The sequence below is a fragment of the Enterobacter sp. I4 genome (assembly GCF_022669095.1).
Taxonomy (GTDB): domain Bacteria; phylum Pseudomonadota; class Gammaproteobacteria; order Enterobacterales; family Enterobacteriaceae; genus Enterobacter; species Enterobacter pasteurii.
On the sequence record NZ_JALBUO010000003.1, the window covers coordinates 569,312 to 684,654 of the forward strand.

Here is a 115,343-nt window from a genome sequence, read left to right on the forward strand (position 1 = left end):
ATCTCATCATTGCGGACAACGTTCACGGGGAGAGTGGCCTGGATGGCCCGGCGCTGCCGGAGCCGGGCTTTACGCCACAACGCTGCACCGCCGTGGAGCTGATGGCAAAGGTGCTGCGTGAAAGCGCCGAGCCCGTAACGCTGGTCGCCACCGGCCCGCAGACGAACGTGGCCCTGCTGCTCAACAGCCATCCTGAACTGCACGGCAAAATCGCCCGGATCGTCATGATGGGCGGCGCGATGGGGCTGGGAAACTGGACGCCAGCGGCGGAGTTCAACATCTATGTTGACCCGGAAGCGGCGGAAATCGTCTTCCAGTCGGGCCTGCCGATTGTGATGGCGGGGCTGGATGTGACGCATCGGGCACAGATTATGGCGGACGATATTGAGCGCTTCCGTGCCATAGATAACCCGGTCGCCACCACGGTCGCAGAGCTGCTTGATTTCTTTATGGAGTATCACAAAGCGGAAAAATGGGGCTTCCGGGGCGCGCCGCTGCACGATCCGTGCACCATTGCCTGGCTGCTGAAGCCGGAAATGTTTACGACGGTCGAGCGTTGGGTTGGCGTGGAAACACAGGGGAAATATACCCAGGGGATGACGGTGGTGGACTATTACTCGCTGACGGGAAATCAGCCGAATACGACGGTAATGGTGGATATCGATAGGCAAGCGTTTGTGGATCTGCTGGCGGAAAGGCTCGCATACTATAGTGCGGCCTGATGCCCTCACCCCAACCCTCTCCCACGGGGAGAGGGAGCAAACACTAAAAACGGCAACGTGATTGCCGTTTTGCTTTTACCTTTTGCGGCCTGATGCCCTCACCCCGGCCCTCTCCCACAGGGAGAGGGTGCAAACACTAAAAACGGCAACGTGATTGCCGTTTTGCTTTTACCTAGGGCTCAAACGGCCGACGCTGGAACTGATCGTGCCCGCACTTCGGACAGAGGGACAGCACCTCCGGCGTATAAACGGCAATATGGTGATGGCACTTCTCACAGACCAGGTTTCCCAGCCCCACGACTTCGCCGCTGTGATACACGCCATGGTGGTTCAAATCCTGGAACACCTCGCGCCACTCCAGCTGGGTTTTATCGGTAATATCCGCCAGCTCCTGCCACAGGCTCTCCTTAATGACCCGCATAAAGACGCTGTCGGTAATCTCGTCCTGACTCTCTTCGTAGCTACGCGCAAACTCCTCCAGGTCGCGGCGAACGGCGCGCGTCACCTCTTCCACTTCGGTTCGCGTTAACTCACCCGTTTGCGTCACGCGCGCGCGGGCCTGTTCAACCAGCGCGTCGATATCGCGCTCGCCGTTACGCAGCCGTTCCGTCAGTGTCGCCACCAGTTCGCGGTAAAATTGAGCAACCTTGTTCATCATTTTGCCTCCCGGGTAAGTAACTATTTCTAATAATAGACCTTATTTCGCCGCCGCTTTGTCAGGTGAAGCACAGACCCGGTAAATTCCTGCAAAGCGCATTTGTGCGAAAGGCTGTTTTGACGAAGACGTTTGGGCTATGCTATGCGGATCTGAATCACCACATCCATTGGCTACATTTGTAGCTGTATTGAACACAGGACCACTGGCTGCCATGCAAGAGCAATACCGCCCGGAAGAGATAGAATCAAAAGTCCAGCAACACTGGGACGAGAAGCGCACCTTTGAAGTAACCGAAGACGAGAGCAAAGAGAAGTATTACTGCCTGTCGATGCTTCCCTATCCTTCTGGTCGACTACACATGGGCCACGTGCGTAACTACACCATCGGCGACGTGATTGCACGCTACCAGCGCATGCTGGGCAAAAACGTGCTGCAGCCTATCGGCTGGGATGCGTTCGGCCTGCCTGCTGAAGGCGCGGCGGTTAAAAACAACACCGCACCGGCGCCGTGGACGTACGACAACATCGCGTACATGAAAAACCAGCTGAAAATGCTGGGCTTTGGCTATGACTGGAGCCGTGAACTGGCGACCTGTACCCCGGAATATTACCGCTGGGAGCAGAAGTTCTTCACCGAGCTGTACAAAAAAGGCCTGGTATACAAGAAAACCTCAGCCGTTAACTGGTGCCCGAACGACCAGACCGTTCTGGCGAACGAGCAGGTTATCGACGGCTGCTGCTGGCGCTGCGACACCAAAGTTGAACGTAAAGAGATCCCGCAGTGGTTTATTAAAATCACCGCTTACGCTGACGAGCTGCTGAACGATCTGGACACGCTGGATCACTGGCCTGACACCGTTAAGACCATGCAGCGCAACTGGATCGGCCGTTCCGAGGGCGTGGAGATTACCTTCAACGTCGAGAATTACGACCAGACCCTGACCGTCTACACCACCCGTCCGGACACCTTCATGGGTGCGACCTATCTGGCAGTTGCCGCCGGTCACCCGCTGGCGCAGAAAGCGGCCGAAAACAACCCGGAACTGGCAGCCTTCATCGACGAATGCCGCAACACCAAAGTGGCCGAAGCGGACATGGCGACGATGGAGAAAAAAGGCGTTGCGACGGGCTTCTATGCTAAGCACCCGCTGACTGGCGAAGCGATCCCGGTCTGGGCGGCAAACTTCGTTCTGATGGAGTACGGCACCGGTGCGGTAATGGCGGTTCCGGGTCACGATCAGCGCGACTACGAGTTCGCCACCAAATACAACCTGCCGATCAAAGCCGTTATCCTGGCCGCAGACGGTTCCGAACCCGATCTGTCTGAGCAGGCGCTGACCGAAAAAGGCACCCTGTTTAACTCTGGCGAATTCAGCGGTCTGAGCTTCGAAGAGGGCTTCAACGCTATCGCCGACAAGCTGGCCTCGCTGGGCGTCGGCGAGCGTAAGGTGAACTATCGCCTGCGCGACTGGGGCGTTTCCCGTCAGCGTTACTGGGGTGCGCCAATTCCAATGGTGACCCTGGAAGACGGCACCGTAATGCCAACGCCAGAAGATCAGCTCCCGGTGATCCTGCCGGAAGATGTGGTCATGGACGGCATCACCAGCCCGATCAAAGCCGATCCTGAATGGGCAAAAACCACCGTTAACGGTCAGCCCGCGCTGCGTGAAACCGACACGTTCGACACCTTTATGGAATCTTCCTGGTACTACGCGCGCTACACCTGCCCGCAGTACAAGGAAGGCATGCTGGATTCCGAAGCGGCAAACTACTGGCTGCCGGTAGATATCTACATCGGTGGTATTGAACACGCCATCATGCACCTGCTCTACTTCCGCTTCTTCCACAAGCTGATGCGTGATGCAGGCCTCGTAAACTCTGACGAGCCAGCGAAACAGCTGCTGTGTCAGGGCATGGTGCTGGCAGATGCCTTCTACTATGTTGGCGCAAACGGCGAGCGCAACTGGGTTTCTCCGGTTGATGCGATCGTTGAGCGCGACGAGAAAGGCCGTATCGTTAAGGCGAAGGACGCTGAAGGTCATGAACTGGTTTATACCGGCATGAGCAAGATGTCCAAGTCTAAAAACAACGGTATTGACCCGCAGGTGATGGTTGAGCGTTACGGTGCCGACACCGTGCGTCTGTTTATGATGTTCGCCTCCCCGGCGGATATGACGCTGGAATGGCAGGAATCCGGCGTGGAAGGGGCAAACCGCTTCCTGAAACGCGTCTGGAAACTGGTATACGAGCACACCTCTCAGGGTGAGGCCCCAGCGCTGAACGTGGCTGCTCTGACGGAAGATCAGCAGGCGCTGCGTCGTGATGTTCATAAAACAATTGCGAAAGTGACCGATGATATTGGTCGTCGTCAGACCTTCAATACCGCAATTGCGGCTATTATGGAACTGATGAACAAGCTGGCGAAAGCCCCGCAGGACGGCGAGCAGGATCGCGCATTAATGCGTGAAGCGCTGCTGGCGGTTGTTCGCATGCTCAACCCGTTCACTCCGCACGTCAGCTTCACCCTGTGGCAGGAGCTGAAGGGCGAAGGCGATATCGACAACGCGCCGTGGCCGGTGGCTGATGAATCCGCTATGGTGGAAAACACCACCCTGGTTGTGGTGCAGGTTAACGGTAAAGTGCGCGGTAAAATCACCGTCGCGGTCGACGCAACCGAAGAACAGGTTCGCGAGCGCGCAGGCCAGGAGCATCTGGTCGCGAAATACCTTGAGGGCGTTACCGTACGTAAAGCGATCTACGTACCGGGTAAACTGCTAAATCTGGTCGTTGGCTAAGCGCGGGAGGAAACGTGCGACAACTGGCAACAATACTCTTATCTCTGGCGGTGCTTGTCACCGCTGGCTGCGGCTGGCACCTGCGCAACACTACGGCAGTGCCACCTCAGATGAAAACGATGATCTTCGACTCGTCCGATCCAAACGGACCACTGAGCCGGGCTATCCGTAATCAGCTGCGCTTGAACGACGTTGAGCTAATTGAGAAAGGAACCCTGCGCCAGGATGTGCCTTCGCTTCGCGTCCTGACATCATCTCTGGTACAAGACACGGCGTCGATCTTCCAGGACGGGCGAACGGCGGAATATCAGATGGTGCTGACCGTTAACGCAGCGGTCCTGATCCCGGGTAAAGACATTTATCCTATCAGTACCAAAGTCTACCGCTCGTTCTTTGATAACCCGCAAACGGCGCTGGCAAAAGATGCCGAACAGCAGATTATCATCAAGGAGATGTACGATAGGGCGGCGGATCAGCTGATCCGTAAACTGCCTACTATCACAGCGTCGACGAAGGCAGGCTCTGACGTTATCGAAACACCGGATGCCCGCACGCCCGATATGCCAACGTCGCTGGGTAACTGATGATCAGGTTGTATCCTGAACAACTCCGCGCGCAGCTCAACGAAGGGCTGCGCGCGGCCTATCTGCTGCTCGGTAACGATCCGCTCTTGCTTCAGGAAAGCCTTGATGCTGTTCGCCATGCGGCCGCAGCGCAGGGCTTTGACGAGCACCACACTTTCCAGATTGATAACAGCACCGACTGGAACGCTGTCTTCTCGCTTTGTCAGGCCATGAGCCTCTTTGCTTCGCGCCAGACTATTCAGATCCTGCTGCCGGAGAACGGCCCTAACGCCGCCATCAATGAACAGCTGGCCATGCTGGTAAGTTTGCTACACAGCGATCTGCTGCTGATCGTGCGCGGCAACAAGCTTACCAAAGCGCAGGAAAATGCGGCCTGGTTTACCCAGCTCGCCACTCACGCGGTGCTGGTCACCTGCCAGACGCCAGAACAGGCGCATCTGCCAAAATGGGTTGCCGCGCGAGCGAAACAGCATAATCTGAAGCTGGATGATGCAGCCAATCAGCTTCTTTGCTACTGCTATGAAGGCAACCTTCTGGCGCTGGCGCAGGCCCTGGACAGGCTCTCCCTGCTGTGGCCTGACGGAAAGCTGACGCTGCCGCGCGTCGAACAGGCGGTGAACGATGCCGCGCACTTTACTCCCTTCCACTGGGTTGACGCGCTCCTGTCGGCGAAAAGCAAGCGAGCGCTGCATATTCTGCAACAGCTGCGCCTGGAAGGGAGTGAGCCGGTCATCCTGCTCCGCACGCTCCAGCGTGAGTTACTGCTGCTGAACAACCTCAAGCGCCAGTCCGCCCATGTGCCATTACGTACGCTGTTCGACAAGCATCGCGTCTGGCAAAACCGCCGGGCGATGACGACGGAAGCGATAAACCGCCTGAGCCACGAGCAGCTGCGTCAGGCCGTACAGCTTCTGATGCGCGCCGAGCTGACGCTGAAGCAGGATTACGGCCAGTCCGTCTGGGCGGAGCTGGAAAGCCTTTCTTTGCTGCTCTGCCATAAGGCGCTGGCAGATGTATTTATCGAAGGGTGATATGCAATCTTTACAGGCAATGTATGGCGGCACCTTCGACCCGGTGCACTATGGGCATCTTAAGCCGGTTGAAATCCTCGCGAATCTGATTGGTTTGCAGCGGGTGATCGTCATGCCCAATAACGTTCCGCCGCACCGTCCTCAGCCGGAAGCGACCAGCGCACAGCGCAAAGCGATGCTCGCCCTGGCCATCGCCGATAAGCCCCTCTTTACGCTTGACGAGCGCGAGCTGCGCCGGGATACGCCATCCTGGACATCCCAGACGCTGCGCGAATGGCGCGCTGAACAGGGCCCAGTGAAACCGCTGGCGTTTATTATCGGCCAGGATTCCCTGCTCAATTTTCCCAGCTGGTATCAGTACGACACCATTCTGGAAAACAGCCATTTGCTGGTCTGCCGCCGTCCGGGCTATCCGCTGACCATGCGTGAAGCGCAGCATCAGCGGTGGCTGGACGCGCACCTGACGGACAATATCGAAGACCTGCACAGGCTGCCCGCCGGTAAAATTTATCTCGCGGAAACGCCATGGTTTGATATTTCCGCAACGCTCATCCGCGAGCGGCTCCAGCAGGGTTTAGACTGTAGCGATCTGCTGCCCCCACCCGTGCTGGCGTATATCCACGCACAGGGGCTGTATCAGAAAAATACAGAGGCCTGAACATCGTCGGCGAAATTGTCTGTTATTGATTATCCTGCCTTGACAGGCTAAGCCATACTGATATCCTCCGCTGCCAGACTTTCCCGCCAGTCGTTGCTTTACAGAAATTGTTTTACAAAAATGGCGATGCAATCTCAGGCGGAGGGTGGGATGATACCCGCCTTCAAAAGCCGGGCGGTGACATTTGTCCCGCGGCTGACGTCAGTTCAGGTATACTGTCTGACCACGAATTCACAGTTGTACAATCTCATTCACCCAGGGGGAAAACTTGCAGGGTAAAGCACTCCAGGATTTTGTTATCGACAAAATTGATGACCTGAAAGGTCAGGACATCATCGCTATCGACGTTAAGGGTAAATCCAGCATCACCGACTGCATGATCATCTGCACCGGTACCTCAACTCGTCACGTTGTTTCGATTGCTGACCATGTTGTTCAGGAATCGCGCGCGGCAGGGCTGCTTCCGCTGGGCGTTGAAGGTGAAACGACCGCTGACTGGGTGGTTGTCGATCTCGGCGATGTTATTGTCCACGTCATGCAGGAAGAGAGCCGTCGCCTGTATGAGCTGGAAAAACTCTGGGGTTAATGCGTGAAGTTGCAGCTGGTCGCCGTCGGCACCAAAATGCCTGACTGGGTACAAACCGGTTTTACTGAATATCTGCGTCGTTTTCCTAAAGATATGCCGTTCGAACTGGTGGAGATCCCAGCAGGAAAGCGCGGCAAGAACGCGGATATCAAACGTATTCTCGATAAAGAGGGAGAGCTGATGCTGGCTGCCGCAGGCAAAAACCGCATCGTGACTCTCGACATCCCGGGCAAGCCCTGGGATACGCCGCAGCTGGCGCACGAACTGGAGCGCTGGAAACAGGATGGCCGTGACGTCAGCCTGTTGATTGGCGGACCGGAAGGGTTATCTCCCGCCTGCAAAGCGGCAGCAGAACAAAGTTGGTCACTCTCTGCGCTGACGCTGCCCCACCCGCTTGTGCGGGTTCTCGTGGCAGAAAGTCTGTATCGCGCATGGAGCATTACTACCAACCACCCTTATCACCGCGAGTAATGACTGACCAGGGTAATTTAAGCAGCGGATGAAACTACAGAATTCTTTTCGCGACTATACGGCTGAGTCCGCGCTGTTTGTGCGCCGGGCGCTGGTCGCCTTTACGGGGATTTTGCTGCTTACCGGCGTGCTGATCGCCAACCTCTACAATCTGCAAATTGTCCGCTATACCGATTACCAGACCCGCTCAAACGAAAACCGTATCAAGCTGGTGCCCATCGCGCCCAGCCGCGGCATTATCTACGATCGTAACGGCACCCCGCTGGCGCTAAACCGCACCATCTACCAGATAGAGATGATGCCGGAGAAAGTCGATAACGTGCAGGATACGCTGAACGCGCTGAGAAGCGTCGTTGACCTCAATGACGACGACATCGCCGCGTTCAAAAAAGAGCGCGCACGTTCTCACCGCTTCACCTCGATTCCGGTTAAAACCAACCTGACGGAAGTGCAGGTCGCCCGTTTTGCCGTTAACCAGTACCGTTTCCCCGGGGTGGAAGTCAAAGGCTATAAGCGCCGATACTACCCTTACGGCTCCGCGCTGACGCACGTGATTGGCTACGTCTCCAAGATTAACGATAAAGACGTCGAACGCCTTGATAAAGACGGCAAGCTGGCCAACTACGCCGCCACGCACGACATTGGCAAGCTGGGGATCGAACGCTATTACGAAGATGTTCTGCACGGCCAGACCGGCTATGAAGAAGTTGAGGTAAACAACCGTGGCCGCGTGATCCGTCAGCTAAAAGAGGTGCCGCCGCAGGCGGGGCATGACGTCTATTTGACGATCGACCTGAAGCTTCAGCAGTATATCGAAACGCTGCTGGCGGGTAGCCGTGCTGCCGTTATCGTGACCGACCCGAGAACGGGCGGCATCCTGTCGATGGTTTCTATGCCAAGCTATGATCCGAACCTCTTCGTGGACGGCATCTCCAGCAAGGACTACTCCGGCCTGCTCAACGATCCAAACACCCCGCTGGTGAACCGCGCGACGCAGGGGGTCTATCCTCCGGCCTCAACGGTTAAACCGTATGTCGCCGTTTCTGCCCTGAGCGCGGGCGTCATTAACCGTAATACCAGCCTGTTTGACCCGGGCTGGTGGCAGCTGCCTGGCTCTGAAAAACGCTACCGCGACTGGAAAAAATGGGGCCACGGCCATCTGAACGTAACCAAATCGCTGGAAGAGTCTGCGGATACCTTCTTCTATCAGGTCGCCTACGACATGGGTATTGACCGTCTTTCTGAATGGATGAGCAAATTCGGCTACGGGCACTACACCGGTATCGATCTCGCGGAAGAGCGCTCCGGCAATATGCCAACCCGCGAATGGAAACAGAAGCGCTTTAAAAAGCCCTGGTATCAGGGTGACACCATTCCGGTAGGGATCGGCCAGGGCTACTGGACGGCAACGCCGTTGCAGATGAATAAGGCGATGATGATCCTTATTAACGATGGCGTGGTGAAAGTGCCGCACCTGCTGCAAAGTACCGTTGAAAACGGCAAAAAAGTGCCGTGGATACAGCCGCACGAGCCGCCGGTGGGCGATATCCACTCAGGCTTCTGGGAAATCGCGAAAGACGGAATGTATGGCGTCGCCAACCGCCCTAACGGGACGGCGCACAAATACTTCGCTGGCGCACCGTATAAAATCGCGGCCAAATCGGGTACTGCACAGGTCTTCGGTCTGAAAGCGAATGAAACCTATAACGCGCACAAAATTGCCGAACGTCTGCGTGACCATAAGCTCATGACAGCGTTTGCGCCTTATGATAACCCGCAGGTTGCGGTGGCGATGATTCTGGAAAACGGCGGCGCAGGCCCGGCGGTGGGGACCATCATGCGTCAAATCCTCGACCACATCATGCTGGGCGATAACAACACCGTACTGCCAGCCGAAAACCCGGCAGCCGCTGCGGCGGAGGACCAATAATCATGACGGATAATCCAAATAAAAAATCGTTGTGGGATAAGATCCACATCGACCCTGCCATGCTGCTGATCCTGCTGGCTCTGCTGGTTTACAGCGCTCTGGTTATCTGGAGCGCCAGCGGTCAGGACATCGGCATGATGGAGCGTAAAATCGGCCAGATCGCTATGGGCCTGGTCATTATGGTGGTAATGGCGCAAATACCGCCCCGCGTCTATGAAGGCTGGGCGCCCTATCTCTATATTTTCTGTATTATTTTGCTGGTGGCAGTCGATGCGTTCGGTGCCATATCCAAAGGCGCGCAACGCTGGCTGGATCTGGGGATTGTTCGCTTCCAGCCGTCGGAAATTGCCAAAATCGCCGTCCCGTTGATGGTTGCACGCTTTATCAACCGCGACGTCTGTCCGCCGTCGCTGAAAAATACCGCCATTGCGCTGGTGCTGATTTTCCTGCCAACGCTCCTCGTGGCCGCGCAGCCGGACCTCGGCACCTCGATTCTTATCGCCCTCTCCGGTCTGTTCGTACTGTTCCTGTCCGGCCTGAGCTGGCGTTTGATCGGCATCGCGGTCGTCCTGCTGGCTGCCTTTATCCCTATTCTCTGGTTCTTCCTGATGCATGACTATCAGCGCCAGCGCGTGATGATGCTGCTCGATCCAGAGACCGATCCGCTGGGTGCAGGCTATCATATTATTCAGTCGAAAATTGCGATTGGCTCCGGCGGCCTGCGCGGAAAAGGCTGGCTGCACGGTACGCAGTCACAGCTTGAATTCTTACCGGAACGCCACACTGACTTTATCTTTGCCGTTCTGGCTGAGGAGTTAGGGCTGGTTGGTATCCTGGTTCTGCTTGGGCTGTACCTGCTGCTGATCATGCGCGGGCTCTATATTGCCGCACGGGCGCAGACCACCTTTGGCCGGGTAATGGCGGGTGGATTAATGTTAATTTTATTCGTTTATGTCTTCGTAAATATTGGTATGGTGAGTGGTATTCTGCCGGTTGTAGGCGTGCCGCTGCCGCTGGTGAGTTACGGGGGCTCGGCACTGATCGTGTTGATGGCCGGGTTTGGTATCGTAATGTCGATCCATACCCACAGGAAAATGTTGTCCAAAAGCGTATAAAAATAAGGGGATCGCAATGCGTAAGCAGTGGCTGGGGATCTGCATCGCTGCAAGTTTACTTGCAGCCTGCACAAGTGATGATGGTCAGCAACAGGCAACCGTCGCGCCGCCGCAGCCTGCGGTCTGTAACGGCCCGATTGTTGAAATTAGCGGTGCCGATCCCGTTTATGAACCGCTGAACCCCAGCGTGAATCAGGACTATCAGCGCGACGGCAAAAGCTACAAAATCGTTCAGGATCCCGCCCGTTTTAGCCAGGCCGGCCTTGCCGCCATCTATGATGCTGAGCCAGGCAGCAACCTGACCGCGTCAGGTGAAACCTTCGATCCGATGCAGATTACGGCGGCACACCCGACGCTGCCAATCCCAAGCTACGCGCGCATCACTAACCTGGCGAATGGTCGCATGATCGTAGTGCGTATTAACGACCGTGGCCCTTACGGTAACGACCGCGTTATCTCCCTGTCGCGCGCGGCGGCCGATCGTCTCAACACCTCTAATAATACCAAAGTGCGTATTGACCCAATCATCGTGGCGCAGGACGGTACGCTGTCCGGCCCGGGTACCGCCTGTACCACCGTTGCAAAACAGACCTACGCCCTGCCCGCTCGTCCGGACCTGAGCGGCGGCATGGGAGGCGCGTCAACGCCTTCAGAGCCTGCTCAGCCGCAGGGCGAAGTGCGCGCCATCAGCAACGATACGCTGCAAAGCGACGATGCGACAGGCGCTCCGGTGAAAAGCAGCGGCTTTCTCGGCGCTCCCACCACGTTAGCCTCTGGCGTGATTGAATCAGATGAACCCGCTCCCGCGCCTGTCGTTGCGGCCCCCGCAGCACAACCCGCTCCGGTGACCGCCCCTGCTGCCACCCAAACTGCTGCACCCGCTGCGGCAAGCGGCAGCTACGTAGTTCAGGTGGGCGCCGTCAGCGATCGAGCCCGTGCAGAGCAGTATCAGCAGCGTTTAAGCCAGCAGTTTGGCGTGCCTGGCCGCGTAGAGCAAAACGGTGCGGTATGGCGTATCCAGATGGGTCCGTTTGCCGGTAAATCGCAGGCTGCGTCACTGCAGCAGCGCCTGCAGAGCGAGGCGCAACTTCAGTCGTTTATCACTGTTGCGAAGTAATTAATCGGTGGTATCCGAAATGTCAGTTTGTGTAAATGACGTTAACACTCTCATGATGAAAGTCGGATGCCTGCCTGTATAGCTTTTGCTATAGTAAGGCACTTTTTTTAATTCCATCACGGATGTCGTAGTTCTGACCATGAAGACCACTTTTTCTGCTCGTTTTGTGCAGCGCATCGCGCTGACCACGGCCCTTTGCGCTGCTGCACTCTCCGCAGCACACGCGGATGACCTGAACATCAAGACCATGATCCCTGGCGTTCCGCAGATCGACGCGGAATCCTACATCCTGATTGACTACAACTCTGGCAAAGTTCTGGCAGAACAGAATGCCGATGTCCGTCGCGATCCGGCCAGCCTGACCAAGATGATGACCAGCTACGTTATCGGCCAGGCAATGAAGGCAGGTAAATTCAAAGAAACCGACCTGGTGACTATTGGTAACGACGCGTGGGCAACCGGTAACCCGGTATTTAAAGGTTCATCCCTGATGTTCCTGAAGCCAGGCATGCAGGTTCCGGTCTCTCAGCTGATCCGTGGTATTAACCTGCAATCCGGTAACGACGCCTGCGTGGCAATGGCCGATTTTGCGGCGGGTAGCCAGGATGCGTTTGTCGGCCTGATGAACAGCTACGTCTCCGCGCTGGGCCTCAAAAATACCCACTTCCAGACCGTACACGGCCTGGACGCAGAGGGCCAGTACAGCTCTGCGCGTGACATGGCGCTGATTGGTCAGGCGCTGATCCGTGACGTGCCGAACGAGTACTCTATCTACAAAGAGAAAGAGTTCACCTTTAACGGCATCCGTCAGACTAACCGTAACGGCCTGCTGTGGGATAACAGCCTGAACGTTGACGGCATTAAAACGGGCCACACCGACAAAGCCGGTTACAACCTGGTGGCTTCCGCGACCGAAGGCCAGATGCGCCTGATCTCTGCCGTGATGGGGGGCCGCACCTTTAAAGGACGCGAAACGGAAAGCAAAAAGCTGCTGACCTGGGGCTTCCGCTTCTTCGAAACCGTGAATCCGCTGAAGGCCGGTAAAGAGTTTGCCTCAGAACCCGTCTGGTTTGGCGACAATGACCGCGCTTCCCTGGGCGTCGATAAAGATCTTTATCTGACTATCCCGCGCGGCCGCATGAAGGATCTGAAAGCCAGCTACGTGCTGAACACCACCGAGCTGCACGCGCCGCTGCATAAAAACCAGGTCGTTGGCACCATCAACTTCCAGCTGGATGGCAAAACCATCGATCAGCGTCCACTGGTGGTGCTGGATGAAATTCCGGAAGGCAATTTCTTCGGCAAAATCATTGATTACATTAAGCTGATGTTCCACCACTGGTTTGGTTGAAAATTGAACACTTGAAAGTGTGATTTTGATCCCCATATACTACGTATCAGTAAAACTCCCGCCCCGTGGCGGGAGTTATTATTTTTTACACACACGCCGGAGCTGACATGAAAACCAAACTTAACGAACTGCTTGAATTCCCTACTCCATTTACTTACAAAGTGATGGGTCTGGCGAAACCTGAGCTGGTTGATCAGGTGGTTGAAGTGGTACAGCGCCATGCGCCGGGCGACTACTCTCCGTCGGTAAAACCGAGCAGCAAAGGTAACTACCACTCGGTCTCAATCACCATCACCGCCACGCACATTGAGCAGGTTGAAACGCTGTACGAAGAGCTTGGCAACATCGAAATTGTTCGTATGGTGCTGTAGTCCCTCTGCGGTTGCCCGGTTTGCCGGGTAACCCCTCTTCCCGCTGTGATATAATCCCCGCTACCTATTCTCCCCTGTTTTCGGAGACATCCTTTTGTACCAGGATAAAATTCTTGTCCGCCATCTTGGGCTACAGCCTTACGAGCCTGTCTCTCAGGCTATGCATGACTTTACCGATACGCGCGATGACGCCACCCCTGATGAAATCTGGCTGGTTGAACACCTGCCGGTGTTCACGCAAGGCCAGGCAGGAAAAGCCGAACATCTGCTGATGACGGGCGACATCCCGGTGATCCAGAGCGATCGCGGTGGACAGGTAACCTACCACGGTCCGGGACAGCAGGTTATGTATGTTTTGCTTAACCTGAAACGCAGAAAACTGGGCGTGCGCGAGCTGGTGACATTGCTGGAACAAACCGTAGTGAACACGCTCGCTGAGTACGGCATCGACGCTCACCCCCGCGCTGATGCGCCGGGCGTCTACGTGGGTGAAATGAAGATCTGTTCGCTGGGCCTGCGTATCCGAAAGGGCTGCTCGTTCCACGGCCTGGCGCTGAATATCAATATGGATCTCGCCCCCTTCCAGCGCATCAACCCCTGCGGATACGCCGGCATGGAGATGACGCAAATGTGCCAGTGGGTCGAAAGCGCCACGCCTGAGGTTATCCGGCCCGTGCTTCTGAAGAACTTTTTAGCACTGCTTAACAATCCTGCCCACGAATATATTGCTGCTTAACCCGCTTCCGACAGTGGCTCATTTATTTGCTGAGCCACTGCTTAATTCCCGCATTTACGCTTTACAATAAACCGCATATTCTATATTTTCGAGTCGCCCATATATTAGCGCTACATATTAATTAGAACCTTAATAGGACCATCGACGGTAGCCTGTAACATGCGTGACAATCACCCAACTGCTTGTTTTCGATAATTAAGGGAAACATACCGAACACTTTACGAATCTCTGCAAGCATATTAAATAAATTCAACTATCATTCATATTGTGAATGGATACGGAGTAAGAGCGTGGAGCCTACTAATTTACCAGCCAAACGCCTGAATGAAACCAGCGGCGAAGATAAGCCGCAAATTTTTCGGACTTTACGTAATATTGATCTCAATTTATTGACTATTTTTGAGGCGGTATATGTCCATAAAGGTATCGTTAATGCTGCGAAAATTCTTAATCTCACGCCCTCCGCTATTAGCCAGTCCATTCAAAAATTGCGCGCTATATTTCCCGACCCTTTATTTATTCGTAAAGGCCAGGGGGTAACGCCAACCGCGTACGCCACTCACCTCCATGAGTATATCAGCCAGGGTCTGGAATCGATTCTGGGCGCGCTGGATCTTACCGGCAGCTATGACAAGCAAAGAACCATCACCATTGGCACCTCTCCCTCGGTGGGCGTTCTGGTAATGCCGGCTATCTATCAGGCGATAAAACAGCATGCGCCACAGCTGCTGATCCGCAACGTGCCCGTCAGCGATCCGGAAACCCAGCTGGCGCAGTTCCAGACGGATCTGATCATCGACAGCAACAGCTTCCAGGCCAGGGCGCTGGGGCAGCACGTCCTTTATTCCGACAGCCTGGCGCTCGTTTGCCGTCAACACCATCCGGCGTTAGGCGCGCCGCTGACGCCAGAAAATTTGCGCCAGTATGAACATGCGTCATTTATGGCCGAGGGACAAAGGCAGGATCCGCTGCGACAGCGGATTGAGGAGCTGTTCCCGGACCGTCTGGTTAGCTTCAGCAGTTACAATATGTTTACCGTTGCGGCCCTGATTGGCAGCAGCGACCTGCTCTGTATCATGCCCGTAAGGCTCTTCGATCTGCTCCAGAAATGCTGGCCACTCGAGAACATTCCGCTGGGTCAGCTCAATACAGAATCTGTTGAAATCTCACTGCATTACAACAAGCTCAGCCTTCGCGATCCGGTACTGGAAAACGTCATTAACGTCATCCGCCAGGCTTTCTGATCCCGCCTTTCAGCACAAGCCCCTGCCGCACGCGGGGCAAAAGGCACAAAACAACAACTATTTTACAAATTGGCGACCTGGCAGGCTGCTTTATCGCCCCTTTAAATGATATACTGCCTGTCGTTCGTTCAAAAATAGTTGATAATTACAACATTCCCTTGAAATGAAACGCTTTCCTTCGATATTCGCAACTGGAACACGCACGCTATGAGTAAACCCATTGTGATGGAACGCGGTGTTAAATACCGCGATGCCGATAAAATGGCCCTTATCCCGGTTAAAAACGTGGCTACAGAGCGCGAGGCGCTGTTAAGAAAACCGGAATGGATGAAAATTAAACTTCCGGCTGACTCTTCGCGTATCCAGGGGATCAAAGCGGCGATGCGCAAAAATGGCCTTCACTCCGTCTGTGAAGAAGCCTCCTGCCCTAACCTTGCTGAATGTTTCAATCACGGTACCGCGACGTTTATGATTTTGGGTGCCATCTGTACCCGCCGCTGTCCGTTCTGTGACGTTGCCCATGGCCGTCCCGTTGCGCCTGACGCGAATGAACCGCAGAAGCTGGCGCAGACGATTGCCGATATGGCGCTGCGTTACGTTGTTATCACCTCCGTCGACCGTGATGACCTGCGCGATGGCGGTGCTCAGCACTTTGCTGACTGCATTACCGCGATCCGCGAAAAAAGCCCGAACATTAAGATTGAGACGCTGGTTCCGGACTTCCGTGGACGTATGGACCGCGCGCTCGATATCCTGACCGCAACGCCACCAGACGTGTTCAACCACAACCTCGAGAACGTACCGCGTATTTATCGTCAGGTGCGTCCTGGTGCGGACTATAACTGGTCCCTGAAGCTGCTGGAGCGCTTTAAAGAAGCACATCCGCATATTCCTACCAAGTCTGGCCTGATGGTTGGCCTGGGGGAAACGAATGCCGAAATCATTGAAGTGATGCGCGATCTGCGCCGCCACGGCGTCACGATGCTGACCCTGGGCCAGTATTTGCAGCCAAGCCGTCACCATCTGCCCGTGCAGCGCTACGTGAGCCCGGACGAGTTCGACGAGATGAAAGCCGAAGCGATGGCGATGGGCTTTACCCACGCGGCCTGTGGTCCTTTCGTTCGCTCGTCATATCACGCCGATATGCAGGCGAAAGGCGAAGAAGTAAAATAAGCCCTGACATACTTTTTTACAGTTATAAAAAAAACCGGCCTCGTTAGCCGGTTTTTTTATGCAAGCCTTGCAGCATTGCCATTACTCTTTGTGGGACAGCTTCTGTGCCGTGATGTCGTCTTCGGCACTTTTCTTCGCTGCCGCGTCATCATCGTTCATTGCTTTCTTAAAGCCCTTAATGGCAGCACCCAGGTCTCCACCCAGCGTGCGTAACTTCTTGGTACCGAACAGCAGGACGACCAGTGCGGCAACCACCAGCAGTTTGGTAATACTAATCTCACCCATAAATACCTTCTTTACATGAAACAGGCTGCAAGTCAGCGCCAAAAACCTGAACGTATTAACGGACATTTGGCGCGCGCACACAATAGCAATCTGTAACAAGGTGAATCAAGCATTGTTGAAAAAAACATCATATTAATTGCGGTGGCGCAAACCTGCGGTTACGCAGAACGGGTAATTGCTGACGCGCAAGCGCTATTCGCGCTGAACTTATCTCCGTCATCAGTAACGCGGGCGCTTCCGCCGCCGCGGCAACGGTAACCCCCAGCGGATCGACTACTCTGCTCTGCCCGATATTCCTGTTACCACATTCCCCCGCGGCTACCACATAGCAGGTGGTATCCAGCGCGCGTGCGGCAAGCAGCGTCGCCCAGTGGTGCTCCTTAAGCGGTCCTTTGACCCAGGCAGCAGGCAGAACCAGCACCTCGGCTCCCTGCAACGCCAGGTTCAGCGCCAGCTCGGGAAAACGAATATCGTAGCAGGTCATTAGCCCGACGCTAAAACCCGCCACCTCAATCAGCGGCGGAATAACGCTGCCCGGATCGACCAGGCGCGACTCCTGAATGCTGAACGCATCGTACAGATGAAGTTTGCCGTAGCTCGCAACAATTGCGCCTTCACGTATGGCCACCAGCGTGTTGACCGCCCGCCCGGGCGTGGAGGGCACGTGGATGGTTAATATGGTGGTGAGCGAGTTGCCGACGCTCTCGGCCAGAAGTAGCTTTAAAAACGCCCCTTCCAGCATTTGCGCAGACTTTACCGACAGATCCGGGTCGCTGTCATCGCGTGCCAGTAACGCCTCAGGCAGCACCAGCAACGACGCCCCCATTTGCTTCGCCTGACGCATCAGGGAGACGCATTTACGCGCGTTTTCATTCCAGTCCGGCGTTACCGCAAACTGCCCTACCGCAACATACATAATTGTCTCCCGGTTAAAAACAGCGTTACACTCGACGCACTCACACATCAAATAGCAGGTATTGACAGTGTTACAACTACTTATAGCCGTTTTTATTGGCGGGGGCACGGGTAGCGTTGCACGGTGGCTCTTAAGCATGCGCTTTAACCCTCTGCATCAGGCCATACCGATGGGCACACTGGCAGCAAACCTGATTGGCGCATTTATTATCGGAATGGGGCTGGCCTGGTTTAACCGCATGACGTCTATCGACCCAATGTGGAAAGTGCTGATCACGACCGGGTTCTGCGGCGGGTTAACGACGTTTTCGACCTTCTCTGCGGAAGTCGTGTTTCTGTTTCAGGAAGGCCGCGTGGGCTGGGCGCTGGCGAACATTGCCGTTAACATGCTTGGATCGTTTGCGATGACCGCGATCGCGTTTTGGTTATTTTCTACCGCCAGCGCGCACTAAGCCCGCCAGCCTTAATGTTGGCTTAATTTTTCTCTGTCACTCTTGGCGCAAAACTGAACGAGGGTGATAGCATGAAGGAAAATCTGCTAAGCGCGGGAATGGTAGTGCTGAGCGTGTTAATCGTCGCCAGCTTTCTGAAAATCTATCTTACAGGTTGATTCAGAACGAAAAAAACCCGCTCAGTGAGCGGGTTTTGAAATTCTTGCTGACGCGTCTGAATTACAGAGCGATTACGTTAGCAGCAGAAGGGCCTTTGGCACCGTTAGTGATTTCAAACTCAACGCGCTGACCTTCAGCCAGAGTTTTGAAACCATTAGACTGGATTGCAGAGAAGTGTACGAACACGTCTTTGCTGCCATCTTCAGGAGTAATGAAACCGAATCCTTTGGACTCATTAAACCACTTAACGTTACCTTTAATCTTAGACATCAAAATTACCTTTACATTAAAAAACGACACAAATGCTGTGTCGGGTATCAGTACAACAATTGTGAGGCGTTTTGTCCAGCGGATCTTTGATAAAAAGTGACAAAAGTCGCGTTAATTTTCGCTGTCCGATTTTTATCCTTTACAATTCATTACCAGTGCATTTTTTGTCCAGCTCACCGTGCAAATTCAGTTAAAACTGAAAACGCATCCAGGCGAAGTAAACGTTTCCGTTGTTGTAGGTGCCCGGTATGTAGGTCATCTGGAACGTTGCCGGGCCATAACCGATAGAGGCGAGCGGCAGAAGCACCGGAACAGGAATGTATTTCCAGTTATCGCGTGCCGTAAACCCAGCCGTATAGCCCAGCCCCAGACGGAAGTTATCGTCTGATAACGGTCGCCAGGTCTTTTCCCAGCCGTAGCCGCCAATGGGCTCCCATTTGTTGTAGGAGTCCTTAAACGCCATCAGGTACAGGCCATGCCAGTTGCCTTTTTCATCCCAGCGAGACTGACCAAACCCGGCTCCCCACGGACGCTCGTTATAGCGGTCCGTTTTTTCTTTGTCGTAGGCAAAACGTGCATGCCAGGTAATGGCCGGAATGTAGAGATCGTAATGCTCGGGTTCGTTCCACGTTTGCGCAACATTGTCGGTGAACGTGGAGAACCAGCCTTTATCCGCAGTGCTGCTTTGCGCATTAACAACGGATGCGAAAGAGAGCTGACCAATAATAAACAATAAAATCAGGGGGAATTTAATTCGTACAATCACAATGCCATTACCATATTTAGTATTCGGTACAGACCTTAGCACAGAATACTTGAATGAATGCTTAACGGCATTGGTGTTATTCCTAATTAATCACGTACTATTAAGAACACTCTTATAAGATAAGACCAGCGTGCCTGAATAAGCACGAGCAGGTGACATATTTAACGCTGGCGTAACATTTCACACTGCGCCGCGACGCGCCGGTTCGGCTCCGGACCACGCCCACCGCCCTACACGACGGCCCCTCCCATAGCGGAGGCTATCTTCGGACACTCGCGCGGCACGGTATTCCCCCTCAGGCTTAACGCTGGAATATTTATTATTCGCAAGATTTAAAGAGAACCATAATTACGTGAAACTCTTCCACCATTCTGGAAAAGCAAATAAACCAGACCGCTAAGGCCGCTATTATTATCAGGACACCGGTTATCCGCTTAAAGCGTTAACCATACAATGAAGATTATAAATATCAGCGCAACAGGCAGGGCTATTTTGAGCGTGGCCGTTGCGCGTTTAAGCTCATGGCGAGCGCGAGGATGTCCAGGCTATCACCTCCCGGGATTGCCTCACCGACGAAAATGCCGGAGCGGAAGCGGTTCTCGGGTCTACACGACCGGCTTTGCCAAACGCGCTCTGGCTTGCGGTACGGCAAACGGCAAGTAATAATCAAAAGATTAACACTTCACCCTCAAATTAATGACATGTAATCGCTATTAATCAGGTCAATAACGACTTAATATAAATGATGCAGGGTTAGCAAAAATATCGTCATCATCGCCTTTAGTAGTCGCTTTCTTGATTTTAATCAGCAAGAACAGGCCATTTATTCGGCACATTTCAGGCTTCTTTTTCTATTGATTATTTGTGCTCTCGGGCAGCAAGGATACAGGGGAAATCATGCTTACTTTTCTCGAACTCCTCATCGGAGTCGTGGTCATTGTCGGTGTAGCGCGCTACATCATCAAAGGGTACTCGGCCACCGGCGTGCTCTTCGTTGGCGGCCTGACGCTGCTGATTATCAGCGCGCTAATGGGCCATCAGGTTTTACCGGCCAGCGAAGCCAGCACCGGATATACCGCCACCGATATTGTGGAATATATTAAAATTCTGCTGATGAGCCGCGGCGGCGATCTGGGCATGATGATCATGATGCTCTGCGGTTTTGCGGCCTATATGACCCATATCGGCGCCAATGATATGGTCGTAAAGCTGGCCTCTAAGCCGCTGCAATATATCAACTCCCCCTACCTGCTGATGGTCGCGGCCTATTTCCTGGCCTGCCTGATGTCGTTAGCCGTTTCCTCCGCCACGGGTCTTGGCGTGCTGCTGATGGCGACGTTGTTCCCGGTGATGGTCAACGTCGGGATCAGCCGCGGCGCGGCGGCGGCTATCTGCGCCTCTCCGGCGGCGATTATCCTCTCCCCTACTTCCGGTGACGTAGTGCTGGCCGCGAAAGCGGCGGAAATGTCGCTGATTGACTTCGCCTTCAAGACCACGCTGCCGATCTCGATTACGGCCATTCTCGGCATGGGCGTGGCGCATTTCTTCTGGCAGCGCTATCTCGACAAGAAGGAGAACATCAGCCACGAGATGATGGACGTGAGTGAAATCACCACCACTGCCCCGGCGTTTTATTCCATCCTGCCGTTCACCCCGATTATTGGCGTGCTTATCTTTGACGGCAAATGGGGCCCGCAGCTGCACATCATCACCATTCTGGTGATCTGCATGCTGCTGGCGGCCCTGCTGGAATTTGTGCGTGGCTTCAATACGCAGAAAGTATTCTCCGGTCTGGAAGTCGCCTACCGCGGAATGGCCGATGCCTTCGCGGGCGTGGTAATGCTGCTGGTGGCCGCAGGCGTCTTTGCCCAGGGGCTGAGCACCATCGGCTTTATCCAGAGTCTGATCTCCATCGCCACCTCGTTCGGCTCGGCCAGCATTATCCTGATGCTGGTGCTGGTCGTGCTGACCATGCTGGCGGCAATGACCACCGGTTCCGGTAACGCCCCGTTCTACGCCTTCGTCGAGATGATCCCTAAACTGGCACACTCCTCCGGCATTAACCCGGCTTATCTCTCCATTCCGATGCTTCAGGCCTCTAACCTGGGTCGTACCATCTCTCCAGTATCGGGCGTGGTGGTGGCGGTTGCCGGAATGGCAAAAATCTCGCCTTTTGAAGTGGTAAAACGCACGTCGGTGCCGGTGCTGGTTGGCCTGATTATCGTCATTATCGCTACCGAAGTGCTGGTCCCAGGCGCTGCCTAAGCGAAATTCCTGATTTCCAAAAAGCGCCTGTTGGCGCTTTTTGTGCTTTAATAACCCCCAGAAATTAATCGCGCCCAACCAATCAGGAAAGAAAATGTTCAGGAAGGATATCGTTATCCCGTCTGGCGCAATAGCGCTTGCACTCTGCGTATTCTCAACGCAGGCAGACCCGCTCAGGGCAACGCAGTATGCCGATTTCGATCGCTACGTTCTGGCCCTTTCCTGGCAAACCGGATTTTGCCAGAGCATGGTCGAACGTAACCGCAACGAGCCGGACGAATGCCGGCTGCAAAAAGAGAGCAGCAATAAAACCGATTTTCTGACCGTCCACGGCCTGTGGCCCGGCCTGCCTAAATCCATCGCCGCGCGCGGGGTGGATGAGCGCCGCTGGATGCGCTTCGGCTGCGCAACCCGCCCCGTGCCCGACATGCCGCAAGCAAAAGCCAGCCGCAAATGCGCCGCCGCAGAGACCGGGCTATCCCTGTCGGGCGCGGCGAAGCTGAACAGCGTGATGCCCGGCGCGGGCGGGAATTCCTGCCTTGAACGTTACGAATATGCGAAACATGGCGTCTGCTTCGGTTTTGATCCAGACGCCTACTTCGGCACCATGGTGCGCCTGAATCAGGAAGTGAAAAGCAGCGCGGCAGGACAATTTCTGGCGGAAAACTATGGCAAAACCGTACGCCGCAGCGACTTTGATGCCGCCGTGGCTAAAAGCTGGGGCAAACAGAACGTGAAAGCGTTCAAGCTCACCTGCCATGGCAATCCGGCCTATCTGACCGAGATGCAGATCTCGCTTAAGTCCGACACCATTAACAATCCGCTCTCTGCCGGCTCTTTTGCACCACAGCCACATCCGGGCAACTGCGGCAAACAGTTTGTGATTGATAAAGCCGGGTACTGATGCTCCTGCGGGCAGATGCCGCACGGTGCGGCATCTCAGCCCCGACGCGCGTCCGGGCGCACCAGGTCAAAACGATGGCTGTCGCTGATGCCGTAGTAGGCCGACGGCCCGCCCGCCCGCAGTATGGGCTGCGCTTTCGCGGTCTGGTAAATCCCCTCTTCCAGCAGCGTTTCGGCAATATGAACGCCAACGACTTCGCCAAGCACCAGCCAGGTATCAATCGGCGTGCCATCGGCGCCGGTAAGCTGAATGCACTGTGATAAACGGCATTCAAAATTGACCGGGCTTTCAGCCACGCGCGGCGCGCCCACAAGCTGGCTGGCTGCGGGCGTCAGGCCTGCAAAGGTAAATTCATCTTCACCATGCGCAAGCGTGGCGGACGTTTCATTCATCGCCCCGGCCAGATCGCGCGTGGCGAGGTTCCAGACAAACTCCCCCGTTTCGGTAATATTGCGCACGCTGTCCTTCCAGCCGTTGCTGGAAAATCCAATTATCGGGGGACGATAGTTAAAGCAGTTAAAGAAGCTGTACGGGGCGAGGTTCAGCTGGCCGGCCTTGTCGCAGGACGAGATCCAGCCAATGGGACGCGGGCCGATAATGGCGTTCAGCGGGTCGTGCGGCAGGCCGTGTCCCTGAGAAGGTTGGTAAAAGTACATATTGCTCTCTCTGCGGTGGGGCCGCTATGCGCGTTGCCCTGGTTCGGTTTCCCCAGCGTAACCAAATTTCAGTGCAGCGTGAACCGGAACGCCTGGATTATTGCCAAAAATTCATATGGCGCATGAATGTGACGCTCATCACTTCAAACTTACCGGTTCAGACAGTATCATCAGACACGTTAAACCCTCGCTGCCAGACGGCGAGGGTTTTCTTTTGGATTGGTTTCTGCGTTACGCGCAGCATTAACGACATGGAGTAAAAATGTCCAGACCCACAATTATCATCAACGAACTCGACGCAGAACGTATTGACCGCCTGTTGGAAAAACCACAATTTGCCGCTCTGCCGGTCGCCGATGCGCTGAACGAGGAGTTAGACCGGGCGCAGATGTGTACGCCTGAGACCATGCCGCACGATGTGGTCACCATGAACAGCCGGGTGAGGTTCCGTAACCTGACCACCGGGGAAGAGCTGACCCGCACGCTGGTTTATCCGGCGCAGATGACCGACAGCAGCACGCAGCTTTCGGTTCTGGCTCCCGTGGGCGCGGCGCTGCTTGGGTTACGCACGGGCGATACCATCCACTGGGAACTGCCGGGCGGAGCCTCTGCCCATCTCGAAGTGCTCGAGCTGCTCTACCAGCCTGAAGCTGCCGGCGATTACCTACGTTAATCCCTTCTGAACAAGCGCTCCCGCTTTGCACAGAGGATGCACCTGCATCCTCTTTCCGCAACCTCGTCGCGGCGGTACTGTCGCTTAAACGCCACCGGTGAGCGACATCACACGACGCCGCCCGGGAAAGCATTCACCAGCCCCTTCACCTGCTGCTGCGCTGCCTCCGGCGTATCTGCCCCGGGCACCAGAATGACCTTGCGGCACTCCTCCTCCCGCTTTTCGAAAATCTTATAGGCACGCTCCGCATCCGCAAGCGGCAGGTAATGGGTCACAATGTCCTCCGGCGTCAACAGCCCTTTCTCGATAAGCGGCAGCAGTTCTCCCAGCCAGGCATGCACGTGCGTCTGCCCCATCTTAAAGCTCAGCCCCTTATCGAAGGCATCGCCAAACAGGAAGCCGTGAATGAAGCCGGCATAGACGCCCGGTACGCTGACCACGCCGCCGCGGCGCACCGCAGCGATACACTGACGCAGCGCCTTGCCGCTGCTGCCTTCAATTTTCAGGTTACTGAGGATCGTTTCCGTCGTGCTGCCCTTGGCCTCAAATCCGACGGCATCAATCACCGCATCCACCCCGCGCTGCCCGGCCGTCTGCTCGATAATTTTTTCCGCCGCGTCGTTATCGTCATCGAAGTTGATGGGGATGGCGCCGTAGCGCTCCTGGGCAAACCGCAGCCGATAGGGATGATGGTCAACCACGAAAATCTGCTCGGCCCCAAGCAGACGCGCGCAGGCAATGGTCAATAGCCCCACCGGCCCGGCACCGAATACGGCAACGCTGGAGCCTTTCTGGATCTGGGCATTTTTCGCCGCCTGCCAGGCGGTAGGCAGAATATCTGACAGGAACAGCGCTTTGTCGTCAGACAGCAGCTGCGGTACTTTAAACGGCCCCACGTTGCCTTTCGGCACGCGCACATACTCCGCTTGTCCGCCCGGTACGCCACCGTAAAGATGGCTGTAGCCAAACAGCGCCGCAGGGGCGGGAATTTGCTTTTTGTTCAGCGCCGCGCCCTGCCCGCGGTTCGTGTTTTCGCAGGCCGCGTACTGTTGCATCTGGCAAAAGAAGCAGTCACCGCAGGCAATCACAAACGGGATCACCACCCGGTCCCCCTTCTGCACGTTTTTCACCTCGCTCCCGCACTCCACCACTTCGCCCATAAATTCATGACCAAAGATATCGCCGTGCTGAACCTTAGGAATTTTTCCGCGATACAGATGCAGATCGGAGCCACAGATTGCCGTGGCGGTTACGCGCAGGATGATATCGTCTGGCTGTTCAATGCCGGGATCGGGAACATTATCGACCCGAACATGGTGGGGACCGTGATAGGTAAGAGCTTTCATGCAACCTCCGAAAGGGTGTGGGTAAGCTTATAAAAGGGTAGCTACCTCACGGGATCTGCCCCGGATTCCGGCTGTTTTGAGATTTATCCTGGCGAGATAAAAAAGTGCTGTCGGGATTACAGAAACCATTTATATTTTGTGGTTGAATGATTACAGCGTTCATAAACAAGGAGAAACGGTTATGTATCAAACAATCATTATGCCGGTTGATGTTTTCGAAATGGAACTGAGTGATAAGGCTGTACGTCACGCGGAATTTCTCGCGCAGCAGGACGGGATTATTCATCTTCTGCACGTTTTGCCGGGCTCGGCCAGCCTGAGCCTGCACCGCTTTGCCGCCGACGTGCGTCGCTTCGAAGAGCATTTGCAGCACGAAGCCGAAACGCGCCTGCAAACCATGGTCGGGCATTTCAGCATCGATCCTTCCCGCATTAAAACGCACGTCCGCTTCGGTAGCGTACGCGACGCCGTTAACGAGCTTGCCGGGGAGCTGAACGCGGACGTGGTGGTGATCGGTTCGCGCAACCCGTCTATCACGACTCACCTGCTGGGGTCGAACGCGTCCAGCGTGATCCGCCACACCCACATTCCGGTGATGGTCGTCAGATAAAAAAAGAGGCCACCTTTGGGTGGCCTCCTGTATTGCAGGTGTCGTCTTACTTTCTTTTATTATGCCGTTTTGGTGCGGATAAGATAATCAAACGCGCTCAGAGAGGCTTTCGCACCTTCGCCGGTTGCGATGATAATCTGCTTGTACGGTACGGTAGTACAGTCGCCCGCCGCAAATACGCCCTTCACGCTGGTTTCGCATTTGGCATCAATCATGATTTCGCCCATGCGGTTGCGCTCAATCGCGCCTTCCAGCCAGGTGGTGTTAGGCAGCAAACCAATCTGTACGAAAATCCCCGAAAGCGAGACGCTATGCACATCGCCGCTGATACGGTCACGGTATTCCAGGCCGGTCACCTTGCTGCCGTCACCCTTCACTTCCGTCGTCTGGGCATTCAGCACAATGTCGACGTTTTTCAGGCTACGGACTTTGTCTTGAAGGACCTGGTCCGCTTTCATCTCTGGCGCAAACTCGAGCAGCGTAACGTGTTCAACAATCCCGGCCAGGTCAATAGCCGCTTCCACGCCGGAGTTACCGCCGCCGATCACCGCCACGCGCTTGCCTTTGAACAGCGGGCCGTCGCAGTGCGGGCAGTAGGTCACACCCTTAGTACGATACTGATCTTCACCCGGCACGTTCATGTTGCGCCATTTCGCACCGGTGGCAATAATCACGCTGCGCGCTTTCAGCACCGCGCCAGAGGCGGTTTCAATCTGGTGTAAGCCACCCTCCACCGCCGCCGGAACCAGTTTGCTGGCGCTCTGGCTGTCGATAACGTCCACATCGTAATCGCTGACGTGCGCTTTCAGCGCGCCTGCCAGCTTCTGGCCTTCGGTTTTCGGTACGGAGATGTAGTTCTCGATGTCTACGGTATCCAGCACCTGGCCGCCGAAACGTTCGCCCATCAGGCCGGTACGGATCCCTTTACGTGCGGAATAAACCGCAGCCGCCGCACCCGCCGGGCCGGAACCGACAATCAGCACATCGTATGCTTCACGCTGGCTCAGCTCTTCCGCCGCGCGTTTTTCTGCGCCGGTATCCACTTTGGCAACGATTTCGGTCAGCGTCATGCGGCCCTGGCCGAACTCCTGGCCGTTCAGATAAACCGCCGGAACGCCCATCACGTTGCGTTCCGTGATTTCGTTCTGGAACGTACCGCCGTCAATCGCCGTGTGCTTAATGCGCGGGTTCAGAACCGACATCAGGTTCAGCGCCTGCACCACGTCCGGGCAGTTGTGGCAGGAGAGTGAGTAATAGGTTTCAAACTCAAAATCACCGTCGATATCGCGGATCTGCTCCAGCAGCGCCTGCGCTTCCTTAGACGGGTGTCCACCGGTCCACAGCAGCGCCAGAACCAGTGAGGTAAATTCGTGACCCAGCGGAGAGCCGGCAAAACGCGGCCCCTGGTCGGAGCCCGGGTTGGCGATCAGGAAAGAAGGCTTACGGACGGCAAGCGCGTTATCTTCCCTGAAGGTCACCTTCGGCGACAGCTCGGCGATCTCTGTCAGCAGCGACTTGATTTCTGCCGATTTCGCGCTGTCGTCCAGCGTGGCAATCAGCTCAACTGGTTTGGTCAGTTTCTCAAGGTAGGCCTTGAGCTGGGTTTTCATGTTAGCGTCGAGCATTATTCTTCCCTCTCTTAAAACGTCATCATGCAAGCCGCCTTACAGGGCCGCCTGAATGCAACTTGCATCATGGTGCTGGAATGAAATGGGCGCAGGTGCGCCCATGTGTAGGCCCGTGCAGGCGTAGTGCCGCCGGGCTTTGCAGGCTTAAATCTTGCCGACCAGGTCCAGGGATGGAGCCAGCGTCGCTTCGCCTTCTTTCCATTTCGCCGGGCATACTTCGCCTGGGTGAGACGCAACGTACTGAGCCGCTTTCACCTTACGCAGCAGGTCAGACGCATCACGGCCGATACCTTCAGCGGTAACTTCGATAGCCTGGATAATGCCCTGCGGGTCTACAACGAAGGTAGCACGGTCAGCCAGGCCTTCATCTTCACGCATGTTGTCGAAGTTACGGGTCAGGGCGCCAGTCGGGTCGCCGATCATCGCGTATTTGATTTTCGCGATAGTTTCAGAGCTGCTGTGCCACGCTTTGTGGGTGAAGTGGGTGTCGGTAGACACAGAGTAAACGTCTACGCCCAGCTTCTGCAGTTCTTCGTAGTGGTCTGCCACGTCGCCCAGTTCGGTCGGGCAAACGAAGGTGAAGTCAGCCGGATAGAAGAAGAACACGCTCCAGCGGCCTTCGGTATCTTTCTCGGTTACTTCAATGAACTCACCGTTTTTGAACGCCTGGTTTTTGAAAGGTTTAATTTTGGTGTTAATCAAGGACATCTGTACTTCCTCCGTGTTTTCGTTGAGATGTAAGGTAACCAACTTTCTTCATCGGGGCTAATGCGTATGCTTTATCAAATCAATCAGCCAAACCTAACAACCCGAACAAGACAACCATGTGAACGAAATGCGGGAAAGGCGCAAAAGTAAAAAGGCCGCCCCTTGGGGCGGCCCTGATACCTGAACTTCCCACAGGAACTTTCAGTGCCAGCCTGAGCTGGCGTTGCGTTGCGCTCTACATACCTTTATATCAAGGCCGTAACAGCACGTTGATTACAACACCGCCAACGGCACGGAGCAATCCGCCAGAGGGGCATTCGTGTCTATGGCTGTGATAGGTTTTACCGAACGCGGCATATGATGCCCGTACAGACGCACCGGCGGGAAAAATAAGAATGAGTGATAAATACTTGTCTATATATAAATGACACTATTTTTATTCAATTCTGTTTTCTCTTTTAAAGATAAAAATACCTTAATACTCTTTGAAGAACTATTTCATTAATCTATCATCGTGATATATTAAGCCCATATTTAATGATAATTAAGCGAGTTAACCACCAGGATGGTAAATGGTTAACTAAGTTCTATAGTTATCAGTGATGAGATAACGCAACGCAGCACGCTCAGGATGAAAAATGGCAAACCTCTACGATCTCAAAAAATTCGACCTTAACCTGCTGGTCATATTCGAATGCATATACCAACATCTCAGCATCAGTAAGGCAGCAGAAACGCTCTACATTACGCCATCAGCGGTCAGCCAGTCGCTACAGCGGCTGCGTAACCAGCTCAACGATCCGCTGTTTATCCGCTCGGGCAAAGGGATCACGCCCACGACCGTTGGGGTCAATCTTCATCATCATCTTGAGCAAAACCTTAATCAGCTTGAGCAAACCATCAATATTATGCATGGGTCAGCGCTTAAGAAGAATTTTGTTATCTATTGCCTTCAGGTTCTGACAACGAACAATCTTATTAACCCCATGAAATTATTGATGAGGGAGGATAATTACGAGATTGAACTCCACGACATGCTTCTCTCTGCTGACTCCGCCGAAGACCTGCTTGCGTACCGCAAAGCCGACCTCATTTTCTCGATGGCTCCCGTCAGCAACCGCTCTATGGTTTGCGTTCCCTATGCTCGCTTCGACGTGATACACGTGTGCAGCCAGGATCATCCGCGTATAAAGGACTTTGCTACTATAGAAGAACTTCAGGCCGAAAAATTTACGATGTTTATGAGCGATGCGGCGGGCGTCAAACACTATCAGTCAAAAACGGAAGAGGTCCATGCTGACAGGACGATCGGTTTTCGCACCGACTCGCTGTTTTCAATCATGGCTATGGTAAGCGCGTCTCATTTAATTGGATATGTGCCAGAAACGCTGTTTACCAAATATCAGGACGTATTACGCCTTAAAAGAATTGAAACGTCCTTCACGCTACCGCCTATCGAAGTATTTATGATCTACAACCGTTCCGCGCTTAACAGCTCAGTATTCTCGAAATTCATTGATGAAATTACCGAGAAATGACGTGATATGGCTGTGGACTTCACAGCCAGTACATTGCTCTTAAATATCACTCCAACTTATAGTTATCGAAAACATTTTTATTTTTCATTTACCTGTCTTTATTTTCACTATTATTATTCTCTCTCCTGTATTGACACAACCATCCGGTATTTATTTCCAGGAGGAGTTTGCCCTTGTCAATTTATAAGTATCCACTCAATCAAAATGTCCTTGAAGCCGCGACAGAGCGCATTACGTGGGCACTTGAGCATTTACCCAGAGTCTGCGTTTCATTTTCAGGGGGCAAGGATTCCACCGTCATGCTCCATTTAACGGCGCAGCAGGCCCGAATAATGGGAAAGAAAATCCACGTGCTCTTTATTGACTGGGAAGCGCAGTTCACCTCCACTATTGATCATGTGAATAACATGCTCGCGCTGTACGCGGATATCATCGAGAAAAGCTGGTGGGTAGCCCTGCCGCTGACCACGCAGAACTCGCTTTCACAATTCCAGCCAGAATGGCAGTGCTGGGAGCCGGGTAAAAACTGGGTGCGCCAGCCGCCTGCTGGTGCGGTGACCAGCCCGGACTACTTTGATTTCTATCAGCCGGGCATGACGTTTGAAGCCTTCGTCCGCGCCTTTTCCGACTGGTTTGCCAAAAAACGCCCTGCCGCCATGATGGTGGGCATCCGCGCCGACGAATCCTACAATCGCTTTTTGACTATCGCCAACGCGCGCAAGCAGCGCTTTGCTGATGACAAACCCTGGACGACCGTCGCTCCCGGCGGCCACGCCTGGTACGTCTATCCGCTTTACGACTGGAAAACCGCCGATATCTGGACATGGTTTGCCAAAACGGGCGGCTGCTATAACCCACTGTATGACCTGATGTTTCAGGCCGGCGTCCCCCCGCGCTATATGCGCATCTGCGAACCCTTCGGTCCCGAGCAGCGTCAGGGCCTGTGGCTGTATCACGTCGTCGAGCCGGAGCGCTGGGCAACCATGTGCGAACGCGCAAGCGGCGTGCGCAGCGGCGGCATCTACGCCGGGCAGGACAATCACTTTTATGGCCACCGCAAAATCCTGAAACCCGACGCGCTCAGCTGGCGAGCGTACGCCATGCTGCTCCTGGACAGTATGCCGCAGCCCACAGCGGAACATTACCGCAATAAAATCGCCGTTTATCTGCACTGGTATCAGAAGAGAGGCATGGCCGATATTCCCGACACCCAGGAGGGCGATATCGGCGCCAGGGATATTCCGTCCTGGCGACGGGTGTGCAAAGTATTGCTCAATAATGACTACTGGTGTCGTGCCCTTTCATTTAGTCCCAATAAACCGAAGCACTATCAGCGGTACAGCGAACGGATCAAATCAAAACGCAAGGAGTGGGGGATCTTATGCAACAGCGATTAATAAGCGAACTGAATAACTATCTTCAGTCGCTTTCCGAAGATGAACGTATTGAAGCCATTAACGCCTTTCGTCAGGCCATCCATGAAAACAGCCCTTTTCGCGAACAGCCTGTCGACTGCGTGCTGTGGATCAAACAGGACGAGATCGGCGCGAACGATTACAACCCCAATAACGTCGCGCCTCCTGAAAAGCGGCTGCTGTGTCGTTCTCTGGAGATGGACGGCTTCACCCAGCCCATCGTGGTGACGGAAAGTGGTGACCGCCACTATGAAATCGTCGATGGCTTCCATCGCCATGAAATTGGGACCACCCGGGCAGGGCTGAAACGCCAGCTTAAAGGGTATCTTCCGGTCACCTGCCTGCGCAAAGAGCGGCAGAAAAAGTTCGACCGGATGGCGGCCACCATTCGCCACAATCGCGCGCGCGGCCGGCATCAGATTCACGCCATGTCAGACATCGTGCGTGAACTGGTGCAGCTTGGCTGGGACGACGTGAAAATCAGTCAGGAGCTGGGGATGGACAGCGACGAGGTGCTGCGGCTCAAGCAAATCAACGGCCTGCTGGAACTCTTTGCAGACCGTCGTTACTCCGAAGCCTGGACGGTAAAATAATCAGAGCGCGCTAAGGCGTTCAGCCGCCGCCAGCAGCGTCGATTCCTGTTTCGCGAAACAGAGACGAATCAGCCTGTGCGGGAAGGGATCGGCGCAAAAAACGGATAACGGGATTGCCGCTACGCCCACCTCTTTCGTCAGCCACCGGCAGAAGCTGACGTCATCCAGATCGGAAATGGCGCTGTAGTCGGCCAGCAGGAAGTAGGTGCCTTCACACGGCAGGATCTCCAGACGGCTTTGGCGCAGGGCATTTACAAACAGATCCCGACGCGCGCGGTAAAAATCCGGCAGCTCGCGGTAGTGTCCGGGCTGGCTGCGCAGCATATCCGCCAGCGCCAGCTGGGCTGGCGTGTTCACCGCAAACGTCAGGTACTGGTGCACTTTGCGCAGCTCAGCGCTGATGGCGGCGGGCGCCACGCAGTACCCCACCTTCCAGCCGGTCATATGATAGGTTTTACCGAATGACGACACCGCAACTGCACGCTCGCGAAGCTGCGGATGGGCCAGCACGCTGGCGTGCCCCTCCTCTGCAAAGCAGATGTGCTCATACACCTCGTCGCTCAGAACATAAATTTCACGTTCGGCGATGGCCTGCCACAGGGCTTCAACGTCGCGCTTTTGCCACGCCGTCGCCGACGGGTTGTGCGGCGTATTCAGGATCACCAGCCGGGTTTTGTCGCTCAGCAGCGCGGCAAACGCCTGCCAGTCGGGGCGGAAATGCGGCGGCTGGAGCGCCACGCGTTTTACCACGCCCCCTGAAAGCGCGATCGCCGGGGCGTAGCTATCGTAGCTCGGGTCAAAACAGATAACCTCATCGCCCGTACGCACCAGGGCGGTTATCGCCGCATACAGCGCTTCGGTCGCCCCTGCGGTAACCGTAATATCGCTGTTCGCATCGGGCCTGTGGCCGTACAGCTCAGCCGTCTTATCTGCAATGGCTTCGCGCAGCGCCTGTACGCCGGTCATCGGCGCATACTGATTCGATCCCTGCGCAACGTGGTACGCCAGACGCTCCTGCAAAAAGGTCGGGCCGTCAAAATCCGGGAACCCCTGCGAGAGATTAATGGCGTTGTGCTGCTGCGCCAGGGCGCTCATCTGCGTAAAGATCGTGGTGCCGAGGCTGGGTAGTTTACTCTGCGGAATCAATGCGTTATCGCTCACGGTGCAGTACCTGCATGTAATACTTATGTTGCTGACACTATAACACGATGTTAGTCTTTGGCAATCAAGACGCTTAGACGTCTAAACTATATCAATATTCCCGGCCGCCCGGGAGGGAAAGGAAATGACAGACAACCTGCAACTCACACAGCTGGTCGAGGCCTGCCGCTGGATTGGCGCCAGAGGCTGGGCACCCGCCACCGGCGGCAACATGTCGGTGCGTCAGGACGAACGTCTGTGCTGGCTCAGCGAATCCGGCAAAGACAAGGGTAGCCTCACCACCGACGATTTTCTTCAGGTGGAGATAGCCACCAGCCGCGCGCCGTCTGGCCGTAAGCCGTCGGCAGAGACCGGGCTGCACACCCTGATTTATCGCCTTTTCCCGGAGGCCAACGCCGTGCTGCACGTTCACACGGTGAATGCCACGGTGCTGTCGCGTCTGGTCAACGAGGACGAGCTCAAGATCCACGGTTTTGAGATGCAAAAATCCCTCACCGGGCAGACAACGCATCTGGATACGGTCGCCATCCCGGTGTTTGATAACGACCAGGACATCGACGCCCTCGCCTCGCGAATCGCCCAATACGCGCAGGAACGCCCGCTTAATTATGGTTTTCTTCTGCGCGGCCATGGCTTAACCTGCTGGGGACGTGACGTGGGCGAAGCCCGCCGTCATCTGGAAGGACTAGAATTCTTAATTGAATGCGAAATGCGTTTACGACAACTGGAGAGAGTATGATTCGCGCGATTGTGACGGATATTGAAGGGACCACCAGCGATATTCGTTTTGTCCATGACGTTTTGTTCCCCTACGCGCGTGAGCGGCTGGAGGCCTTTGTGACCGCGCAGCAGTACGCCGAGCCGGTCAAATCAATTCTGGACAACCTGCGCGAAGAAATCGACGTTCCCCACGCCAGCATCAGCGACCTTATCAATACGCTGTTCGCCTTTATGGATGAAGATCGTAAATCCACGACGCTGAAGGCCCTGCAGGGAATTATCTGGCAGGACGGCTACGTGAACGGCGACTTTAACGGCCATCTCTACCCGGACGTACTGCCCGCGCTGGAAAAATGGAAAGCGCAGGGTATTGATCTGTATGTTTATTCTTCTGGCTCCGTGGCCGCGCAGAAACTGTTATTTGGCTACAGCGACGAAGGTGATATTACTCATCTGTTCAGCGGCTATTTTGATACGCACATTGGTGCCAAGCGCGAGGTGCAGTCTTATCAGAACATAGCGGCGCAAACGGGCATCGCACCGTCGCAGATCCTGTTCCTGTCGGATATTCATCAGGAGCTGGACGCGGCTGAACAGGCCGGTTTCCGCACCCTGCAGCTGATTCGCGGTGAAGATGACGGCGCGAGCCATCACCATCAGGTTCACCAGTTTGACGAGATTAACCCGGAGCAGATCCCTTCATGAGCGCATTGACCATTTATTCTGATAAAGACGCGAGTAAGCCCCTGTGGCACAGCACCGACGCTGCCGGAATCGCCCAACGGCTCAACGCCAAAGGCGTGCGTTTTGAGCGCTGGGCGGCGGATCGTGATATAGGACAGGATCCCGCGCCAGAGGCGGTGATCGAAGCCTATCAGCATGCGATCGATAAGCTGGTGGCGGAAAAAGGCTATCAGAGCTGGGACGTGATTAGCCTGCGCGCCGACAACCCGCAGAAAGACGCGCTGCGCGCGAAGTTCCTGAACGAGCATACCCACGGGGAAGACGAAGTGCGCTTTTTCGTGGAAGGCGCGGGATTGTTCTGCCTGCACATTGGCGATGAGGTGTATCAGGTGCTGTGCGAGAAAAACGACCTGATCTCCGTACCGGCGGGCACGCCGCACTGGTTTGATATGGGTTCCGAGCCTAACTTTACGGCCATTCGTATATTCGATAATCCGGAGGGCTGGGTGGCCCAGTTTACCGGTGATGCAATTGCGGATGCGTATCCGCGCCTGGCCCAGGTGAAAGCAAAACCGCAGCTATAGCTGCGGTTTTTAATGTTTGCTCCCTCTCCCTGTGGGAGAGGGCTGGGGTGAGGGCATCAGCGCGCATTACCCCTTCAATCCCTTCACATACCCCACCAGCTGATCCAGCACTATCCCCCACCCTTCATGAAAGCCCATCTGCTCATGCTGCTCGCGAATTTCCCGGGTTGGATGGCGCGCAATCGCCGTATAGCGGGTTTTGCCTTCTCCGACATCTTCCAGCAATAAAATCGCCGTCATAAACGGCTTCCCGGCCGGTTTCCAGCCTTCGGTATAGCCGTCGGTAAAGACCAGCTTATTGCCGGGATCGATTTCAAGGAACACGCCCCGGTTATCCATCCGCTGCCCGTCCACGTCGAAAACGGTATTGAACCGTCCGCCCACGCGCAGATCGAGATCGCATTCGATCACCTTATGGGGGGCAGGAATAAAGAAGTTCTTGATATGCTCTGGCGTGGTCCAGCAGAGCCATAGCAGGTCGCGCGGTGCGTCCACCACGCGTTCAAGTTTTAAGTCAGTTTCAGGATCGAGCGTCACGATATCGTCCTCTTTAGGGAACCCCTTAAAGGATAGCCGTACTCAGGCCAATTTCCCTTTCGCCACCTCTTGCGGCGTGACCACGCCCGTATCCAGCACCCAGCCGCTAATCAGCGAGGCTGGCGTGACGTCAAACGCCGGGTTATAAACCTGCGCGTTTTCCGGCGCCCACTGGACCGCGCCGAAACTTCCCGCCACGCCGGTCACTTCGCTGGCGGCACGCTGCTCAATCGGGATCGCCTCACCGTTCGGACAGTCCGGATCGAGCGTGGTATGCGGCGCGGCGACGTAGAACGGAATGCCGTGAAATTTCGCCAGCACCGCCAGCGAGTAGGTGCCAATTTTGTTCGCCACGTCGCCGTTGGCGGCAATACGGTCTGCCCCCACCCACACGGCATCCACCTCCCCTTTTGCCATCAGGCTGGCCGCCATGGAGTCGGTAATCAGCCGATACGGCACGCCCAGTTCGCCAAGCTCCCAGGCGGTCAGCCTCCCGCCCTGTAACAACGGGCGCGTCTCATCCACCCAGACGTTGCTGACGTTACCTTCCTGATGCGCCCGGGCAATCACCCCCAGCGCCGTACCGACGCCCGCCGTAGCCAGCCCGCCGGTATTGCAGTGGGTCAGCAGGCGGCTGCCGGGCTTCACCAGCGCGCTGCCCGCCCGTGCGATGGCGTCACAAAGCCGCTTGTCCTCATCAATCAGGCGTAACGCCTCGGTTGCGAGCGCTGAAACAAAATCGTCCTGCCGGAGCGCAAGCCTCATGCGGTCGAGATTGTTCATCAGGTTCACCGCGGTTGGACGGGACGCGCGAAGCGTTTCCAGCGCCACCGCCAGTTCGTCGCGGGGTTTACCTTTTTCCGCCAGCAGCGCCAGCAGCAGGCTTGCAGAGAGACCAATCAGCGGCGCGCCGCGCACCCGCAGGGCATGAATATGCCCGACCAGCGCCTCTACCGTAGAAGCGTCCAGCCAGCGTTTCTCCTGCGGAAGGGCCTGCTGGTCGAGAATAAATAGCCGGTTATCCGCCACCCGCAGGCTGGTCGTCTGTAATGTCTGCATGTCGTTAATTCCCTGTTGCGTTGTTGTAGCACATTGTGTCAGGATGAAATCCAGATGTATAGACGTCTACATGTCTTAATTAGTAAAACTCGTGAGGAGCAGGCCATGTCGCAATACCGTACCTTTACCGCTCAGGACGCCGTGGAGTATGCCAGGCAGTTTGGCGGTCTTGACGATCCGTCATCGCTGGTAGAGGCGCACGAGGTGGGCGACGGCAACCTCAATCTGGTCTTCAAAATTTTCGATGCTCAGGGTGTAAGCCGCATCATCGTTAAGCAGGCGCTGCCCTACGTGCGCTGCGTCGGCGAGTCCTGGCCGCTGACGCTGGACCGCGCCCGCCTTGAGGCGCAAACCCTGGTCGAGCATTACCGGCACAGCCCGCAGCATACGGTGAAAATCCACCACTACGATCCGGCGCTGGCGGTGATGGTGATGGAAGATCTCTCCAGCTACCGCATCTGGCGCGGCGAGCTGATTAACAACACTTACTACCCGCAGGCAGCGCGTCAGCTGGGTGAATACCTCGCGCACGCGCTGTTCCACACCAGCGACTTTTACCTGCATCCGCACGACAAAAAGGCGCTGGTGGCGAAATTCATTAACCCGGAGATGTGCGAGATCACCGAAGATCTGTTCTTCAACGATCCGTACCTGATCCACGAACGCAACAGCTACCCTGGCGAGCTGGAAAATGACGTCGCCGCCCTGCGCGACGACGCCCAGTTGAAAATTGCCGTGGCCTCCCTCAAGCACCGCTTCTTCTCGCACGCCGAAGCGCTCCTGCACGGCGATATTCACAGCGGATCGATTTTCGTGGCAGAGGGTAGCCTGAAGGCCATCGACGCCGAGTTCGGCTACGTCGGCCCGATTGGCTTTGACGTGGGCACCGCCATCGGCAACCTGCTGCTGAACTTCTGCGGCCTGCCGGGGCATCTGGGCATTCGCGATGCCGCTGCCGCGCGCGAGCAGCGCCTGAGCGATATTCAGGAGCTGTGGAATACCTTCGCGGAACGCTTCCAGGCGCTGGTGAACGACAAAGCGCGCGACGCCGCGCTCAGCGCGCCGGGCTATGCCTCCGCGTTTCTGAAAAAGGTCTGGCACGACGCCATCGGCTTCTGCGGCACCGAGCTGATTCGCCGCAGCGTGGGGCTTTCTCACGTTGCGGATATCGACACCATTGCGGATGACGCCATGCGCCACGAATGCCTGCGCCACGCGATTACGCTCGGCAAGGCGCTGATTGTCGTTGCCGACCGTATCGACAGCGCGGAAGAGCTGGTGGCGAGAGTGCGTCAGTACGGCTAAAAAAACCTCCCTTTCGGGAGGTTTAGGCGTCATTTTTGGGTGAGCGTGGTGGACACGGTGTAATCAAGTGACCACGACGAATGCCAGTCCTTACCGGCAAACTTGATATCTCCCCGGTATACCCCGCTCGGGAGATCCGGGTTATCGGCCTGCACATACTTCAGGCTGGCGCGATAGCCCGTGGTTTCCCACGTGCTACACAAAACCGCCACGTTGAACGGACGGGTGGAACAGTCAGAGCCGCGCTGCGCGCGAATTTTCACGTCCCGGGTATTGCCCTGTTCGTCCTTCATCGGCACGACAAGCGTGCTGTAACCTTCTGCGGTCCACACCAGAGACGTCGGCCCCTTTGTGCTTCCCGTTGCCACGAACCCCAGCGAAGGGAAGCCAAATATTGCGCCCGTACTGAATGCCCCTGTCGAACCGGTGATGCTCCACATGGCTGAATAGCTGGCAATAAACACCACCGTTTGATCGGTTTTAGCGGCGTTATTGATTGCAGCGCTCACCTTTGCCGTACCGGTATCCGGGCCGCTCAGCTTCACGGTCGCTGCGCCGCTGCCGTTAGTCACGCTGGTTTGCGCTGAAAGCGTATTAAGCGTGGTGCTCCAGCTGACCGTCGCATTTTTAACGGCATTACCGTTTACGTCTTTCACCACCGCGGTGTAGGTAATGCGGTCGGTGTTGACTACCGCGTGGTCAGAACTGGCCTTGAGGCTCTCAACCCTGGCGGTGGTCGCATCGCCAGTGAATGTTACTGGCTCCGCGTTTATCGCCGCCGTTGAACCGACAACTGTTGCGCTAACCGTTGCCGTTCCGGCCGTTGTCGTTGACGCCGTTACAGCCGCCTGACCCGCTTCATTGGTTTTCGTGCTGGTGCTGGCAAGCTTCACGCTGCTGTTATCTACACGCCACGCAACATCCACACCGCTGAGCGGGTTATGGTTGGCGTCCTCGACGGTGGCGGTCCAGCGTATGGTCGCGTTCCCGTCAGCCACCGCCTCTTTTTTATCCGCACTGAGGCTCGTAAATTGCGCTGTCGCCGGATTACCGATCACAGAGAGAGTAAGCGTCTGACCGCTACCATTCACCGTTGCGGTAACCGTCATGTTTCCCGCCTTGCGCGATGAGAAGCGCGTTTCAGCCTGCCCTTGCGCATTGGTCATTGCTGAAGCTGGCGTCAGGGTCACGTCGGCGGCATGAGTGCTGCTCCAGCTAACGGCGGCGCCTGGTACAGGGTTCTGATGGCTATCCACCACGGTTGCGGTTAATACTACGGTATCGCTGTCGGCCACGATGCCGGTCGTTTTATCCGCAGTTACGGTAGCTATCTTTGCCGTCGTGGTGTCACCCGTGAAGGTCAGATTCAACACGCTTAACCTGCTGCTGCCAAGCGTTGCCTGGAGAGCATAGTTCCCCGCCGTGTCAGAGCGTAACGTCACGCTCGCCTTACCGGTTGCATCCGAAACGCTGGCCGTATCGGATAACGTCGCGCCGGAAGGGCTCACCTCCCAGTCAACCTGCGCCCCGACTACCGGGTTATTATTGGCATCCACAACGGTCGTGCTCACCGTAATACCGTCGGTGCCGTTGGCAACCGCGGTCACGCTGTCGGCGGCCATCTCCGTCAGTTTCGCGGTCGTGAGATCGGCCGTGAAGGTCGCGCTGTCAGCACGAACGGGTGCGCTTTCTGCGGTCCGGGCCGTTATAACCACGCTGCCTGATTTCAGCGAGGTAACCACCAGCGAAGCATTTCCCCGCGCGTCCGTCAGCGTAGCGTTGTCGGCGAGCTTAACGTCAGCGTTATCTGCCGACCAGTTAACCGCCACGCCCGAAATCGCGTTACCCTGCAGATCGCGCACCTGCGCCGTCCAGGTAATACCGTCGCTGCCGTTTGCTATAGCCTCTTGTTTATCTGCTGTTACCGCGGCAATGCGCTGCGTGCTGGTATCGGCCACGAACGTCACGGCCTCGGCTTTCATGACATTTTTCTGGTTCACGTCGGCGTAAACCCAGACAACGCCCGTCTTTGCCGACGATAAAGATAACGTGGCGTTACCCGCGCTGTCCGTCACTGAGGTTTTGCTCGCTACCTGAGTCCCATCCTCACGCTTAACGGTCCAGTTGACCGTAACGTTGCCAAGGGGATGATCGCTGCCGTCAGCAACCAGTGCGGTGTAGGTTACGCTGTCGCTATTATTCGCCACAACCTTCTGCTTATCGGCAGTTACCGTTTCCACCCGGGCGCTGGCAACATCCGCAATAAATTTCAGGGCTGGTGTCGAGAGCGTGTTTCCCCCCTCCAGCTGCGCGCTCACCACGGTTGAAATCACATCGCGGCTGGTCAGCCGGATGCTGGCCTCCCCGCGTTCGTTGGTGGTGGACTGCTTGTCTGACAGCAGAGCCGCTGCATTATCCGCAGACCACATCACGACCTGCCCTGACAGCGGAGCGCCATACTGGTCGACTACGCGTGCGACAATCGAGACCGGCGTTACCCCATCTGCTGGCGCACTCAGCGTCGACGGCTCAAGGGTAGCGATCTGAGGATTAACGGAAATCGCCTCCTCAGTAACAGACGCGGTAGCGAGTTTAACCGTTCCGTCGATCAGCGCCTGCACCTTGATGGTCGCCGGAGTGGTGCCGCTGGTGAGCGTCGCCGTGTAAACGCCGCGCGCCGATTCGCGGAACTGGCTTACCTCTGGCGCTACCGCCGCGGCAGCAGACGCCACGCTATTTTTTAGCGTAAGCGCTGTACTGAGGCGCTCCGCCAGGCCGGTGGCAACTTCTCCTGAGGCGGTTTTCAGCGTCAGCGTTAGCGCAGACTGGCTGGTACCATCCGCCGGAAGCCTGGCGGGTGATGCCGTCAGGCTGGACTGTAAGGCGTTAACGTCTATGCCGTTAACGCTCACCTCCATTCGCGCGGTATTAGAGGTATTGCCGTGTTTGTCGGTGGCGGTAGCGGTTAGCGGATAGACGTTTGAGCCGCTGCTCTGCCAGGCAGGAAGCGTAATCACCGCCTGGGCCGGATCGGCACCCACGGTAATTTTCCCCCCGTGGCGGATCAGACTGTCGCCGCTCCACTCGATGCGCTCGAGCCCGTATTTTGACGTCACTTTTGCCGTGACGGTCTGCCGGGCGTTCTCCTCACCGGCAATATTTTCAGGCAGCGAGAGCGAAATCAGCTCCTGCTTGCGATAATCAAGAACGATATTGTTGTTACGCTCAACCAGCGCCTTGCGTGACCCCATCAGCGTGCGTTGAGCCCCTACCCGATCTGCGTCAAGCTGGGCACTCAGCGGCACGCCAGGCGCCCAGTTCAGGGCGAAGCTTATTTGCGTGTCCGACGCCTCGCCTTTGCCCATTTTTTGGTTTACGCCCAGGGTAATCAGCGGAACGGGCGTGTAGTTCAGACCAACCGTCACCGCGTAAGGATCTTTCTGACGATCGTTTTCATCGTCTCCGAAAAGCCCGACGTGCTCGCCATAGTATTGTTCGTAGATGAGGTTCGCCCCAAGCTGCGGATAGGCTGGAAGATAGCCGGTTGCACGCAGGTCAAAACCGTTCGCCACGCGTTCGTCATAATCCTGATAGCGTGAAGACGACATCCAGTCGCTCAGGCGATAATAGCCATTCGCAGAAAGCCGCAGATAGTCCCAGCCTGCCTCAGCCCCCACGCCCAGCCGCTGATGCTGGTTCGCCGACACCTGACGATCGTAAAAGGCGTTCACGCCCCACATCCAGCTGGAATTAAATTCGCGGTAGCCCAATCCGGCATTAACGATATTTCTGTCATCGTGACGACGCCCGCCCAGTTGGGTGAACACCAGCGAGGACTGTTGCTCATATAAAGGGATAAGCAGATCCAGCGCCGCGTCCTGAATGGAAAAATGCTCATCGGTACCAATATTCAGACGCGTGGTACCAAATTGATTTAACCAGGACTCAATTTCCTGCGTGGCGGTATTTGTTGCCTGGGACGTAATTGCGCTTGCGACAGAATGGCCGCTGCCGCTCTCCAGCAGCGACCCCGCCTGCACGGCGGTTTGCGCTACCACCCGCTCGGTGCTTTGCGGCTCGGATACCTTATCCTGAGCGGCGACGGGCGTCGCTCCCAGCGAAAATAACGACGGCGGAAGCAGCTGCAGTGCTATTTGCAACCAGGCTGCACATTTTTTCAGGCTCATTACATTCATCCTTGAATAAAAAAGAGCCATAGTACGTATCAGGACTTAAAGATAAAGTCGGTGCGTTTATTTTAAGAATCCATAAATATAATCATTCACCAAATATATATTTCAGCCCCCTTCTTTTTTATCCCAAATATTCAATCACCGATAAACCCGCATTATAATCCGTGCTGTAAATAATCCCCTGCGCATCCACAAACACGTCGCACGACTGGATCACCTGCGGACGGTTCGGGCGCGTATCCATCATCCTTTCAGGAGCAGCAGGTACCAGCGCCCCCGTTTCTACCGGCCGGTACGGGTTCGAAATGTCGTACGCGCGCACGCCCGCGTTCTGATACGTCGCGAAAATCAGCGTTGAGCTGACGAAGCTCCCCGGCCGGTTTTCGTGCAGGTTATGCGGGCCGAAGTGCGCGCCTTTTGCCACATAGTCACGCTCATCCGGCTGCGGGAAGGTGGAGATGCTCACCGGGTTAGCCGGCTCGCGGATATCAAACAGCCAGATGAGCTTCTCGCCGTCCTGCTGGTTATCCAGCACCGCTTCGTCGAGCACCACCAGCAGGGAGCGGTCCGGCAGCGGCAGCGCGGTGTGCGTCCCGCCGCCAAACGGCGGGCTCCAGCTGCGGTGGCTAATCAGCTTCGGCTGCGCGCGGTCTTTCACGTCCAGCAGCGTCAGGCCGCCGTCGCGCCAGCTGCCGTAGGCGGTATCCCCGGCGATGATGGCGTGATGCAGCGCGTAGCGTTTGCCTTCCGGCCAGTCCGGCCGTTCACCTTCGGCCTGATTCATCCCCGGCAGCCACCAGCGCCCCGCCACTTCGGGCCTGCGCGGATCCGCCAGGTCGATGGTCAGGAAGATGTAATCGGTAAAACCGTCGATCAGCGCCGACACGTACGCCCAGCGCCCGCCGACGTACCAGATACGGTGTATGCCAATGCCGCTCAGCGACAGAAAGCCGATTTCACGCGGCGCGTCCGGCACGGAGATGTCAAATACGCGCAGGCCCGCGCTCCAGCCTTTGTCCTGCACGTCGCTGACGGTCTCCCCCACCTGGCGAGTGTAGTAGACCTTCTCGTCGGCGAAGCGGGCATCGGCAAACAGATCCCGGGCGTTGATGACCAGCAGCAGATCGTCGTGCGCCTGGAGGTGCACGTTCCAGGTACCCGGCGGCGCGGGCACGTAGCCCGCGGGCCTTGGATTTTTTGCGTCGCGCACGTCAACAATCGAAAAGCCCTGCGACACCATATGCCCGATATAGGCGAAACCGCGATGCACCATCAGCTGCACGCCGTCCGGTCGACCGCCCTGGTCGCTATGGCCAATCAGCCGCATATTGCGGCTGTACTCTGGGGGTGGCAGTGTCGTCACCGTTAGCTCCTGTTGGTTTTCCCCCTCTTCCTGTCGGAGAGGGCCAGGATGAGGGCATCAGGCTTCACCTGACGCCACCGGAACTGGTTTATTTATTTTTAGCGGCAAGCGTCGCAAACCACGGCGCAATAAAATCTTCCGTCTGGCCCCAGCCCGGAATGATTTTTCCCAGCGACGCCACGTTCACCGCGCCCGGCTGGGCGGTCAGGAGCGCCTGCGGGATCGCGGCGGCCTTGAAGTCATAGGTTGCTGGCGTGGCTTCCCCGGCAATCTTGTTGGCAATCAGGCGCACGTTGGTCGCCCCAATCAGCTTTGGATCCACCGCCACGCTCACCTTCCACGGGCTGCCCGGCTCGCGCATCAGCTGCAGATCCTGGTTGGAGATGTCGATGCTGTAGAGCTTGATCTCGGTGCGGCCGTTCTCTTTGAGGGCCTTGTACGCGCCCTGGCTGAAGGCGTCCCAGGTGCCCCAGATGGCGTCGATTTTGCCTTTCGGGTATTTCGCCAGGATCGCACCCACCTTGTTGGCGGTATCGCCCTGCACGTCAGAGGAGACCGCGCCGATGGACTCCAGCTCTTTGATGTCCGGGTACTGTTTTTGCAGCTCCTTATATGCCGCCTGACGGCGCTCCATCGGCGGGAAGCCCGCCACCCACAGCCTGACGATATTGGCCTTGCCGTTGAAATCTTTTGCCAGCTGGCCGAAGGAGAGAGTCGTCAGGGAGGCATCGTCCTGCCGGGTGACGGTTACGCCGGGGATGTCGCCGTTAACCGCGGTATCAAACACCGAAACCTTAATCCCGGCATCCACCGCCTTCTTCACCAGCGCGGTCGAGTACGGGTCGCGGCCCTGAGAGAGAATAATCCCGTCATATTTCTGGCTGATGGCCTGGTTCACAAAGTCCTGGAATTTGGCGTCATCGCCGTTGCTTAAAAAGGTGCTGACCTTAAAGCCAAGCTTCTTCCCTTCCTGAATGGCCCCGGCGACAAACTGCGTGGTGTTGTCGTCGGAGCCAAGGTTGCGGATCACCGCGATGCGGATCGGGCCGTCGTGGTTAGCAATGGCCGACGGCACCGGCGCGGCCGCAAAGCCCGGCAAAGAAGTCAGTAACCCAAGCGCCACCAGAGAGCGTGCAATCTTTTTCATTTTTTATCCCGTTGCGTTGTCAGCGTTTTTGTATGTAGGTAATGGCCAGCGCCACGGCGAGCACCAGCCCTTTTATAATGTCCATGGCGTAATACGGCACGGAGAGCATCACCAGCCCGTTCGACAGCACGCCGAGGATCACCGCCCCCACCAGCGTTCCCAGCGCGTTCGGCTTGCCGGACCCGGCCAGCGAAAAGCCGATCCACGCCGCGGCTACCGCATCCATCAGGTAACCACCGCCCGCATTGACCTGCGACGAACCGATGCGCGAGGCCAGCAGAATGCCGCCCAGCCCCGCCAGCAGCGAGGCAATCACGTAGGCCGTCACCCTGTAGCGCGTGGTGCGAATGCCGGAGAGGCGCGCGGCCTCCGGGTTGCCGCCAATGGCGTACATGCGTCGGCCGTGCGTGGTCAGCGACAGCCCAAGCTGCGCCAGAAGCGTCACCGCCAGCATGATAATGACGATGGTTGGCACCTGCCCCAGCAGGCCAAACGCTGCCGGAATGGTGCCTTCCGCCATGTCGCCGCTCGGCAGCACCATGTTTTCGGTAATCGAGCCGCCGTAGCTGTAGGTCATCGCCACGCCCTGAATGACGAACAGGCTGGCAAGCGTGGCGAGCATGTCCGGGATGCGCAGGATGACGATCAGAAAGGCGTTAAACAGGCCGACCAGCGTACAAAGCGCGAGGGTGATCAGGATCGACTCGGTGGTGCCGAAGCCGTGCCAGACGAACAGCGAAATCACCAGCGCGTTCGCCAGCGACGCCGTGGAGCCAACGGAGAGATCGAACCCGCCAACGGTCAGCGAAATCGACACGCCGACGGCGATCACCGTCACGATGGCGATCGAGCGCAGAATGTTGATGATGTTGTTCGGGTCGAGGAAGCTGTCCGACGCCAGGCCAAAGATGGCCACCAGCGCGACGACGGTAAGCAGCATGCCCCACCTGTAGAGAAAGTCGAAAAGTTGCTGACGGCCAGATACCGTCGCCGTTACTGAAAGGGCCTTGCTCACGACGCCGTTCCTCCGGTTGAATAAAAAAGTAGTGTCTCTTCCCGGGCTTCGGCTCCGGCGATTTCCGCCACGATGCGCCCGTCCCACAGCACGCAGATGCGATCGCACAGCCCCACCAGCTCGGCAAACTCGCCGGAGGCGTAAATCACCCCTTTGCCTTCCCGCGCCAGGCCGTCGATCAGCTGAAACAGATCGGTTTTGGCCTTTACGTCCACGCCCTTGGTCGGCTCGTCGAAGATCAGCACGCTGGCATCATTGCGCAGCCATTTGCCGATCGCGACCTTCTGCTGGTTGCCGCCGGAAAGACGACGCAGCACCTGCCCCGGCCCGCGCGTTCGCACGCCGACGCGGGCAATGACCTCTTCCGCCCAGCGCCACGCCTGACGATGGCCGAAGAGGCTCCAGCGCGAGAAGCTGTTATCGGCGCACACGGCAAGGTTCATGCTCACCGGCTCGTCAATAAAGATGCCTTCCTTGCGCCGCTCCTCCGGCACCAGCGCCAGCCCGCGCTGCACCGAGTCGGCCGGGTCGCGCGGTTTCCAGGGCTGATGATTCAGCTCGCCGCACGCCGTGCGGCTTTTGGTGGCGCCAAACAGCGCCTTGCAGAGCTCGGTTTTCCCCGCGCCCGCCAGCCCGGCAATCCCGAGGATTTCGCCCTTGCGCAGGTGCAGGGAGATATCTTTCAGCAGCGCGTCGTCATGCAGCCCCTCCACCCGCAGCAGCGTCTCTTCACCGTGCGGGGGACGCGGAGGCGGATAGATATCGCTCAGCACGTGGCCGAGCATTTTCTCGACGATCGCTTCGCCGCTGAGGTCCGCCATCGGGCCAGACTCAATCAGCCTGCCGTCGCGCAGCACCGTCAGGGTGTCGCAGATGGCCTTCAGCTCGTGGATGCGGTGAGAAATAAACACCACGCCGATGCCCTGCTGCTTTAAGCGCCTCACCACCGCAAACAGGCGCTCGCTTTCGTGTGCGTCCAGCGGCGCGGTGGGCTCATCAAGAATTAAAAAACGGCAGTGGTGCGACAGCGCCCGCGCCAGCAAAATCTGCTGCTTTTCGGCCAGCGAACAGCCGTCGACGGAACGGCGCACGTCCAGAGCCACGTCGAGCTGCGCCAGCGCCTGCCGCGCCTGCTGGCGAACGGCGGACCAGCTGTAGCGGTGCCCCGGCTGCGCCAGCTGGTCGAGCATAATATTCTCGGCGATGCTTAACCCCGGGATCAGCGCCACGTCCACCTCCTGCTGCACGAGGTGAATGCCCAGCCGCTTCGCGTCAAGCGGTTCACGCACGCTTACCAGCTGGTTGTTGATGCAGATTTCGCCTTCGTAATGACCGTGCGTTCCGCACAGCACCGCCATCAGCGTCGATTTCCCCGCGCCGTTGGCGCCGGTCAGCGCATGCACCGATCCGCCGTTCAGGGTAAAGTCCACGCGCGACAGCGCCTGAAAGCCGGAAAAGGCCAGGCTGATACCGCGCATCTCAAGGCGACTGGAAACCATCCGCGTAAATCCTTCATTACTCTTCTGATTTATCGAATTTTTCACAGCTCCGGTTGACTGACAACGACGGAAAAGGCATAAGATAAAGCGAAATATTATTAGCCATCCGGATGTCCAGACATAACATCGGGTTAGCGCTTGCTAAAAAAGGACAACACCATGATCAACACCGATATCCGCGTCGTACCCGGCCCGGCGAACTACTTCTCGCACCCTGGAAGCCTTGCGCATCTGAATGACTTTTTTACCCCGGAGCAGCTCTCCCGCGCGGTGTGGATCTACGGCGAGCGCGCTATCGAAGGCGCGCGCCCTTTTCTGCCGGAGAGCTTTAGCGCGCCGGGAGCAAAGCACCTGCTGTTTAAGGGCCACTGCAGCGAGCGCGACGTCACCCGTCTGGTGAACGACGCCGGCAGCGATACCCGCGTGGCGATCGGCATCGGCGGCGGTGCGGTAATGGATACCGTTAAGGCCGTGGCGCGTCGTTTAGGGGTGCCGTTCGTTGGCATTCCCACGATTGCCGCTACCTGTGCTGCGTGGACGCCGCTCTCCGTCTGGTACAACGATGCCGGTCAGGCGCTGCAGTTCGAGATTTTTGACGACGCCAATTTCCTGGTGCTGGTGGAGCCGCAGATCATCCTTAACGCCCCGGCGGATTACCTGCTGGCGGGGATAGGCGATACGCTGGCGAAATGGTATGAGGCGGTCGTACTCGCGCCGCAGCCTGAAAACCTGCCGCTGACCGTGCGTCTTGGCCTCAACGGCGCGCTGGCGATCCGCGACGTGCTGCTGGAGCGCAGCGAAGAGGCGCTGGCCGACCAGCAGCGCGGCGACCAGACGCAGGCGTTTCGGGACGTGGTGGACGCCGTTATCGCCGGTGGCGGTATGGTCGGCGGTCTGGGCGAACGCTATACCCGCGTGGCGGCGGCACATGCGGTGCACAACGGCTTAACCGTGCTGCCGCAGACGGAAAAATACCTCCACGGCACGAAGGTGGCCTACGGCATCCTGGTGCAGAGCGCCCTGCTCGGCCAGGACGACGTGCTGGGCCAGCTGGTAGCGGCCTATCAGCGCTTTAACCTGCCGACCACGCTTCGCGCGCTGGAGGTCGATATCCATAACCGCGACGAGCTAGACAAGGTCATTGCCCACACCCTGCGCCCGGTGGAGTCGATTCACTATTTACCGGTTACGCTCACGCCAGACGTTCTGCGCGCCGCGTTTGAAAAGGTGGAATCCTTCAGCCGTTAATCGCGCCGACGGGCTATACCTAATGATGATTCTCACCACTCTCGTAACGAGGTCATCATGCAGATCGATTTATCAGGTAAGAAAGCGCTGGTTACCGGCGCCAGCCGGGGATTGGGCCGTGCTATCGCGCTGTCGCTGGCGCGCGCCGGTGCCGATGTGGTTATCACCTATGAAAAGTCCGTCGATAAAGCCCAGGCGGTCGCCGATGAGATAAAAGCGCTGGGGCGGCACGGCGAGGCCATTCAGGCTGACAGCGCCAGCGCGCAGGCGATTCAGGACGCCGTCACCCAGGCGGCACGCGCCCTCGGCGGGCTGGATATTCTGGTCAATAACGCCGGGATTGCGCGCGGTGGCCCGCTGGAGTCCATGACGCTGGCGGACATCGACGCGCTTATCAACGTCAACATTCGCGGCGTGGTGATTGCCATTCAGGAAGCGCTGGTGCACATGTCCGACGGCGGGCGCATCATCAATATCGGCAGCTGTCTGGCAAACCGCGTGGCGCAGCCCGGCATTGCCGTTTACTCCATGACCAAATCTGCCCTGAACTCCCTCACCCGCGGCCTGGCGCGCGATTTAGGCCCGCGCGGCATCACCGTTAACCTTGTTCATCCGGGACCGACAAACAGCGACATGAACCCCGAGGACGGGGAGCAGGCGGAAGCCCAGCGCCGGATGATTGCCGTCGGTCACTACGGCCAGCCGGAAGACATCGCGGCGGCGGTCACCTTCCTCGCCAGCCCGGCCGCCGGACAGATCTCCGGTACGGGGCTGGACGTGGACGGCGGTTTGAACGCCTGATCGCACATTTTCTGTAAGCCTCTGTCGCCCGGCAGAGGCGTTTTCGAGCCGCCCCGACGGTTTGCGTTTTGCCTCTTACCTGCGTTTGTTCTCCGCTCTACAGTTCCCCATAAGAAATTCGGAATTTATCTAATAGTCTTATTATTTCCTTATGTTTTGTGTGGGCGTACAGTGGAGGTACGGATGAAGATTGTCTGGTCAAAAACGGCAGAGAAACAATTTTCTAAAATCGATAACCGGTATCAGAACCGCATTAAATTCAGGCTGGAGAAGATGGACGATAAAGCTTCACCTGTATCGGATATCAAGAAATTATCTTTTCCCGAAAACCACTACAGGCTGCGTTTAGGTGATTACAGGGTCATCTACACCTTTGGGGATCCGCCGGGCGATACCTGCTACGTAGTGGCAGTAAAACGCCGAACAACTACCACCTACCTTCATGAGGAACATACGGAATATGGCTATTCAGTTCATAAAGGATGAAGAAGGAAAAAACCAGTATGTCGTCATTCCTTACGGTGAATACTTTCGTATGCGCTTAGCCATGCTGGAGTACGACGACGACGATGAAAACGACTGGGAGGATATTCCTTATGAGTCAGACATCTACGATAACGTAGGCCTACCGGGAGAGGTCTGCAACGTAATGCACAGCCAAAACGTCAGCCTGCAGGCCGCCTGGCGCATCCTGCGCGGCATGTCGCAGCAGGAGGTGGCGGAGAAACTCGGCATCAGCCAGTCCGCCGTATCACAGCTGGAAGCGCTGGACTCCCGTCCGCAAAAGCGCACCCGTGAGAAGCTGGCGGCGATTTACGGCTGTAAGCAGGAGCAGATCAGCCTCTATTTACCGAAAGAGGGTTAACAGCACTTCGCCCCGCCCTTGCCGCCGTAGCGGGCATCCTGACGGTCGCGGAAAAATGCTTCGTACGTCATTGGCGTCTGGTCCGGATGGTTGACGCGCATATGCTCAACGTAGTTATCGTAGTCCGGCACGCCAATCATCATTTTGGCGGCCTGGCCCAGGTACTTACCTGCTTTGGAAAGGGTGTCGAACATAGGTCATTTCTCGTTTGTTTTCACCTCACCCCGGCCCTCCCCCCAAAGGGAGAGGGGGTTCTAAGTTCCCTCTCCCCTTTGGGGAGAGGGTTAGGGTGAGGGGTATATCTGGTTAAATTAATGCGCCCCTTTAGCCTGGCTCACAATCTCGTCCAGGTTTTCAGGCATCGGCTCATACGGTGTCTCTTTCGCCGTCGGCTTGTCGACTTTCAGCGCCGCCAGCGCGGTTTTGAGAGAATACAATGCCAGCACCACAACCACCACCATAAAGAAGATGGTCAGCCCGGCATCCAGACGGTTGTTAAACACCAGCTGCGACAGCTGCGACTCCGTATACTGCGGCGGGATCGCGCCGCTGTCGATCATCGCCTGGAACTTGTTAGCAATCGCCAGGAAGCCCACCTTGTTGTCCGGGCTGAAGGCTTTCTGCCAGCCCGCCGTCAGGGTACAGATCAGCAGCCACGCGGTAGGCACCAGCGCCACCCACGCGTAACGCTGGCGCTTCATCTTGAACAGCACCACCGCGCAGAGCATCAGCGCCATGCCCGCCAGCATCTGGTTGGCGATACCGAACAGCGGCCAGAGGGTGTTAATCCCGCCCAGCGGATCCACCACCCCCTGATGCAGGAAGTAGCCCCACGCCAGCACGCACAGCGCCGTCGCCAGCAGGTTAGCCGGAAGCGAATCGGTGCGCTTCAGGTTCGGGGAGATCACCCCCAGCAGATCCTGGAGCATAAAGCGCGCCGCTCGGGTACCCGCATCCACCGCCGTCAGGATAAACAGCGCTTCAAACAGAATGGCGAAGTGATACCAGAACGACACGTCCATCAGCCCGCCCAGCGCGCCGTGGAGAATGTAGGCCATGCCTACCGCAAGCGTAGGCGCCCCGCCCGCTCGGGAGATAATCGACTGCTCGCCCACCTCGTTAGCGATATGCGTCAGCGTTTCAGGGGTAATCGCAAAGCCCCAGCCGCTCACCACCTGTGCGGCAGAGGCAACCACGTCAACGGTTCCGGCCGGGGCCAGCACCGCCATCGGGCTGTTCATCGCGAAGTAGACGCCTGGATCGATAATGCAGGCGGAGACCAGCGCCATGATCGCCACGAAGGACTCCATCAGCATGCCGCCGTAGCCGATCAGGCAGGCCTGATTTTCATTCGCCAGCATCTTCGGCGTAGTGCCCGAGGCAATCAGCGCGTGGAAGCCGGAGACCGCGCCGCAGGCGATGGTGATAAACAGGAACGGGAACAGGTTGCCGGTCCAGACCGGGCCGGTGCCGTCGATGAACTTAGTCAGCGCAGGCATGGTCAGGGTCGGGCGCATAATCAGAATGCCGATCGCCAGCCCGACGATGGTACCGATTTTCAGGAACGTTGAGAGATAGTCGCGCGGGGCCAGCAGCAGCCACACCGGCAGCACCGCCGCCACGAAGCCGTAGCCCACCAGCATCCATGTCAGCTGTACGCCGGTAAAGTCGAAGAACGGTGCCCAGGTCGGGCTTTCCGCTACCCAGCCGCCGGAGATAATGGCGAACACGAGGAACACCAGGCCAATCACCGACACTTCACCAATGCGCCCCGGGCGCAGGTAGCGGATGTAGATCCCCATAAACAGCGCCAGCGGAATGGTGAAGGCTACGGTATACGTCCCCCACGGGCTGTGGGTTAGCGCCTTCACCACGATCATCGCCAGCACCGCAAGGATGATCACCATGATCATAAAGGTGGCCACCAGCGCAATCACCCCTGCCGTTGCGCCCATCTCCTCTTTCACCAGCTCACCCAGAGAACGGCCGTCGCGGCGGGTGGAGACGAACAGCACCATAAAGTCCTGCACCGCGCCCGCCAGCACCACGCCCGCCAGGATCCAGATCATTCCCGGCAGGTAGCCCATCTGCGCCGCCAGCACCGGCCCCACCAGCGGGCCCGCTCCGGCGATGGCCGCGAAGTGGTGACCGAACAGCACCTTTTTATCGGTCGGCACGTAGTCCAGCCCGTCGTTATGACGGACCGCGGGCGTCATGCGCGTGGCATCAACCCCTAAGACGTTCTTCGCGATATAGCGGCCATAAAAACGATACGCAATCAGATAAATGCAGACGGAGGCAACGACGATCCAGAGCGCATTGATCTGCTCCCCCCGGTTGAGGGCGATATAGCCCAGGGCAAAGGCTCCCACAACGGAGAGCACCGCCCATGTAAGGTATTTCCCTGAGTTATTCATAGCTGTTGTCCGGTGTTGTGAAACGGTGAGATGTTACATTTTGTTTCTAGAACAACGGATAAGATTTAACAACTTTGAAACGCAATAATGCGTGGTCAAACCAGAGATTTACACCACAGTGTTAAGCCGATCACTTTCGTGACGTCCTCGGTCACACTTTTGCCTTTTTCGTCCAGGCACCGTCTTACGGAATGATTTGTATCATTTTTTTTGGTCATAACCTCGCCAGAATGATCCTGCGCAATCGCGTGCATACAAGGAAAAGGATATGAACAGTTCAGTACCTCAGGATAGTAAGGTCGGGCCCGGCGCGTACTTCGCGCTGGCGTTTGCAGCCGTTTTCTTCTCCGGCCTGCTGGGCGGAAAAGAGTGGTATGGCGTCTTTGATTTCACCACCCTCAACGGCGCGTTTGGCAAAGTGGTCAGCAAAGCCAGTCTGGACGACGGCACGCTAACGACGTCCAGCAGCGCCTTTCGCGGCGTCGGCGGCAGCGGCGCGATGGACGGTTTTCTCTTCGCGCTTGGTTTAATTCCGGCGGTCATGTTTGCGCTGGGGACGATCAACGTGCTGGAGCACTACGGCGCGCTCCGTGCCGCCCGCAGACTCTTAACCCCTCTGCTGCGCCCGCTGCTGGGTATTCCCGGTACCGCCGGGCTGGCGCTGATTGGCAGCCTGCAAAGCACCGACGTGGGCGCGTCCCTCACCCGAAACCTGTCTGATGAAGGGCAAATCAGCGAAAAAGAGAAAGACGTCTTCGCTATGTTCCAGTTCTCTGCCGGAGCGATGATCACCAACTTTTTCTCATCGGGTGCAATCCTCTTTACGCTGGTGGCCGCAGACGGCACGGCAGCGGTTCCCGCCTCCATCGGGGCCTGTATCGCCGTCATGTTCATCATGAAAATCGTGGGTGCAAATCTGCTGCGATTGATCCTGTCCTTCACCGGTAAAGGAGACGCCGCATGAGCGCCCCACAGTCTAATCCCGTCATTACCGATGTGTTTATAGAAGGCGCGCGCAAAGGCTGGGGCATCGCCACCAGCAGCACCCTGCCCAACGTGGTGATGGCGTTTATCATCATCAAGGCGCTGGAAATTACCGGAGCCCTAAAAGGGCTGGGCCTGGTCTTCGCTCCGCTAATGGGGCTGTTTGGCCTGCCGGGTGAGGCCGCCGCCGTGCTGATTGGCGGCTGGATGTCGATGGGCGGCGGGATCGGCGTTGCCATCGGCCTGTTTGATAAGGGCATTCTTACCGGCGAGCACCTGGCTATCCTGGCGCCCGCTATCTACCTGATGGGCTCGCAGGTGCAGTACCTGGGCCGCATTCTGGGCGTGATCGGCACGCGCGCCAAACGTATTCCGCTGATGATCGCCATCTCGGTGATCAACGCTTTCTTAGCCATGCTGTTGATGCGCATTATTCTCTGAACAGGACGTGAATATGAAACTTGATGATTATATTACAGAGCTGAAGACCCTTGTGAACGTGGACTGCGGCACCCAGACCCTTGCGGGTGTCGCAACCGTGGCGGACATCATGCAGCAGCTGTGGCAGCGCGAAGGCTGGCATACCGAACGGGTAGATCTTGGCGAAAAGGTTGGTCCCGGCGTGTTTGTCAGCAACAAACCTCAGGCTGAACGGTTTGACGTGCTGCTGGTGGGGCATCTGGATACCGTGTTTGCCCCCGGCACCGTCGCCGGGCGCCCGATGAGCGAAGACGATACCCGGCTGTACGGCCCCGGCGTCTCGGATATGAAGAGCGGACTTCTGAATATACTGTGGGCGATGCGCGAGCTTGATGCCGCAGACAAAGATCGGCTGGCTATTGCCGTGGCGATGAACCCGGATGAAGAGACCGGCTCGGTCTACTCCCACGAATGGATCGGCGAGCTGGCTAAACGTTCCCGCTGCGTGCTGGTATGCGAAGCCGCCAGAGCGGACGGCTCGCTGGTGAAAGCGCGTAAGGGGATGGCGGGCTATCACCTGACGTTCAGCGGCGTGGCGGCGCACGCGGGTAACGACCCGGAGAAAGGCCGCTCTGCGATTACCGCGCTGGCAAACAGCATTATCGCTATCAGTGCCCTGACGGACTGGGATCGCGGCACCACGCTGAACGTCGGCGTTATACAGGGCGGCAGCGCGGCCAACGTGGTGGCGGACCACGCCGTGGCCGAACTGGACGTCCGCTTCTGGGAAAACGACGAGTACAACCGGGTGAACCAGGCGCTTGAAGCATTATGCGAAAAAGGCTTTTCAGACGGCGTGACCACCACGCTGACGCGGGTTAACCATAAACCGGCGATGGCCGCGAGTGAAGACACTCAGGCGCTGATGCGTCTGGTTGAAGCGGCCGGAAAGGAGGAAGGTATCACCATTACCTGGCAGGCGGTCGGCGGCGGCAGCGATGCCAACCACACCGCCGCGCTCGGCATCCCGACGCTCGACGGCCTAGGGCCGATTGGCGCCGGGTTCCACAGCCCGGCGGAGTGGCTGGATAAAGCGTCGATTGCGCCGAGAATTCGGTTACTGAAGCGGGTCGTTTCGATGCTGTAAGGTTTTCCCTACCCCTCACCCTAACCCTAACCCTCTCCTCAAAGGGGAGAGGGGACGGCTCAGCTCCCTCTTTTCTCCCTCGCCCCTTTGGGGAGAGGGCCGGGGTGAGGGGTGGGGCAACAGGCCGCACAAAATTAACCCAGCACCATCGTACTCAACCGGCACGTGCAGCACCGCCGTCCCTGCTCGTCGAACACCACAATCTCCCAGCTCTGGCTGGAACGTCCCAGATGCAGCGGCTGACAAACGCCGCGCACCTTTCCCTGAGACACCGCGCGGTGATGTGTGGCGTTCAGCTCCGTGCCCACTACGTTCTGCCCCTCGCGGGTCATCAGAAAACCGGCCATCGATCCCAGCGTTTCCGCCAGCGCCGCCGACGCGCCGCCGTGCAGCAGGCCAAACGGCTGGTGGGTGCGCGCATCCACCGGCATCTCGGCTTCCAGCGTGTCGTCCCCGAGGCGGGAATAGACGATGCCCAGATGCGCCACCATGGTGTTCTGGCTGGTGGCGTTCAGCGCCTCAAGCGATAAATGACGTTTCCAGATCATTACGCCCCCAGCGTGGAGCCGCCGTCCACCACGATATCCTGCAGGGTGATATGGCTGGCGGCGTCGGACGCAAGGAACAGCACGGTGGCGGCAATCTCCTGCGGACGGGCGATTTTGCCGAGCGGAATGCCGAGCTTAAACTGCTCGCCGAAGCCGCGAATGCGCTGCTGTTCCGCGTCGTCGCTTTTCCACAGGGTACGCTGCATGTCGGTATCCGTTGAGCCGGGCGACACCAGGTTACAGCGCACGCCGCTGCCTGCCAGCTCCAGCCCGACGGTCAGGGCCAGGCTTTTGAGCGCCGCTTTCGAGGCGCCATACGCGCTCATGCCGATGCGGGGCGTATGCGCCGCGTCTGAGGCTATCGTCACCACCGCTCCGCCCTGCTGACGGCGGAACTGGCCCATCGTCTGCTGGAACAGGTTAAACGCGCCGCCAACGTTGACCGCAAACGTCTGCTGCCAGTCCTCCTGCGAGAGTTGGTCCGTGGCCCCCATGCGCAGAATGCCGGCGGCGTTGACCAGCACGTCCAGACGTTCAAGCGAGACCAGCAGGCGCCCGCACACCTCACTTACCTGCGCGGCATTCGCTACGTCCAGCGTCTCGGTGGCAAACGGATAATCGCCCTGCGGGAAGGCCATGTCGAACCCGGTCACCCGCGCGCCCGCCTCCGCAAACGCCCGCGCGGTCGCATAGCCAATGCCTTTGCCCGCGCCCGTCACCCAGACGGTTTTACCCGTGAAGTCAAAGCTCATCACTTCACCTCGCGGGAGAGCAGCGCCCACCAGGCATCGAGGGTAGGATTTTTTGCCAGCATCACGAAGTCGATATCGCCGTGCACTTTGCGCCAGCGGGCGGCCAGCGCCATCATGCGCACCGAGTCCAGACCGTAGTCGATCAGGTTTTCGTCATCCATCGGCTCGTCGGACTCGTCCAGCAGCGGCAGGATCAGCTCACGCAGCGCCGCTTTGGTCGCCGGTACGGACGGCAGCAGTTCGTCGGTCATCACCACGCGGCCCGAGCGCCCGGCCACGTATTTCAGCGACATCAGGTGCTCGTCGCGGGTGAAATCCGCCAGCGCGTCGGCGATAAAGAACGGCTTGATGTCGCGCATAAAGGCGTCGGTGGCGGTGGTCATGCAGCCGATGTGGGCATAAACGCCGGTGATCAGCAGCTGGTTGCGGCCGGTCTCTTTCAGCATCTGCTCCAGCGGCGATCGGTGAAACGCGCTGTAGCGCCACTTCACCAGCACGGTGTCCGCTTCGTCCGGGGTCAGTTCGGCTACGATGCGCTGCTGCTCCGGCGAGCGGGTCAGGCCCGGCCCCCACATGTCGTTCAGCAGGGCGCGATCCTCATCGCTCTGCTCTTTCGGCTGCGCGGTGTAGTACACCGGGATATGGTGTTCCTTGCAAAATGCGCGAAGTCTGGCGATGTTCGCCACCACCTGCTGCATCATCGCGCTGTTTTCGCCCCAGAAGTTCAGGAAATATTCCTGCATATCGTGGATCAGCAGCGCGGCGCGCTCCGGCTCAAACGCCCAGTTCACCTTGTTAGTCGGCAGGTCTGCGGCGGTTGGCAGCGCGTATGCGGATAATTTTGGAATGGCCATTCTCTGTTCCTCAGCCCCGGGCGCGTTCAGCGAGCCACAGGCGCAACTGTTTTTTATCGACTTTGCCGACCGGCGTTAGCGGAAGCGCGTCCACGCTTTCCACGCGGTCCGGCAGTTTAAATTCGGCAACGCCCTGCTCGCGCAGGAAGCGGCGCACCTCGACCGCACGCAGGGGCTGTTTCACCACCAGATACGCGCAGCTCTTCTCGCCCAGCAGGCTGTCCTCCATGCTCACCAGCGCGGCGTGGATCACCGCGTCATGGCGCAGCAGCAGGTTTTCGATCTCTTCGGCGGCGATCTTCTCCCCGCCGCGGTTGATCTGATCCTTCTCGCGCCCCTGCACGGTGATGTACCCCTGCTCGTCAATGGCGATCAGATCGCCGGAGCAGTAAAAGCCGTTGGCGTCAAAGGCGCTGGCGTTGTGTTCCGGGCTGTTGAAATAGCCGCGGAAGGTATACGGGCCCCGGGTCATCAGACGCCCGACCTCACCGCGCGGCAGCGGGTTGCCGTGCTCGTCCGCCACCCACACTTCGTCATCCGGGCACATCGGACGGCCCTGGGTGTTGATGATGCGTTCCGGCGCGTCGTCGAGCGCGGTGTAGTTCACCAGCCCTTCCGCCATGCCGAACACCTGCTGCAGCTGGCAGCCTATTTCCGCCGGAATACGCGCGGCGAGCGTGGCGGAAAGCCTTGCCCCGCCCACCTGGAGCAGCTTCAGCGACGCAAGCTGCGCATTTCCCGCCCCGTCGGCAATCGCCTGCAGCCACAGGCTTACCGCCGGCGGTACCAGCGAGGTGACGTTAATCTGGTGCTGTTCGATCAGCGGGAAGCAGAGCGTGGCGCTCGGATCGTTCGCCAGCACCACGCAGCCGCCCGCCGTGAACACGCCTAGCGATCCCGGCGAGCTCATGGCGTAGTTATGCGCTGCCGGGAGCGCGTTCAGGTAACGGGTTTCGGCGGTAATGCCGCAGATCTCGTTGCTGCGACGAATGCTGTAGTCGTAGTCGTTATGCGTGCGCGGGATCAGCTTCGGCGTGCCGGTGCTGCCGCCGGAGAGCTGGAAGAACGCCACCTCGTCGGCAGGCGTGGGGTTGGGGATAAAATTGTCCGCCGGGCGGGCAATCGCCGCCTCCAGCGCATGTTCGGCCCTGTCACCGCGCAGCAGCACCACGCGCACCGAGCGGTGTTCATCCACGAAAGCGTTGAGGAACTCATCGCCCGCGAACAGCGCGTGGCCGCGGTCGGCAATCAGTACGGCGGGCCTGATCTGCGCCGCGTAGGCGTTCAGCTCGCTGCGCTGATGGCTAAAGAGCGCGTTGACCGGCGCGACGCCAATCTGCAGCAGCGCGAAAAAGGTAACGTAAAACTCGGCCACGTTGCCGAGCTGCACCAGCGCGGTTTCGCCGCGGTGCAGCCCCTGCGCCTGAAGGGCAGACGCCAGGTTGTTCACCGCCTGATGAAACGCGCGGTAGGTAATGTGACGATCGCCGTCGATAATCGCGACCGCATCGCTGTCCGCGCGATCCGTCAGAATGTGGGTCAGCGGCAGATCCTGCCAGTAGCCTTTCTCACGGTAGCGGCGGGCAAAATCCTCAGGCCAGCGGGTAAAGGGGATGGTCATGGGTATTCCTTAGTGCAAACCAAAAACGTTGAGCATGGTGGAGAGCTTCACGCCGGTTTCGCGCCACTCGCCCACCGGCGAGGAGGCCGGCACGATACCCGCCCCGGCAAACAGGCGAACGGTATTCTGGTGCAGACGCGCGCAGCGGATAGTCACCACCCACTCGCCGTTACCTTCGCTGTCGCACCAGCCGACGATGCCCCCGAACAGCTCGCGGTCGAACGGCTCCAGTTCGGCAATCAGCTCTTTTGCCGCCTGGTGCGGGAAACCGCTCAGGGCTGGCGTCGGGTGCAGCAGGCAGGCCAGCGTCAGGGCGTTCTCGTTTTCACGCGCTTCACCCTCTACCGGCGTCGCCAGATGCCACAGCGTCGGCGTGGTAATGAGCTGCGGGGACGCGGGCATGCTCAGATGATGGCTGCGCGGCTCCAGAACGGCCTTCATCGCCTGCGTCACCAGGTCGTGCTCGTGGCGGTCCTTTTCGGAGGCCAGCAGCTTAGTGCCCGCCTCGCGATCCAGCACGTCGTCAGGCTGACGGCGCGCGGAGCCTGCCAGCGGCAGCGAGCTAAAGCGGGCACCCTCTTTGCGCAGCAGCAGCTCCGGGCTGGCGCCCAGCAGCACGCCGCCGTCTTCCAGCGGCACGTGGAAGTTGAAGCTGGCCGGGTTCTGGGCGATAAGACGCTCCATCAGCACGCCGCTATCGATTCGCCTGTCAGTGGCGATATCAATCAGGCGCGACAGCACGACCTTGTTCACCTGCGGTGTGGCGGTCAGCGCCGCGGCGCGGGATACCATCTCTTCGAAAACCGGCTGCGGCGGAATTTCGGTGCGCTGCCGGACGTTCAGCGTCTGTGCGCCGGAGGCGTAGCGTGCCGACTGCTGGCGCGCCGGGCGCGAAAAGGTCTGCCAGCATTGCGGAATAAACAGCGACGAGGGTTTGCGGGTATCGAAGGGAATTGCCCCTACCATCACCGGGTGAGCAATGCCGCTGTCTTTCGCGTGACGGAAAGCCTGAGCCAATTTCTGCTGGAAGTGACCCGACGGGTCGTCTCCGCCGACGGCGGATTCGGAGAAGCGGGCAAAACAGCCTGAGGTGGTAAAACTGCGGTAAGGCGACATAAAGAAAAAGCTGTCTGATTGCAGCGCGGTCGCGGTGTGCTGAACTTCCTCAGCCAGGGACGTGTCCATATCATCCTCCTCAAAATGATAAAAGAAGCAATAATGATTATCATTTATATTTTCGTCGGCTAACCTAATCCCACAGCGCCCCGCTGTCAACCGCCGGGCAAACAACTTGTGCGACAAATGCTTGCATCCCTTATCCGCAACCATGAAAATGAGAAGCATTATCTTCAGTAAAAACAGGATGCCGCTCTGTGAAATTCGCTGCCGTTTGCCGTAATGCCCTTCTTTTGACAGGACTTTTTGTTTTAGGACTAACCTCAGCAGCCGCCGCCGACTGGCCGCGTCAGGTCACCGACAGCCGCGGCGTGCACACCCTTGAGAGCAAACCGACGCGCATTGTCTCCACCAGCGTGACCTTAACCGGCTCCCTGCTGGCGATTGACGCCCCGGTTATCGCCAGCGGCGCCACCACGCCCAACAACCGCGTTGCGGACGCGCAGGGCTTCCTGCGCCAGTGGGGCGAGATTGCAAAGCAGCGCAAGGTTGCCCGTCTGTACATTGGCGAGCCGAGCGCGGAAGCAGTGGCCGCCCAGATGCCGGACCTGATTCTAATTAGCGCCACCGGCGGGGATTCCGCGCTGGCGCTCTACGATCAGCTCTCCGCCATCGCCCCGACGCTCGTCATCAACTACGACGACAAAAGCTGGCAGGAACTGCTGACGCAGCTCGGCACCCTTACCGGACACGAAAAGCAGGCCGCCGAACGCGTTGCCGCCTTCGATAAGCAGCTCGCGCAGGTGAAGCAGCAGATGACGCTGCCGCCGCAGCCGGTAAACGCTATCGTCTACACCGCCGCCGCGCACAGCGCTAACCTCTGGACCACCGAATCGGCGCAGGGCAAGCTTTTGCACCAGCTGGGCTTCACGCTGGCGGACCTGCCTGCCGGGCTGCACACCTCCAAAAGCCAGGGCAAGCGCCACGACATTATTCAGCTGGGCGGTGAAAACCTGGCAACGGGGCTGAACGGCGAAGGGCTGTTTGTGTTTGCCGGTGACCAGAAAGACGTGGACGCGATTTATGCCAACCCGCTGCTGGCGCATCTGCCTTCGGTGAAAAACAAGCGCGTCTGGGCGCTGGGAACGGAGACGTTCCGCCTGGATTATTACAGCGCGATGCTGGTGTTAGAGAGATTAAACGCATTATTTAAATAGGCCTTTTCCCTCCCTCTCCCCGCGGGAGAGGGCCGGGGTGAGGGCATCAGGCTGCACCGTCGTTCAATACAACCTCCTGCCTGAACCGCCGCAATTCCGCTAATACCACCAGCAAAATCACGCCGACAATCGCCAGTACAAACCCGCTGCTGCTCGCCGAGGCTACCGGGGTCATTATCGCCCCCAGCCCGCCGAGGATCGCCGCGCCAATGGCATCGCCCGTCACGTTCTGCGCGGTCCACAGGCCGTTAATGCGCCCGAGCATCCCTTCCGGCGTCTGGGTCTGGATCAGGGTGTACTGTAGAAGAGAGCTGATAGCGCTCAGCCAGCCAAAAATGACCAGACACAGAACCCCCAGCGCCCAGACCGGCATCAGGCTGAAGAAGCCGATGGCGATAAACGAGGCCAGGGTTGCGACCAGCATAATCAAGCCCGGGCGCGCGCTCTGCGCCAGATTGCCGCTGGTGAGCGCCCCGAACGCTGCCCCGAGCGGAATGGCGGCGTACAGCACGCCAATCTCCGAGGCGCTCATCCGCCACTCGCCCGCCAGCGCCGGGTATAGCACGCGCACGGCGCTCGCCATCGTCAGCAGGCCGCCGAGCAGCGCAATGCCGCCGATGAGTGGGCTGCTGAACAGAAAGCGGATTGCCGCCATCAGGGATTTAAGCGGATGCTCGCGCGGCTGCGGCGGAGGGGGCAGCAGCGGCAGACGCAGCAGCGTCAGGGTGGTAATAAACGTTCCCGCCGCCGCCAGGCCGTAGTTCCACGCCACGCTGCCGGTTGCCAGCAATAATCCGCCAACCATCGGCGAAATCACCGAGCCGAGGCGCACGGTGAGCATGGTGATCGCTCCGGCCTGCATCAGATTCTCGCGCCCGACCAGCGCGGGCGTGGCCGCCAGCAGCGCCGTTACGCCCAGCGAAGCAAAAAAGCCGTCCCACAGGCCGAGCGCGTAAATGGCAATCAGCGACGGCTCCGGCAGCATGGCGTTCAGGCACAGCCCGATAAAGCCCACGCCGCAGGTGCCGCGCGCCAGCAGGATCAGCTTTTTACGCTCGTAGCGGTCCGCCAGCACGCCGCCGACCATCAGGCCGATAAACATCGCCCCGCCGGTTAAGGTCACGGATAACCCCACCAGCCAGCTGGAGTGGGTCATGGCCTGGATCTGCACGGGCACGGCAACGCCGAGCAGGCCGAGGGATAAAATGGAGATAAAGCGGGCGATAAAGACGGCGCGAAATGCCGGGTGCGTCTTGAGCAGGCTGAGGTTAAGCAGCCAGGATTTTTGATTCATGACAAGGCCTTGAGTCTATTTCTACCAATTCCATGGGCGCACATGCTAACATAGCCAAATAAGATAGATAACGATAATCACTATCATTATCAAATCATGGATGTTGCTATGTCGTTTTCCTCTTCTGCGGTGCGCGCCGTTGCCGTGCCCGCGTTATTGCTACTGCTAATCCTTGCGATTGCACTCAGCCTGCTGGTCGGCGCCAGGCCGCTGCCCGCGTCCGTTATTGTCGATGCGCTCTCCGGTACCTGCCAGAGCGCCGACTGCACCATCGTGCTCGACGCTCGCCTGCCCCGCACCCTTGCGGGACTGCTGGCCGGCGGCGCGCTCGGGCTTGCCGGTGCCCTGATGCAAACCCTTACCCGAAACCCGCTGGCGGACCCCGGCATTCTCGGCGTCAATTCCGGCGCCAGCTTTGCCATCGTGCTCGGCGCGGCGCTGTTCGGATTAACGTCACCCTCTGAACAGCTGGTGATGGCCTTCTGCGGCGCGCTGGCCGCCTCGCTGGTGGTCGCCTTTACCGGCAGCCAGGGCGGCGGGCAGCTGAGCCCGGTGCGCTTAACCCTGGCGGGCGTAGCGCTCGCGGCGGTGCTGGAAGGCTTATCGAACGGCATCGCCCTGCTCAACCCGGACGTCTACGACCAGCTGCGCTTCTGGCAGGCCGGTTCGCTGGATATTCGCACCCTGGATACGCTAAAGGTGGTGGTTATTCCGGTGATGATTGCCGCCGCCGTGGCGCTGTGCTTAAGCCGGGCGCTGAACAGCCTGAGCCTCGGCAGCGACACCGCTACCGCGCTCGGTAACCGCGTGGCGCGCACGCAGCTGACTGGCCTGCTCGCCATCACCGTGCTGTGCGGCAGCGCGACCGCCGTGGTCGGTCCGATTGCCTTTATCGGCCTGATGATGCCGCACGTGGCGCGCTGGCTGGTGGGGGCGGATCACCGCTGGTCGCTGCCGGTGACGCTGCTGGCCACCCCGGCCCTGCTGCTGTTTGCCGACGTGCTGGGCCGCCTGCTGGTGCCCGGAGAGCTGCGCGTCTCGGTGGTGAGCGCCTTTATCGGCGCGCCGGTGCTGATCTTCCTGGTACGACGCAGACGCGGAGGTGGCGCATGATGGCCCCGTCCCGTCGCCTGGTCACCAGCGTCTCCCTGCTGGTCATGGCCCTGCTGCTGCTGGCGGTCTGGAGCCTGCAAAGCGGCGCCGTCACGCTCGATTTCGCGCAGGTCCTTCACGCCCTCACCGGCAGCGCGCCGCGCAATATCACCCTGGTGGTGACGGAGTGGCGACTGCCGCGCGTGGCGATGGCCATTCTGGTGGGCGCGGCACTCGGCGTCAGCGGCGCGATTTTCCAGTCGCTGATGCGCAACCCGCTCGGCAGCCCGGACGTGATGGGCCTCAATACCGGAGCCTGGAGCGGCGTGCTGGTGGCGATGGTGCTGTTTGGCCAGCACCTGACGGCCATCACCTTTACGGCGATGGCCGGCGGCATTGTCACGTCGCTGGCTATCTGGCTGCTTGCCTGGCGCAACGGCATCGACACCTTCCGCCTGATCATTATCGGTATCGGCGTGCGCGCGATGCTGATGGCCTTTAACACCTGGCTTTTACTGCAGGCCTCGCTGGAAACCGCGCTCTCGGCCGGGCTGTGGTATGCCGGTTCCCTCAACGGCCTGACGTGGGGCAAAACCTGGCCCGCCGCGCCGCTGATTTTGCTGATGTTTATAGCCGCGCTGCTGCTGGTGCGGCGCATGCGGCTGCTGGAGATGGGCGACGACACCGCCTGCGCGCTGGGCGTGGGGGTAGAGCGTTCGCGCCTGATGCTGATGCTGGTGGCCGTGCTGCTCACCGCGGCCTCCACCGCGATTGCCGGACCGATCTCGTTTATCGCCCTGGTCGCCCCGCACATTGCGCGGCGTCTTAGCGGTACGGCGCGCTGGGGGTTAACCCAGGCCGCGCTGTGCGGGGCGACGTTACTGCTGGCTGCCGATCTCTGCGCCCAGCGGCTGTTTATGCCTTATCAACTTCCGGTAGGCGTGGTGACCGTCAGCCTCGGCGGAATTTACCTTATCGTTTTGCTCGTTCAGGAGTCACGCAAGAAATGACAGACTCAACCACCCGCTTGCGCGGCGAAAACCTCACCCTCGCCTACGGCAAAAAAATCATTGCCCGTGATTTGACCGTCTCCGTACCTGACGGCCACTTTACGGCGATCATCGGCCCGAACGGCTGCGGTAAATCGACGCTGCTGCGCACCCTGAGCCGCCTGATGGCCCCGGCTGAGGGCAGCGTATTTCTCGACGGCGAGCAGATCCAGCGCTTCGCCAACAAAGAGGTGGCGCGGCGCATCGGGCTGCTGGCGCAGAACGCCACCACGCCGGGGGATATCACGGTGCAGGAGCTGGTTTCGCGCGGACGCTATCCGCACCATCCGCTGTTTACCCGCTGGCGCAGGGAAGATGACGAGGCGGTGAACCGCGCGATGCGGGCGACGGGGATTACCGATCTCGCCCTGCAAAGCGTGGACACCCTCTCCGGCGGACAGCGGCAGCGGGCGTGGATCGCGATGGTGCTGGCGCAGGAAACCTCCATCATGCTGCTGGACGAGCCGACGACCTGGCTGGACATCAGCCATCAGATTGACCTGCTGGAGCTGCTGAGCGAGCTGAACCGCACGCAGGGCTATACCCTGGCGGCGGTGCTGCATGATTTGAATCAGGCGTGCCGCTACGCCACGCATCTGATTGCCTTGCGCGACGGCGAGATTGTGGCGCAGGGCGCGCCGAAGGAGATTGTGACGCCAGAGCTGATCGAGCGGATCTACGGCATGCGCTGCATGATTATTGACGATCCGGTGGCGGGCACGCCGCTGGTGGTGCCGTTGGGCAAGCATGCGGTCTGATGGCCCCTCACCCTGACCCTCTCCCCAAAGGGGCGAGGGGACGATTACACCCTCTCCCCTTTGGGGAGAGGGCTGGGGTGAGGGGAACAATTATCCCAAAATCTCCTTCAACACCGGTCCTATCTTCTCAAACGCCTGCGGTGAAATGATATCCACGTGGGCGCAGTCCTGGCTGTACACCTCCAGTTCACCCACCCACGGCGCCCACGCGACCTGCGGATCCATCGTTCGCGTGCGTTCGGCAACGAACAGCGTCGCTTTTCCGTCAAAGCGTGAGCTGCGTGCCGTGGTGAGCAGCCGCACCGCGTCGGCGTAGTTGCCCTCAATGGCGTTAAACAGCGCGCTGGAGCCCTGCCCCTGCTGGGCGGCAATAAACGCCTGACGCTCGCGCTCGATCTCTGCCAGCACCTCCGGGTCGAGGCCGTTGGCCTCTTTCTCCGCCCAGTTCTGGGTTTCCGGCGGCCAGGTGTCCAGCAGGCCGAGGAACGCTACGGTTTCGCCCTGCTCGCGCAGACGCGCCGCAATCCCCTGCGCCAGCGTGCCGCCGAGGGAATAGCCGAACAGGTAGTACGGCCCCTGCGGCTGCTGCTTACGCAACGTGCTCAGATGATGTTCGATCACCCCATCCAGATCCGCGCACTGCTGCATCGGCCCGTCCGGGCGCGGCGACTGAATGCCGGTAACAGACCAGCGCGGGCTGAGATAGCGCGCCAGCACGCTGAACTGCCAGGCGAAGCCGGACGCCGGATGGAAGCAAAACAGCGTCGGGCCGTCGCTCTCGCGCAGCGGGAGCAGGGTTTCATACCCCAGACGCTGCGCCTGCTCGTCGCTCATCTGCGAGTCCAGCAGGACGCTAAGCTTGCTGACCGTAGAGGCGACCATAACCTGCCCCGGCGTGACCTTACGGCTAAACGCGCGGCTGAGCTGTGCCGCCAGGCGCATCGCCAGCAGCGAGTGGCCGCCGAGGGCAAAGAAGTCGGCTTCGATATCGTTCACCTCGCAGCCCAGCAGCGCCGAGAACGCCTGCGCCACGGTAACTTCGGTTTCGCCTTCCGGCGCGCGGCCGGAGGTTTTGCTGGTCAGCTCCGGCAGCGGCAGCGCCTTGCGGTCGAGCTTGCCGTTCGCGCTTAACGGCAGCGCGCTGATTTGCAGCAGCACCACCGGCACCATGTGCGGCGGCAGCTGTGCCTTCAGCGATTCCAGCAGCGCGTCGCGATCCAGCGGCAGACCCGATTCGGAGACGACATACCCCACCAGCTGGCGCGCATCGCCGCCCGTTGCCGCCGCCTGGTTGAACACGCAGGCGTGCGCCACGGCCTGAGCCACGTCCGGCAGCGACAGCATCGCCCGGTCGATTTCGCCAAGCTCGATGCGCTGGCCGCGAATTTTCAGCTGATCGTCGCTGCGGCCTAGGTATTCCACCGCGCCATTGTCCAGCCAGCGGGCAACGTCGCCGGTGCGGTACATGCGCTCGCCGGGGGCAAACGGATCGGCGATAAAGCGGCTGGCGGTGAGGTCGGGACGGCCCAGATACCCCTGCGCCAGCTGGATGCCGGTGAGATACAGATCCCCCGCCACCCCAAACGGCACCGGGCGCATCATCGCGTCCAGAATGCGCAGCCCCGTGTTCCACACCGGGAAGCCGATCGGCACGCTGTTGCCTGAAACTGCCGCCAGCTCTGGTCCAAATGCCGGATACCAGCTGACGTCCACCGCCGCTTCGGTCGGGCCGTAGAGGTTGTGCAGCGGCACATGGGTGAGCAATTCCCACTCGCGGCACAGCCCGGCAGGCAGCGCTTCGCCGCTGCAGAACACCTGCTTAAGCGACGCGCAGCACGCCACGTTTTCCGGCGTCAGCGAGGCGACAAACGCCGCCAGCATCGACGGCACGAAGTGGGTCGTCGTCACGCCGTACTGTTCAAAGAAGCTCTGCATCGCCTGCGGATCGCGGTGCGCGTCCGGCTCGGCCATCACCAGCTTCGCCCCGGCGATAAACGGCCACCAGAACTCCCAGACCGACACGTCAAAGCTGCACGGCGTTTTCTGCGCCACTACGTCATTCGCCGCCAGCGGGTAGCTGTCCTGCATCCACTTCAGGCGGTTAACGATGGCGGTATGGCCGACCATCACCCCTTTCGGACGCCCCGTCGAACCGGAGGTAAAGATGATGTACGCGGTCTGCTCCGGCTTCGCCAGCCGCAGCGGTTCAGCACCTGCGGTCGGTAACAGTGTGTTGTAACTAAACGTCGTAATCAGCAAATCGCTAAAGCGCGGTAGCTGCTCGTCGGTGGTAATCAGCAGCGAGGGCCTGGCGTCCTCCAGCATCATCCGCAGGCGATCGTCCGGGTAGCCGGTGTCCAGCGGCAGCCACGCGGCGCCTGCCTCGACGATGCCGTGCAGCGCCAGGGTCAGAAATACCGAGCGCGGCAGGGCCACCGCCACGCTGTCGCCGGGCTTCACGCCGCGTTCGCGAAGCAGGTTCGCCAGCGCGACGACCTGCTCGCGCATCTGGCGGTAGCTCAGCTCAACGTTTGCATCCGCCAGCGCGGGGGCGTCCGGGGTTTTGCTCGCCTGCTCCGCCACCAGATCCGCGAGCGTGGTGGACGGTAACGCCAGCCCGGTGTCGTTGATGCGCGCCAGCTGGGCGTATTCCTGCTCTGTAACGGTTTCCACTTCACCGCAGCGCAGGTCCGGGTTGGCGGCAAACTGCGCCAGCATCGCGTTCAGGCGCGAAACGTGGCGGGCAAGCGTCGCCTCGTCGTAACGCTCTTTATTGGCGAGGACCTCGATGCTCAATCCGCCCTGCTCGTCGGGGAACAATGCCAGCTCCAGGTCGTTGACCGGGCCGGTGGCCAGCGTGTGGGTGGTGGCCTCCACGCCGTCGATATCCAGCTGATAATCGAATACCTTGACGTTCAGCACCGGGCCAAACAGGGCTTCATCGCCTGCGGCACGCCCGCTGTCGCGCACGATCTGCTCGGCGTCATAGCGCTGATGGCGGCGCATTTTTTTCAGCTGGTTCGCCAGGCGAAGCGCCAGCTCCGGCAGGCTCTCCTGCGGATTGATATTGACCGCCAGCGGCAGCACGTTGAGCACCGGGCCGGTCGCGGTCAGCGCGGCGGAGCCCATGCGGCGCATAAAGATAAACCCGGCGGCGTAGTCCGGCCGTCCGGTCAGGCGGCCCAGCCACAGCGCCACCAGCGCAAGCGCCAGGTCGGTGCGCTGCGCCTGTCCTGCCGCCTGCGCAAGCTGGCTGAAGGCGCGGCCGTCCATTGCAATTTTCAGGCGCAGAATGTCGGTGGTGGCGGCGCGTCCCGGCAGCGGCGCGGAGGAGAGCGAGACCGGAGGAGGAAGCTGCCTGCGCTGCCCGGCCCAGAAGGTACCGTCGCGCTGATAAGCCTCGCTGTCGCGATAGCGCTGATACTCGTCAACCACCTCAGCGAACGGCGTAAACGGCGAGGCAGGCGCGGGTTCGCCCCGTTTCCAGGCGGCGTAAATCGCGGCAATCTGGCGGGTAATGGCCGGGAAGCTGAAGCCATCCACCACCAGATGGTGATAGCGCTGATACCAGTACCACTGGCGCTCGCCGACCTGAATCAGCTGGTGAAACGCCAGCGGCTGACCGCCGTCCACGCGCAGGTTCTGATTAAGATCGCTTTCCATCAGCGCCACGGCGGCCTCGTGAGAGTCAACGCGAACGATGGACGGCTCGGGCAGCGTTATGGCTTCATCAACCCACTGCCACACCTCGCCGTTATCCTCGGCAAAACGCATCCGCAGGGTATCGGCCTGCATCATGCCTTCAGCAATCGCTTTTGCCAGCAATGGCGCGTCAATGTCGCCCTTAAGCTCGGTATAGTGCGCCACGCTCCAGGCATTCGGCAGGGTGGAAAGCTGTTCCGCCATCCAGATGCCCGGCTGGGCGGCGACGAGAGGAAGACGGTTCATGCGCTCTCCCCCGCAAAATGGGACGGGACAAGCGTTTGCCAGCGCTCAGCCAGCCACTGCCGGCACGCCTCCTGGGACTGCGGCTCGCATACCACGCGCCAGCCTGCGGGCAATTCGCACTGCTGCGGCCACAGGCTGTACTGCCCCTGGTCATTTTGCAAAATGGCGAACTGCCCCTGCGGATTATCGAAAGGATTGCTGAATTCCATACAGACTCCGTTATTGAATAAGCGGCTGCCAGAGGGTCATCAGCCCCTGCGTCAGCCCACCGCGCCAGCAAAGCGCATCGTGTCCGCCGTCAACCTGACGCCAGACAACCGGCTGCTGTGGGTGTAGTTCGGCGTAAATGGCCTGATTCGCGCGCAAAATGAGCGGCTCGTTGCGCCCGGCTTCAAGAACGATGCGCAGGCCGCGTGCGGCTTTCTCACCCGCTTTGAGTTGGGCGATAAGCAGCCCTTCCTGCTGCCCGCCGCGGTGCGGCCACCAGTAAGAGCCGGACTGGCTCAGCACGCAGCCAAAGCGCTGCGGCCAGTTGAGTGCGGCATAGAGAGAGGAGAGACCGCCGAAGCTCTGACCTGCGACTACCGTACGGTCGGCGCGGTCGCTGAAGGGCGTTATGCTTTTTACCTGCGGGAGGAGCTCTTCCTGCACCGCCAGCCAGAAATCGGGGTTGCACGGCAGCTCGCGGCTGCGGTGTGCGGTATCAATCATGTCGATCAGGACGTAGACCGCGGGCGGCAGCCTGCCGTCAACGGTCAGCGCCGTCAGCGCAGGCCAGACGGGCATGCTTTCCGCCCAGAACTGCCCGTCAAGCAGCACCGCCAGCGGGCGCTCGGGGCTGACGTCTCCGGTGGTAAAGATCCACACGCGGCGGCGGTTCTTCAGGCGCGCGCTGTTCCACTCAATGCAGAGCGGCGCCTGATACGGCGTATCGGGACGATCCCAGCCGGGCTGAAGGGGCGCGTCCGGCATCTCCAGCGCCGAGACGGCATGGCCGCGCCCGCCGCGCCAGCTAATGGGGTTGAGCGGATCGGACACCGCGCGCGGCAGCAGTTTGCGCCAGCCTTCACGCAGCGCCATGCGGTCCGGCTGCTCGCCTTCAAACACGGCACCGGCAAAATCGTTTTCATTCACGGAGGGGATAAAACAGTAGCTGCCGCGCCATTCGGGGCTGAACTCGCCCTGCCACCGCCAGACGTCGGTATCCGGAATGCGTTCAAGGGACTGCGGGCGGGCATTTTGATGGTGATCGGTCACGCCGGTGATGTAGAGCCAGACGCGTTTCACCGTAGACGTGTCCTGCGTTCCTGCCGGGTCCCGCCACCAGAAGGTGACGCGATAGTTCTCCTTATGGCGCTCCCACTCAGGCCCGTTTTTTGACTGCCACCACGCTTCACTTCCCGTTGTTAACGCCGTCACCCTTATAACCCCATGTTTAACAGTCTTTTTTGTTTCAGAGCAAATTTTATTGATAATATTATTGATAACTATTTGCATTTGCAATAGCGTAGTGCCCGCGCTGTGGGAAGCGCGCTCAAAAGCAACCATAAAAGCGGGACATCTAATGAATAAGAAGATTCACTCTCTGGCCTTGCTGGTCAATTTAGGGATTTACGGCGTCGCGCTGCCCGCCATGGCAGACGACAGCACCACCTCAGCGCAGCACGAAGACACCATGGTAATCACCGCCGCCGAGCAGAATTTGCAGGCGCCGGGGGTTTCCACCATTACCGCCGACGAGATCCGCAAAAACCCGCCCGCGCGCGACGTGGCGGAAATCATCCGCACCATGCCGGGCGTTAACCTGACCGGGAACTCCACCAGCGGCCAGCGCGGTAACAACCGTCAGATTGATATTCGCGGCATGGGGCCGGAAAACACCCTGATCCTGATCGACGGCAAGCCGGTAACCAGCCGTAACTCCATCCGTCTGGGCTGGCGCGGCGAGCGCGACACCCGCGGCGACACCGGCTGGGTGCCGCCTGAGATGATCGAGCGTATCGAGGTCATTCGCGGTCCGGCCGCCGCCCGCTACGGTAACGGCGCGGCAGGTGGCGTGGTGAACATCATCACCAAAAAGTTCGACGACCAGTGGCATGGCTCCTGGAACACCTACCTGAACGCGCCAGAGCATAAAGACGAAGGTTCTACCAAACGCACCAACTTCAGCCTGAGCGGCCCGCTGGGCGGCGACTTCAGCTTCCGCATGTTCGGTAACCTGGACAAAACCCAGGCCGACGCGTGGGACATCAACCAGGGTCACCAGTCTGACCGCACGGGCGCTTACGCCAACACCCTGCCCGCAGGCCGTGAGGGTGTAGAGAACAAAGACATCAACGGCGTGGTGCGCTGGGACTTCGCGCCAATGCAGTCCCTGGAGTTTGAGGCGGGCTACAGCCGCCAGAACAACCTGTATGCGGGCGACACGCAGAACACCAACAACGACAACGCGCTGGTGAAGAAAAACTACGGCAAAGAGACTAACCGTATCTATCGCCAGAACTTTGCCGTCACCTGGAACGGCGGCTGGGATAACGGCATCACCACCAGCAACTGGGCGCAGTACGAACACACCCGCAACTCCCGTCTGGGCGAAGGGCTGGCGGGCGGTACTGAAGGTCTGTTCAACAGCAATAAATTCACCGACACCGATCTCTCCGACGTGATGCTGCACAGCGAAATCAACCTGCCGATTGATTTCATCGTTAACCAGAACCTGACGCTGGGCACCGAGTGGAACCAGCAGCGCATGAAGGACTCCACCTCCTTCACGCAAACCCAGCAGGGCGGCACCGTTCCGGGCATGAGCGACGACCGCAGCCCGTACACGTCAGCGGAGATTTTCTCCCTGTTCGCTGAAAACAACATGGAGCTGACCGACAGCACCATGCTGACCCCTGCCCTGCGCTTCGACCATCACACCATCGTGGGTAACAACTGGAGCCCGTCCCTGAACCTGTCGCAGGGCCTGGGGGATGACTTCACGCTGAAGATGGGCATCGCGCGCGCCTATAAGGCACCGAGCCTGTATCAGACCAACCCAAACTACCTGTTATACAGCAAGGGCCAGGGCTGCTACGCAAGCTCCGACGGCGTGGGCTGCTACATGATGGGTAACGACGATCTGAAAGCGGAAACCAGCATCAACAAAGAGATTGGCCTGGAGTGGAAACGCGACGGCTGGCTGGCGGGCGTGACCTGGTTCCGCAACGACTACCGCGACAAGATCGAAGCGGGTTACGCGCCGATTGGCCAGACCTCCACCGGTAAAGTCACCACCGATATCTACCAGTGGGAGAACGTGCCGAAGGCGGTGGTAGAAGGACTGGAAGGTTCCCTGAACGTGCCGGTCAGCGACACCATCAGCTGGACCAACAACATCACCTACATGCTGCAAAGCAAGAACAAGGAGACCGGCGACCGTCTGTCGATCATCCCGGAGTACACGCTGAACTCAACCCTGAGCTGGCAGGTACATCAGGACGTGTCGCTTCAGTCGACCTTCACCTGGTACGGCAAGCAGCAGCCGAAGAAGTACAACTACAAAGGTCAGCCGGTGACCGGGTCTGAGAAAGATGAAGTCAGCCCGTACAGCATCGTTGGCCTGAGCGCGACCTGGGACGTGACCAAAAACGTCAGCCTGACCGGCGGCGTGGATAACGTCTTTGATAAGCGCCAGTGGCGCGCGGGGAATGCCCAGACCACCGGGAATACCGCGACGGGTGCCTATATGTACGGCGCGGGGGCTTATACATATAATGAGCCAGGCCGCACGTGGTATATGAGCGTGAATACCCGATTCTAGGTAAAAGCAAAACGGCAACCTCGTTGCCGTTTTTAGTGTTTGCTCCCTCTCCCCGTGGGAGAGGGCCGGGGTGAGGTCGAGGTAAAAGCAAAACGGCAACCCCGTTGCCGTTTTTAGTGTTTGCTCCCTCTCCCTGTGGGAGAGGGCCGGGGTGAGGGCATCAGGCCGCACTATTCGTTGACAGAGGAAATCCCATGCACACCACCCACCGCACCTTCGCGCTCGCCAGCCTCACCCTCCACCACGTCACCTTCGACCCCACCACCTTCACCGACGCCGATCTCCTCTGGCTTCCGCATCACGCGCGGCTCGCTGACGCCGGACGCAAACGCAAGGCCGAGCACCTGGCGGGCCGTATTGCCGCCGCGCACGCCTTACCGGGCCACCCCATCCCCGGCATCGGCCCCAGCGGCGAACCGCTCTGGCCGCAGGGGATTTCAGGCAGCATCACCCACAGCGGCACGCGGGCCATGGCCGTCGTCGCGCTACACCCGACCCTTATCGGCATCGATTGTGAAACGATCCTCCCCGACAACGAGGCCAGAGAGATAAAAGACGGCATCATTGATGCGCAGGAAGAAATCGTGCTGGCCCGTTCGGGATACCCGTTTGCCCTCGCCCTGACGCTGGCGTTCAGCGCCAAAGAGAGCCTGTTCAAGGCCCTCTTTCCCCGGGTGCAGGCCTGTCTGGGTTTTGACAGCGCCCGCGTCACCATGCTCGGCGATAAGACGCTTACGCTGGCGTTGACCCGTCAGCTGGCGGGCTTTAACGAAGGCGCCGCCTTCACCCTCCACTGGCAACAGCACGGCGAACAGGCGATCACCCTGCTGTCGCGCGCTCCTGCCGACGAGCCTTCAGGCTGGTCACCACAAAGGTCACGATAAACACGACCGCGAACATCACCACAATGGTCGGCGCGGGCGCGCTGTCGAGATAGTACGACGCATACACCCCGCTTACCGACACGAGGGCTGAAACGGCAACCGCCACCAGCAGCGCCGCGTGAAAGCGCCGGGCGATCAGCACCGCAACCGCACCGGGGGCAATCAGCAGCGAAATCGACAGAATAATCCCCACCGCTTTCAGCGTCGCCACGATGGTCAGCGAGACCATGCACAGTAAGCCGTAGTGCAGCCAGCGGGCGCGCAGCCCGCTTGCCTGCGCCTGCTGAGCGTCAAAGCAGAACAGCAGGAAGTCGCGCCACTTCAGGCCAATCACCAGCGCAATCAGCCCCGCAACGAGACCGCTTTGCAGAATGTCCATCCCGTTTATGCCCAGCATATCGCCAAACAGAATGTGGTCGAGATGCACCTCGGGTTTGACGGCGATATAGAGGATCAGCCCGGCGCCAAACATGCCGGAAAAGACAATCCCCATCACCGTATCCTGCTTGATGCGGCTGTTATCCTTCAGGTATCCGGTGGCGACCGCGCAGAACAGGCCGGCCACAAACGCCCCCAGCGCCAGCGGCAGGCCCATCATCCACGCCAGCACGACGCCGGGGAATACCGCGTGGCTCATGGCGTCGCCCATCAGCGCCCAGCCCTTCAGCACCAGGAAAACCGACAGCAGCGCGCAGGGCACGGCCACCAGCAGCGATATCAGCAGCGCGTTGTTCATGAACGCAAACTGGAAGGGTTCGAGAAGCAGCGCCATCATGGTTGCGCCTCCTGGACGTGACGCGCCCGACGGCGGCTGGCGAGCAGCCCGTGCTTCGTCGCAAAGACGAACGCCAGCAGGAACAGCAGCGTCTGGGCGACCACGATAATGCCGCCGGTCGCGCCGTCCAGGTAATAGCTGGCCCACGCGCCGAGGAAGCTGGTGAGGCTGCCAATGGCAACGGCAATTATCAGCAGGCGCGGGAAGCGGTCGGTGAGCAGCCACGCGGTCGCGCCGGGCGTGACCACCAGACAGATCACCAGAAATGCCCCGACGGTTTGCAGCGCCGCTACGGTGGAGACCGCCAGCAGGGTAAAGAACAGGATCTTCAGGCGTTCAGGACGCAGGCCGATGGCGCGGGCGTGGTTCTCATCAAAAAAGGTCACCATCAGATCTTTCCATTTGAACAGCAGGATAATCGTCGACGCCGCGCCGATGATCGCCAGCTGAACGATATCTTCCGGGGCGATAGCGAGGATATTGCCGAGGACGATAGTCTGAATATTTACCGAGGTCGGGTTGAGCGAGACCATAAACAGCCCCAGCCCGAAAAACGAGGAGAAGATCAGCCCGATGATGGCGTCTTCTTTCAGGCGGCTGCGCTGGTTCAGAAACAGCATGCTGCCCGCCGCCAGCCCGCCGGACAAGAACGCCCCCAGCGAGAACGGCAGCCCGAGCATGTAGGCGCCCGCCACGCCCGGCACGATGGAGTGCGAGAGCGCGTCGCCAATCAGCGACCAGCCCTTAAGCATCAGATAGCAGGAGAGAAACGCGCACAGCCCGCCCACCATCGCCGAGACCCACATCGCGTTGAGCATGTACTCATAGCCGAAGGGTTCAAGAAGCGCGTTCATTTTGCCTCCTGCCGGTGGGTAATAAAGGGCCGCTCGTCGTCGGTAATAATGCGGTCCTCAGAGCCGCTGAGCACCACGTGGCGCAGCACGCCGCTGAAGGCGCGCTCAAGGTTCCCGGCGGTGAAGGTGGTTTCCGTCGGGCCGCTCGCCAGCACGGTGCCTTTCACCATCACCGTGTAATCGCAAAACGCCGTCACCGAGCCCAGGTTATGGGTCGACACCAGCATGGTTTTGCCCTCGTCGCGCAGCTCGCGAAGCAGGCTGATGATTCTGGCTTCGGTTTTGACGTCCACGCCGGTAAACGGCTCGTCGAGCAGGATCACCTCCCCCTCCTGAGCAATAGCGCGAGCCAGAAACACGCGCTTCTTCTGCCCGCCGGACAGCTCGCCAATCTGCCGATGGCGCAGCTCAAGCATATCCACGCGCTTCAGCGCCTCGGTCACGATCCGCCGATCGTTTTCCTTTGGTCGACGCAGAAACCCCATATGCCCGTAGCGGCCCATCATCACCACGTCTTCGACCAGCACCGGAAACGACCAGTCAACCTCTTCCGACTGCGGGACGTAGGCGACCAGGTTCTGGCGCAGCGCCCGGTGAGGCGGCAGCCCCTCAATGGTGATGGAGCCGCTCGCCGCCCGCACGAAGCCCATCACCGCCTTAAACAGCGTGGACTTGCCGGAGCCGTTCACCCCCACCAGGGCGGCAATCGATCCGCCCGGCACGCTGAACGACGCGTCGCGCAGCGCCGTGTGCCCGTTGCGGTAGGTCACGGTCACGTCCGTGACGACAATCCCCTTGCGCATGGTTACTCCTTCATGCCGTCACGGATGCCCTGCACCAGCGTGCGGGTGGTGACGTTCAGCAGGTCGATATAGGTCGGCACCGGGCCGTTTTCCGCGCTCAGGGAGTCGACGTACAGCACGCCGCCGTAGTGGGTATCGGTTTCACGGGCCACCTGACGCGCGGGCTTATCCGATACCGTGCTTTCGCTGAACACCGCCGGGATGCGATGTTTTTTCACCAGATCGATAACCTTGCGCACCTGCTGTGGCGTGCCCTGCCGATCGGCGTTGATCGGCCACAGGTAAAGCTCCTTCAGGCCCAGATCCCGCGCCAGATAGGAAAACGCGCCTTCGCTGGTCACCATCCAGCGCTTGTCTTCCGGGATCTCGGCCACCTGCTTGCGCAGCGGCTCAAGGGTAGCGACGATCTTCTGCTTGTAGGCTTCAGCGTTGCGCTGATAGGTCTGCGCATTCGCCGGATCGTACTTCACCAGCGCGTCGCGGATGTTATCGACGTAAATCAGCGCGTTGTCGGGAGACATCCACGCGTGCGGGTTGGGCTTGCCGTTATAGGGCCCTTCGCTGATGCCCATCGGCGTAATGCCCTTGGTGACAATCACCTCCGGCACGCCGTTCAGGTGCTGATAAAAACGCTGGAACCACAGCTCCAGGTTCATGCCGTTCGCCAGGATCAGCTGCGCCTTCTGCGCGCGTTTGATATCGCCCGGCGTGGGCTGATACTCGTGAATTTCCGCGCCCGGTTTGGTGATAGAGGTCACTTCCGCGGCGTCACCCGCCACGTTTTTCGCCATATCCGCGATGACGGTAAAGGTGGTGATAACACGGAACTTTTCGGCCGCCAGCGCGCCGGTGGTGGTCGCCGTCATGAGCAGCGCGCCGAGTAACAGACGCTTCAATCCTTGCCGTGGGTGCATCGCAGAAGTCTCCTGATATGGTTAAATTCAAAGCAAAATTAGCCCGTGCTATAAGGTATAGCACAGGCTATATTTAAATGAAAATGGTTATCATTAAAGTTGTGTCAATGAAGGGTCAGGAGAAATACTGGATGGAAGAGGCCAAACTGCGCCTGAAGGCGCTTCGCTTATCAGGCCCGCGATAAGCTGAATTTGCAGGCCGGGTGAGGCATCGCCGCCGCCCGGCATGAGGGCGACGGCAAATGCCTCTGTACATCACTCAAACATCCGGGAACATCACGCTATTCCCCGGCGCTTCCCGGTGCAGATGGATAAAGTTCAGGTGTCGTTCATACTGGTCCAGAATGTCCGTAATCACCTGCTCCTTGCTGTAGTCCATCAAATCATTCCCCTGGCTGCCTTCCAGCAGGAAGGTCTCCAGCCGGTAGTAGGTCGATTTGCCGCTGCGCGCGCGGTAGGTAAACCCGGGCACGGAATACTGCTGCGGCCAGATCTGATAGACAAAGTTCTGCTCGTCGCCCATGTGCACCAGCAAATCCAGGTGCCCCAGGGTCTCGCCCTCTTCCGGCGGCAGATTTTTCAGCTCGACGTAGGCACCGCGCAGGCGCAGCTCCTGGGCCACCTCCTCCATCGCCGGGAAGCAGACCGTCTCCATCATCTGGCTGGTATAGCGCGTGCCCGGGTAGTTCATCAGGCGCGACAGGCGTTTCTTCCAGCTCAGACGGTCCTGGGCGCCCATCGGACGCGGCGCGGTGTCGCGGCTGGCGCTTTCGCGGCGGTAATCTTCCACCTTGAGCGATTTATACAGCCCGGCCATCACGAAGAAGATGACGAAGCTGAACGGCAGCCCCATGATCACCGTGGTGTTCTGCAGCGCCGAGATCCCGTTGGTCATCAGCATGCCGAGCGTCAGCAGGCCGATGGCGACGGACCAGAAGATGCGCAGCCAGTTCGGGGCGTCGCTGTTAATATCCTTCAGCTTCGAGGTGAAGTTGCCCAGCACCAGCGCGCCAGAATCCGCCGAGGTGACGTAGAACAGCAGGCCAGTAATGGTCGCCACGGAGGCACTAAAGGTAAACGCCGGATACTGCGCCAGCAGGCTGTAGAAGCCGCGCTCCGGGTGCGCCATCGCTTCCTGTGCAAAGGTCGCGTTACCGTGAATGATCTCGTGCAGCGCGCTGTTGCCAAAAATGGACAGCCACAGCAGGGTAAAGGTGAACGGAATGATCAGCGTGCCCATCACGAACTGGCGAATGGTGCGCCCGCGCGAAATACGCGCCAGGAACAGGCCAACAAACGGCGACCACGCCACCCACCACGCCCAGAAGAACAGCGTCCAGTTGTTCATCCACTCCACCGGGCGGTCAAAGGCGAAGCTGTTCAGCGTCATGCCCATAAAGCGGTTCACGTAGTCGCCCACGTTCAGCACTAAGGCGTTGAGCAGGAACGAGGTGTCGCCCATAAACAGCACGAACAGGATCAGCCCAAGCGCCAGCGCCACGTTCAGCTCGGAGAGCACGCGGATGCCTTTATCCACGCCCGACGTTACGGAAATGGTGGCGATAATCACCGAGAGCGCAATCAGCGCCGCTTTGGCCGCCATCGAATCCGGGATATCAAACAGCACGCTCAGCCCGTAGTTGAGCTGCACCACGCCAATGCCGAGCGTGGTGGCGATACCGAAGATGGTACCGATCACCGCCGCGATATCCACGCTGTGACCAATCGGGCCGTTGATCTTTTTACCGAAAATCGGATAGAGCGCGGAGCGGATGGTGAGGGGTAAATTATAACGATAGCTAAAGTATCCGAGCGCCATCCCCATCAGGGCGTACATCGACCAGCCGGTCAGGCCGTAGTGGAACAGCGTCCAGACCATCGCCTGGCGCGCGGCCTCCATCGTCTGCCCTGCCCCTTCCGGCGGCTGCATATACTGCGTGACCGGCTCCGCCACGGAGAAGAACATCAGGTCAATGCCGATACCGGCGGCAAACAGCATCGCCGCCCAGCTCAGCAGGCTGAACTCGGGCTTGGACTGCTCTGGCCCAAGCTTCACCGAGCCGAAGCGCGAGCAGGCTATGCAGACCACGAAGACAATATAGAGCGTCGCCGCCAGCAGGTAGTACCAGCCGAAGGTCTTCGACACCCAGTTCAGGGTGCGGCCAATCCACTCGGCAGAAAAATCGCTAAAGAAGATCGTCGTCAGGGAAAACAACAAAATCAGCCCGGCGGAAGTGTAAAAAACAACCGGATTGATTTTGTCTTTTTCTCTGTCTTGTGAAAGGTCTGTCATCCAGTATCCCCACTGTTTTTGTAACTATTAAAATCCAAAATCGCAACAATTAAGACACATTTTATATTGAACGTCCAATCAAAAACCGCTTTAATGTATTACCAACGCTGATGAATGGAGTGGCAAAAATGCCCAAAGTGGGGATGCAGCCGATCCGGCGCAGGCAGCTAATCGACGCCACGCTGGAAGCAATTAATGAAGTGGGAATGCATGACGCAACCATCGCGCAGATCGCCCGTCGGGCGGGCGTTTCCACGGGGATCATCAGTCACTACTTCAAAGATAAAAACGGCCTGCTGGAAGCAACCATGCGCGACATCACCGGCCAGCTGCGCGATGCGGTTTTAAGCCGCTTACGCGCCCTGCCCAACGGCAGCGCAGAGCAGCGATTACAGGCGATTGTTGGCGGCAATTTTGATGAAACCCAGGTGAGCGGCGCGGCGATGAAGGCCTGGCTGGCCTTCTGGGCGAGCAGCATGCATCAGCCGATGCTCTACCGCCTGCAGCAGGTCAGCAGCCGCCGGCTGCTCTCAAATCTGGTGTACGAATTCCGCCGGGAGCTGCCGCGTGAACAGGCTGAGGAGGCGGGTTACGGGCTGGCCGCCCTCATCGACGGGCTATGGCTGCGCGCGGCGTTAAGCGGGAAACCGCTGGACAAAACCCTGGCTCAATCGCTCACCAGCCACTTTATCAGCCAGCATTTACCGACCGAATAACCGAGGAGAAATTATGTCCCGAATGGCAGAACAGCAGCTTTATATAAATGGTGGTTATGTATCCGCCACCAGCGGTCGCACCTTCGAGACCATCAACCCGGCTAACGGTGAAGTCCTGGCGAGCGTGCAGGCCGCCGGGCGAGAGGACGTCGACCGCGCCGTGGAAAGCGCGACGCGCGGGCAGAAGATCTGGGCGGCGATGACCGCCATGGAGCGCTCTCGCATCCTGCGTCGCGCCGTCGATATCCTGCGCGAGCGCAACGACGAGCTGGCAAAGCTTGAAACCCTCGACACCGGTAAAGCGTATTCGGAAACCTCGACCGTTGATATCGTCACCGGCGCGGACGTGCTGGAGTACTACGCAGGGCTGATCCCGGCGCTGGAAGGCAGCCAAATCCCGCTGCGCGACACCTCGTTCGTGTACACCCGCCGCGAGCCGCTGGGCGTGGTGGCGGGCATCGGCGCGTGGAACTACCCGATCCAGATCGCCCTGTGGAAATCCGCGCCGGCGCTGGCGGCGGGCAACGCCATGATCTTCAAGCCGAGCGAGGTCACCCCGCTCACCGCGCTTAAGCTTGCCGAGATCTACACCGAAGCGGGCCTGCCGGACGGCGTGTTTAACGTCCTGCCGGGCGTGGGCGCGGAAACCGGCCAGTTCCTGACCGAACATCCGGGGATTGCCAAAGTTTCCTTCACCGGCGGCGTTGCCAGCGGCAAAAAGGTGATGGCCAACTCGGCGGCCTCGTCCCTGAAAGAGGTGACGATGGAGCTCGGCGGCAAATCCCCGCTGATTGTGTTTGACGACGCGGATCTGGATCTCGCGGCGGACATCGCCATGATGGCCAATTTCTTCAGCTCTGGTCAGGTGTGCACCAACGGCACCCGCGTGTTAGTGCCCGAGAAATATAAGGCCGCGTTTGAGCAGAAAATCGCTGAGCGCGTGGGCCGCATCCGCGCGGGCGATCTGTTCGATGAAAACACCAACTTTGGCCCGATGGTGAGCTTCCCGCACCGCGACAGCGTGATGCGCTACATCGCCAAAGGCAAAGATGAAGGCGCGCGCGTGCTGTGCGGCGGCGACGTGCTGAAGGGCGACGGCTTTGACAACGGCGCGTGGGTCGCCCCGACCGTGTTCACCGACTGCACCGACGAGATGACCATCGTGCGCGAAGAGATCTTCGGCCCGGTGATGTCCATCCTCACCTACGCGTCCGATGAAGAAGCCATTCGCCGCGCCAACGACACCGACTACGGCCTGGCGGCGGGCATCGTCACTGCCGATCTGAACCGCGCGCACGGCGCCATTCATCAGCTCGAAGCGGGCATCTGCTGGATCAACACCTGGGGCGAATCCGCCGCGGAGATGCCGGTCGGCGGCTACAAGCACTCCGGCATTGGCCGCGAGAACGGCGTCATGACGCTTCAGAGCTACACCCAGGTGAAGTCCATCCAGGTTGAGATGGGTAAATTCCAGTCCATATTTTAACCGGGAGGTTTATTTGCAATTTGACTACATCATTATCGGGGCCGGCTCCGCCGGCAACGTACTGGCAACACGACTGACTGAAGATCCGAACACCACCGTTCTGCTGCTGGAGGCAGGCGGGCCGGATTATCGCTTTGACTTCCGCACCCAGATGCCCGCCGCGCTGGCGTTCCCGCTTCAGGGCAAGCGCTACAACTGGGCCTATGAAACCGAGCCTGAGCCGCATATGAACAACCGCCGCATGGAGTGCGGACGCGGAAAAGGGCTGGGCGGCTCCTCGCTGATCAACGGCATGTGCTACGTGCGCGGCAACGCGATGGATCTGGACAACTGGGCTAAAGAGCCTGGCCTGGAGCACTGGAGCTACCTCAACTGCCTGCCCTACTACCGCAAGGCAGAGACGCGCGACGTGGGCCCGAACGACTACCACGGCGGCGACGGTCCGGTGAGCGTCACTACCTCTAAACCGGGCGTAAACCCGCTGTTCGAAGCGATGGTGGAAGCGGGCGTGCAGGCGGGTTATCCGCGCACCGACGATCTCAACGGCTACCAGCAGGAAGGCTTCGGCCCGATGGACCGCACGGTCACGCCGCAGGGCCGACGCGCCAGCACCGCGCGCGGCTATCTGGACCAGGCGAAACCGCGCCCGAACCTGACCATCCGCACCCACGCCATGACCGATCGCATTCTTTTTGACGGCAAGCGCGCGGTGGGCGTCGAGTGGCTGGAGGGCGAAAGCACCATCCCGTCCAACGCGACGGCAAAAAAAGAGGTGCTGCTGTGCGCCGGCGCCATTGCCTCTCCGCAGATCCTCCAGCGTTCCGGCGTGGGTAACGCCGAACTGCTTAAGCAGTTTGATATCCCGCTGGTGCATGATTTACCTGGCGTGGGCGAAAACCTGCAGGATCACCTGGAGATGTACCTTCAGTATGAATGTAAAGAGCCGGTCTCCCTCTACCCTGCCCTGCAGTGGTGGAACCAGCCGAAGATTGGCGCGGAGTGGCTGTTTGGCGGCACCGGGGTGGGTGCGAGCAACCACTTCGAAGCGGGCGGGTTTATCCGCAGCCGCGAGGAGTTCGAGTGGCCGAACATTCAGTACCACTTCCTGCCGGTGGCGATTAACTACAACGGCTCAAACGCGGTGAAGGAGCACGGCTTCCAGTGCCACGTCGGCTCCATGCGCTCGCCGAGCCGCGGGCACGTGCGCATCACGTCGCGCGATCCGCACCAGCATCCGGCGATCCTGTTCAACTATATGTCCCACGAGCAGGACTGGCAGGAGTTCCGCGACGCGATCCGCATCACCCGCGAAATCATGCACCAGCCCGCGCTGGACAAGTACCGTGGTCGCGAAATCAGCCCGGGCATCGACTGCCAGACGGATGAACAGCTGGACGAGTTTGTGCGTAATCACGCCGAAACCGCTTTCCATCCGTGCGGCACCTGCAGGATGGGTTACGGCGAGATGGCGGTGGTCGACGGCGAAGGCCGCGTTCACGGGCTGGAGGGATTACGCGTGGTGGATGCGTCGATTATGCCGCAGATTATTACCGGCAACCTGAACGCCACGACCATCATGATTGGTGAGAAGATTGCCGACGCGATCCGCGGGCGCGAGCCGCTGGCGAAAAGTACGGCGGCGTATTATGTGGCGAACGGCGCGCCGGTTCGCCGCTAAGGCATTATCCCTCTCCCCGGCGGGGAGAGGGAAAGGCGATCACCCTTCCGGCATTGCGGAGGAGTGGTGAGAGGAAATTTTCCACGCTTTTCCGTCCCACGCATAGGTGAAGGTATAGCGTGCCGTCACGGACGATTTATCGGCGAAGGTAAAGGTATACGTACCCGTATCAATAGCTTTATTACAGCCCAGACGAATGGTGCGGGTATCTATTTTGCCGAACGGCTTCTTCTTCAGAAAATCCTGGAAGTAATCCACGCGCTCCTGGTCGGTCAGCCGGACCTGATTCGAAATTGTCGGCAGCAGAACCGCATCGCTCAGGTAATTCTCCGCAACCTTATGGGCATCTCCCGTCTGAAGCGAGGCATTCCATTTATCAAAGAGCGCTTCAATTTGCTGATTATCAGCCTTTACGCAGTCGGGCGCGGTCGCGGCAAAAGCAGAAGACGAGGCAAGACCGAGAAGTACAGTAAGAGAGACTAACTTTTTCATAAACCATTTTCCTTATGTGGTTTTGTTCCTGTGAAGCGCACTATCCCGATTATCCCGCTGCGTGACAATATCCATTACTTATTATTACGATTTTTACAAAATGACGATAAATGGCGGATATTTCTACTGCCGCGTTAACCCGCCTCAATAAAAACACATTAAAAACATGAAGTTAAATTGTTATGTAATATTCATGAGCGCTTACAGGCTGAATTATTTTGTTACCGTTAATTTCAACAAACAACAAATGTTGAAAATACAACTTTTTGTTTAAGTAATATCATTGCCTCCTACTCGCCAGGCGCTATTGAGAGGATCGCACTATGCTGAACAGTAAGTTATGTCTGAACGTCTCCCTTATTATCCTGAGCCTGCTACTCAGCGGCTGCGTAATCGGGGAACATCACTCAACCGAGCACCATCGTTCGGATCATCATCCCTGGCACCATGAATCCTCCCGCGCGCACGGCTGGCATGATTTTCATGGCCATCATGGCCATCACGGACGCCATTAATCCCCCCGGCAGACACGTACGGTTTCAGGCGGTGTTTTATAATGAATAACTCCCGTACGTGGCTCGTTCTGTAATGAGAATGAAGACAACCGCATGACAACTTTTCGCGTCAGAGACATTTTTATCCTGGGTTTTCTTAACTTCGCGCTGTTTGTCGGGGCGGGTAACATCATTTTCCCCCCCTTAATCGGCTTACAGGCGGGAACCTCAATCTGGTATGCCGCAACGGGATTTTTGATTACGGGTGTCGGATTGCCGGTTCTTACCGCGATTGCCATGGCGAAAGCAGGCGGATCGCTTTCGGCCATCACCAGCCCAACGGGGCGCCTCTGCAGTCTGGCACTGACCGTTACCTGTTATCTCTGTATCGGGCCGATCTTCGCTATTCCACGTACCGCCACCGTCTCGTACGAACTGGCACTGCAGCATTATCATTTGAGTAAAAGCGGGTTGGCCCTGTGGAGCGTTCTCTTTTTCAGCCAGGTGATTCTGGTATCGCTTTATCCAGGACGCCTTCTCGATACCGTAGGGAAGTTTTTATCCCCCCTGAAAATCATCGCCCTGCTGGTACTAACGTTCACGGCCATACTCGTCCCGGCAGGCGCTCCGATGCCGCCGCAGGGGCTATACGCCACTTCGCCCTTTTCTCAGGGGATCACCAATGGCTATCTGACGATGGATACGCTGGCAGCTCTGGTCTTTGGTTTGGTAATTGTCAGAGCCATCCAGTCCAGAGGCGTGACCTCTCCCGGCCTTATCACCCGATACGCCTTGTATTCCGGGCTGATTGCAGGCGTGGGGCTGGTGGTGGTCTATGCAGGCTTGTTCCGTCTTGGGTTGAGCAGCAGCGGGCTGACTGAAGGCGCAACAAATGGAGCCCAGGTGCTCAGCGCCTATGTGCATTACAGCTATGGACCTGCCGGAGACCTGTTTCTGGGCGTGCTGATGACCCTTGCCTGCCTGGTCACGGCTATCGGGCTGACGTCTGCCTGTGGAGCCTGGTTCAGCGATCGCACCCGCTTCAGCTATCAAACCTGTATCTGGTTTTTTTCCATCGCCTCCATGCTGATATCCAATATCGGGCTGACTCAGCTAATCGCCTTATCTGTACCGATTTTGACGGCGATTTATCCGGTATTTATCGTGCTTATTCTGACCTTTTTCTTACGGTCATCATTCCGCTCTGCGACGCTGGTGATTGTGCCTGCGGCATTTGTCACCTTTCTTTTTGGTCTGGCAGACGCGCTTAACGCCGTGGGGGGACCATTGTGGCTGAACGCGCTGAGCAGCAGGATGCCGCTTCACGGTCAGGGGCTAGCCTGGCTGCTGCCTGCCGCAGGCACACTTTCGTTAACGTTCGTTATTGACCATATACGGTATAAACAACAAGCCTGTTAACAGGACATTGAGGAATCGAGATGTTTGAAGATAATCAAAAAAAACTCTATATCATTGTTAACCGCACGCAGGATCCGGCACTGCTTCTGAATGCCACCGCCCATCTGGCCGCCGGGATCATGCGAAAGGCGGATGACGTGCTCTTTCATGATTACCCAAACGATGAAAGTCATCTGAATGCTTACCTTAGCCATTATCCGGTTGTCATCCTACAGGCAAAAAACAGCAATCAGCTTAAGACAGCGGCGCTGAAGTGTCAGGAAACGGGGATAATGCTTAACTTCTTCACTACCACGATGCTGGGTAAGTCCTCTGAAGCCCAGATCCAGGCAACCAAAGCCGCCTCCCTGGAAGAGCTGGAGTTTGTGGCCATTGCGCTTTATGGGGATGCAGAAACAATTGCGCCCGTCACAAAAAAATTCTCCGTGTTTCGGCAGGCCTGATAACTTTTCCGCATCATATTTTCTTCCCTCCCCCCCACCGCCACGCAATGAATCGGCATTTTGCGCACCTGACAGGGTGCGCTGGCTCACACAAAATTAAACATTGAGTTTAAATTACAACTTAATGTTGATAGAATTTTCTTACACGATTGGGTAAACCGAAGTAATACGAAGCAGGCAGATGAATGAATAGCTACGTTTTTCTTTTATTATCAATAGCATGTGAAGTTATTGCGACAACTGCATTAAAATTATCCGACAGTTTTACTCGTTTATGGCCTTCCCTTATAACCGTGATTTTCTATATTGCGGCCTTCTGGTCGTTAACCATACCGATGAGAACAATACCCACGGGAATTATCTATGCGATATGGTCAGGAGCCGGAATCGTGCTGATTAGCCTTGCGGGATGGATTATATATGGCCAAAAGCTGGATATAGCTGCCGTGGCAGGAATGGCTCTTATTATTGCCGGCGTGGTGGTGATAAATCTTTTTTCGAAAACGGCAGGACACTGAAGAGTTGCTCTATCGCTTCAGATTTCAAGTCACCGGTACAATTTATGATCAAAAATCTTTTAATCTGTTTCGCTGTGTTTCTTGTTCTCCTGCTAACGCTTGAAATTCTTTATATCGAAAAGCGTCATGTTAATTTTTTTCGTGATGGGGTAAGAAACGTTGAGGAAGTCTTGTCCTTGTGGGAAGAGCATTAACCGTACTGATATACACTGTATGAACAGCTCTTTTTCTACAAAATGTTCAAATATCTAATTTTGTTCAAATTCAATGCAATGTTCGATTAATGTAAATTATTGCCTTCATATTTGACAGCTGATTAATTAGGTGCTTGTCAATGTTAATCTGATGGATAGGCAATAACTATTATGTTCTCTTTACGGAGGTAGCTAAACTGCATTTAGAGTATATTATTTGTTAAAAAGGTAAATGAGTGGAAACAACTAAATTATGGATTTCATTAGGCACTATTGTCAGCCCTATTACTGGAACGTTTTTCACTAAAATAGTCACACAACATAATCATAAATACCTGCTCTGGTATAAGGGCGACTATCTTATCAAACCGGGTGATAAAATTAAGGTTAGTAACAACGGTTTTGTCGTTTCCGGGCAATTGCGCTCGGTGAACATTATCCAGATTGATAAATATAGTCCGACCCTCTGGCGGGTAATGCACAATATGTCCAGCTGTCCTGGTGACAGAGAACCTGAAAATCCATATTGTTCGTCGACGACCCGATGCATTTTCAAGTCCTGCCCTCACGGCAAAACACGTCTGAACGTACAAAATCGCTGAGAGCAGCATTACCTGAGCCTCTTTCTTAAGAGGCTTTCAGACGTTAATCTATTACCAGAATAAAAAGCTTAGATTCGTTGATATTCAGACAAAAAAACTCAGTCTTTTCTCTCCGACTAACGTAACTCTCTACCACTAAACTCACTACTTAGATATAAAAACTCAGCATTTAACACCACCCGAACAAATCAACCCCTTATTTTCATCCAACCACCTCCTGCAAAATACAATAATCCGGGAAAACACGTCACACATTGCCCTCTTTATTAATTGATTTTAGAATTCGTCATACAAAAAATCACTTTAAAATAGATAAAGAGGCAACTGAAATGCGTCTGGCATCATGCGCTGTTGCGTTAGTTATTATCGCTTCATTAGCGGGCTGTAAATCTGAAGAGGGAAAAGCCTTTATTGGCAACTGGATTGAGGATTCAAATTCAAAACTCCCGCCAAAATAACCATATCTGAGGATAAGTCTGGAGACAATCATCTCTTTGCAGTGAAAATAACTGACCTGATATGGGATAAAGAAACGGGAATTCATTACAATACGAAGAAAATAAAAGCCATGGCAAACAAAGAACATTTTTTGTCAGCTTACAACGGCGATAACTTCATCATCTTTGACGATCGCCTAATCTATAACGGCGATCGTTATAAAAGAGTTGAATAGTGCTCTTTCTGAGGCGCTGAATCGCCCCCAGCTACGTCAACAGGCGTAGCGATTGAGGGGCGAACAAGTATTGTAGCGTTAAAAATCACAGAATTGTGAAACAACAGTTTATGACTAATGCATTCATATTATGCCAATTGATTTAATTCTAATGTTTTAAAAATAAGTTACCGTATAGACTAATTTCCCGTTCGCCTTGCCCGCCGTCACACGATCTTCCGTCTGAATATACCTTGCCGAGAGAGGGATAGTTACACTGCTGGCACCATCAGCGGTGAAAGTTCCGGATAAACTGCTGCTGAAATCAATAACGTGTGAATCAGCCGATGTTGTATCACCGGAACTGAGTTGAATGCCGATCCCCGTGGCGGCAGTGGGATCGCTGGTATCAACAGACATAATGCCGTTGGCTGAGTCCAGCACTGAACTGACGGGAGACAATGAAACTGCCCATGTATTCCACTGCATGGTAGAGGAATCCGAACTATTATCATCTGACCAATAACTACTTAAATTACTCCCACTAAATACTCCACAGTTAGTCAACGTAATGTTTGCCGCAATCCATGGCGAGGAACTCCCTTTGACATTAAAGCGCTTTGTGGACCATTGCCCTAATGAAACGCTGAAATCAGGGGTCGTGCAGGTTGGCAGGGTTACGTTAATCGCCCCCGAAAAATTCAGGGTATAGAGCAGAATATTGCTTTCTTGTCTTCCCAGCGCTGCCGTAAACGTAGGCAGGTTACCGGCGTTGATAACCCCTGCACTAATCGGACCCGTTTTTACCAGTGCTATATATGCTCGGGCATATTCACCGGGGTCAGTACAACTTTTATTACTTGCAGCACAGTTGGTACCAACAATGCCCGGAGCAGGTATACGAGAACTCATCATTGTTATTGTCACGCCAATACCAGCTACGCCTGTTTCGTATATATGCCCGTCCCAGGAATCTGGCCCTCTCCAGTCTTCAGGGGAAATAATGCTACCGGTCCAGGAAGAGAGTGGCATCGGAACGTTTAGCAAAGACATAACATATAACCAGGTAGCATTATTATCACAATTCACCGTAGCACTTGCATAGCTTGGCAAATATTTCTGTTGATAAATGATGGTCCCGTCAGGTATATCATTGCTCACCGAAATGGTTGATAAATTAAGCGGCATCGTCACGCTACTGGCTGTTTTAAATACAGAAGCGCTGTCGAGCGTACACGTTACCGCCAGGACTGTTTTTGAAATAGTCACCAGACACAAAAAAACAGTCATTCTAATCCAACCAAATGTCTTCATCCCTCGCCCTTATATTAGCCAAATGTTTTTCGATACATTTTATAGGTCGAACCCACTTTAAAAAGTTCAGCATCCGACTTTATATTAAGCTTATCCATCAGGCGTCTTTTATAGGTGCTGATTGTTTTCACTGACAAACCATAATATCTTGACATATTATAAGGAGTTAAACCAAGTAAAAACCATGACAGCACGTTCAGCTCCTGTTTTGAAAGCTTCATACTTTTCCTGGTTTGAACAAGATTGGTCTTTCTTTCATAATGCCGATTTATCCCCAGGACCAGAAAATCTTGCATCTCACTGGCATTTAACCTGGTCGTTAAATAATCCCACCTTTTTTCAAGGCAAAAAATCCTGACCAACGACTCCATATCCGGCCCGGCCATAATCATATTTTGCTCATCAGCCGTATGCATCCATTTAACTATCTCATCGGAACGGATTTTGCACAGCATATATTTCTCTGTTAAAAAGGGATGCGAGGCGATTATCTCCACCATTGCTGAAAAGAAAAATTCATTATCGGTAAATACACAGACTAAAACTTTCATTATCTTCCTGACGTTATTGCGTCGTTTAATTACAGATTGCGTCGAAGGTCAGCAATTTTTTTCCCGCCGTGGACGGGAGTGAATAATTCATTTTGCAGCGGGACGCTGCGCTGTCCGCCCAGCGAAGCTCCAGCACGCCACTTTGCTGCGTAAGGCGGGCATACAGGCGGCTCCCCTGCCCGACGTATCCCACAGTCTGATTACTGGCATTGATGACACGGGCAGAAAAAGGCACACCTTCACCGTTGTTCCGGCGTACCGTCACCAGCACCGGCACGCCCTCAGCGGCGCGATATTTGACCTTCACCACGGCTCCCGCGTACGGGATCACCTGTTGGCTGGTGCTGTCGAGATCCAGGTCATCCTCTACCGAGGCGGTATCTATCGACACGCTGTTTTTCTGATAGGGCATCAGGTTTGGCACCAGCGCATAACCCGAACCGTTAACGCGCGTACCGGCATAGCCCGGTATATCAGCGCCTTCCGCCCCCTTCGCCTCAACCAGCGCGAAGGTATTGCCTGTCCATGGAGAGAAAGTGATTCCGCCAGAATGCGCCACCGCGGTACCGCTCATCCCAACCGAGCCGCTTTTCCACGCGTTGCCCTGGGCATAGTTTGCCGTAAGCGTGGAAACCGGCCCGGTCCAGGCTCCGCCAATTTGTCCCGAATCCCCTGCCTGATGCTGATGTGATGCCCCGGCATTCCAGCTAAACTGCTGTCGCTCACCTGCGCTGCCGGAAAGCGCAATCTGCTCGCTGAAATGTCCCTGGCCGTCTCGTGAAATCTGTCCGGTAAGCAGCGGCGCGGAAGTTCCTCCCAGCGGCATGTTGAAGCTCAGCGTCCAGGTGTTTTGAAACACGCCTCCCGCCGTGCGGCTACGGTTAACGCCAAGGCTCCAGTTCATTTTGCCTGTTGTCAGGGAATAGCCAGCCTGATACTGCTGGTCGTGGCCTTTTCGTCCCCAGTAATCCTGTAGAATACCGGTCACATACAGCTGCCCCCAGTTATCGGGGAGCCCCTGGTTGAGGGTTAGCGTCACCCTGTTGCGTGTTTTACCTGTCCGCCAGCTTGCCGTCTCCCCCGGATGCCGCTGACGCAGGAGTGAGGCGTCGGTCAGCGAAAGATAATTTCCCGTCGAGTATCGCCAGGTAGCCAGTGAGAGCTGCGTTCTGCTTGCCGGTATAAATTTGCTGTAGCTCACCCTGATACTTTCACCCCGCAGCGTCTTATCGCTTAACCGGGTTTGTGACCAGGTGGTGTCGATTGACATCGCCCCGACAGGCGTCCCCACGGCAAGACCTGCCTGCATGGCCTTATAAAACGCGGTAGCCTGGATCCCTCCCGAGCCGGTAAGGCTGTTTGTCAGCCCCCGCTGATACGTCACTTCACCAAATGCCGGTCGTTCGCGAAGATAGTCCCCCCTCAGCCTGCCCGCCGTCGCGCTGTAACGGTTGGTTCCCGGGCGCAGAAGCTGTGCAACCGATGCATAGGGGACGTCAAAAAAATGTAGCGAGCCATCCGCCTCACGTACCGTGACGTTCAGATCGCCGCCATATCCGCTCGGATACAGATCGTTGATAACAAATGCTCCGGGCGAGACTGACGCTTCATAAATCAGTTTTCCGTTCTGATGAACCATTACCTTCGCACTGGTTTGCGCCACGCCGCGGATTTCCGGCGCGTAGCCCCGCCGGGAGGCGGGCAGCATCCTGTCATCGCTCGCTACCGAAGCCCCCGTGAACGCCACAGAATCAAATAGCTGCCCGGAGGTGTTCGATTCACCTAACGTCAGGTTCCCCTCAATACCCGCCAGCGGATGCTGAACGTAGCTGTTGAGCACCGTATATTTTTTCTGCTGCATGCCATTTTGCTGCTGCCAGCTTAACGTCCCGTTATGGCGAAAATACCAGGATCCGATATTCAGCCCGCCATTCAGCGCCGCATACAGGTTGTTATATTCTCCACTGCTATTTTCACTGCGGTAGCCATTCACGTTATAGCCCAGTAACAGCGCGGGGATCCCGGCATCCCAGAGTGCCGGGTTTACGGCGTCGCGCGCGGCATGGCTCAGCATGGCCTGAGGAATACTGATATCAAGCCGCTGTCTGCCGCCGTTAAATTCCAGATGACTTTCAGGCATAACCGCATGCAAATCGCACCATTGCCCTGAGCTATTTGCACACAGTTTGCTTTCTTTTAACTGCAACCCTGCCACGGTAGCGGGCGACAAAAGAATACGCTGAGAGGCGGCGCCTTTTCCGCTAATACGAATGTCATCGATCATGATGAGCTTATCGTTCAGATAAATATCAGCCCGGTACCGGCCCGCCGGCAGGCCGTTGTTCATATAGGCCGACAGATCGACGTTTTCCGGATGTGCGATGCGCAAAAAATTACTGTCAAACTGTATGTCATCATCAGCCTGAGCTCCGGAAGAGAAAAACAGAGCAGAAATAACCCCGTAAGCCACGGTTGAAAGCGCAGGCCATACCGATAATCTCCTCTTCATAACATCCGAATCCTGTGAATTAATTTTTCAGGAAGCCGCTTGCGGAACGTTCAGCGCCATAATCATTGATGTAGGTCCAGCTGACGTCCCCGCTACTGGAGAGAAGCTGCCCGCTTTTTATGGTGAAGATTTTTTTACCCCAGGCGGGCACTACATCTCCGGTAGCCCTCCACCTGCCGGAGGCCACGCCTGCCAGGGAAACGTTCCATGGGGTGTTATTTTTTGCCTCCAGCTGAGTGGAGGATATTTTTCGCCAGCTAAGCTGCTGAGCTGCGGCCTCGGGTTTTCCGACAAGCCCTTCAGGGCGATAAAACAATTTAATGCGTGTCCGGAATGCCATTTGCAGTTTATTTACTGCCGCTTTATTAACCGCCGGGATTTCCAGAACGTTTATCCAGAAAACCGATTCCCGATCCTGGGGTAGCGTATTCTCCAGAGCAGAGATGCGTAAAGATTGCCCCTGTTGCGAATTAATTCTGGCTATAGGCGGCGTTATAATAAAAGGTATATTGAGTATATCGGGCGATGAATGAATATCGCCGTCATCGATCCAGTTTTGCGTCAGCACCGGCTGCGCACCATGATTTTTAATTTCCAGCGCTATCTCTTTTTTGCCCTGCGGATAGATAACGCGGGTTCCGGAAAGCGAGACCGCTGCCACTGCAATATGGCTAAAAAACCAAAGCAAAATAAACGTACCGAGTAATTTAAATTTCATACCTTTCCATTTTGGTAAAAAACGGCCTGATTCCTCAGGCCGACGACAGACCTCAAGAAGAAACACTCCCTGTTTAATTATTGTTATATCCGTACCTAACAAATAGATCAGAGATAAATAATGCTGTACGTTACTGAGCTGGCTACTGCCCCAGCCGTCGCCGCCCCCGTAGCATAATAGCGGACAGCATAATTCAGCGTGCCGGTACCGGACGACGCATCTATAGTGGTGCCGGACGTGGACTGTGACGCATAGTCGCCCACCTTAATGACGGAACTGTTGTCATCCACATCAAGCAGCTCTAGCTCCACGTTTGTCGCCCCCGCTGTATCCGAGTTGTTTAAGCGGCCGGTGCTGTTAACCTGTCCCCCCGCCTCAAAAAAAGCGCGGGTTTTGGTATTGGCAGGATCGCAGCCGGTTAAATTAATCGTGAATGTGGTTGCCCCCGCGGTCGCCCCCGCCGTTTTTAACGCTGATGCTGGTACGGCGGGCAAGGTTACCGTTGCATCGGCAGTACCGTTATTTACCACAGCCGCGCAGGTTTCACTGTTTACCGAACCGGTAAAGCTGATCGTGCCTGAACTCGCGGCATGGGCGAGCGTGCCAGTAAAAACAAAAGAGCATAACGCCAGAAAGACTTTAACATTTTCAGACATATGTATATCTCATTAAATAAGATTTTAGCTGCTTACACAATTAATATGCATCATCATTAATATCGGCTTGAGTAATAAAGAAAACCCTCACTTTTTCCAGCGAATAGGTCTTGCCTTTATTCGACTGAATAAATTCGTAAGGGATCCCCAGCGTAAACAGGCTCAGTTTAAGCTGTCCTATTGCATGCCACAGCTGTCTGCTGGATGATTTAAGGCCATACTTTTCCCATACCTGATGCAATAATTCATCACGGCTGACCTCTTTTCGAACAGCATGTTCCAGAAGATAAGCAAAAAGATTCATTTTTGTTTTCTGAAACCGCATCCTTCCCTTTTGGGGTACCTGCGGATTATCGAACCATCCAACGAGCAATGTTTCCCGGTTAATCCAGAGTCGGGATCCGTTATTAAATTCCACAATATAACCGCTACACGCGGCCTGAAAGGCGACAAGTTCCTTATTCTTTTCTATACCAACACCTCCCAGAGCTGCCTTTAGGATTAATACCACTCGCAATGTGAGGTTATATTGTGTTTAGTAACGATAAATGTGTCAATCAGTGAAAAAATCAATCTCTTAAACCGCACAACACGCAAAAAAGCAGTGATACATGCTGCTTAAAGCACTCGGCGCATACAAAAAAACCACCCCCACCAGTAATTCCACAGTTTATAAATGATAATGTTGAATTGTAATAAGCGATCAACTTGTGAGTTTTTTTGTCTAAAAAAATATTTTTTTTAGAAGTTTATACCGGAAGCGCAAAAGCGTAACGACATAAAGGATAGTGATTATGTTTTTGTCAGGATGCATTTTTTATATTCGTCACATCTTACACAACGAAAACAGACGGACTTCAGGCAGAAAAGATGCGGAAGAGTTGATAAACGTAGTTACTGATGCAAAGCAAAATGACCGAGCAAACCAGACCTCGTTCCGTCCACCTGACCCACCTGGTGTTTTTTTGACGAACAGTGTTCATATAACCCCCTTGACGACTGCCAGTAGGGCAACGCTATCAACACCAAAGCAGATAATCAACTTTTTGTTGAATTAATGCCGCTGCAGATCTGATTAAGGCACCCGCAACCGGTGCCTCAAATGTCATTCGTCAGGAGTGCTCATCTGCTGACGCAGGGTGCAATTACCCGGCCAAGCTCTTCATTGGTCTGCTTTGACCCCGAGATAAGCGTAATATCCAGAAAGTTGGCCCCTGTGGTATGCGTCATATCAACCTGGGCAATCAGCCGGTTCCCCTCAGAAATATCAAAAAAGTTAGGCGTGTCCCGCTCGGGGAAGATGTACTCCACCTCATAGCCTTCGGCGCCGAGCGCGCTTCGCATACAGTGATATCGTCCGTCCAGACCGGGATGCGATGAAACGGTAAAAGGTTTATAGGTGGTCGCATCGCCAAAAGGACGCACCAGCTGGCATGCCGTGAGGAGCGTTACGGCCACAATCAAAGTTAAAAATTTCATTTTATCCTTTAAGCATTAAGCAGTTATGGTCAATTCAACCGGTTGGTTCGGCATAAAATGTACCCGCACACGCCGCCTTTATCAACTTTTTGTTGATAATTAAACACTATCGATATACTTTAACGCTACCAGGACTCTCGCTTGCGGCATAAAGGCCGGGTAAGGAAAGTAGCGAGGATTTAAACAGGACATCTGACCATGCAGAACATACAGGAACAACGATGAAATCAGATTACGCAAAACAGATTGAACTGATTTCCGGGCCGCTGGAAGCGGCAATGGAAGCTCTTGCAGGTACGCTGTCGGCGAACCAGGAGATAGTCCTGCACAACCTCACCACGCCCGATCGGTCCGTAATAAAGATTGTCAACGGGCACGTCAGCGGCAGAAAAGCGGGTGACAATCTGTTATCCGGTCCTGAAAAAGACAAAGGATTTGCCCTGTTGCTTAAAAAAAGCGAGGACAGCACCCCGGTAACGGTAAAAAATTATAAAACCGTCACGGCGTCCGGACGGACCCTCAACAGCGCCTCGACAATTTACTATAGTGAGGAAGGGGTACCGCTGATGGCCTTTTGCATCAATATCGATACCTCGCCTTACGACCAAATGCGCAAGTGCCTCGACGCGATAACGGGCGGCCCACTTCCCGATTCAGACCCGCAGGATATGAACCTGGGGGGCATCATTGAGCAGTCAATCCAGGAAATCATCGATAAACATTCGGTCCCGGGAAAAAAGGTACAGAAAGCGCAGCGGCTTAAAATAGTCGCTGAAATGCACGCTAAAGGCATTTTCAAAATGCGGGGTGGCGTCCAGCACGCGGCGCAGGCCCTGGGCGTGACCCGCTATACGGTTTATAACGATCTTGAGGTGATGGGTGAAAAATAACAGTCCCCGGCGCATCCCGTTTTACCAGGTAGACGCCTTCTCTGACGGCCCCTTTACGGGGAATCCCGCGGCCGTCTGCCTGCTGGACGCCTGGCCGGAGGAGCTTGTTCTCCAGCGCATCGCTACCGAAAACAACCTTTCCGAGACCGCGTTTGTGGTTCCACAGGATGACGGCTTCGCGCTTCGCTGGTTCACCCCCGCGGTAGAGGTGGATCTCTGCGGCCATGCGACGCTTGCCGCTGCGAGCGTTCTCTTTAGCCGTGACGACGCCTGCAACAGCGTGCGTTTCTTCACCCGCAGCGGCGAGCTGACCGTGACCTCGCACGATGGGCAATACACGCTCGATTTCCCCCAGGCGATCCCGTCCCGGATTGCCGCCCCGGAAGGGTTGTTTAAGGCGCTTGGGCTGGAGGAAAACGCCGGTGAAACCTGGCTGGCGTCCGATCTTATCGTGGTTATAGATGATGAGGACAGGCTGGATGCCCTGAAGCCTGATTTTTCCGCGCTGGAAAAGTTTAACGCGCGCGGTGTGGTGGTCACTGCCGCCTCACGCACCTTCGATTTTCGCTCACGCTGGTTCGGCCCTCAGGTGGGGGTAAATGAAGATCCGGTGACGGGTTCGGCTCACACCTTTCTGGCACCGCTGTGGAGTGAAAAACTCTCGAAGAAGAGGCTACGCGCGCAACAGGGCGGAAGCCGTAAAGGCGAACTGATTTGCCACGTTAAGGATAACGGGCGTATCGAACTCTCGGGCAAAGCGTGCCTGATGATTGAAGGAACCTTTATTCTGTAAGCACACGGATGTGAAGCCTAAACGCGGGTGAAACAGTTCAGTCGAGCGGCTGTTCCGCATTTTTACACCAGTAAACACGCTTATATTTTTATTTAACAGTGTGAGATTTATTTAATGACGTTAACGAAAAGCGCTGCTGCCCTGCTGGCTGCAGTATCCATTGAAGTTATCGCCACAACCTTATTATCGTTATCAAACAGTTTTCAGCGCCCCGTAGTGGGGTTATCTGCGGTAATAAGCTACGGCGTAAGCTATTATTTTTTATCGATTGCATTACGCCGGATTCATATCGGCGTGGCCTATGCCATCTGGTCAGCGGTCGGTTTATTCAGCATTACCGCTATACAATACCGCTGCTTTGACTATGCGGTGTCCCAGAGGGCATGGGTGGGCCTGGGGATGGTCATCGCGGGAACCATTATTCTGAACCTGGCGATCAAACAAAACAAATAACACTGCAATTAAAAATGTATATTATTCTGAACTGCCTTTTCTGGCTGATTATTTCCGTCACGATGGAAGTCACCGGCACGCTATTGCTCCCGGAGACCAGACATTTTAAAAATATTCCATTAACCATTCACTGCATGGCTTGCTACGCTATTTCTTTTTATTCTCTGTCAATGCTTATGGGATATATTTCACCTGTCGTCGCCTATTCCGTCTGGGCGGGGCTGGGGATTGTGGTGATAACCGTGATGAGCGGCATTTTTTATCAATTAAAAAGCAGCATTCTGGAAAAGATCGGGATTGGCTGCATCGTGACCGGGCTGGCGATCGTCGCCTTTTAACAGGAGAAACGGCATGACGACGGAGATGCTTTCACTGCGCGTGGTTCAGCTTCGTGACGCCTACCTTCAGGCAAAACCTTTCGTCTCGGCGCATCGGGCCGTGAGCGTAACTCGGGTCTATAAAGACAATCCGGGAATGAACAACAGCCTGCTCAGGGCGCTGGCCTTTCAGCGTGCCTGTGAGACTGCGCCGCTGCATGTAGCGCAGAATGAGCTCATCGTCAGCCATCCTGCTGGCGGCGCACGCGGGGGAGAAGTTTCGCCAGAAATCAGCTGGCGCTGGCTGGCGGAAGAGCTGGAGACCCTTCCCACGCGGGCGCAGGATCCCTATCAGATTGATGAGGAAACAAAGCGTCTGCTTCGCGAAGAGGTATTCCCCTACTGGCAGGGGCGCTCCCTAGATGAAATGGCGCAAACGCGGCTCAAGACCCACGGGCTGTGGGAGTGGTGTCATGATGACGGCATCTGCGACGTCACGATCAAAACCCAAAACGGCGGCGGCGATTCCTGTCCGGGTTATGACACTATCTTGCTGACCAGAGGGATAAAGGGGATCCGCGAGGAGGCGGCATCGCGGCTTCTCGCGCTCGATCCCGCTACGCCCGAGGGCTGTGATGCCTTCAATTTTTATACCGCCATTCTGCACACCTGCGACGGCGTGGTGACCTATGCCCGGCGTTATGCGCACTTTCTGAATGCGCTTGCGGAAAAGGAAGGCGATCCGCTGCGTCGCGATGAGCTGCTGCATCTGGCCGGGATATGCCGCCGGGTGCCGGAGCAGCCGCCGCAGCATTTCCACGATGCGCTGCAGGCTATCTGGTTCGTACACTCCCTGTTTATGCTGGAAGAGAACCAGACCGGCATATCCCTCGGCCGCGTCGATCAGTACCTCTGGCCGCTGCTGGCGCGCGATCTGAACGACGGCACGCTCAATCTTCAGCAGGCTGAGGAACTCCTCTGCTGCTGGCTGATAAAAATGGCCGAAACCCTGTGGATTTGCAGCGAATCGACGGCAATGTATTTTGCTGGCTATCAGCCGTTTATCAACCTCGTGGTTGGCGGCCAGAAGCGCGAAGGTGGCGATGCGACCAACCCGCTGACGCTGGCGATCATGGATTGTTCAGCGCGTTTAAAAATCTACCAGCCGGGTTTAGCGGTACGTATACATAACCAGTCCCCTCAGCCGTTTTTGCGCAAAGTGGTCGACGTGGTACGCAGCGGCATGGGTTTTCCGGCCTGCCATTTCGACGATGCGCATATCCGGATGATGCTGCACAAAGGGTTTAGCTATGAAGATGCCCGGGACTACTGCCTGATGGGCTGCGTCGAGCCGCAAAAATCAGGAAAAATGTACCAGTGGACGTCGGTAGGCTATACCACCTTTACCGCGGCTATCGAGTTGGCTCTGCATAACGGCCAAAACCAAAACGGGAAGCCGTGCGGCCCCTCCACGGGCGACGTGTCCCGGTTCAGTCGTTATGAGGACGTTGAATCCGCGGTTCGGGCCCAGCTCGCCGCTATCGTCAGAAACGCCGCGCAGGCGACGCTTATCGTCCAGAAGCTGCATGCAGAGCATGCCAGAAAACCGCTGATGTCATGCTTTATTGAAGGGTGTATCGCCACAGCAAAAGACGTCACTCAGGGAGGCGCACGCCTCAACGCAGGGCCAGGCCTCATCTGGACCGGGCTTGCCGACTGCGTAAATTCGCTAATGGCCATCAAAACGCTGGTTTTCGACACCGCCCGCTTCACGCTGCGGCAGCTCGTGGAGGCGCTCGACCACAATTTTGTCGGCTATGACGACATACTGACCGCCTGCCAGCGAGCGCCGAAATATGGCAACGATATTCGTGAGGTGGATGAAATCGCCCGCGAGCTGGTGCGTTTTCTCGAGCAGGAGCACCGCCGCTACCGGATGCTGTATGCGCCGTTTGCGTTTGGCACGCTCTCTATTTCCAACAACACCCCGTTCGGGCTTATCACCGGCGCGCTGCCCTCTGGCCGGCTGGCGGGTAAACCGCTGGCCGATGGCATCAGCCCGGCCCAGCAAACGGATTACCTCGGCCCGACTGCCATCATCAACTCCGTGAGCCGGATCAACGTCGAGGAGATGGATATTGGCATGGTGCATAACATCAAGCTCATGTACGGGATGCTGGAGACGCCTGAAGGCCAGAACAGCCTGATCCACCTGCTGCGCACGGCGAGCATTCTGGGAAATGCCCAGCTCCAGTTCAGCTACGTGGACGACGAGACGTTGAGAAAGGCGCAAAAGCACCCCGCAGACTATCGCAACCTGATGATCCGGGTGGCGGGCTACAGCGCCTTTTTCGTTGAATTAAGTAAAGAGGTCCAGGATGAGATCATCAGCAGAACCACGCAGCGGCACTTCTGAACAGACGTACGGCTGGATCTCAAACATTCAGCGGTTTTCGTTACATGACGGGCCGGGCATCCGCAGCATCATCTTCTTAAAAGGCTGCCGGATGCGCTGTGCCTGGTGCGCTAACCCGGAAGGGCAAAGCACCGGCCGGGATGTTTTCTTCCATGCCGACCGCTGCCTGCATTGTGGCAAATGTGCCGACCTGTGCCCGACGAGGCTGCACGGCATGGACCACAACGTGCATGTTCTTGAACGCGACCGCAGATGCGCGGGCTGTCGGTTATGTGAAGCGCGCTGTCCTGCCGCCGCGCTCAATATTGTCGGCGAGCATGTTAGCGCGGATACCGCCTTTGAAAGGGTCATGGCTGATGAAGTCTGGTTCCGCCAGTCCGGAGGCGGCGTCACGCTCAGCGGCGGCGAGGTGGCGATGCAGCCTGAATTTGCCCGCGTTTTAGTTGAACGGCTCAAAGCGGAGGACATTCATACCGCAATTGAAACCGCGGGCTACGCTTCCTGGCACGCTATTCATCAGGCAACGTCAGGCTGCGATCTGATCCTGTACGATTTAAAAAGCGCGGAGGATGCGCTGCACGTCCGTTATACCGGCGTCAGCAATAAGACAATTGTGCGCAATCTTGCGCGGCTATTACAGGGCGGGCAACAGATTATTATCCGTATTCCCGTGATCCCCTATTTTAACGATGCCCCGGATCGGGCCGATAAATTACTGTCGCTGATCTCCGCGCTAACTAAGGGAAGAGAAAACTTTCAGGGGGTGGAATTACTCCCCTATCACCGTTTCGGTACGGGAAAATATAAATTACTCAACAGGGAGTACGGCTGGAACACAGGTACAGCTAATGTCGATAACTTCTTATCGATTGCACGTCACTATCGCCTGCCGGTAAAGGTGTCGGGTACGCTCGCAGGTTAATGGAGAGAAAATCATGTCTACGAAACCAGATGAAGTCTCTGAAGCGGGCGTTACGCCCCTAGAACGTCGCGTTGTTATCGTGACGCTCCTGTTTATGTTTTTGATATATGCAGCGTTACTGATATCTCCCTGGTTGTGAAGTGAATTTCAGTAACCTTATTCGGCCATTGTGGTCTTTTTAATTACAGGCATTAAGATGAAAAAAGTAGTAGCAGTAATAAGTCTCGCATTTATGACCCTGACGGTTGCAGGGTGCTCCAGCGACTATGTTTTACAAAAGAAAAATGGTGAAATGATTATCACCCACGGAAAACCGGAAGTGGATGAAGACAACGGCTTAATTACTTACGAAGATATCGCGGGCAATGAACATGCCATCAACCGCGATCAAATTAGTCAGATGATCGAGAAATAACGTACAGGGGCAGAGAGGCTACAGTGCCCTCTGCCCTATACCTCTTTCCGCTGGCGAAATGCCTCAATCCGCCGGACCTGCCGCCCTTCCCCGTCGAAATTATCCGCCGCCAGCCAGGCACGCAGTTCCGCATCCCTTTGCGGCCACTCGCCGTCGATAATGGAGAGCATATCGCTGTCGCGATTGCGTCCTTTACGCACCAGCTTCTGGCGCAGGCGCCCTTCCCAGACAAACCCCAGCCGCTCCGCCGCCCTGCGCGAGGCGACGTTCATCGAATCGCACTTCCACTCCAGCCGACGATATTTATGCTCAAAGGCATTTTTCAGCAGCAGCCACACCGCTTCGGTGCCGATGCGGGAGCCTTTCATCCTGCGCGACCAGGTAACGTGGCCGATTTCCACCGAGCCCTGAAAGCGCTCTATCGCCATATAGCAGACCAGCCCTACCGCCTTTTCGGTACGTAAATCCATAACGGCAAAGGGCACCAGATCGTCATCCATCACCTTGCCAAGCACCCAGTGCGCGGTGGCTTCTACGCTTTCAGGCCGAGAGCTGGCAAGCCACGTCCAGTCGCTGTCGTCCCCCAGCGCGTAGGCTTCGTATAAATCAGCTGAATGGCGATCCGCATCCAGCGGCTCCAGACGGCAATACTGACCGGCGAGCGGGGTGCGGGTTAAGGCCCTGGCGCATTTCCAGTCCGGAACGATATCGTTAACGGTTTGACCATGTTGATTGATTTCGGGCACAACGGAGACTCCCTGATCCCTGAAAGGTAAGGAGTGAGTTATAGCAGGTTAAAAAGCGGACGAAAAGGAAGAACGTGCGGGCCGGGTAAGGCGTCGTCGCTACCCGGCACAAGGTTACTTCAGCAGTTTTACCGTAGCGTCGATGTCGATTTCATCTTCGGTAAAGATCATCGTCGTGTTCTGGAAGGTGGTGATTGCCAGCTTCTTCACCGTGCGCATTTCGCCCGGTTTTTTCTCGGTTTTCGGCTTGATGCTGTTCATCAGCAGCCCCACCGACAGCACCGCGTTCTCTTTGTCGATTTTAGCATCCACGGGCTCTTCTTCGCTGAACACCACGAAGGATTTGATCGAGGTGAGCTTCACGCGCTCGCCCGCAATATAGAGGTGCTTGCTTTCCGGGATCACCTTCACCGCATAGGCGGAAAGGCCCTTGCTGTTGGTGGTTGGCTCGAAGGTCACCGCGGCATCTTTCTTAATCAGATCGGGGTTGGCGACCTTAATCACATGAAAATAGCGGTTGTCGCCGTTTTCATCTTTGATAAATCCAAAGCCTTTATCCTTAAACCACGTTGTGATTGTACCGTTCATCGCTGTTACCGCCTGTCAGATCTCAAGACTAAAGTTTTGCAGCGCGCAGTGTAATCCACAATGGCTGACGAGACAAAAAAAAGCCCCTGCACGGGGGCAGGGGAAAGTTCATGTCAGAGCTTATCTTTATTTTTTAGTTAAATACCATCCCGCCGTCAATCAGCAGAGACTGGCCGGTCATGTAGTCAGAGTCTGGCCCGGCGAGGTATGAAACGCAGGCGGCGACATCTTCCGGCTCGGACAGGCGGCCAAGCGTAATGCGTTTGGCAAAGGTTTCGGTCCCGTAGCCGAGCGGTTTACCCGCCGCTTCGGAGACCTGACGGTCGATCTCTGCCCACATCGGCGTTTTGACGATGCCGGGGCAGTAGGCGTTAACGGTGATCCCCTGCGGCGCGAGGTCGCGCGCGGCGGTCTGGGTTAAGCCGCGCACCGCGAACTTGCTGGAGCTGTACACCGCCAGCTCAGGGTTACCGGTGTGGCCCGCCTGGGAGCAGGCGTTGATGATCTTACCGCCGTGCCCCTCTTTGCGGAACGCGTCGATCGCGGCCTGAATGCCCCAGATCACCCCCTTCACGTTAATGTTGTAGACCTTGTCGACAATCTCCGGGGTGATGGATTCGATCGGCGTAGACGGCGCCACCCCGGCGTTATTGACGATAACGTTGAAGCCGCCCAGCGCGGTGCGGGCTTTCTCGACCGCCGCAAACACCTGGTCGCGGTCAGACACGTCCACCTTCACGGCGACGGCCCTGCCGCCGTTGCGGGTGATTTCATCCGCGACCGCTTTCGCCGTCTCTTCGTTATAATCCGCGATGGCGACGGCAAAGCCGTCCTTCACCAGACGAAGCGCGATCGCTTTCCCAATCCCCTGGCCGGAGCCGGTAACGAGAGCCACTTTTTGCATTTCTCTGTCCTTATATTGATTCACAAAATCTGGCTGAGATGGAGCTGGCCCATCAGCAGCGGGTTATCGCTGTAGTCGACGGGAATGGCCACCACGGCCGGGCCATCGACATCCATTGCCGCGCGCAGCGTCGGCTCGAGCGCAGCCGCGCTCTCCACGGCAAAGCCCTTCGCGCCGAACGCGTCGGCATAGGCTTTGAAGTCAACCGGGCCAAACTCCACGCCGGAAAGACGCTGGTATTTTTTCTCTTCCTGGATTGCCACCATGTTGTAGGCGTTATCCACCCAGATGATGTGCAGGATATTGGCGTTGAGGCGCACGGCGGTTTCCAGCTCCATGCTCGACTGTAAAAAGCCGCCGTCCCCGGACACCGAGACCACCTTGCGCCCGGGATTTACCAGCCACGCGCCAATGGCCCACGGCAGCGCCACGCCCATGGTCTGCTGGCCGTTGGAGATCATCACCTGACGCGCGCGGAAGCTGTAGAGGTAGCGGGCGATCCAGATGTGGAAGCTGCCCATATCGACGGTGAGCGTTACGTCGTTATTCACGATGTCCTGCATGGCGCGCACGATGCGCAGCGGATGCAGGGCAAACTGGTTGAGCGACGCGCCGCGGCGGTCGAGCAGATCCCGCTGATGCTGGCGATCGACCAGAATTTCCGAGGCGCGCTGGCTCAGCTCAAGCTTGCGATCGATGCGGCTGGCGAGCAGGTTCAGCGTGGCGGCAATATCCCCTACCAGCTCCAGGCCAGGAACATATTTGCGCTCCTCATAGGCGGGCAGCACGTCAATATGCACCAGGGTGGCATCGCCGCTGTTCCACATGGACGGCTCGTACTCCACCGGGCTGTAGCCGATGCAGATAATCAGATCCGCCAGATGCAGCAGCCGGTCGCCCGCCTGGTTGTTAAAGAGACCGACGCGCCCGGCGAAGCGGGTGAAGTGCTCCTGATTCACCGCCCCGGCAGCCTGATAGGTGCTGGTGACGGGAATACGGCTTTTCTCCAGCAGCTTGTGCAGCGCGGCGCTGTTGGCGGGCTGGCTGGCCATCAGGCCAAGCAAAATGACCGGATTTTTGGCCTTTTCGATAAGCTTCGCCACGTCGTTAATGGCCGACTCCGGCGCCGGGCCCATCAGCGCCGCGGTGCTGGCGGGCAAAATCGCCCCCGTGGTGGGCTGGTCGACAATGTCCTGCGGCAGGCTGACGAAGGCTCCGCCCGGCCTGCCCTGCTCAGCGGCGCGAAACGCGTTGGACACCACCTCGGCAATGGCGTCCGGAGAGTTAACCTCCACGGCATACTTCGTCACCGGGCTGAACATGGCGACGGTGTCCATGCTCTGGTGCACCAGCTTCGCCTTATCCGCCCGCTTCACCGCCCCGCCCAGCGCCACCACCGGGTCGCCTTCGCTGTTGGCGGTGGCGATGCCGGTGATCAGGTTTGAACAGCCCGGCCCGGAGGTGACCAGCGCGACCCCGGCCTTTCCGGTTAGCCGCCCTACCGCTGCCGCCATAAACGCCGCGTTCGCCTCGTGGCGCACCGGGATGATTTCAATGGACGAGTCCAGCAGGGAGTCGAAGACCTTGTCGATTTTCGCACCCGGGATCCCGAACACCTGCTTCACGCCCTGCGCTTCCAGCTGGCCGACAACCATATCGGCGCCGTGCGCCCACTGACGTGACTGTTTATCACTGTTCACGGTAGTTCTCCTGTTAGTTTTCGACGGAACGGATCGCTGCATCAAGATTGCTGGGGTGAAGGTTGGCCTGTAAAAACGCGCTGTCGGCGGGCAGGTCAATCATCAGCTTGTGAATTTCACCGAAGGTGAGCACCCCGCTTTCCAGCTGGTAGTCGAGCAGATGTCCCCCGCCCTGACGGTCGTCGGTAATGAAGTGTTCGTGGTAGCCCGCCACGTTAATGCCCTGCATATGCTGCGGGGTGCGGAACCCGACCAGCACCCCTTCGCGCTGGTTAAAGCGGAACACCGGCTGGTCGTCCAGCACGTCGGTCATCGCGCGGTACGGCGGCGTCTGGCGCGGTACGGTGCGGGTATGGGCGTGGCGGAAGTTGCCGTCGATGCGCAGCGCGCAGAACAGGTTATCGGAGGGGATCTGCTTGTCGATCGCGTCGTGGATCTGCTGGCGGCTGACCGGCGCACTGAAGGTGATACGATACTGCGGCTGGAACCAGGTCATCACCGCGAACGGCGTTTTCTGCTCCGGCTTCGCGGCCCGGGCGCTGCCGTCGGCGCGCAGCTGGTACACCTGGCTGCTGAAGGCAATCATTTCACCGTCCAGCTCGTTAAACGTGCCGAGCCCAAAATCACCGTGTGCCAGCAGATCGGCGATGGTGGTCTCCCCTTCGTACACGCCGCTTAGCAGGGCGCTCATTAGCGATGTCTGATAGATCACGCTGTCAGGATGCCGGGCAGAGAACCCACGCAGGGTCTCACATAAGCTCGCCTCACAGTCGCATGCGGATGAATGCATCATCATGCTCGTCCTCTTCAACTTTATTTATAAAGGTTAAATAAATGTTGACCCGATTCAGCATAGAGTTCCAATATAGAATCCATGCTGGTTTGAGACGTTTTAGATATGGAACTTCGTTATCTGCGCTATTTTGTCGCGGTTGCACGCGAGCGACACTTCACCAGGGCGGCCAAAGCGCTGGGTATTTCACAGCCTCCACTGAGCCAGCAGATCAAACGGCTTGAGGAGGAAGTGGGCACGCCGCTGTTCAGACGCCTGACGCGGGGCGTGGAGCTGACCGAGGCGGGAGAAGCCTTCTACGAGGACGCCTGCAAGATCCTGGCGCTGAGCGATGCCGCGCTGGAGAAAGCCCGCGGCATCGCGCGCGGGCTGAACGGCAGCCTGTCGATTGGGATCACCAGCTCCGACGCTTTTCATCCCAAAATTTTCGCGCTGATCCGCCAGTATCAGGTGCAGAACATGGCGGTGCAGGTTCACCAGGTGGAAGCCAATATGTCCTCGCTGACGACGATGCTGGCGGAGGGTGAGCTGGATATCGCCTTCGTGCGCCTGCCGTGCGAGAGCAGCAAGGTGTTCGAGCTAAAAATCCTTGACCGGGAGCCGATGGTGGTGGCGCTGCATCGCGACCATCCGCTGGCGGCGCGCGGCGATCTGGCGCTGGACGAGCTTAAGGATACGCCGGTAGTGCTGTTCCCGCAGGAGGTCGCGCCGGGGCTGTACGACCGCGTTTACGGCAGCTGCGAGCGGGCCGGAATCAATATGCAACATACGCTGCAATCCTCACAGCTCTCCTCTTCACTGAGCATGGTTTCCGCCGGCGGTGGCTTCGCGCTGGTGCCACAGTCGATGGCGGCCATTTCTCCGCCGAATATCACCTACCACGCGCTGAGCTCACCGGAGCTTTATACCGATATCGCGCTCTGCTGGCGGCGCTTTGAACGCTCGCGGACGGTGAAGCGATTTCTGGCGATGATGAGCGAGGGGTAGCAGTCGTGGCCGGTGGGTTTGGTTGGTGGTTGTTGTAGGCCGGGTAAGGCGTAGCCGCCACCCGGCAATGCCCTTCTGGAAGCCGCCTCGCAAACCTGCAAGCAACCTTATGTAATTCAGGGGCATCTCTTTTCATCCCTTCTTCACGGTCGTAAAGTGCCCACGTTGCGGCACATCCGTAACCGGGCGTAGGAACCCGTTAGCATAAAGCGATATTTTTTGTCGCGACAGCGCATATCCCGTTAGAATCACGGTGGCGCTGACGGAGCAGTCGAAAGGCTGGCCGTTTTTCTTTATGCACGGTATTCCTACCTCCGTCAGCGCTACCCCCTCTGAGCGTAGGAACTCATCGGGCGGTTAACATTTTTTGCATAAAGAGGATGCCTTATGGCTACTATCCCTGGATTTTCTTACGCGCTTACTGAAGAAAGCGCTGTTTATCATCTTCTCCACGTACAACTTCCCGATTCTGCGGATCTCTTTGAACTGGCTGACGCCTGCACTGCGTATGTGAGCGTATTGGTGGAAACTGACGACGCGGTGACGTTTGCCACGCTCTGCGAGCGATTGCTGGCTGTGCTGAAGCGGCTGCGGGAATGCTGCGATGCCGAACTGCCTTCGTATCTGGTTGAACAATTGATCGCAGGGGAAAAGATTACCTCCTGCGTGCCGGACTGCTGGCAGGAGACGACGTTGCAGGTGGATTATGCCGTAGCGTTAACGCTGGCGGTAATGGGCGGGACGTTGCCTGCGAGCGTGGCGAAAGAACTCGTCGGGCTACTGCATGATATGGTTTGGCTGCTGGCTGAGTTTGTGAAGGAGCCGTATATTTCGGCGCATTGAGTTAGGTGGTAGGAAGCCGGGATTTAGCTATGTATTAGGTACAGTCCCGGCCTAGAACAAATTCTTTATATCAACAATTGAATGCGATAGAGTATCCAAGCAAAAAATATAATTCTTTGAATTTTTTTAACAAGTATTTTGGGATTAATTCATGGTCAGTTTTACGGTTCATCATTGTGCCCTGTATCATTTCCCTCAGATTTTTAATAATAGACACTGTAAGGATAGGAATCTTTCTAATGCCAAAATTCTCTACAAGTGCTTCAGCTTGCTTATTATTATGAAGACTGTAAGGCTCTAGTAAAAGCGTAGACCATTCTAATGGTCGTCACCTATGTAGCCGTTCGCAAATCCAACAGAACATAGAAATTAGATAAAAAAATGTCAACTGTAATTAAAAACTTATCGCGGTAATGAGGAAGTCCAACCCCTTATCCACTTGTTCTGGTCCGCAAAAATGCTAAGGGACTGACGATGCCCTCACCTATACTTCGGAGCTACAACTGTTGTATCCTGTCCTGAAATGATCATTACAGGAAAAATCTGAATCCAGAAATGTCAATCTGGAGGAATCATAAACTTCTTGAGCGGTGTTTAGCATGAAGAAACACCTTCGAAAATATATATTATCAATTGAACATCATGGCTAATAATTTTCAAAAAGATATCATGCAAGTTTTATAATCACAATATTTTATAAGTTCCATCATTAACCATCTTAAAAATTTGAAGATTCTTGTATTGATAAATTTAACTAAGCAACTTAGATAAGTTGCTTAAAACAATCAATTTCCAATTCCAATTAAAAATCTGGACTTATCAATTAAATTATATTACAATGAAGGAATTTAATTATACTATCTAAAGTATGCGAATTTTAATTATTAATTTAACATATATTATATTGGAATCGATTCAATGGCCAATTCCCTTAAAAAACCTATAGCCTTAGATCTTTTTTGCGGTTCAGGTGCAGTTACTTTGGGATTACGTCAAGCTGGTTTTGATGTCATAGGTGCTGTTGATTGTGATCCAGGGGCATGCCGTACTTATAGAGAAAACCATCCCAAAGTCCGTCTCATTGAAGATGATATCAGGAACGTGGATCCATCTATTTTTAAAGATCTAATTAATGATAAATTAGATCTTTTGGTCGTATGTGCTCCATGCCAACCTTTTAGTAGTCAGAACAAACATAAAAGTGAATTTGATAAGCGAAGAAATTTAGTGCAAGAATCGCAGAAATTCATTGAGAATTTAAATCCGTCATTAGTTTTTTTAGAGAATGTTCCAGGTTTAGTCTCCTCCGAAATATTTGACAATTATAAAAAATGGCTTGAAAAAAAAGGATATACAGTTTTAAAACCGATGCGCGTAGATGCCGCAGAGTTAGGGGTACCTCAAAGACGCGTACGTGCTATATTAATAGCATCAAGAGATAATAAAATCGTTCATTCAATTAAAATTAAAACTCAGAAGAGATTGAGTGTAGGTGATGCCATTAGAAATTTGCCTGTTCCGCCGATAGGTTCTGAAAATACTCTTAAAGATGCGTTACACTTCGCTAGAAAACACTCTGCTTTAAATATTGAACGGTTAAAATACATCCCAAAGGATGGAGGTGGAAGAGAATCATTACCTGATGAACTCCAATTATCGTGCCATAAAAAAACAAAAAAAAGTTCTTTTTCAGATACTTATGGAAGGATGCGTTGGAATGATGTTGCACCAACATTGACTACTGGCTGCACTGATATAACCAAAGGGCGCTATGCCCATCCAGATCAAAATCGTGCGATCACATTACGAGAGGCAGCAAGATTGCAATCTTTCCCTGACGATTATCGTTTTCATGGTAATGCCAGCCAGATCGCAATGCAAATAGGAAATGCTGTACCTCCTGCAATGATGAAAACGTTAGCAACAGAATTGAAAAAAGCACTAAATAATTACTAACTTCAAAAATTTGAAAAATATTACATTCCAGAGGACTTTATGACACAACTTAGAGTCAGAGCAAGGGCTGTAGATATGTTAGGTCGGCAACAAATAGCTGGCATTCCTACAGCAATACATGAATTATTTAAAAATGCTCATGATGCATATGCAGAAAGAGTTGAGGTTGATTATTTTCGACGGAACCAAGTTTTAATACTTAGAGACGATGGTTACGGAATGACTCGTGACGATGTTGAGTCGCGATGGCTGACCTTGGGCACTGAATCGAGAGTTGATGCTAATGAGGAGTTGACAGATAAAGAATGGCGAGGCCCGAAAACATTAGCTCGGCGTTCTATTATGGGAGAAAAAGGAATAGGCCGCTTAGCAATTGCTGTCATAGCCCCTATAACACTTTTAATGACGCGTGCTACTCGTCCTGAAGGTTTACATAATTTAGTTGTTACTCTAATCCATTGGGGGTTATTCGAGCAGCCCGGGATAGATGTAAGTCAAATAAACATACCTATCGCTGAATTTTCAGTGGGAAATCTCCCTACACGTGAAGATATTCGTAAGCTTGCAGAAGAGATTGAAAAAAACATTGAAATTCTTAAAAAAGACATTTCACGTGATTCATATTTTAAGCTGTTGGATGATTTACAAAAAGTAAAAATTTTATCTCCTGATATAATTGATAGTAATCTCAATCAGGATAAAGATAATCCACTAACTCTATCAGGAGATGGTTACGGTACTCACTTTATAGTTTTGCCGGTGGCCCCTGAATTAGAAGACGATATAGATGGCGGAACAGATAAAGAATCATCTAAATTAGAAAGAAATCTACTTGGATTTTCAAATCTAATGGCAATGGATAACCCTGTTATTAAAACTGAATTTAGGGACCATGGAAAAGACGGTATTTTAGAAAGAATTGGTTCTAGTAGTTTTTTTAGTAATGAAGATTTTAACAAAACTGACCAGTATTTCGAGGGTGATTTTGATGAATATGGCCAGTTTGTAGGTATAGTTTCTATTTATGGTAAACCGAGAGAATTCGTTTGTAACTGGCCTGAAGGTAAAGGACGCAGAACTAGGTGTGGAGCATTTTCTCTTAGATATGGATATGTTCAAGGGCGGTCGAACGAATCTCGCCTCGCTCCTGAGGATTGGTCTGAAATAACAAGCAAAACAGAAAGAGTGGGTGGACTATATATATATCGTGATGGAATACGCATACTCCCTTATGGAAACTCAGACGTTGACTGGTTGGATATAGAAAAAAGAAGAACACTTGCAGCGAAAGACTGGTATTTTTCTTATCGACGCGGCTTTGGCTATGTTGCAATAAAACACAATGAAAACAAAAGCTTAACTGAAAAAGCAGGGAGAGAAGGTTTCAGGGAAAATCAGGCATATAGAGATTTTCGTGGTATATTAGTTAATTTCTTTAGACAACTTGCATATGAGTTTTTCAGAGTGTCTTCTCCTCAAGGTGAAGATTTTAACGAGAGTAAATCATTATTTATTGCTCAGGCAGAGCTTTTAAAAAAGCAACAAGAAAGAGCAAACCATAGACGGCGAAAATTTCAAGAAGAAATAGATGGCTTTTTTGCTGATTACAATAAAAGTTTCTTTGATGAAGAAATAACCAGAATCAAAGAATACTTACAAATCAGACTACACAATATATCTTCCATCGATAATTTAGGCGAACTCTCTTCTGAAATTAAAAATCTTGAATCAGAAATAAAACAGCAATTAAATAATCTGGAAAATAAAGCAGAATTGTCTATTCCTCGCGGTTTATCATTAAACAGTCGAATAAAAAAAGATTTAGCTGTTTATGAACAAATAAAAAAACAATTAAAAGAAAATCTATTTACCCCTCTGCGTGCAGATTTCGAAAATCAAATACAAAGAATAACAAGAGGAAAAATTGAAGATTCAGAGTTGAGAGATATTGCTTTAAAAGAAATTGAAAAAGAAAAAGAGGCTGCTTTCAAAGAAATATCCATACTGAAAAAAGATACTACCGCGGCTTTAGAAAATATGCAAGCATCTGTAAAGTCTATGCTTAAAGATGAGTTTTCAAAAATTCGATATGATATTGAATTTCTTATCAATGATTTCAGCAAAAAAACAGCCAATGATCCAAGACTTCTTGATGTATCTCGTTATGATGTTGAAAGAAAAATCAATGAATTAAGAATGCGTGAAGCAAGCCTTCTCGATTCATTTAAAAGACAGTTAATTGAGTTAGCTGAAGACGTAAAAGAGAGGGAGACTTTAGATGATAGATTCGCTGCACTCGAATCCGAAAATGAAGTCCTTAAAGAACAAATAGAATTTTATTCTGAATTTGCCCAAATGGGTATGTCAGTAGGCATATTACAGCATGAGTTTGAATCTGCGGCACGTGGCATAAAGTCAGCCATGCTGGATTTAAAACCGTGGTCAGATAAAAACCCACAACTATCTGGTATCTATAAACAATTACGGAATCACATTGATCATTTAGATGGATATCTCAAAGTACTTGATCCATTAGGACGTAGAATGAATCGGATTACTATTGATATATCGGGCGATGAAATACTTAATGTTATCCGTCATGTTTTTAATGAAATTTTAGAAACATCAGCGATAACTCTAATTATAAGCCTTGAATTTCGCAGATTTAAATTAAGTTGTAAATCATCCGCCTTGATTGGAGCCTTTATTAATGTTATTGACAATGCAATCTACTGGCTTAACAGTAGAGCTCAAGGTAAAAAAGAAATTTATCTTGGTGCCGATGAAAATGGTTTCTTGATTAGCAATAATGGCCCTGGCATTGAGTTTAGGAATTCAATCCGTATTTTTGATTTTGGGGAGACTACAAAACCAGGGGGCAGAGGTATGGGGCTGGCAATAACAAAACAAGTTCTTAATCGCGAAGGTCTTGAAATTAAGCTTATCAATTTCGGATTAAATGAATCTCCTATTTTTAAAATTTCGCCTAAGGAAAACAACGATGAATAATAACCAAAACATGCAGTCACCTGAATTTCATAAAATAAAATGGGGTGAACATATTCAGGGCGCAGTCAAAAAATTTTTAAAAACCGCGGTTATAATCGATAATCAACCATGGATTAGAATGGATGCTGAGAAAATAAAAACAAATGAAAATGATTTAAGAAATACCGGAATGGATGGAGATATGCCTCAACTTACGGCACCAGAAATTGTAACGAGTAGTGGTGCGCATGATCTAGATTTACGGGCCATTTCAGATGTTTTCTCTGAGAAAGGGATTGCCTGTGCTTTTGTTCTTCCTGACGACGCAAATAAGGATAAGCAACAGAAATTAAACCGAGCTATTAATGCCGCTAAAGTTTCGGATATAGTTGTTATAGACTGGTACCTGGAATCTAAAAGTGCAGCACTTACCTTGGAAGTCCTTGAGGAAATTGCCAAATCTGATTCAGCCGAGAACGGACGCTTAAGATTAATATGTATTTATACAGGTGAGCCTCTAACTGATAATATATTTAATGATGTTATAGCTAGTTTAAAAAAGGGTGGAATTGATGTTGACCGTATCTCGGGCGAGAACTTCTGCGCCCATAGTAAATCAACAATCATCACCTTAAAAAATAAAAATCAACTACCTGCATCATCATTACCTGAAGCTTTAATCCAAATATTTTCTCGCTTCGCTAATGGTTTAATTCCATCTTTTGCATTAGCAGCTATTGGAGCAATACGGAATAATACGCATCATATGCTAACCCGATTCAGTGCCAATATAGATGCTGCGTATGTTTCTAATAGATTAATTACAAACCCTCCTGGTGATGTTGCAGAATTAATGCGAGAACTTATGGTTTCTGAATGTGATAATGCACTTGGACTTGAACGTATTGCCGATGATTATCTCGAAAGTAAAACGATCACCAAATGGTTGAATTACAACCAAGAAAAAATTAAACCTCTTAAATATCAAGATAAGGATAAGGAAATTCATATTAACCTTGATTTTATTAGTTCGCTTTTGAAAAATGGTATAAATGATAATGATTTTATGCACGATGATGGCTCGAGAATTGCCTTCCCAGAAAAAAAACGGGATTTATTATCTGTGAGCCTTACTGGAAGCGAACTAGTTTCAAAAAAATGTCAGAACGAATTTTCGAAACTCGTTGCTTTCCGAAGAGAGTCCACCGGTTCAACAACTCGTTTAATGAATCCTGAATGGCTACCTTCACTTACCACGGGAACAATCCTGTCATATATTAACAACGAAAAACAAAAAAAATACTTGATGTGTTTTACACCGGCTTGTGACACATTACGTATGTCATCCTCAAGACCATTTGTATTTATTGAAGGTTCAGCAGCTACGAGTAAAAAATACAACCTTGTGATTAGCTCTGAAAATGGAGAAGATATAGGTGTTTTCTTTGACAAGAGAAACCCTATAGTAAGGACATACAGTTTTTCACCTGATAAGGAAACACAACGGGTAAGAGCCTGTAAGAAAGAAAAAAAATACATTTTTTCTGATAATAATATAGATTTTGAGTGGATTGGTGAAATTAGATACAGTAGAGCTACAAGTGAGATGGCCAGCATTGCTAATAACTGGATGAGGATAGGAATTATTGATTCTGAATATTTGCGTTTGGCTTCCAAAGGACATTTCAAATTTTAATATATGATATAAGAAGCCATTATCATGGCTTCTTATCCCTCCCTTTTGGGGTTTTAATATTTTTTTCAATCCATGCGTATGTTTCATCCGTTTTTGCTACCACACCATACTATAAAATAAACACGCTCATACTATAACTTATAATACAGCGTAGCATCTATGAACATAAAAAAATATTTCGATGTTTTTTTAACTTTACAAGCACTGAATATAAGAATAAACATTTCGCTTTACGAAAAATCATCATTTTAACCGATAATCAATTATGTTAACGCATTCATTTTTACCATATGTTCTACAATCCATTAACTAAAATTATAGTTCAACGATAAAAATAACATCCAATATTTTACTTTATAAACCTCTGATTAAGCTGAATGGTGCACCAAGGGCTTAAAAGTAACTAATATCAAATTAGTAGGATACTTGTAGAAGCACTATCTTAAACAATTAAAAAAATAAACCGGGATTCTTAATAAGAATCCCGGCCTTTACATCAAAGATCAATGAAATTATCGTTCTCGAGATAAAAATTCAAACCTGCGATGAAATCTTCTTTAGATGG

Annotated in this window: 107 protein-coding genes (2 of these 107 running past the window's edge); 60 read left to right on the top strand and 47 right to left on the bottom strand. The window is 55.9% G+C overall.

What is annotated here, in order from left to right; translation table 11 throughout:
* Positions 1–722: the 3' portion of a pyrimidine-specific ribonucleoside hydrolase RihA gene (rihA, locus tag MOQ06_RS21970; RefSeq protein ID WP_242174804.1), read on the top strand. Its footprint begins 220 nt before the window's first position; only the last 722 of its 942 coding nucleotides appear in the window; its start codon lies beyond the left edge, outside the window; the stop codon is at positions 720–722.
* 172 nt (positions 723–894) lie between these two features.
* Here the strand turns inward: rihA and MOQ06_RS21975 are convergent, their stop codons facing one another.
* Positions 895–1,377, bottom strand: a complete 483-nt coding sequence (locus MOQ06_RS21975) for a zinc ribbon-containing protein (protein WP_103270256.1) — start codon at positions 1,375–1,377, stop codon at positions 895–897.
* A gap of 214 nt (positions 1,378–1,591) precedes the next feature.
* Between MOQ06_RS21975 and leuS the strand changes: the two genes are divergently transcribed.
* The 14 genes from leuS (at position 1,592) to lipA (ending at position 16,541) form a co-directional block, all read left to right on the top strand.
* Positions 1,592–4,174 carry a leucine--tRNA ligase gene (gene leuS, locus MOQ06_RS21980; RefSeq protein WP_148419195.1) on the top strand — a complete coding sequence of 861 codons (2,583 nt, stop codon included), beginning with the start codon at positions 1,592–1,594 and terminating at the stop codon, positions 4,172–4,174.
* 14 nt (positions 4,175–4,188) lie between these two features.
* Positions 4,189–4,758 carry an LPS assembly lipoprotein LptE gene (gene lptE, locus MOQ06_RS21985; protein WP_242174805.1) on the top strand — a complete coding sequence of 190 codons (570 nt, stop codon included), beginning with the start codon at positions 4,189–4,191 and terminating at the stop codon, positions 4,756–4,758.
* The gene (gene holA, locus MOQ06_RS21990) at positions 4,758–5,789 is read left to right on the top strand and encodes a DNA polymerase III subunit delta (protein WP_242174806.1); all 1,032 of its coding nucleotides are present in this window, start codon (positions 4,758–4,760) and stop codon (positions 5,787–5,789) included. Before lptE ends, holA begins: the two co-directional genes overlap by 1 nt.
* A gap of 1 nt (position 5,790) precedes the next feature.
* Entirely contained in the window at positions 5,791–6,447 is a 657-nt protein-coding gene (nadD, locus tag MOQ06_RS21995) for a nicotinate-nucleotide adenylyltransferase (protein WP_242174807.1), read from the top strand.
* A 268-nt stretch (positions 6,448–6,715) separates the two neighbouring features.
* Entirely contained in the window at positions 6,716–7,033 is a 318-nt protein-coding gene (rsfS, locus tag MOQ06_RS22000; RefSeq protein ID WP_148419205.1) for a ribosome silencing factor, read from the top strand.
* Between the two features lie 3 nt (positions 7,034–7,036).
* Positions 7,037–7,504 carry a 23S rRNA (pseudouridine(1915)-N(3))-methyltransferase RlmH gene (gene rlmH / locus MOQ06_RS22005; RefSeq protein WP_003858701.1) on the top strand — a complete coding sequence of 156 codons (468 nt, stop codon included), beginning with the start codon at positions 7,037–7,039 and terminating at the stop codon, positions 7,502–7,504.
* Between the two features lie 28 nt (positions 7,505–7,532).
* Positions 7,533–9,434, top strand: coding sequence for a peptidoglycan DD-transpeptidase MrdA (mrdA, locus tag MOQ06_RS22010; protein WP_148419206.1), 1,902 nt, complete (start codon positions 7,533–7,535; stop codon positions 9,432–9,434).
* 2 nt (positions 9,435–9,436) lie between these two features.
* Positions 9,437–10,549, top strand: a complete 1,113-nt coding sequence (gene mrdB / locus MOQ06_RS22015) for a peptidoglycan glycosyltransferase MrdB (RefSeq protein WP_148419208.1) — start codon at positions 9,437–9,439, stop codon at positions 10,547–10,549.
* 16 nt (positions 10,550–10,565) lie between these two features.
* Positions 10,566–11,666: an endolytic peptidoglycan transglycosylase RlpA gene (gene rlpA, locus MOQ06_RS22020; protein ID WP_176610896.1), complete on the top strand. Its 1,101-nt coding sequence runs from the start codon at positions 10,566–10,568 to the stop codon at positions 11,664–11,666.
* 139 nt (positions 11,667–11,805) lie between these two features.
* Entirely contained in the window at positions 11,806–13,017 is a 1,212-nt protein-coding gene (dacA, locus tag MOQ06_RS22025; RefSeq protein ID WP_148419212.1) for a D-alanyl-D-alanine carboxypeptidase DacA, read from the top strand.
* 107 nt (positions 13,018–13,124) lie between these two features.
* Positions 13,125–13,388 carry a DUF493 family protein YbeD gene (gene ybeD, locus MOQ06_RS22030; protein ID WP_003858718.1) on the top strand — a complete coding sequence of 88 codons (264 nt, stop codon included), beginning with the start codon at positions 13,125–13,127 and terminating at the stop codon, positions 13,386–13,388.
* 94 nt (positions 13,389–13,482) lie between these two features.
* A complete protein-coding gene (lipB, locus tag MOQ06_RS22035; RefSeq protein WP_148419214.1) occupies positions 13,483–14,124 on the top strand; it encodes a lipoyl(octanoyl) transferase LipB in 642 nt (213 codons plus the stop codon).
* A gap of 290 nt (positions 14,125–14,414) precedes the next feature.
* A complete protein-coding gene (locus MOQ06_RS22040) occupies positions 14,415–15,368 on the top strand; it encodes a YbeF family transcriptional regulator (protein ID WP_193356025.1) in 954 nt (317 codons plus the stop codon).
* Positions 15,369–15,575: 207 nt separating this feature from the next.
* The gene (gene lipA / locus MOQ06_RS22045; RefSeq protein ID WP_006809637.1) at positions 15,576–16,541 is read left to right on the top strand and encodes a lipoyl synthase; all 966 of its coding nucleotides are present in this window, start codon (positions 15,576–15,578) and stop codon (positions 16,539–16,541) included.
* Positions 16,542–16,622: 81 nt separating this feature from the next.
* On the opposite strand, the gene tatE is transcribed toward lipA, so the two are convergent.
* Together tatE and MOQ06_RS22055 are read right to left on the bottom strand one after the other, a co-directional pair.
* Complete coding sequence (gene tatE, locus MOQ06_RS22050) at positions 16,623–16,826, bottom strand: twin-arginine translocase subunit TatE (protein WP_003858723.1); 204 nt, start codon at positions 16,824–16,826, stop codon at positions 16,623–16,625.
* A 127-nt stretch (positions 16,827–16,953) separates the two neighbouring features.
* Complete coding sequence (locus MOQ06_RS22055; protein ID WP_176610899.1) at positions 16,954–17,742, bottom strand: deaminated glutathione amidase; 789 nt, start codon at positions 17,740–17,742, stop codon at positions 16,954–16,956.
* 67 nt (positions 17,743–17,809) lie between these two features.
* Between MOQ06_RS22055 and crcB the strand changes: the two genes are divergently transcribed.
* Entirely contained in the window at positions 17,810–18,193 is a 384-nt protein-coding gene (crcB, locus tag MOQ06_RS22060; RefSeq protein ID WP_176610900.1) for a fluoride efflux transporter CrcB, read from the top strand.
* Between the two features lie 219 nt (positions 18,194–18,412).
* On the opposite strand, the gene cspE is transcribed toward crcB, so the two are convergent.
* Positions 18,413–18,622: a transcription antiterminator/RNA stability regulator CspE gene (gene cspE, locus MOQ06_RS22065; RefSeq protein ID WP_002439184.1), complete on the bottom strand. Its 210-nt coding sequence runs from the start codon at positions 18,620–18,622 to the stop codon at positions 18,413–18,415.
* 190 nt (positions 18,623–18,812) lie between these two features.
* On the bottom strand, positions 18,813–19,388 hold the full coding sequence (gene pagP, locus MOQ06_RS22070; protein ID WP_148419224.1) for a lipid IV(A) palmitoyltransferase PagP: 576 nt from the start codon (positions 19,386–19,388) through the stop codon (positions 18,813–18,815).
* An 897-nt stretch (positions 19,389–20,285) separates the two neighbouring features.
* Between pagP and dcuC the strand changes: the two genes are divergently transcribed.
* Together dcuC and rna are read left to right on the top strand one after the other, a co-directional pair.
* The gene (gene dcuC, locus MOQ06_RS22075) at positions 20,286–21,653 is read left to right on the top strand and encodes an anaerobic C4-dicarboxylate transporter DcuC (protein WP_148419226.1); all 1,368 of its coding nucleotides are present in this window, start codon (positions 20,286–20,288) and stop codon (positions 21,651–21,653) included.
* A gap of 94 nt (positions 21,654–21,747) precedes the next feature.
* Positions 21,748–22,557 (top strand): ribonuclease I, encoded by an 810-nt coding sequence (gene rna / locus MOQ06_RS22080; RefSeq protein WP_148419228.1) that lies wholly within the window; start codon positions 21,748–21,750, stop codon positions 22,555–22,557.
* Positions 22,558–22,592: 35 nt separating this feature from the next.
* On the opposite strand, the gene MOQ06_RS22085 is transcribed toward rna, so the two are convergent.
* Positions 22,593–23,213, bottom strand: a complete 621-nt coding sequence (locus MOQ06_RS22085; protein WP_148419230.1) for a flavin reductase family protein — start codon at positions 23,211–23,213, stop codon at positions 22,593–22,595.
* A gap of 262 nt (positions 23,214–23,475) precedes the next feature.
* Between MOQ06_RS22085 and rnk the strand changes: the two genes are divergently transcribed.
* The gene (rnk, locus tag MOQ06_RS22090; protein ID WP_148419232.1) at positions 23,476–23,886 is read left to right on the top strand and encodes a nucleoside diphosphate kinase regulator; all 411 of its coding nucleotides are present in this window, start codon (positions 23,476–23,478) and stop codon (positions 23,884–23,886) included.
* Between the two features lie 107 nt (positions 23,887–23,993).
* On the opposite strand, the gene MOQ06_RS22095 is transcribed toward rnk, so the two are convergent.
* On the bottom strand, positions 23,994–25,232 hold the full coding sequence (locus tag MOQ06_RS22095; RefSeq protein ID WP_176610902.1) for a zinc-dependent alcohol dehydrogenase: 1,239 nt from the start codon (positions 25,230–25,232) through the stop codon (positions 23,994–23,996).
* 181 nt (positions 25,233–25,413) lie between these two features.
* Between MOQ06_RS22095 and uspG the strand changes: the two genes are divergently transcribed.
* Complete coding sequence (gene uspG / locus MOQ06_RS22100) at positions 25,414–25,842, top strand: universal stress protein UspG (protein ID WP_047052967.1); 429 nt, start codon at positions 25,414–25,416, stop codon at positions 25,840–25,842.
* Between the two features lie 59 nt (positions 25,843–25,901).
* On the opposite strand, the gene ahpF is transcribed toward uspG, so the two are convergent.
* Both ahpF and ahpC read right to left on the bottom strand, forming a co-directional pair.
* The gene (ahpF, locus tag MOQ06_RS22105) at positions 25,902–27,467 is read right to left on the bottom strand and encodes an alkyl hydroperoxide reductase subunit F (RefSeq protein WP_242174808.1); all 1,566 of its coding nucleotides are present in this window, start codon (positions 27,465–27,467) and stop codon (positions 25,902–25,904) included.
* Positions 27,468–27,614: 147 nt separating this feature from the next.
* A complete protein-coding gene (ahpC, locus tag MOQ06_RS22110; RefSeq protein ID WP_014882974.1) occupies positions 27,615–28,178 on the bottom strand; it encodes an alkyl hydroperoxide reductase subunit C in 564 nt (187 codons plus the stop codon).
* A gap of 638 nt (positions 28,179–28,816) precedes the next feature.
* Between ahpC and MOQ06_RS22115 the strand changes: the two genes are divergently transcribed.
* The 3 genes from MOQ06_RS22115 (at position 28,817) to MOQ06_RS22125 (ending at position 31,724) form a co-directional block, all read left to right on the top strand.
* Positions 28,817–29,716 carry a LysR family transcriptional regulator gene (locus tag MOQ06_RS22115; protein ID WP_242174809.1) on the top strand — a complete coding sequence of 300 codons (900 nt, stop codon included), beginning with the start codon at positions 28,817–28,819 and terminating at the stop codon, positions 29,714–29,716.
* Positions 29,717–29,889: 173 nt separating this feature from the next.
* Positions 29,890–31,113 carry a phosphoadenosine phosphosulfate reductase gene (locus MOQ06_RS22120; protein WP_242174810.1) on the top strand — a complete coding sequence of 408 codons (1,224 nt, stop codon included), beginning with the start codon at positions 29,890–29,892 and terminating at the stop codon, positions 31,111–31,113.
* Positions 31,098–31,724, top strand: coding sequence for a ParB/RepB/Spo0J family partition protein (locus tag MOQ06_RS22125; RefSeq protein WP_242174811.1), 627 nt, complete (start codon positions 31,098–31,100; stop codon positions 31,722–31,724). Before MOQ06_RS22120 ends, MOQ06_RS22125 begins: the two co-directional genes overlap by 16 nt.
* Here the strand turns inward: MOQ06_RS22125 and MOQ06_RS22130 are convergent, their stop codons facing one another.
* A complete protein-coding gene (locus MOQ06_RS22130) occupies positions 31,725–32,885 on the bottom strand; it encodes a pyridoxal phosphate-dependent aminotransferase (RefSeq protein ID WP_242174812.1) in 1,161 nt (386 codons plus the stop codon).
* Between the two features lie 124 nt (positions 32,886–33,009).
* Between MOQ06_RS22130 and MOQ06_RS22135 the strand changes: the two genes are divergently transcribed.
* The 3 genes from MOQ06_RS22135 to MOQ06_RS22145 are packed head-to-tail and all read left to right on the top strand — an operon-like array spanning position 33,010 to position 34,873.
* The gene (locus MOQ06_RS22135) at positions 33,010–33,624 is read left to right on the top strand and encodes a methylthioribulose 1-phosphate dehydratase (RefSeq protein ID WP_242174813.1); all 615 of its coding nucleotides are present in this window, start codon (positions 33,010–33,012) and stop codon (positions 33,622–33,624) included.
* On the top strand, positions 33,621–34,310 hold the full coding sequence (mtnC, locus tag MOQ06_RS22140; protein ID WP_242174814.1) for an acireductone synthase: 690 nt from the start codon (positions 33,621–33,623) through the stop codon (positions 34,308–34,310). The genes MOQ06_RS22135 and mtnC overlap by 4 nt, the downstream gene beginning before the upstream one ends.
* A complete protein-coding gene (locus tag MOQ06_RS22145; RefSeq protein ID WP_148419252.1) occupies positions 34,307–34,873 on the top strand; it encodes an acireductone dioxygenase in 567 nt (188 codons plus the stop codon). Before mtnC ends, MOQ06_RS22145 begins: the two co-directional genes overlap by 4 nt.
* Before the next feature lie 66 nt (positions 34,874–34,939).
* Here the strand turns inward: MOQ06_RS22145 and MOQ06_RS22150 are convergent, their stop codons facing one another.
* Both MOQ06_RS22150 and mtnA read right to left on the bottom strand, forming a co-directional pair.
* Positions 34,940–35,410, bottom strand: a complete 471-nt coding sequence (locus tag MOQ06_RS22150) for an SRPBCC family protein (protein WP_193356016.1) — start codon at positions 35,408–35,410, stop codon at positions 34,940–34,942.
* Positions 35,411–35,452: 42 nt separating this feature from the next.
* Positions 35,453–36,469, bottom strand: a complete 1,017-nt coding sequence (gene mtnA / locus MOQ06_RS22155) for an S-methyl-5-thioribose-1-phosphate isomerase (RefSeq protein WP_242174815.1) — start codon at positions 36,467–36,469, stop codon at positions 35,453–35,455.
* 105 nt (positions 36,470–36,574) lie between these two features.
* Between mtnA and mtnK the strand changes: the two genes are divergently transcribed.
* Positions 36,575–37,774, top strand: a complete 1,200-nt coding sequence (mtnK, locus tag MOQ06_RS22160) for an S-methyl-5-thioribose kinase (protein WP_242174817.1) — start codon at positions 36,575–36,577, stop codon at positions 37,772–37,774.
* A 29-nt stretch (positions 37,775–37,803) separates the two neighbouring features.
* On the opposite strand, the gene MOQ06_RS22165 is transcribed toward mtnK, so the two are convergent.
* The 5 genes from MOQ06_RS22165 to MOQ06_RS22185 all read right to left on the bottom strand — a co-directional run bounded on the left by MOQ06_RS22165 (position 37,804) and on the right by MOQ06_RS22185 (position 46,991).
* Positions 37,804–41,961: an Ig-like domain-containing protein gene (locus MOQ06_RS22165; RefSeq protein ID WP_242174818.1), complete on the bottom strand. Its 4,158-nt coding sequence runs from the start codon at positions 41,959–41,961 to the stop codon at positions 37,804–37,806.
* A 127-nt stretch (positions 41,962–42,088) separates the two neighbouring features.
* The gene (locus MOQ06_RS22170; protein WP_242174820.1) at positions 42,089–43,330 is read right to left on the bottom strand and encodes an LVIVD repeat-containing protein; all 1,242 of its coding nucleotides are present in this window, start codon (positions 43,328–43,330) and stop codon (positions 42,089–42,091) included.
* A gap of 88 nt (positions 43,331–43,418) precedes the next feature.
* A complete protein-coding gene (locus tag MOQ06_RS22175; RefSeq protein ID WP_242174822.1) occupies positions 43,419–44,477 on the bottom strand; it encodes a sugar ABC transporter substrate-binding protein in 1,059 nt (352 codons plus the stop codon).
* 19 nt (positions 44,478–44,496) lie between these two features.
* A complete protein-coding gene (locus MOQ06_RS22180; protein WP_242174824.1) occupies positions 44,497–45,492 on the bottom strand; it encodes an ABC transporter permease in 996 nt (331 codons plus the stop codon).
* The gene (locus tag MOQ06_RS22185; protein ID WP_242174826.1) at positions 45,489–46,991 is read right to left on the bottom strand and encodes a sugar ABC transporter ATP-binding protein; all 1,503 of its coding nucleotides are present in this window, start codon (positions 46,989–46,991) and stop codon (positions 45,489–45,491) included. The genes MOQ06_RS22180 and MOQ06_RS22185 overlap by 4 nt, the downstream gene beginning before the upstream one ends.
* Before the next feature lie 159 nt (positions 46,992–47,150).
* Between MOQ06_RS22185 and MOQ06_RS22190 the strand changes: the two genes are divergently transcribed.
* The 4 genes from MOQ06_RS22190 to MOQ06_RS22205 all read left to right on the top strand — a co-directional run bounded on the left by MOQ06_RS22190 (position 47,151) and on the right by MOQ06_RS22205 (position 49,905).
* A complete protein-coding gene (locus tag MOQ06_RS22190) occupies positions 47,151–48,239 on the top strand; it encodes an oxidoreductase (protein ID WP_242174828.1) in 1,089 nt (362 codons plus the stop codon).
* A gap of 57 nt (positions 48,240–48,296) precedes the next feature.
* A complete protein-coding gene (locus MOQ06_RS22195; protein ID WP_242174829.1) occupies positions 48,297–49,040 on the top strand; it encodes a 3-oxoacyl-ACP reductase family protein in 744 nt (247 codons plus the stop codon).
* Between the two features lie 183 nt (positions 49,041–49,223).
* Positions 49,224–49,526, top strand: coding sequence for a type II toxin-antitoxin system RelE/ParE family toxin (locus MOQ06_RS22200; RefSeq protein ID WP_242174831.1), 303 nt, complete (start codon positions 49,224–49,226; stop codon positions 49,524–49,526).
* Complete coding sequence (locus MOQ06_RS22205; RefSeq protein ID WP_176610920.1) at positions 49,501–49,905, top strand: helix-turn-helix transcriptional regulator; 405 nt, start codon at positions 49,501–49,503, stop codon at positions 49,903–49,905. Before MOQ06_RS22200 ends, MOQ06_RS22205 begins: the two co-directional genes overlap by 26 nt.
* Here the strand turns inward: MOQ06_RS22205 and MOQ06_RS22210 are convergent.
* Together MOQ06_RS22210 and cstA are read right to left on the bottom strand one after the other, a co-directional pair.
* Positions 49,902–50,099 carry a YbdD/YjiX family protein gene (locus MOQ06_RS22210; RefSeq protein ID WP_014169079.1) on the bottom strand — a complete coding sequence of 66 codons (198 nt, stop codon included), beginning with the start codon at positions 50,097–50,099 and terminating at the stop codon, positions 49,902–49,904. The genes MOQ06_RS22205 and MOQ06_RS22210 overlap by 4 nt on opposite strands.
* A gap of 117 nt (positions 50,100–50,216) precedes the next feature.
* Positions 50,217–52,322: a pyruvate/proton symporter CstA gene (gene cstA / locus MOQ06_RS22215; RefSeq protein WP_242174832.1), complete on the bottom strand. Its 2,106-nt coding sequence runs from the start codon at positions 52,320–52,322 to the stop codon at positions 50,217–50,219.
* Between the two features lie 268 nt (positions 52,323–52,590).
* Here cstA and MOQ06_RS22220 point away from each other — a divergent pair, with 268 nt between their 5' ends.
* The 3 genes from MOQ06_RS22220 to MOQ06_RS22230 are packed head-to-tail and all read left to right on the top strand — an operon-like array spanning position 52,591 to position 54,873.
* Positions 52,591–53,286 carry a nucleoside recognition domain-containing protein gene (locus MOQ06_RS22220; protein ID WP_242174833.1) on the top strand — a complete coding sequence of 232 codons (696 nt, stop codon included), beginning with the start codon at positions 52,591–52,593 and terminating at the stop codon, positions 53,284–53,286.
* Positions 53,283–53,747: a YjiG family protein gene (locus MOQ06_RS22225; protein WP_242174834.1), complete on the top strand. Its 465-nt coding sequence runs from the start codon at positions 53,283–53,285 to the stop codon at positions 53,745–53,747. The genes MOQ06_RS22220 and MOQ06_RS22225 overlap by 4 nt, the downstream gene beginning before the upstream one ends.
* Before the next feature lie 13 nt (positions 53,748–53,760).
* The gene (locus tag MOQ06_RS22230) at positions 53,761–54,873 is read left to right on the top strand and encodes a M20 family metallopeptidase (protein WP_242174835.1); all 1,113 of its coding nucleotides are present in this window, start codon (positions 53,761–53,763) and stop codon (positions 54,871–54,873) included.
* Positions 54,874–55,007: 134 nt separating this feature from the next.
* Here the strand turns inward: MOQ06_RS22230 and entH are convergent, their stop codons facing one another.
* From entH to entC, 5 genes are read right to left on the bottom strand one after another with little or no spacing between them, the layout of a single operon-like run.
* Positions 55,008–55,421 carry a proofreading thioesterase EntH gene (gene entH / locus MOQ06_RS22235; protein WP_242174836.1) on the bottom strand — a complete coding sequence of 138 codons (414 nt, stop codon included), beginning with the start codon at positions 55,419–55,421 and terminating at the stop codon, positions 55,008–55,010.
* Complete coding sequence (gene entA, locus MOQ06_RS22240) at positions 55,421–56,173, bottom strand: 2,3-dihydro-2,3-dihydroxybenzoate dehydrogenase EntA (RefSeq protein WP_193356002.1); 753 nt, start codon at positions 56,171–56,173, stop codon at positions 55,421–55,423. Before entA ends, entH begins: the two co-directional genes overlap by 1 nt.
* Positions 56,173–57,027, bottom strand: a complete 855-nt coding sequence (locus tag MOQ06_RS22245; RefSeq protein WP_193356001.1) for an isochorismatase — start codon at positions 57,025–57,027, stop codon at positions 56,173–56,175. The genes entA and MOQ06_RS22245 overlap by 1 nt, the downstream gene beginning before the upstream one ends.
* A 10-nt stretch (positions 57,028–57,037) precedes the next feature.
* Positions 57,038–58,648, bottom strand: a complete 1,611-nt coding sequence (gene entE / locus MOQ06_RS22250; protein WP_242174837.1) for a (2,3-dihydroxybenzoyl)adenylate synthase EntE — start codon at positions 58,646–58,648, stop codon at positions 57,038–57,040.
* 9 nt (positions 58,649–58,657) lie between these two features.
* Entirely contained in the window at positions 58,658–59,833 is a 1,176-nt protein-coding gene (gene entC / locus MOQ06_RS22255; RefSeq protein WP_242174838.1) for an isochorismate synthase EntC, read from the bottom strand.
* Positions 59,834–60,021: 188 nt separating this feature from the next.
* Here entC and fepB point away from each other — a divergent pair, with 188 nt between their 5' ends.
* Positions 60,022–60,981, top strand: a complete 960-nt coding sequence (gene fepB, locus MOQ06_RS22260) for a Fe2+-enterobactin ABC transporter substrate-binding protein (RefSeq protein ID WP_242174840.1) — start codon at positions 60,022–60,024, stop codon at positions 60,979–60,981.
* A gap of 46 nt (positions 60,982–61,027) precedes the next feature.
* Here fepB and entS read toward each other — a convergent pair whose 3' ends face one another.
* Complete coding sequence (gene entS, locus MOQ06_RS22265; protein WP_176610928.1) at positions 61,028–62,275, bottom strand: enterobactin transporter EntS; 1,248 nt, start codon at positions 62,273–62,275, stop codon at positions 61,028–61,030.
* A gap of 108 nt (positions 62,276–62,383) precedes the next feature.
* Here entS and fepD point away from each other — a divergent pair, with 108 nt between their 5' ends.
* The 3 genes from fepD to fepC are packed head-to-tail and all read left to right on the top strand — an operon-like array spanning position 62,384 to position 65,174.
* Complete coding sequence (gene fepD, locus MOQ06_RS22270) at positions 62,384–63,388, top strand: Fe(3+)-siderophore ABC transporter permease (protein ID WP_176610929.1); 1,005 nt, start codon at positions 62,384–62,386, stop codon at positions 63,386–63,388.
* Positions 63,388–64,377 (top strand): iron-enterobactin ABC transporter permease, encoded by a 990-nt coding sequence (gene fepG / locus MOQ06_RS22275; protein ID WP_242174883.1) that lies wholly within the window; start codon positions 63,388–63,390, stop codon positions 64,375–64,377. The genes fepD and fepG overlap by 1 nt, the downstream gene beginning before the upstream one ends.
* A complete protein-coding gene (fepC, locus tag MOQ06_RS22280) occupies positions 64,374–65,174 on the top strand; it encodes an iron-enterobactin ABC transporter ATP-binding protein (protein WP_242174843.1) in 801 nt (266 codons plus the stop codon). The genes fepG and fepC overlap by 4 nt, the downstream gene beginning before the upstream one ends.
* Before the next feature lie 90 nt (positions 65,175–65,264).
* Here the strand turns inward: fepC and entF are convergent, their stop codons facing one another.
* From entF to fes, 3 genes are read right to left on the bottom strand one after another with little or no spacing between them, the layout of a single operon-like run.
* Complete coding sequence (entF, locus tag MOQ06_RS22285) at positions 65,265–69,122, bottom strand: enterobactin non-ribosomal peptide synthetase EntF (RefSeq protein WP_242174845.1); 3,858 nt, start codon at positions 69,120–69,122, stop codon at positions 65,265–65,267.
* A complete protein-coding gene (locus MOQ06_RS22290) occupies positions 69,119–69,331 on the bottom strand; it encodes an MbtH family NRPS accessory protein (RefSeq protein ID WP_242174847.1) in 213 nt (70 codons plus the stop codon). Before MOQ06_RS22290 ends, entF begins: the two co-directional genes overlap by 4 nt.
* 10 nt (positions 69,332–69,341) lie before the next feature.
* Positions 69,342–70,541: an enterochelin esterase gene (gene fes, locus MOQ06_RS22295; RefSeq protein WP_242174848.1), complete on the bottom strand. Its 1,200-nt coding sequence runs from the start codon at positions 70,539–70,541 to the stop codon at positions 69,342–69,344.
* Positions 70,542–70,686: 145 nt separating this feature from the next.
* Between fes and MOQ06_RS22300 the strand changes: the two genes are divergently transcribed.
* Both MOQ06_RS22300 and entD read left to right on the top strand, forming a co-directional pair.
* On the top strand, positions 70,687–72,927 hold the full coding sequence (locus tag MOQ06_RS22300; RefSeq protein WP_148419305.1) for a TonB-dependent siderophore receptor: 2,241 nt from the start codon (positions 70,687–70,689) through the stop codon (positions 72,925–72,927).
* A 194-nt stretch (positions 72,928–73,121) separates the two neighbouring features.
* Positions 73,122–73,811: an enterobactin synthase subunit EntD gene (gene entD / locus MOQ06_RS22305; protein ID WP_242174849.1), complete on the top strand. Its 690-nt coding sequence runs from the start codon at positions 73,122–73,124 to the stop codon at positions 73,809–73,811.
* Here the strand turns inward: entD and MOQ06_RS22310 are convergent.
* From MOQ06_RS22310 to betT, 5 genes are all read right to left on the bottom strand, one after another.
* Complete coding sequence (locus tag MOQ06_RS22310) at positions 73,747–74,586, bottom strand: metal ABC transporter permease (RefSeq protein WP_242174850.1); 840 nt, start codon at positions 74,584–74,586, stop codon at positions 73,747–73,749. The genes entD and MOQ06_RS22310 overlap by 65 nt on opposite strands.
* Positions 74,583–75,440, bottom strand: coding sequence for an iron/manganese ABC transporter permease subunit SitC (gene sitC, locus MOQ06_RS22315; protein WP_242174851.1), 858 nt, complete (start codon positions 75,438–75,440; stop codon positions 74,583–74,585). The genes MOQ06_RS22310 and sitC overlap by 4 nt, the downstream gene beginning before the upstream one ends.
* Complete coding sequence (locus tag MOQ06_RS22320) at positions 75,437–76,243, bottom strand: manganese/iron ABC transporter ATP-binding protein (RefSeq protein ID WP_176610938.1); 807 nt, start codon at positions 76,241–76,243, stop codon at positions 75,437–75,439. Before MOQ06_RS22320 ends, sitC begins: the two co-directional genes overlap by 4 nt.
* A 2-nt stretch (positions 76,244–76,245) precedes the next feature.
* Positions 76,246–77,157 (bottom strand): metal ABC transporter substrate-binding protein, encoded by a 912-nt coding sequence (locus MOQ06_RS22325; protein ID WP_176610939.1) that lies wholly within the window; start codon positions 77,155–77,157, stop codon positions 76,246–76,248.
* Between the two features lie 259 nt (positions 77,158–77,416).
* The gene (gene betT, locus MOQ06_RS22330; protein ID WP_176610943.1) at positions 77,417–79,450 is read right to left on the bottom strand and encodes a choline BCCT transporter BetT; all 2,034 of its coding nucleotides are present in this window, start codon (positions 79,448–79,450) and stop codon (positions 77,417–77,419) included.
* Between the two features lie 128 nt (positions 79,451–79,578).
* Between betT and betI the strand changes: the two genes are divergently transcribed.
* The 3 genes from betI to betA are packed head-to-tail and all read left to right on the top strand — an operon-like array spanning position 79,579 to position 83,330.
* Complete coding sequence (betI, locus tag MOQ06_RS22335; RefSeq protein WP_023334836.1) at positions 79,579–80,166, top strand: transcriptional regulator BetI; 588 nt, start codon at positions 79,579–79,581, stop codon at positions 80,164–80,166.
* Between the two features lie 13 nt (positions 80,167–80,179).
* A complete protein-coding gene (gene betB, locus MOQ06_RS22340) occupies positions 80,180–81,652 on the top strand; it encodes a betaine-aldehyde dehydrogenase (RefSeq protein WP_242174852.1) in 1,473 nt (490 codons plus the stop codon).
* A 13-nt stretch (positions 81,653–81,665) separates the two neighbouring features.
* Positions 81,666–83,330 carry a choline dehydrogenase gene (gene betA, locus MOQ06_RS22345; RefSeq protein ID WP_193355985.1) on the top strand — a complete coding sequence of 555 codons (1,665 nt, stop codon included), beginning with the start codon at positions 81,666–81,668 and terminating at the stop codon, positions 83,328–83,330.
* A gap of 39 nt (positions 83,331–83,369) precedes the next feature.
* On the opposite strand, the gene MOQ06_RS22350 is transcribed toward betA, so the two are convergent.
* Complete coding sequence (locus MOQ06_RS22350) at positions 83,370–83,822, bottom strand: SgcJ/EcaC family oxidoreductase (RefSeq protein WP_148419323.1); 453 nt, start codon at positions 83,820–83,822, stop codon at positions 83,370–83,372.
* 323 nt (positions 83,823–84,145) lie between these two features.
* Here MOQ06_RS22350 and MOQ06_RS22355 point away from each other — a divergent pair, with 323 nt between their 5' ends.
* The 5 genes from MOQ06_RS22355 to MOQ06_RS22375 all read left to right on the top strand — a co-directional run bounded on the left by MOQ06_RS22355 (position 84,146) and on the right by MOQ06_RS22375 (position 87,492).
* Positions 84,146–84,337: a hypothetical protein gene (locus MOQ06_RS22355; protein WP_148419325.1), complete on the top strand. Its 192-nt coding sequence runs from the start codon at positions 84,146–84,148 to the stop codon at positions 84,335–84,337.
* A 93-nt stretch (positions 84,338–84,430) separates the two neighbouring features.
* Positions 84,431–85,735 (top strand): branched-chain amino acid transport system II carrier protein, encoded by a 1,305-nt coding sequence (brnQ, locus tag MOQ06_RS22360; protein ID WP_242174853.1) that lies wholly within the window; start codon positions 84,431–84,433, stop codon positions 85,733–85,735.
* Positions 85,736–85,755: 20 nt separating this feature from the next.
* Positions 85,756–86,178 carry a DUF2000 domain-containing protein gene (locus MOQ06_RS22365; protein WP_176610948.1) on the top strand — a complete coding sequence of 141 codons (423 nt, stop codon included), beginning with the start codon at positions 85,756–85,758 and terminating at the stop codon, positions 86,176–86,178.
* Positions 86,179–86,363: 185 nt separating this feature from the next.
* Positions 86,364–86,696 (top strand): SMR family transporter, encoded by a 333-nt coding sequence (locus MOQ06_RS22370; protein WP_148419331.1) that lies wholly within the window; start codon positions 86,364–86,366, stop codon positions 86,694–86,696.
* 430 nt (positions 86,697–87,126) lie between these two features.
* Positions 87,127–87,492, top strand: coding sequence for a hypothetical protein (locus tag MOQ06_RS22375; RefSeq protein ID WP_176610949.1), 366 nt, complete (start codon positions 87,127–87,129; stop codon positions 87,490–87,492).
* An 829-nt stretch (positions 87,493–88,321) separates the two neighbouring features.
* Here MOQ06_RS22375 and MOQ06_RS22380 read toward each other — a convergent pair.
* From MOQ06_RS22380 to MOQ06_RS22410, 7 genes are all read right to left on the bottom strand, one after another.
* Positions 88,322–89,458 carry a fimbrial protein gene (locus MOQ06_RS22380; RefSeq protein ID WP_176610951.1) on the bottom strand — a complete coding sequence of 379 codons (1,137 nt, stop codon included), beginning with the start codon at positions 89,456–89,458 and terminating at the stop codon, positions 88,322–88,324.
* 14 nt (positions 89,459–89,472) lie between these two features.
* Positions 89,473–90,009, bottom strand: coding sequence for a helix-turn-helix transcriptional regulator (locus MOQ06_RS22385; RefSeq protein ID WP_176610952.1), 537 nt, complete (start codon positions 90,007–90,009; stop codon positions 89,473–89,475).
* 25 nt (positions 90,010–90,034) lie between these two features.
* Complete coding sequence (locus tag MOQ06_RS22390; protein WP_277932336.1) at positions 90,035–92,518, bottom strand: fimbria/pilus outer membrane usher protein; 2,484 nt, start codon at positions 92,516–92,518, stop codon at positions 90,035–90,037.
* A 19-nt stretch (positions 92,519–92,537) separates the two neighbouring features.
* Positions 92,538–93,236 (bottom strand): fimbria/pilus periplasmic chaperone, encoded by a 699-nt coding sequence (locus MOQ06_RS22395; RefSeq protein WP_242174856.1) that lies wholly within the window; start codon positions 93,234–93,236, stop codon positions 92,538–92,540.
* 107 nt (positions 93,237–93,343) lie between these two features.
* A complete protein-coding gene (locus MOQ06_RS22400; RefSeq protein ID WP_242174858.1) occupies positions 93,344–93,892 on the bottom strand; it encodes a fimbrial protein in 549 nt (182 codons plus the stop codon).
* 40 nt (positions 93,893–93,932) lie between these two features.
* On the bottom strand, positions 93,933–94,196 hold the full coding sequence (locus MOQ06_RS22405; protein ID WP_242174859.1) for a hypothetical protein: 264 nt from the start codon (positions 94,194–94,196) through the stop codon (positions 93,933–93,935).
* 818 nt (positions 94,197–95,014) lie between these two features.
* A complete protein-coding gene (locus tag MOQ06_RS22410) occupies positions 95,015–95,371 on the bottom strand; it encodes a hypothetical protein (RefSeq protein ID WP_242174860.1) in 357 nt (118 codons plus the stop codon).
* Between the two features lie 221 nt (positions 95,372–95,592).
* On the opposite strand from MOQ06_RS22410, the gene MOQ06_RS22415 reads away from it, so the two are divergent.
* The 7 genes from MOQ06_RS22415 (at position 95,593) to MOQ06_RS22445 (ending at position 101,577) form a co-directional block, all read left to right on the top strand.
* Complete coding sequence (locus MOQ06_RS22415) at positions 95,593–96,261, top strand: helix-turn-helix transcriptional regulator (protein WP_148419337.1); 669 nt, start codon at positions 95,593–95,595, stop codon at positions 96,259–96,261.
* Positions 96,251–97,054, top strand: a complete 804-nt coding sequence (locus MOQ06_RS22420) for a PhzF family phenazine biosynthesis protein (RefSeq protein WP_148419339.1) — start codon at positions 96,251–96,253, stop codon at positions 97,052–97,054. The genes MOQ06_RS22415 and MOQ06_RS22420 overlap by 11 nt, the downstream gene beginning before the upstream one ends.
* 114 nt (positions 97,055–97,168) lie before the next feature.
* Entirely contained in the window at positions 97,169–97,507 is a 339-nt protein-coding gene (locus MOQ06_RS22425; RefSeq protein ID WP_148419340.1) for an SMR family transporter, read from the top strand.
* Positions 97,508–97,521: 14 nt separating this feature from the next.
* Positions 97,522–97,845 (top strand): SMR family transporter, encoded by a 324-nt coding sequence (locus tag MOQ06_RS22430; protein WP_242174861.1) that lies wholly within the window; start codon positions 97,522–97,524, stop codon positions 97,843–97,845.
* Between the two features lie 13 nt (positions 97,846–97,858).
* Complete coding sequence (gene cutC / locus MOQ06_RS22435; RefSeq protein ID WP_242174862.1) at positions 97,859–100,240, top strand: choline trimethylamine-lyase; 2,382 nt, start codon at positions 97,859–97,861, stop codon at positions 100,238–100,240.
* The gene (locus tag MOQ06_RS22440; protein ID WP_242174863.1) at positions 100,203–101,162 is read left to right on the top strand and encodes a glycyl-radical enzyme activating protein; all 960 of its coding nucleotides are present in this window, start codon (positions 100,203–100,205) and stop codon (positions 101,160–101,162) included. The genes cutC and MOQ06_RS22440 overlap by 38 nt, the downstream gene beginning before the upstream one ends.
* A gap of 196 nt (positions 101,163–101,358) precedes the next feature.
* Entirely contained in the window at positions 101,359–101,577 is a 219-nt protein-coding gene (locus MOQ06_RS22445) for a YgdI/YgdR family lipoprotein (protein ID WP_148419344.1), read from the top strand.
* Positions 101,578–101,612: 35 nt separating this feature from the next.
* Here the strand turns inward: MOQ06_RS22445 and MOQ06_RS22450 are convergent, their stop codons facing one another.
* From MOQ06_RS22450 to budA, 5 genes are all read right to left on the bottom strand, one after another.
* A complete protein-coding gene (locus MOQ06_RS22450; protein ID WP_148419345.1) occupies positions 101,613–102,323 on the bottom strand; it encodes a GNAT family protein in 711 nt (236 codons plus the stop codon).
* Positions 102,324–102,437: 114 nt separating this feature from the next.
* Complete coding sequence (locus MOQ06_RS22455) at positions 102,438–102,911, bottom strand: cold shock domain-containing protein (RefSeq protein WP_176610963.1); 474 nt, start codon at positions 102,909–102,911, stop codon at positions 102,438–102,440.
* 133 nt (positions 102,912–103,044) lie between these two features.
* Positions 103,045–103,815, bottom strand: a complete 771-nt coding sequence (locus tag MOQ06_RS22460) for a (S)-acetoin forming diacetyl reductase (protein ID WP_242174864.1) — start codon at positions 103,813–103,815, stop codon at positions 103,045–103,047.
* Positions 103,816–103,835: 20 nt separating this feature from the next.
* Complete coding sequence (gene alsS / locus MOQ06_RS22465) at positions 103,836–105,515, bottom strand: acetolactate synthase AlsS (RefSeq protein WP_347272552.1); 1,680 nt, start codon at positions 105,513–105,515, stop codon at positions 103,836–103,838.
* A gap of 13 nt (positions 105,516–105,528) precedes the next feature.
* Positions 105,529–106,308, bottom strand: coding sequence for an acetolactate decarboxylase (gene budA / locus MOQ06_RS22470; protein ID WP_193356035.1), 780 nt, complete (start codon positions 106,306–106,308; stop codon positions 105,529–105,531).
* Between the two features lie 105 nt (positions 106,309–106,413).
* Between budA and MOQ06_RS22475 the strand changes: the two genes are divergently transcribed.
* From MOQ06_RS22475 to MOQ06_RS22495, 5 genes are all read left to right on the top strand, one after another.
* Complete coding sequence (locus MOQ06_RS22475) at positions 106,414–107,295, top strand: LysR family transcriptional regulator (RefSeq protein ID WP_242174865.1); 882 nt, start codon at positions 106,414–106,416, stop codon at positions 107,293–107,295.
* Positions 107,296–107,682: 387 nt separating this feature from the next.
* Positions 107,683–108,138 (top strand): hypothetical protein, encoded by a 456-nt coding sequence (locus tag MOQ06_RS22480; RefSeq protein WP_242174866.1) that lies wholly within the window; start codon positions 107,683–107,685, stop codon positions 108,136–108,138.
* Positions 108,139–109,056: 918 nt separating this feature from the next.
* Positions 109,057–110,094 (top strand): DNA cytosine methyltransferase, encoded by a 1,038-nt coding sequence (locus MOQ06_RS22485; RefSeq protein ID WP_242174867.1) that lies wholly within the window; start codon positions 109,057–109,059, stop codon positions 110,092–110,094.
* A 39-nt stretch (positions 110,095–110,133) separates the two neighbouring features.
* Positions 110,134–113,103 (top strand): ATP-binding protein, encoded by a 2,970-nt coding sequence (locus MOQ06_RS22490; RefSeq protein WP_242174869.1) that lies wholly within the window; start codon positions 110,134–110,136, stop codon positions 113,101–113,103.
* Positions 113,096–114,778 carry a response regulator receiver domain gene (locus tag MOQ06_RS22495; protein WP_242174871.1) on the top strand — a complete coding sequence of 561 codons (1,683 nt, stop codon included), beginning with the start codon at positions 113,096–113,098 and terminating at the stop codon, positions 114,776–114,778. The genes MOQ06_RS22490 and MOQ06_RS22495 overlap by 8 nt, the downstream gene beginning before the upstream one ends.
* A gap of 496 nt (positions 114,779–115,274) precedes the next feature.
* Here the strand turns inward: MOQ06_RS22495 and MOQ06_RS22500 are convergent, their stop codons facing one another.
* Positions 115,275–115,343: the final stretch of a hypothetical protein gene (locus tag MOQ06_RS22500; RefSeq protein ID WP_242174872.1), read on the bottom strand. Its footprint extends 276 nt past the window's final position; the window shows 69 of its 345 coding nt (coding positions 277–345); its start codon lies beyond the right edge, outside the window; the stop codon is at positions 115,275–115,277.

Coding starts and splice junctions, on each gene's coding strand:
- entC (WP_242174838.1), bottom strand. CDS start 59,833: ATGGACACGTCCCTGGCTGAGGAAGTTCAGCACACCGCGACCGCGCTG.
- MOQ06_RS22405 (WP_242174859.1), bottom strand. CDS start 94,196: ATGAATCTTTTTGCTTATCTTCTGGAACATGCTGTTCGAAAAGAGGTC.
- MOQ06_RS22350 (WP_148419323.1), bottom strand. CDS start 83,822: ATGAAAAAGTTAGTCTCTCTTACTGTACTTCTCGGTCTTGCCTCGTCT.
- MOQ06_RS22415 (WP_148419337.1), top strand. CDS start 95,593: ATGAAATCAGATTACGCAAAACAGATTGAACTGATTTCCGGGCCGCTG.
- lipA (WP_006809637.1), top strand. CDS start 15,576: ATGAGTAAACCCATTGTGATGGAACGCGGTGTTAAATACCGCGATGCC.
- MOQ06_RS22385 (WP_176610952.1), bottom strand. CDS start 90,009: ATGAAAGTTTTAGTCTGTGTATTTACCGATAATGAATTTTTCTTTTCA.
- MOQ06_RS22320 (WP_176610938.1), bottom strand. CDS start 76,243: ATGCGCAAGGGGATTGTCGTCACGGACGTGACCGTGACCTACCGCAAC.
- MOQ06_RS22125 (WP_242174811.1), top strand. CDS start 31,098: ATGCAACAGCGATTAATAAGCGAACTGAATAACTATCTTCAGTCGCTT.
- mrdA (WP_148419206.1), top strand. CDS start 7,533: ATGAAACTACAGAATTCTTTTCGCGACTATACGGCTGAGTCCGCGCTG.
- MOQ06_RS22205 (WP_176610920.1), top strand. CDS start 49,501: ATGGCTATTCAGTTCATAAAGGATGAAGAAGGAAAAAACCAGTATGTC.
- MOQ06_RS22485 (WP_242174867.1), top strand. CDS start 109,057: ATGGCCAATTCCCTTAAAAAACCTATAGCCTTAGATCTTTTTTGCGGT.
- MOQ06_RS22370 (WP_148419331.1), top strand. CDS start 86,364: ATGAATAGCTACGTTTTTCTTTTATTATCAATAGCATGTGAAGTTATT.
- MOQ06_RS22430 (WP_242174861.1), top strand. CDS start 97,522: ATGTATATTATTCTGAACTGCCTTTTCTGGCTGATTATTTCCGTCACG.
- MOQ06_RS22165 (WP_242174818.1), bottom strand. CDS start 41,961: ATGAGCCTGAAAAAATGTGCAGCCTGGTTGCAAATAGCACTGCAGCTG.
- rnk (WP_148419232.1), top strand. CDS start 23,476: ATGTCCAGACCCACAATTATCATCAACGAACTCGACGCAGAACGTATT.
- MOQ06_RS22175 (WP_242174822.1), bottom strand. CDS start 44,477: ATGAAAAAGATTGCACGCTCTCTGGTGGCGCTTGGGTTACTGACTTCT.
- brnQ (WP_242174853.1), top strand. CDS start 84,431: ATGACAACTTTTCGCGTCAGAGACATTTTTATCCTGGGTTTTCTTAAC.
- entE (WP_242174837.1), bottom strand. CDS start 58,648: ATGACCATCCCCTTTACCCGCTGGCCTGAGGATTTTGCCCGCCGCTAC.
- MOQ06_RS22195 (WP_242174829.1), top strand. CDS start 48,297: ATGCAGATCGATTTATCAGGTAAGAAAGCGCTGGTTACCGGCGCCAGC.
- entH (WP_242174836.1), bottom strand. CDS start 55,421: ATGATCTGGAAACGTCATTTATCGCTTGAGGCGCTGAACGCCACCAGC.
- entD (WP_242174849.1), top strand. CDS start 73,122: ATGCACACCACCCACCGCACCTTCGCGCTCGCCAGCCTCACCCTCCAC.
- MOQ06_RS21975 (WP_103270256.1), bottom strand. CDS start 1,377: ATGAACAAGGTTGCTCAATTTTACCGCGAACTGGTGGCGACACTGACG.
- MOQ06_RS22145 (WP_148419252.1), top strand. CDS start 34,307: ATGAGCGCATTGACCATTTATTCTGATAAAGACGCGAGTAAGCCCCTG.
- MOQ06_RS22410 (WP_242174860.1), bottom strand. CDS start 95,371: ATGAAATTTTTAACTTTGATTGTGGCCGTAACGCTCCTCACGGCATGC.
- mtnA (WP_242174815.1), bottom strand. CDS start 36,469: ATGCAGACATTACAGACGACCAGCCTGCGGGTGGCGGATAACCGGCTA.
- MOQ06_RS22115 (WP_242174809.1), top strand. CDS start 28,817: ATGGCAAACCTCTACGATCTCAAAAAATTCGACCTTAACCTGCTGGTC.
- MOQ06_RS22490 (WP_242174869.1), top strand. CDS start 110,134: ATGACACAACTTAGAGTCAGAGCAAGGGCTGTAGATATGTTAGGTCGG.
- MOQ06_RS22135 (WP_242174813.1), top strand. CDS start 33,010: ATGACAGACAACCTGCAACTCACACAGCTGGTCGAGGCCTGCCGCTGG.
- sitC (WP_242174851.1), bottom strand. CDS start 75,440: ATGAACGCGCTTCTTGAACCCTTCGGCTATGAGTACATGCTCAACGCG.
- entS (WP_176610928.1), bottom strand. CDS start 62,275: ATGAATCAAAAATCCTGGCTGCTTAACCTCAGCCTGCTCAAGACGCAC.
- tatE (WP_003858723.1), bottom strand. CDS start 16,826: ATGGGTGAGATTAGTATTACCAAACTGCTGGTGGTTGCCGCACTGGTC.
- mrdB (WP_148419208.1), top strand. CDS start 9,437: ATGACGGATAATCCAAATAAAAAATCGTTGTGGGATAAGATCCACATC.
- dcuC (WP_148419226.1), top strand. CDS start 20,286: ATGCTTACTTTTCTCGAACTCCTCATCGGAGTCGTGGTCATTGTCGGT.
- MOQ06_RS22230 (WP_242174835.1), top strand. CDS start 53,761: ATGAAACTTGATGATTATATTACAGAGCTGAAGACCCTTGTGAACGTG.
- MOQ06_RS22355 (WP_148419325.1), top strand. CDS start 84,146: ATGCTGAACAGTAAGTTATGTCTGAACGTCTCCCTTATTATCCTGAGC.
- MOQ06_RS22095 (WP_176610902.1), bottom strand. CDS start 25,232: ATGAAAGCTCTTACCTATCACGGTCCCCACCATGTTCGGGTCGATAAT.
- fepD (WP_176610929.1), top strand. CDS start 62,384: ATGTCGTTTTCCTCTTCTGCGGTGCGCGCCGTTGCCGTGCCCGCGTTA.
- MOQ06_RS22400 (WP_242174858.1), bottom strand. CDS start 93,892: ATGTCTGAAAATGTTAAAGTCTTTCTGGCGTTATGCTCTTTTGTTTTT.
- entA (WP_193356002.1), bottom strand. CDS start 56,173: ATGAGCTTTGACTTCACGGGTAAAACCGTCTGGGTGACGGGCGCGGGC.
- MOQ06_RS22325 (WP_176610939.1), bottom strand. CDS start 77,157: ATGCACCCACGGCAAGGATTGAAGCGTCTGTTACTCGGCGCGCTGCTC.
- MOQ06_RS22225 (WP_242174834.1), top strand. CDS start 53,283: ATGAGCGCCCCACAGTCTAATCCCGTCATTACCGATGTGTTTATAGAA.
- MOQ06_RS22220 (WP_242174833.1), top strand. CDS start 52,591: ATGAACAGTTCAGTACCTCAGGATAGTAAGGTCGGGCCCGGCGCGTAC.
- MOQ06_RS22055 (WP_176610899.1), bottom strand. CDS start 17,742: ATGTATGTTGCGGTAGGGCAGTTTGCGGTAACGCCGGACTGGAATGAA.
- MOQ06_RS22455 (WP_176610963.1), bottom strand. CDS start 102,911: ATGAACGGTACAATCACAACGTGGTTTAAGGATAAAGGCTTTGGATTT.
- ahpC (WP_014882974.1), bottom strand. CDS start 28,178: ATGTCCTTGATTAACACCAAAATTAAACCTTTCAAAAACCAGGCGTTC.
- betB (WP_242174852.1), top strand. CDS start 80,180: ATGTCCCGAATGGCAGAACAGCAGCTTTATATAAATGGTGGTTATGTA.
- rlpA (WP_176610896.1), top strand. CDS start 10,566: ATGCGTAAGCAGTGGCTGGGGATCTGCATCGCTGCAAGTTTACTTGCA.
- MOQ06_RS22480 (WP_242174866.1), top strand. CDS start 107,683: ATGGCTACTATCCCTGGATTTTCTTACGCGCTTACTGAAGAAAGCGCT.
- MOQ06_RS22290 (WP_242174847.1), bottom strand. CDS start 69,331: ATGGAATTCAGCAATCCTTTCGATAATCCGCAGGGGCAGTTCGCCATT.
- dacA (WP_148419212.1), top strand. CDS start 11,806: ATGAAGACCACTTTTTCTGCTCGTTTTGTGCAGCGCATCGCGCTGACC.
- mtnK (WP_242174817.1), top strand. CDS start 36,575: ATGTCGCAATACCGTACCTTTACCGCTCAGGACGCCGTGGAGTATGCC.
- cspE (WP_002439184.1), bottom strand. CDS start 18,622: ATGTCTAAGATTAAAGGTAACGTTAAGTGGTTTAATGAGTCCAAAGGA.
- fepC (WP_242174843.1), top strand. CDS start 64,374: ATGACAGACTCAACCACCCGCTTGCGCGGCGAAAACCTCACCCTCGCC.
- MOQ06_RS22300 (WP_148419305.1), top strand. CDS start 70,687: ATGAATAAGAAGATTCACTCTCTGGCCTTGCTGGTCAATTTAGGGATT.
- ahpF (WP_242174808.1), bottom strand. CDS start 27,467: ATGCTCGACGCTAACATGAAAACCCAGCTCAAGGCCTACCTTGAGAAA.
- MOQ06_RS22085 (WP_148419230.1), bottom strand. CDS start 23,213: ATGTACTTTTACCAACCTTCTCAGGGACACGGCCTGCCGCACGACCCG.
- ybeD (WP_003858718.1), top strand. CDS start 13,125: ATGAAAACCAAACTTAACGAACTGCTTGAATTCCCTACTCCATTTACT.
- fepG (WP_242174883.1), top strand. CDS start 63,388: ATGGCCCCGTCCCGTCGCCTGGTCACCAGCGTCTCCCTGCTGGTCATG.
- mtnC (WP_242174814.1), top strand. CDS start 33,621: ATGATTCGCGCGATTGTGACGGATATTGAAGGGACCACCAGCGATATT.
- MOQ06_RS22185 (WP_242174826.1), bottom strand. CDS start 46,991: ATGGTTTCCAGTCGCCTTGAGATGCGCGGTATCAGCCTGGCCTTTTCC.
- MOQ06_RS22445 (WP_148419344.1), top strand. CDS start 101,359: ATGAAAAAAGTAGTAGCAGTAATAAGTCTCGCATTTATGACCCTGACG.
- holA (WP_242174806.1), top strand. CDS start 4,758: ATGATCAGGTTGTATCCTGAACAACTCCGCGCGCAGCTCAACGAAGGG.
- entF (WP_242174845.1), bottom strand. CDS start 69,122: ATGAACCGTCTTCCTCTCGTCGCCGCCCAGCCGGGCATCTGGATGGCG.
- MOQ06_RS22460 (WP_242174864.1), bottom strand. CDS start 103,815: ATGCAAAAAGTGGCTCTCGTTACCGGCTCCGGCCAGGGGATTGGGAAA.
- uspG (WP_047052967.1), top strand. CDS start 25,414: ATGTATCAAACAATCATTATGCCGGTTGATGTTTTCGAAATGGAACTG.
- MOQ06_RS22395 (WP_242174856.1), bottom strand. CDS start 93,236: ATGAAATTTAAATTACTCGGTACGTTTATTTTGCTTTGGTTTTTTAGC.
- MOQ06_RS22440 (WP_242174863.1), top strand. CDS start 100,203: ATGAGATCATCAGCAGAACCACGCAGCGGCACTTCTGAACAGACGTAC.
- MOQ06_RS22310 (WP_242174850.1), bottom strand. CDS start 74,586: ATGATGGCGCTGCTTCTCGAACCCTTCCAGTTTGCGTTCATGAACAAC.
- MOQ06_RS22380 (WP_176610951.1), bottom strand. CDS start 89,458: ATGAAGACATTTGGTTGGATTAGAATGACTGTTTTTTTGTGTCTGGTG.
- MOQ06_RS22190 (WP_242174828.1), top strand. CDS start 47,151: ATGATCAACACCGATATCCGCGTCGTACCCGGCCCGGCGAACTACTTC.
- cutC (WP_242174862.1), top strand. CDS start 97,859: ATGACGACGGAGATGCTTTCACTGCGCGTGGTTCAGCTTCGTGACGCC.
- MOQ06_RS22200 (WP_242174831.1), top strand. CDS start 49,224: ATGAAGATTGTCTGGTCAAAAACGGCAGAGAAACAATTTTCTAAAATC.
- MOQ06_RS22365 (WP_176610948.1), top strand. CDS start 85,756: ATGTTTGAAGATAATCAAAAAAAACTCTATATCATTGTTAACCGCACG.
- betT (WP_176610943.1), bottom strand. CDS start 79,450: ATGACAGACCTTTCACAAGACAGAGAAAAAGACAAAATCAATCCGGTT.
- MOQ06_RS22210 (WP_014169079.1), bottom strand. CDS start 50,099: ATGTTCGACACCCTTTCCAAAGCAGGTAAGTACCTGGGCCAGGCCGCC.
- MOQ06_RS22390 (WP_277932336.1), bottom strand. CDS start 92,518: ATGAAGAGGAGATTATCGGTATGGCCTGCGCTTTCAACCGTGGCTTAC.
- MOQ06_RS22245 (WP_193356001.1), bottom strand. CDS start 57,027: ATGGCCATTCCAAAATTATCCGCATACGCGCTGCCAACCGCCGCAGAC.
- budA (WP_193356035.1), bottom strand. CDS start 106,308: ATGATGCATTCATCCGCATGCGACTGTGAGGCGAGCTTATGTGAGACC.
- MOQ06_RS22425 (WP_148419340.1), top strand. CDS start 97,169: ATGACGTTAACGAAAAGCGCTGCTGCCCTGCTGGCTGCAGTATCCATT.
- leuS (WP_148419195.1), top strand. CDS start 1,592: ATGCAAGAGCAATACCGCCCGGAAGAGATAGAATCAAAAGTCCAGCAA.
- betI (WP_023334836.1), top strand. CDS start 79,579: ATGCCCAAAGTGGGGATGCAGCCGATCCGGCGCAGGCAGCTAATCGAC.
- MOQ06_RS22475 (WP_242174865.1), top strand. CDS start 106,414: ATGGAACTTCGTTATCTGCGCTATTTTGTCGCGGTTGCACGCGAGCGA.
- rna (WP_148419228.1), top strand. CDS start 21,748: ATGTTCAGGAAGGATATCGTTATCCCGTCTGGCGCAATAGCGCTTGCA.
- nadD (WP_242174807.1), top strand. CDS start 5,791: ATGCAATCTTTACAGGCAATGTATGGCGGCACCTTCGACCCGGTGCAC.
- MOQ06_RS22495 (WP_242174871.1), top strand. CDS start 113,096: ATGAATAATAACCAAAACATGCAGTCACCTGAATTTCATAAAATAAAA.
- cstA (WP_242174832.1), bottom strand. CDS start 52,322: ATGAATAACTCAGGGAAATACCTTACATGGGCGGTGCTCTCCGTTGTG.